Below are 115343 nucleotides of genomic sequence, written 5' to 3'. Positions count from 1 at the left end.
ACCGCGTGTACGGAGGTCTGAGCTTTTACCAGCGTAAAGAAGTAAAGGACCTCGTGGCCTACCTCCGCCTGGTGGTTAACCCCAACGACGAGGAAGCCTTTCGCCGGGTCATCAATTACCCCAAGCGGGGAATCGGGCAAACGAGTGTCGGGAAAGTCATTGACTTGGCCCGCCAGCAGAGTCTTTCCCTGTTTGAGGCCCTGAAGCATACCGCCCTGCCCAACCGCACCCGACATGCCGCCGATGGCTTTATTGATCTGATTGAAAAGTCACGGGCAAAAATCGACAAGGCCGATGCTTTCGAACTGGCGGACTTCATCGCCAAGCGGTCCGGCCTGGTGGACAATCTCCGTAAGGACGTATCGATTGAGGGGATGGGGCGGCAGGAAAACCTGCAGTCGCTACTGGACGGTATCCAGTCCTTCGTGGAGGAAGACACCTTAATTGATACCGATACGCTACCGGACAAGAGTCTGGCCACCTACCTCCAGAACATCGCCCTGTTGACCGACTTCGATAACGAGAACGAAAACAGTACCGACGTGGTGACAATGATGTCGGTACACGCCGCCAAGGGGCTGGAATACCGCTCGGTTTTCGTGGCCGGCCTGGAGGAAAAGCTCTTCCCCAGTTGGATGAGTATGGATACGATGGACGGTCTTGACGAGGAACGTCGGTTGTTCTACGTAGCGATCACCCGCGCCAAAGAGTTCCTGACCATCACCTACGCGAACACCCGCTACCGCTTCGGGAAGATGACCATGAACGAGCCCAGCAGGTTCCTGGCGGAAATTCCGGCGAATGCCGTGGAGAATACCAGCTACAGTCGTCGGTCCGCCGACCACGAATTTGATCCCCTAGCCCGCCAGCGGGCCCGGGTGACGGGCATTACTCCGGTTAGGAGCAAGGGCACGGCCCGCTTCGCCAAGCCGGTGGTGGACCCCGCTTCCTTTAAGCCCAGCCCGATCGACGAAATTGAAGTCGGGAGGAAAGTGCTGCACCTCAAGTTTGGCGAAGGGAAAGTAACCAAGGTTGACGGAGGTGCAGATAACCGGATCGCCACCATTCACTTCAGTGATCTTGCCCAGCCGGAGAAACGGATCATGCTGCGGTTTGCCAAACTGCAGGTGCTGGATTAATTCTGCTGTTTGTCGTTCTTTTCGGTGCTCAGTGCACTAATCAACGTGGCCTCCGCTGGATCATAAGGTGTCCCGTCGGGGTGAAAAACGTCATGAAACCAGCGATGAGGTTCGGCGACGAAGGTGGAGTCCCAACTTACCCAGGGGTAGATGGTCTGTGACTTTCCCGACACCAGGCCCCAGTTGTAGGCGCCGATATTACGTTCGGCCAGCAACGGCAGGGTATTGGCAAAGGTGGAGCCGTTGGTTCGGGCCATGTACTCCGTGCACAGTAGGGGGCGCTGGTATTCCTCAATCCGGGGTAGAAAGTCGGCATGGGCCTCCCCGCTTCCGTAGAAGTGGTAGCTAATAACATCGGAATTATTCAGCTGGAAGGTGTTGAAGGTGTTCAGGCTCCCATCGCCGTGAAACAGATCCCCAAACCAGACTCCGGTGGTTAGTGGCTGGCTGGGCGCAACCTTGCGCGCCCATTCGTAGCTTGCCCGCAGGAGGGGAAAAACCCGTTGTTCCTTATCGGAGACCTGCTCCTCGGCAAATTTGCCAAAGTTATGGTTGTCAGGTTCGTTGTAGAGGTCCCAGGCATAAATGCGCTCATCCTCACGAAAGTGGTTCAGGACGCCCTGAACGTAGGTCCTGAAGGTCGGGAAGTGCTCCTGATCGAGGGTGAGTTGCCGCTCGGGAGGACTCTGCACCCAGCCCGAATTGTGGGTGTGCGGAATCGGAGCCGGTTGCGGCCCGGTGCTGCTTTCCGGGTTCCAAACGGAGTCAAAGAGAACAAAGGTGGTGGATATTCCGTGCCGATCGGCGATCGTTAGGTATGTTTCCATGCGATCAAGGAACCCCAGGCTGTCCTGCTCCCAGAGCAGATTGTGTAGGTAAACTCGCATGGAATTCATACCAATGCTGGCCGCCCAGCCAAGTTCTTCGTTGATCTGGGCCGTATCAAAGCTGGTCGCCTGCCACATCTCCAGTTGATTGATGGCTCCCCGGTTATTGTAATTTGCGCCAACTACCCAGGGCCGCTCCGATACGTACTGGGCAATCCGGTCCGGCGACCATCGCCCCGGAACCGTGCCGGTATCCGGAGCCCATTCTTCCGCTGCCGCTACATCGGTGCGCTCATCGTGGGGAGCTTCCGAGCATCCGGAGAATAAACAAACAAGAAAGAGGAGAAGGAAAAGGGACAGTATGCGCATGACCAAATATATTCCATCTTCGGTTGCCCGAAAAAAGAAGTTACGATGGACATTATCCCAAAAGGCGCTGGCGTCCTTCCCGCATGTAGTTCCTGACGTTTAGCCAGAAGGCGGCAAAGAAATAGAAGAGGAGGGATGACCCCAGGGAAAGACAGGAGAGATAAATGAAGTACATCCTCACCCTGCTTCGGGGGATGCCCATGCGATCGGCAAGCCACGCACAGACCCCAAACGCTGATTGCTCTAATTTTCTCCGGAAAAACTCCATGATGGTGAGCGCCTGATTATTCGTTTAAAACTGCATTCCGAATTATTAAATAATTGAATTCGTGGAATGTTCAAAATTTAAGCAAGGTTGAGGTTCAGTTTCGAGAACAGAAACTCCCGCTTTACCTCCCGAACCGGGGCTTCGTCAAGGTCCTGCAGGGTCAGGTCTTCGATGGAAAACCTGATGAGTCGCAGGACGGGAAATCCAACCTGAGCCCACATTTTTCTGACCTGACGGTTTTTCCCTTCCGTCAGGGTAATGGACCACCAACTATCGGGTACGGTTTTTCTATAGCGGACGGGTGGCTGCCTTTCGGGAATAGACTGGAAGGTGGTGGAGGGTAGGGGAGCTACCCTCGTTTCTGCGCACGTCCACCGTTTCTTTTTCAATTTAATGGTCACGCCCGCTTCAAGCTGTTGGAGGGCCGATGAAGTAGGCTCTCCCTCTACTTGGACCCAGTAGGTTCTTGGGTGGTGGTGCTTCGGGTGCAAGAGTCTGGCGTTCAGGCTGGAGTCATCCGTCAGTATGAGTAACCCTTCACTATCGCGGTCCAGCCTTCCCACCGGATAAACGCCTTTGGGAAAGGCATGGAGGTCCCCCAGTACCGCATGATGATCGGCCTCCCGGGTAAATTGACTCAGCATTCCGTAGGGCTTATTGACGAGGAAGTAGTGTGGCATAGGACGGAGGGTAGGTGGTGATTTTTGCGATCAGACAGTGAACGGATACCGAACAAAGGAAACGAAAGTGGTGCTACAATAACAAAAGCAAACAGCGAATATGGTACTCTTTGAGGTATTTGGACTAACATTAGATTTTCAGCCACTTTTCGACGAACTGAAGAATTGGTGGACGGGGTTTCTTCAACTCCTGCCTAACCTTCTTGTCGGCATCCTGGTGGCTCTGGTCGGGATGGTAGTAACCCGGATGACCAAAAAGTACTTTGATCGCTTAGGGGCTAAACTGGTCAAGGATAAAATTTTGGCTAACCTACTCAGTAGCGCACTGACCGTTGCGCTCGGATTACTCTTTCTTTTTCTGGTGCTCTCCGTACTGGAACTTGATGGAACGGTGAAGTCCCTTCTGGCGGGTGCCGGGGTAGTTGGTCTGGCCGTTGGTTTGGCGTTTCAGGATCCTATCCTCAATTTCTTTAGTGGTGTTATCTTGACCGTAAGGCACCTATTTTCTCCGGGAGACATCGTTGAAATAGACGGATACTTCGGAAAAGTAAGACAGATTACGCTCCGTCATACCGCCCTGGAAACCTTTCAGGGCCAGGAGGTCCTTATCCCCAATAAAACGGTTGCCCAAAGCCCGATCAAGAATTACAATAAGCTTAATCGCCGGCGGGTAGATATTGCCTGTGGCGTCAGTTACGGAGACGACCTGAAGAAGGTAGAAAAGATTACCGTAGCCGCCATCAAGGACCAAGTGCCTCACGATACTGATAAACCAGTAGACCTCGTATTCGAGGAGTTTGGTGGCAGTTCCATTAACTACTCTCTACGTTTCTGGCTAACCCCTGAACAGCTGGCTCAGGGTGATTTTCTGGCCGCCCGTAGTAAGGCGATCATGGCGATCGTAGAGGCCTATAACGAACACGATATCATGATTCCGTTCCCGATCAGAACGCTCGATTTCGGGATCAAGGGAGGAGAAAAACTTTCCGCCATGCTGGCCTCCCGGATGAATGGAAAAAATAGAGAGGAGTCTTCCGAAAACCAACCACAGGAAGACCCCGCACACTACAACTAAATCATTTCGCCTTCGTGCGACAATGACCCATTACCAAAACTCAAAAACACGCAATTATGAATTTTCGAAATGTTTTTATGTTCCTTAGTCTCATTAGCCTGATCACCTTTACCAGCTGCGCTGACGGAAGTGCGATGGAGCAGGAGGCCGAAGAAATGGTGGCCGAGACGGAGAACGCCCTGGCCAACGTCAGTGCCGAAATTCGCGAAGAAAGCAATGAGCTGGCCGCCGAGATGTCCCGTGCGAAGGACAACCTTGACCAACGCCTTGAAGCAATCGAGGCTGAAATGGAAGGTGCTTCTGCCGAGGCAAAAGCTGAGCTTCAGGAGGAATACAACGAACTGGAAAAAGCATCCGAGAACCTGGAAGCCCGCATGAAGCGCGTTGGAAACAATATGGAAGCAGGCTGGAAAGACTTTAAGGGTGATTTTGCCCGCGGATGGAACAACTTCACCAGCGAAACCCGTAACCTGCTGGAAGAGATCGAAGCTGATCTCGAAGGTGAAATCGACTAATCAATTCTAAGAAAATGCTTGGCAATCAGGGAGCTTTTGCGGCTCCCTGATTGCCATTTTAAAACCAACAGAGATGATACGCACCGGATCAGTAGTAAAGTGGAAATGGGGCAACGGATACGCTGAGGGCAAAGTGCAGGAAACGTACACCGAAACCATTGAAAAAACGATTGATGGAAATACCGTCACCAGAAAAGGAGAATCTGGAAATAAGGCTTTATTCATCAAGCAGGATGACGGACAAGCAGTCCTCAAATTAGAATCAGAGGTAGAGAAGGTATAGCGCTGCCGGGATACCCCAACATTTATTTAACCAGGAAAATCAAATTTTTATGAAACCCCCATATGAAATCCGCCCGGAAGGCACCGAAGCCAGTCTCGTAACCCTGGCAAGTTTGCACAGTCAGAGTGCCACGGATTACCAACAGATCGCTGATGAAATTGCTGCGTTTTTTCCCGCCGGAGCAGATTATTTTAGTGAATTGGCTGCCTATCGGACCGTCTTGCAAGTGAAGCTGAATAAGTTGATTATGGATATGCCGGGAACTGCTCATACGCCAACAAAGAGTAGTATGAGTATTTTCAGGTCTAAGCGTTCCGCCGTAGTCCGCGCAATCGGAGAAAAGAATCTTTCCTATCTAGCGGACCTTACCATGCAGAATGAAAACGCTACCTTAAAGGCCTACCGGGAGATTTTGCATAACGATAAAGTATTGGATTTCGCCCGGGAAGTGCTGAACGAGCAACTGGAAACGGTCCTGGAATTTGTTCGCCGGACCGAACGATTCCGTACCGTGCCGCAACAACGTAATCTCGACGTCAAAACCCGGTCTTCTGACCTGTAGTCCGAGTTTGAATATTTTTACCATACCAACACGTTTAAACCACTGTTGTTAAACATTAATTCCATGGCACGTACCCTGCTTCTTCTGGCTTTTCTCTTGATCTCAGTTTTCTCCTTTGCTCAAAGCAGAAATTTAGTAACTGAGGGCTACACGGAATTTAAAAAGGAGCGCTACAATAGCCTTAATGTGTCCATTGACGCTTCTTACGATTTGGTGGCAGATTACCTTGAAGACTTCTGGGATGACCGCTATGAAATTGATGTAGATAAATTCGATAAGGATAAAAATGCACTGGCGCTAAGCGCAGAACAAGTTGGCCTTCCCAGGATCAGCGATAAGAATTTTGACCTATACCTGAAGGCTGCGGAATCTGGTCGTTCCACTACGGTCAGCGCCTCCGTTGTCTTTGCCGAGAACGATGTGGTGACGAGCCAAAACCATGCTACCGCCTACCGGGCAACCGAAGGAATCCTGGAAGAATTTTACCAGTACTTCTACTCCCGTTATTTCGATGAACAAATGGAAGAGGTGAGAAAGGAATTGGACGATATTCGGGATGATGGGCAAGACGCAACCGATGATGCGGATAAAGCATGCAAAAAAATCAGAAAGTACGAAGAGAAGATCGCCAAGCTGCAGCGAAAGATTGAAAAGGAACGGGAGGAAGTAGCGGATGAGTTAGATACCGCCGAAGAGAAGAGCCGACGTTCGCGGGAGCTGGAAGACCGCCTGCGGGAACTGCAACGGGCACGCGCTAAGTACCTGGGAGCAGGTTAACCGAAGGTCTCAATTAAGTAGGCAACGGATATGCCTAAATAATTGCCAATGCCGAAGCCCAGTAAACTCACCGCAATGCCGGCGGCCAGCAAGTGTTTATTACGCAGGGCCGCAGCCACCTGTACTACGAATACGGGACCATAAAATCCAGCCACGTAACTCAGAATTACGGTATCCCGATCCACGCGGAATATTTTGCACAGCAATAAATGCAATAGGGTTGTGGTGACCAGGGCCCAGGCGGAGAAGTACAGTAAGTCCATCCCATTAGCCGCAAGTTCACGGAAATCTGCCAGCAAACCGATGGCCACACAGAACACCAGAATAAAGTACTCCCCCAACGGATAAGAGTTTCCTATTTTCTTGGGTATTACCGATACCGAGACGAATAGCGATAAAGTGGTGAGAATCAGGATGAGCGCCGTATTATCCTCCAACCCTCCCGTGAGGAGATAGCACAGCCCTGCGCTTGCCGCAGTAACTAGGACACCAATAACGAGTTGGACCATTTGTTTTGGAAAGGGGATGCGCTCCATGAAATTTTGTCCGCCGTCAGTGGACTGGGTATCTGGCTCCGAAGTAGGGCGAAAAATCTTCGCGTAAATCGGTGGTAGAAAAGTAATCAGCCCCAATAAATAGCTCCCTCCGAGCAGGACGTCGGCCGCCTGAATGAGGACGAGATAGTCCTCCGGAGCATTAAGGGCAATACCAATGGCCTGCACGTTTGGCGTTCCCCCCGTGTAGAGGCCCACCAACATGCCGGCAATGGTCGGCGCGTCGGCGATTTTTCCCGACATATAGAGGCCCACCAACGTCGTGCACAATAATCCCGCCAAACAACACAAACCAAAAGCAAGTAGCATACTACCGGCGTACCGGATGCTTTCCCGGATCCGCACGGCAAACAGGAGTAAGGGGAGTCCGAGAAACATACTAATCCCGGCCACCAGCTTCATGTCTTCTCCACTAACCGGCCACAGACGAAAATTGCTGACGATGATGCCGATGCCGTAACAGGCAATAATGGAGCTCAGCCAGGTGGGGAAAAGCTTCGTACGCTCACCGTACCGGGCAAACAGCGGGAAGCCGATACAGAGTGCAAGACTGAACAATAGAGATACAGAAGGCACTGCTTAGTATCGCATTTTCAGAACCCGGGGTTTCCCGATACGGGGCAGGGTAACGACGTACAGATTGGTATAATCCAGCTCACTGAAGCGGGGAAACTGATTAGTCTGGGTCAAATGGTTGGCCAGGGCCGGAGTCGTGTTACTGTGGCCCACGACCAAAACGGTTTTACCCTTGTAAAGCCGTCGGAGTTCCTTGGAGAAGAATTCCAGCATACTTGGATCGTAAGGGATAATGTTGAGGTCATGGTCATTCGCCGTCGGTTGTCCGGTAGCCATGGTCCGGCGCGTTTGGGTACTGTACACGGCGTCCAAATCCGTATTCTTGAGAATTTCCATCAGTCGCTCTGCCCGGGCAGTCCCCTGAACCGTGAGCACGGGGTCTGCTCCGTAATCTTTCTCCGCATGCCGTACGAGAATGAACGTACTTACCGGTTCGTCTCCGAAATCCTCAATGGTTTGTTTTCGAAGGGTGTTGCAACCAGTGAGTAAAATGCCGGCCAGTACCAGCAGTAGTAGTGTGAGGGTGGTTTGTCGTCTCATTGTAGCCTTTAGTGAAGCTAATGTAGTGGTTAATTAACATTTGCGTCAGCTGGCCTTACCTTCCCCATCAATAAATATTCTCAAGGTCCGGTAGCTTAACTCAATCGTTGGGTTAGGGATTGATGGGCCTGCATCGAGAAGAGGAGAGCATAGTTGGTTGCACCGTTTACCTTTGCGCTTCCGAATGAAGGGGTAGGAGCACGAAAAAACTACCCCGAAAAGTATCCCTCCCGATGAAACTAGACGGATTAACCCACATTGCTTTTGACGCGGACGATACCCTTTGGGGCCATGAACACATCTTCGTGGACGCCAAGGCCCGGTGCCTCGAGTTGCTCGAGCCCTTTATGACCCCTGGAATGGATCTGGAACAGGAGCTATACCGCTTCGAACGGGAGAACCTGAAGATTTTTGGGTACGGCGTAAAGGGGTTCGTGTTGTCCATGATTGAAACGGCACTGGAAATTTCCCATCAGCAAATCTCCGGTGCAGATATCCAGCGGATTATTGATCTGGGTAAAGAAATGCTTCTCCACCCAATCGATTTGTTGCCCTACGTGCGGGAAGCGGTTATGACCCTGGAAGACCACTTTTCAATTATGGTCATCACCAAAGGTGACCTTTTCGATCAGGAGAACAAACTGGCCCGCAGTGGTCTGGCCGATCGTTTTCCCGTAGTTGAAATTGTTTCCGAAAAGAATGAAGCAACTTACCGTGATATCCTGCAACGACACGCGATTGATCCCGCAAAGTTCCTGATGATTGGCAACAGCCTGCGCAGTGATGTGTTACCCGTGCTTGCGGCCGGTGGCCGGGCGCTGCACTTGCCCCACGAATACACCTGGCATCACGAAAGGGTAGAGGAGACCGAACACACCGGCTACCTGCAGCCCGACTCCATGGAGGAGGCCGTGAAGATGATCATGGAGGCCCGTTCGTGATTGACCTAAAAAATTACCATCTGGTTCTCATCGGGCTCCTCTTGCTTCCGCCGTTTACGTTGTAGTACGTTGGGAACATCTTGGTCGGGGAGCAGCCGTTTTACGATCCGGAGCCGATGGGTGTACTTACCACGTTCGTAGTTGAAAATGCCGTAGTGGTCCACGGCATCAATTCGGACACAGTCGTTTACGTGGAGAATCTGACTATCCGGCAGTAGGATGCCTACGTGGTCAATCTGCCCCTTCCGGTTATCAAAAAAGGCCAGATCACCGGCCTGAGCCTGTACCACAAAGTCAACCATACGGCCGTGTTGGCTCATCGCTTCTGCGGTACGCGGGAGCTTGATGTTGATCAGGCGGGCCACCAGTTGCACCAGGGCCGCAGCGTCTACTCCGGTGGGCGTGCGTCCTCCGGAAAGTTCCGGAGCGTAGAGCCAGCGGCGAGCAAAGCGGATGAGTAACTCCGCTTCCATCCGCAGGTCTTCACTAAGGGCGGCCTGCCCGGAATAGCTGAAAATTTGGTGACCATGGCGCAGTCGCATTCCGTCAAACTCCGGTAGTCGTGCCCCGAAGGTCACGGGCAGCCCGAGGCGGTCCCCCATCAGGATGGCGTAGGGATCTAACGCAAAGGCGGGGTTGTCCCGTTGGCGCCGGAAGGTACTTTCGTCCACCTCCAGCAGTTGGTCGGTCCGGATGTACCCCTCGAAGTCATCGTCACTGCAACGAATCTTACAGTAGGTTTTTCCGGGATCGATCACCGAAACGGGTTCCCCCAGTAGCAGTTGGGAGGTAAGCTCAGATTTGGCTTTTGCCGATGCACGAATTGCCGCTGCCGTATAACGACCCAGCGCGTAGGAGTGGACCATAGATCGGCTAATATAAAATAAGGGTCGTTAAATTCCCGTTGGCAATGGCAAGAGCGCGTAAATTCGCCCCCCCAAGTGCCCCTTATGAAGCATTTTTTCTTCTTTTTACTCCTGTTGTTGTCCGTCAATGAAGTTTCTGGCCAGGATTTGCATTTCTCCCAGTACTTCAATTCCCCCCTTTCCCTCAACCCCGCGCTCACCGGGCTCTTCCCGGGACGGTACCGGGTGGGCGTAAGTACCCGCAGCCAGTGGGCACAAACTTTGGAGACCCCCTATTCCACCACCGCCTTTGCGGCCGACTTCCATTACTACGTCAATCCCGGAAAAAGACAGTTCAAGGACGCCTTTGGCGTAGGTGTCCTCTTCGCCAGCGACCGGGTTTCGGAAATTAACTACAGCGTCAACCAGATCATGGTGGGGGGAGCCTTTCACAAATCACTCGACCCCAAAAACAATCAGTACCTCAGCCTGGGGGTGCAACTGGGCGTGGTACAGCGTAATGTAAGCTACGATCAGCTCACCTTTGAGGATGAATTTGATGGTACCGGAGTTTTCATCGAGGGCGCTACGGGAGAAGAATTGCCGGTCAATAACTACGCCTTCGGCGATTATCAGATTGGCCTCAACTACAGCAACGCTCCCCGGAATCGTACGGCCATCTTCTTGGGAGCAGCCATGCACCACGTCAATGAACCCGAACAGAGCTTTTTCGCCGAAGCCACGCAGGGGGAAGATATTGAGGTAACCAACCTGCTGTACCGTCGGTACTCCGCTTACCTGAACTTGCGCATTCCCCTGACCCGCGAAGTGCTGCTCAGCCCCCGGGTCTACGGCTTTTCCCAGGGGCCCCATCGGGTCGCCAACGCCGGGACCAACCTGCGGTTTTTGATCAATGACGTCAACGGAGCCGCCTTTCACCTCGGCGCACACGCCAGGATGATCACGGGCGAAGAAGATTTTGCCCTGGATAGTGCCGTGGGTATGGTGGGGATTGAAATCAATAGTTTCCTCCTCGGGTTCAGTTACGATATTGGACTTAATGGCCTGCAAACCAGTCGTCGACACCAGGGAGCTTTTGAGATCAACCTCTCCTATACGGGGCAGGCCGACGACGACGAAGCTGTCCCTTGTCCGCAGTTTTAAGCTTTTCGCAAGAGGAAATTATCCGTCGGTACCCTATTTTGCGAAATGTATTGACTCCTGTGTGTCCTCAGCACGCATCGTCAGAAAGCTAGAATCAGACTTTTACACCGGTATTGATGTCCTTATCGTCGTGCCCAATTTTTCCTTTTAGTATGACTATTCCCCGTCTCTCACTACTAACACTGTTTTTCCTCTTTTTTGCCACCAACGTTTCCTTCGCTCAGGTCAAATGGCTGAGTTGGGAAGAGGCTATTGCCAAACACCGGCAACAGCCCAAAAAAATCCTGGTGGACGTCTACACCGATTGGTGTGGGTACTGCAAAAAAATGGACAAAACGGTATTCGCGGACCCAAAAATCGCGGAGTACATCTCCAACAACTTCTACGCCGTTAAACTGGACGCCGAACAGCGGGCCAAAATCACCTACGATGGCCACACCTTCAACTTCAACCAGAGTTACGGTCGCCGGGGCGCACACGAACTGGCCGTCGCTTTACTGGACGGAAGAATGAGCTACCCCAGCCTCGTATACCTGGATGAATCTCGCTCCCGGATCTCTATCAGTCCGGGCTTCAAGCCGGCCGACCGCTTCATCCACGAGTTGGCCTTTATCCGGGATGAGCATTACCGGAGCAAGACCTACCAGGAATACCTGAACGGGCTCGGTAAGAAATAACGGCCTTCCCAATCATGATGGATCGGGACGTGAACTTTCCACCAGAAAGGTTCCGTAGGGTCATGTCGTGGGTGCGGTTAGCTCCACGCGGTAGCCGTCCGGGTCGGTGAGGTAGATGGACCGGAAGTATACGTGGTCCTGTTCGACATATTCCAGTCCGGCATCGGCCAGGTACCGTTTGGCGACCTCCAATTGTTCCAACGAAAGCCGGAAGGCGAAATGGTCTACCGTATTGATGCCCCTGGCGGGATGCTTGTCTCCCCGGGGAAATAACGCGATCCCACTATTTCCCGCCAACAACATGACGGGAAATGGGGTCCATTCCGGAAACGTCACGCGTTGCAGCCCCAGATAGGACGAATACCAGTCCGCACTTTTTTCCAGGTCCTCCACCAGGAGGGCCACGTGATCCAGATAGTCAAGGGTAAAGGGTACCATAGGAGTTGTTGTTGTGGCCAGAAAACATTCTGATGCACTAAAAAGCTTGGTCTCCTTCAGAGCAGGTGGTTCATTTGGGCGCTGCGCGCAGGTGCCAGGAACCGTGTCCACTTGCTCCGTCTAGGGATAAGTGCCTGGTGTCGCCTTTCCCCGAAAGGCGACCACTCCATCAAAGAAGGAGAGAATGTACAAGGTCGATTCGCCACATTCTTTTGCGGAAAGGCCGTTAGTTGTCCCAGCCTGATTCGGTTGGCTTTCGGGCTTGTTCGGCTGACCGCACGGGAAAAGGAAACTCCACCTACCTTCAATTGATAAATGCACCCAGTAAGCTTTGTAGGCTGATGTTCAGGCTCTTAATGGCCTTGTCCATTTCCCATTTGTCGCGGTTCCGGGGCTCTACGTAATTACTGATGGACCGTAGCTGAAGGCAGCTAACGCCGTTGGTGAGACAGGCATAAAGAAAGGCTGCCCCCTCCATGCTCTCTACCTGGGCGTCCGGAAACTGACGCCGTAAGCGCGCTATACTTTCAGCCTCCCCCGTGGCGCGGTTGGTGGTGATCCCGGCGCACGATTGAAAGGGGAGACTCGCGGCGGGCGGCGGTACCCGCAATACGCCACCGTCGTCGAAGGGCGGCCCCGGTGATAAACCAAGCTCATGAAGCCGAAGCAATTCTCCATCGCTGTCCTCAGCCCCAAGGTCGCCCATCCGTTCGGAATCTATTTGCACAACCTGCCCCAGTGATAGTTCCGGATCGAGCGCCCCACCAATCCCGGCCTGAATGGCAAGGTCCGGAAGCTCCTCCTGTGCTCCGAAAAAATGCCCCAGCGCGTAGGCCGTCCGCATCTGACCTACTCCCCCGAAGAGTACGGTGATGGTTACGTTGGAAAAATGCAGTACGTTGGCACGTTCTTCCCGGCACTCCCGGCGTAACCACTGAATGGTGGGCTGAATTTCAAAAACCGTGGCTGCCGTCAACAGGATACGCATACTAGATCAGGTTTAGACTCAATTGCTGCTTCCCGTGGAAGGCTACCTCCCGTAGATTACCTCCCGGGACGTGGTGCAGGAAGCACCGACTGATGGTAATCCCATTGTGGGCAAAGACCTCCTTCATTAAGCTGGCCCGGGCGAGTAAGTAGCGTAGCTGGAGGTCGAACTGCTTGTGGGGCAGTAAAACGTCAAGGATTAGGGTGGTCGCTTCCTTTTGCTCGATGAGCCAGTCGGCCGACAACCTGATTTGACGACCCTGAACCCTGGCTTGCGCTACTACTCCCTGCCGTAGATTACCGCCGGGAAATTCCCGGCGTATCCAGTCGTGGAAGGCCGCCGAATGATCCGCAATCACCTGTGGCTGGCATTCACCGCCCGGAAGGAAGTTCTGCAGCAGCATTTCTGAACGTTCCTGTCTGACGTTGGAGGGAAGTGGTGGTACATCCCCGGCAAGAAAGGTTTTTATCGTGCCGGCCCACAGCCTGGGGTCGGTATCCGGATCGGGGGGCGGGGGATTGAAGTACTCATGAAAGTTCCCCAAATTGGAGCCACCGAATTGCTCCACCAACCATTCCTCTTCCAGTATGGCTCCCGGAAAAGCTGCCCGGCCCGGGCGTTCTCCACTGAGAAACGGTACTTCCCGGTAGCTCCTTTCCGAAGCAGGAAGGGAGCGGGGCTCCGTCCAGGTTTGGAGAAGTTTATTGACCTCGTGATTCCCCCAGTCAAAGGGGGCATCCGTACTGTTGGGGTCCAGGACGGGAGTCTTGCCGCCACCCCTGGAATAAGCCCGGTCGAGCCAGGGGGCGCCATCTTTATTGGTGGGGAGCACCAGGAAGTCCCGCGCCCGCGTAAAGCCCACGTACAGCAATCGGGCTTCCTCGGCCAGGGCCTTTTCGCTGGCGGCGTCCGCCCATTCACTTTCCTGAATACTTTCCAGCCAGGGAACTCCCTTAGCCAGCCTACCGTAGGGATTTACCCAGTACCGGACCCAACGGTTACCCAGGGGCGCAGAAAGGTCTACTTCTTCCGATAGGGGAACGACGTCAACTCCCCAGATATCCGCCCGGAGTTTTTGGTCCAGATCGGCACAGATGACCAGTGGCCATTCTAAGCCTTTGCTTCGGTGGTAGGTAAGTACGTTGACCGCTTCGGGACGCTCACCGGCTCCCTGACGGTCCGTCTCGTCGCGTTTCAGTTGGTCGAGATACAGTAAAAAACCACCCAGGGAGGCCGCCCGGTGTTGCCGGTGGCAATTGTCTTCGTAGGCGATGGCCAGTCGACGAAGCTCATCGATGTTGCTCAGTCGCTGCTCTCCGTCCCCCCAGGCAACGATGGTGCGCCGGATGCTCAGTCGCTCAATGAGTAGGTTCAGGATTTCGCTGGTGCTGCATTCCTCGGTAACGCCCCGCAGGTCATCCAGCGTCCGAATCGTCACGTCGTCCGCCGCCCAGGCCACGTCTTCGTCACGCTGGGATTGGATATACTCCATCCGGTCCCGAACGATCTCGGCCAGGGGCCTTCTGCTTCCGAATAACAAGATTTCGGCTACCGAGAGGCTGTCCGAGGCGTTGAGAAGATACTTGAGACACGCCAGCACCAGGGTAGCTTCGGCCGTAGCCAGCAAACCCGTGCGGGCAATGGCCGCACTGAGCCCCTGCCGACTCAGGGCATCCGCCATGTCGGCACAACCGTAGTTAGACCGGCAAAGAATGGCAATATCGGCCGGGATCATCTTGCGGGGAGTATCCTCACCCTTCGGCAAGATCATGGGGGGATTGGCCAGAAGCTCACGGACAGCTTTGGCCAGCACCTCGCGGGTCCACTGCTTGGAAATGCGTCCCTTGCCGTCCAGCTCAAAGTGCCAGTGCCAGACCCCTGATCGTTCAGCGATGGCGGGAGGCTCGGCCGGAGAGAACTTGTTGCCGCCGCGGGTTCGCACCGGATCTAGCACGACCGCCACCTCGGGTATGTCCGGAAAGGCCTTGGTGAAGAGGGCGTTGCAGGCATACACCACGTCTTCCCGGCTGCGCCAGCTGTTGCGCTGGATATTGGCCACGTCGACGGGACCGGTCGCGGCCATCACGGCCGCCATCAAGCGGGGTTCCGCTCCGCGAAAACCGTAGATGGATTGCTTGGGATCTCCCACCCAAATGCTGTGCCGGGCCAGGGTGCTCAATTTCAGGAACAGCGCCAACTGAATGGGGCTCGTATCCTGAAATTCATCCACCATTAGCAGGTCCAGTTCCCGCCGGAGACTCGCCTGCACCTCCGGCTGCTCCAGAAGTTGGAGGACCAGGGCTTCCATGTCGGTGTAGTCAATCCGCCCGCGACTCTTTTTGAAGCGGTCATACTCCGCAATGGCGGCCTCCGCGGCTCCGAACATTAGCTCCTGGAATCGGCGGATATCGTCATGGAAAGCCGGTAGTTGGGTGTGTCTTTCGGCAACCTCAACGAGGTGGCCCACCAGGTCGCGGCTTTTGGCCCCTACCTTTTCGACAAAGCCGCACAAACGGCAGTATTCCGACCAGGGTAGGGAGCCCTTCCGTTGTAGCTGACTAGCCAGCCGACGCAGGGTCTGGGCGGCGGTAAGTGTCTTTTTGGTGCCATCCGCCTCATTGTTCACGAGGGCTGCCGCGGTTTCCGTCAGGGCTATCTGAAGTTGACTTTGCACCTGCGGTAACGCCAAATCCTTAAGAACCTCCGGGAGAAAAGCGGCCAGACTTGCCCAGGAACGTTTCCGGCTTTCCTCGATGTCCGCAGCGGAAAAATTATTGCTCCGGATGATCTCCACGAGTTGCAGCACCTGCTTGCGCCAGTTGTAGGGAGTACCGTCCACACTAAGGCCCAGTTGCTCACAAAGCCGTTCTATTTCGTCGATCGTCTCCAGCGAAATAACGGCTGCCATGCTCAGGTTGAAATACCGCTGGTGATCCTCTTCCGCGATAATTTCCACCTGAGGGGAGACCCCGGCCTCAAAGGCAAAACGCTTCAGCAGTTTCACCCCCAGCCCGTGTACGGTGCCGATGAGGGCATTTTTCAGGGAATTGGCCTCCTGGGAAAGCCCTTCGCGCAACAGCTTGACCCGGACGCGCTCCCGCAATTCCGCGGCGGCTTTCTTGGTGAAGGTGGTGGCGATGATCCCTTCCGGCCTCGCCTGGCCGCTCACGAGGGCCGCCGTCATCTCTTCGGTGAGCCGATACGTCTTTCCGCTACCGGCTCCGGCGGAGATTAATTTCAGATTGTCGAGAACCACGGACAGGGAAAAATTCAGGTTTAGGAAATGCGGCGCATGCTGGCGGGAAGGTAGCCAGAATTAGGGAAACGACCGGAAAACTGTCCAGCGAAATCGTAAGGGGAAAATTGGGCGAGAAAGCAATTCGCCAGGCCTTGGCGTGATCGGTAATTACCGTCCGTTTCCGCCGCGATGGCGGCCGAGAATGTCCCGGCCGTCGGCCTTGCGCTCCGGGTCGCGGGGAGCTTTGTCGTAAACGTGGTTGAAGATCTTGGTGATTTCTGTCCAACGCCCGTCCCGGTATTCCAGGGCATGGTACGAACCGTCCGGCATGTTCACGGGGCCTTCTTCATTCGTCCCGGGCATAAGAATCAGGTTCTCGTAGACGATCCGGTTACTGTCGGCCTCATATTGCATGGCCACCCTGCCTTCGGCCCCGTACTCCAGAATGATCCGGGAACGGTCGGGCATCAGTTGCCCCTTCTCGGTGTAGGTATCAAAAATCGGCAGCCCGAACTGGGGTTTGCCATTCTGGTCAAAGGTGAGCACATCAAGAATCTTCTGCCTTCTCCAGGTGCCAAAACGATCGAAGCCGAAGAGTAGATAGTAGGGACTTCCGTTATGGGTGCCGCCGGGAATCATCCGGTACACCACGTAGCCGAGCCAGTTGTCGGGCCCGAGAATGGCATTTTCGGGGTTTTCCCGTAGCGTAAAACCCCGGTCAATCAGCGGCGTAAGCTGGAGGTTCTCCGTGTTCCGCTGCAGGGCCCCGTAGTGGCGGTATTCGTCCCGGTTGACGTGTAACTCCCAGGTGAAGATGCGGAAGCTGCTGTCCGGAGCGTACTGAATGCTTACGCCCTCCAATTCCGGAAAAGCGTACCGGAAACTGTTGGGGCGGTTGAGCGAAGTAACCAGTCCGCGAATCAGCTCCTTACAGGCCGTGAAGCGACGGTCCGCCGAACTGTCCGTGTGCATGACGTAGGATAGGGCGAGCAGCTCCTGTTCGGCCAGCTCCATACTGTCCCGGTTTTCCGGGCTCAACTCGCCGGATTGGGCGATTCCGGCAAGGGAAAAGACCAGGAGGCAGAGAGAGGTGAGCGCGGACTTCAGCAAAATGGGGTGTTGGTTCATCGGGATAACTAGGTACTACCCGTTTATTACGTCCCAGAAGCCCAAAAAGTATATTCAGGTCGCCTACATTTGCAAAATGATAACAGTTGATTTCAGCAACCGCACCGTTTTGGTGACGGGGAGTAGTAAGGGGGTTGGCGCCGCCACGGCAGCATTGTTCGCGCGGGCCGGTGCCCGGGTTTGCGTCCACTATAACCAGGACGTTGCGGGCGCCAAGGCGGTGCTGGCCGGTCTGGAAGGCGCGGGGCACTGCCTCCTGCAGGGGAATCTGGCGGACCCGGTGGTGGCCCGGCGGCTCGTACAGAGTGCCGCCACTAAGCTCGGACGACTGGACGTATTGGTCAATAACGCGGGTATTTTTCGCCCCCATCCCGTGGATGGCAGTATGCCCTTTGATACCTGGCTGACGACCTTCCGGAACACCCTGGACACCAATCTGGTCGGTCCGGCTGCGGCTGCCTTTACGGCCATCGAAATCATGCGCGCCCAGCGGGGTGGGGCCATCGTTAACGTGGGTAGCCGGGGGGCCTTTCGCGGGGAGGCCGGTCAGGTGGGTTACGGAGCCGCCAAGGCGGGATTGCACGCCCTGTCTCAGTCGCTGGCCCAGGCGGTGGGTAAGGACAACATCACGGTACACGCCGTGGCCCCGGGCTTCATTGAAACGGCTATGGCCCGACCGCACCTGCAGGGGGCTGCGGGAGACGCCGTCAAGGCGCAGAGTCCCCTCAATCGCGTGGCTACCGTGGAGGAAGTAGCCCGGGCCATTTTATTCCTTTCCAGTCCGGAAGCTACGTTTACCACCGGAGCGATTCTGGACATCAACGGAGCCAGTTACCTCCGTTAACCCGGTATGGCTCAATCCCATAACGCCGAAAGCCACCCCTATTTCCCAAGTGGAGACTGGGAAGGGTTTTACCTCTACCGCAGTGGACCCGGCGCTGAGCGTCACCCGATGCGCTGCCAGCTGGATTTTGCGGACGGGAAAGTCACCGGCGGTGGCAGCGATGACGTCGGGGCCTTCCGCTGGCAAGGCGTGTACTCCACCGTGGAAATGTCTTGCCGGATGGTCAAGCAGTACGCCACTCACGTGATTTTCTACGACGGCCGCGCCGACGAAAGTGGCGTTTACGGTACCTGGTCACAGGGCGCCTATTTTTCGGGGGGCTTTCATCTGTGGCCGAAGCAGGGCGGAAACGAGGAAGAGGCCGTAGCGGAAAAGGTGGACGCCAAGCAACTGGCCGGCGCATGCTGAGTTCACTTTCGGCGTACCCAAATTTTCATAAATTCGGAATTATCTGATTCCCAATTAATTCCTGCGTACCTTTGCCCCCTCAAATAGGGGTGATCCCGTTGTTTACGTTTTCCTGTGTCGGTGGCGACGCAGTTCGTGGTAAGCCATTTCACCCACAAATTTTATCGGAGAAATGGAGACTTTTCAGGAAAGCGAGCTGCGCGAAGACGTTAAGCGTGCGGTAGCAGAACTTGGTTTTATCAACCCAACCCCCATTCAGGCGGAGACCATACCCATGATCATGGAATCCAGCCGGGACCTGGTCGCCCTGGCGCGCACGGGTACGGGGAAGACGGCGGGCTTCGGCCTGCCGGTCGTCAACGACATCAACGTTGACGTAGTGGCCGTTCAGGCCCTGATTCTTTGTCCTACCCGGGAGCTTTGCCTCCAGATTGCCAAAGACCTGGCGGCTTTCGCTCGCTTCCGCAAGGGCGTCGAAGTAGCCGCGGTATACGGCGGTGCGCCCATCGGACAACAGATCCGGGCCATCGAAGAGGGTGCCCAGATCATTGTCGGCACGCCGGGACGGACCCTGGACCTCATCAACCGCAAGAAGCTGAAGGTCGATCTGCTCGATCGGGTCGTACTCGACGAAGCGGACGAGATGCTGAACATGGGCTTCCAGGAGGAACTGAACGCCATTCTGGCGGCCACTCCCGAGAATAAACAGACCTTGCTCTTCAGCGCCACCATGCCCAAGGAGGCCAAGCGCATTTCCGAAGACTACATGAATGATCCCGCGGAGATCAGCGCGGGCCACTCCGATGCCGGAAACTCTAAAGTAGCGCACCAGTACTTCAAGATCAAAGCTTCCGACCGCTTTGCTCTCCTGCGCCTCTTGGTGGAACTCGAGCCGGATATGTACGCCGTGATCTTTTGTCGTACCCGGCGGGAAGTCGACGGCGTCAGCGAAGACTTGCGCTTTGCCGGCCACGCGGCGGACGCCCTCCACGGCGATATGTCTCAGGCCCAGCGGGATGACGTCATGAATCGCTTCCGGCGGCAGCGGATCAAGCTGCTGGTGGCCACCGACGTAGCCGCCCGCGGACTGGACGTACAGGACCTCACCCACGTGATTAATTACAACCTTCCCGATGCTCCCGAAGTCTACGTCCACCGTAGCGGCCGTACGGGCCGGGCCGGAAAGGAGGGCATTGCCCTGAGTATCGTGACGGGACGGGAGCTCCGAAAAATCCGGGATATTGAGAAATATTCCAACATCAGTTTTGAACTCAAGGACGTTCCCAGCCAGGAAGAAGTATACCTGCGCCGGGCACTCCGGTTTGCCGAATCCGTCAAGGCGGCCAAACTGGACGACAAGCTGGCGGGCTTCCTGCCCGAAGTCATTGCGGCATTCGGGGAATTGGAAAAGGAAGAACTCATCCAGCAGTTCCTCGCCTACGGCCTGTCCGACCTGAGCAAGCACCTGAGCGAACAGCGGACCGTACAGAATGACCGTCGGAAGGAAGAAAAATCCAAACGGGGTTCCGGCAGCTTCACCCGCCTGTGCATGTCGGCAGGCAAAAAACAGGGATACTCCGTGCCTCAGGTCATCGGCATGATCAACCGGAAAATTCCGGGTAGAAAAATTGACCTCGGCCGGATTGATCTGCAAAACAACCTTACCTATATTGACGTCGATAGCCGGGAAGCCAAGCGCGTGGTCGCGGCCTTCGTGGGCGTGGTCGATAAGGGACAGGAACTCAACATGCGCATCTTTGAGGGGGGCGCTTCCATCGGCACCAAGCCTCCCCGTGGAAAGAAAAAGCCGAAGCAATTTCGTGCCGGAAACTTTAAGCCCCGCACCAAGAAGAAGCACCGTAAGGGCGGCAAGTAAGGGGCCCCGATAAGTCTTTTTGGAGGCTAAGAAAAGCAGGTGAGATTTTAGCAGTGGGCGAGGGACCGCAGGTGCCAGGCAGTGGGTATTCTGATGGGTTGTCAAGCGTCATCCATGATATCAATCGCTGAGGACTGCCCAAAAAAAACTGCCCCGGTCATCGAAGAAACGATGCCGGGACAGTCCACACACTATGAGAACACCCATTAATTCTTTGGTTCGGCCTTCGCGGCCCGGATCATTTGATCCTTTGCCTATACAGACGCCCCGGAGGGCAAAAAGTATGCACGTTAAACTGTTAAATAAATGCAAAAATACCCCGGAGCCTAGCAAATACGGGGGATTAGCTGATTTCGCAATTCAGTGAAGTGACGCGCCGGTGACACGATTGGTGTGCCGTATCTTTGACCCGGATGATCACCGAAGAAAGTGTACGAGAGGTAATTGATACTGCCCGCATCGAAGATGTGGTGGGAGATTTCGTCAATCTTCGCCGTCGGGGACAGAATATGATCGGACTATGTCCCTTCCACAACGAGAAGACCCCGAGCTTCAACGTCAATCCTTCCCGAAACATCTATAAGTGCTTCGGCTGCGGAGAAGGGGGGGACCCGGTGAAATTCCTCATGACGCTCGAACAACTTTCCTTCCCGGACGCCATCCGCTGGCTGGCGGATCGCTATAACCTGAAGCTGGAAGAAAAGGAGGTGAGCCAGGAAGTGCGGCAGGAACGGCAGGAAAAAGAGAGCCTCCTGCTGGTAAATGACTTTGCCCGCAAATGGTTTGAGGACCAGTTGTACAATACCGAGGAAGGCAAAAGCATCGGGCTGAGCTACTTCAAAAGTCGCGGCTTTCGCCGCGATGTCATGGAAAAATTTGGCCTGGGATATGCTCCCCTGCAGCGAGATGCCTTCTTCAAGGCGGCGGTAGCCGCCGGGTATAAAGAAGAACAACTGGAAAAGCTGGGGCTGGTCCGGAATAAGCGAGACTTTTTCTTTGACCGGGTCATGTTTACCATCCATAATCTGGGCGGCAAACCGATTGCCTTTGCGGGGCGAATCCTCAAAAAGGACGTCAAGGCCCCCAAGTACGTCAACAGCCCCGAGACCGAAGTCTACCACAAGTCCGACGTGCTCTACGGCCTCCACCAGGCGCGTCGGTCGGTCCGGAAGCTGGACAACGTCTACATGGTGGAAGGGTACACGGACGTTATCAGTCTGCACCAGCACGGAATAGAAAACGTGGTGGCCACGTCCGGAACCAGCCTGACCCCCGGGCAGGCCCGGCTCATCAAGCGGCAAACGGAAAACGTAACCCTGCTCTACGACGGGGACAAGGCGGGCATTAAGGCCGCCCTGCGTGGTGTAGACGTGCTGCTGGTGGAAGGCCTGAACGTGCGCGTGGTCATCCTACCCGACGGAGAGGACCCGGACAGCTACATGCAGTCCGTGGGTACTACCGCCTTTGGCGATTACCTGGAGAAACAGCGGCAGGACTTTCTGTTCTTCAAGGCCGATCTGCTGTTGGAGGAGGCCGGCAATGACGTGGCCGCCCGGACGGACGCCATCCGGTCAATCGGTGCTACCCTGGCCCTGGTCGATGATCCCCTCAAGCGGGCCGGCTATCTGCAGCAGTTTAGTGGTCGTTTACAGATTGAAGAGTCCCTGCTGGTCAGTCTGGTCAATCAGTCGATCGCCGACCGCCGAAAACAGGCTCAGAAAGAACAGGAGCGTGAGGCACGACGGCAACAGCGGCGGGGCAGGGAGGACCAGCGGTCTGCCGAACCAAAGGGTAGGGGAAACAGGACGCCGCCGCCACCCCCAGCCGCCGGGGAAGAAGATCAGTGGGCCGGACTCGTAGAGCCCAGTTGGGGAGACGAGGATGTTCCCCCGATGCCACCCCCGGAATTAGAGGATCTCTCCGCGGAAGAACCTCCGCAAACATTGCCGGACTTACCGTTGCTGGGACACAGTCATCAGGAACAGCATTTGGTGTATCTGCTGATCCGGGACGGTCATAAAATGTACGACCCCGAAAAGAATATGAGCATCGCCGCCTTTCTGACGGCCAACGTAGCGGATGTGCTCGGGGATTTTGACCACGAACTGTACCGAAAGGTGGTCAGTCTGGTGACGGACTACGTCCGGCAGCACAAGAGCGGCCCCGACGCGAACTGGTACCTCCACCATCCCGAAGGAGCCATTCAGGAATTGGCGCAAACGGCAACCGTAAGCCCCTATACCTACAGTCCTAACTGGAAGGAAAAGTATGGCCTTCACCTGAGCCAGAAACCCCCGGAGGAAAATCAGCGACTGGCCGCGGAAATCTTCCTGCGCGTATTCCGGATGGAGAAGATTGATCGAAAGGTGAAGGAAAACGTCTTGAAGATTAAGGAACTAGCCGTTGCTGGTGAAGAATCCCGCCTGAAAAAATTCCTGAAGCTCCAATCGAGACTGGTGGAGATGCGTAAACAACTGGCAAGCGAACTGGGTACGGTGGTAATTACCAAATGATTTGGGAAGACTTTGGGGGAGGTGCTCAACTGCGACTCATTGCTAATTTATCATCGGGTTCCCGTGTGAACAGTGCCGTAAATAATTCGTGCCCCGAAGGGATTCGACGGTCGTAAATTTTCCCGGGTTCATCGACAAATACTGGGAGGATTGGCCCACGGAACTATATTGCGATCAGTAGAAAACACACAAAAACACACTATTATGATGTCTGACGTTATGGATAATGACCTGAGTACGGTTTACGCTCCCCGCTTTGCGGGCTTCGGCGTCCGTCTGGGAGCCTACATCATCGACGTACTGGTGCTCATTCCAGTCATTGGTGCTTCGATGTACTTTACCATGTTCAACCCGAACGCACTGGCCTTCCTCCTGATTTCCATCCTTTCGGCCTTTTACAAACCCGTGCTGGAAGGACTGTACGGCGCGACCGTCGGTAAAATGGCGCTGAAAATCAAAGTGGTGGGCGCAGAAGGCGTTCCCGTTACGATCAACCAGGCCTTCATCCGCTGGGTACCGTTCCTGCTCGGAGCCGTTTTCAGTTGGTGGTTTACCTACGGGATGATTTCAGGCGCCGCTGCGGAAGGAATCAGTGGTTTCATGGAATACAGCATGTACCAACAGGAGCAAACCGCCGAAATGGGGGCCACGGCCACCATCGGCCAACTTTCCGGCCTGATTCCCATCATCTCGGCACTCTTCATGCTGGGCAATGCCCGTAAGCAGGCTGCTCACGATAAGCTGGCCGAAACCTACGTAATCTACCGGGACCAGAATTCTGGCTCCATGTCCTAGAAAAAACATTCAGCTGACGGGCTACGTTTTCGGCTAACCAATGACATATTAACTTTGTCCGGTGGAAAATAGTGAACATCAGCCCGATCAACAGGTCGATCCCTCGGAACTGCGTTTTGCGAGCTTTACCGTTCGTGCCGCCGCCCGGGTGATCGACCTTTTTGTTTTATTCCCCATCTCCGCCCTGGCGGCCTATTTCACGCTATTCGAGCCGAGCCTTTCCATCGTGCTCTTACTGGCCCTACTGGACGCCGCCTATAAGCCCATCATGGAAAGTGTATACGGGTGGACCATTGGAAAACGGGTAATGAAGCTTAAGGTGATTTCTCAGTATGATCTCGGTCCCATCGACTTCAACCAGAGCCTGATGCGGTTTCTCCCCTGGGCCCTGGTTTTCTGCGTAACCGTATTCCTCAATACCCGCTATTTTCAGGATCCCAATTTCACGGAAATCGAAGACCTGGAAACGTATCTCCAGTTTCTTCAGGACCACCCCCTGAGCCAGAATTTCTTCGTGGGCGTCATTCAGTATCTTCCCCTGTTCTCCGCCATGTTTGTGTTCTCGGACCCCTTCCGGAGGGCCCTGCACGATCGTCTGGCCAAGACCTATTGCGTCTACAATAACGATCAATTCCAGTAGGCGAATGCCCGCCAATTGCCGGTAGATAAGCCCGTCGGTAAATCCGTAATGGGTGGTTATGCTATTTCTCAAAAAAAGCAGACCCCGCTCAGCAACGCTGGGCGGGGTCCGATTTTCTCCTGTGGGAGAGTGCTACTGTTCGGTAGGCAACTCTGCCAGGGTAAACGTCCGGGTGACGGGATTGTAGGGCGTATTAACCACTTCGCCGTCCTTCATCAGGGACAACTCCACGGTGTTTTCCCCGATGGGAAGCCCCTTGAGGTAATAGGGCTGCCACTCCGTAATGGTAAACTCATCCGTGCCGTTAACCACGGCCCTCACGGAGTAACCATCCTTTCCTAACTCAACGTTCACGGGATAAAAATCAAGCATGACGTTGTCCGTGTTGGCTTTGCCGGTGTAGGTCCCTTTGGGGCGACTGTAGAAAACCATGGGCTCAGTGATGTCCTCAGTGTAGGTGAAGGATCCGCCCTCCACCTGGGCCTTAATGGCGCGGTAGGCAGCGTCCGTTTTGATGGACTCGTGGTAACTCCGGCTCAGAAAGGTTAAAATGTAGTGCTTCCCGTCCGGGACTTCCTGCTCAAAGGTCGGCTCATACTTCGCGATGTAGGGCTCATTGTTCAAAATGAGGTGAGCGTGTTGCCCCTTGGCGGAGTTGGCGCACATTAACTGATCGGCATCTGGTGTTTGCATCCCGAATTCATACCCGGAAACGGAGTAGTTGAATTTTCCGTCGGCGTAAGTCCAGTCGGTGATGGTGGCGTCCGGAAAATCACTGGTTGCGGGCATGGGCGTAAGGGTGATGCCGGAAGCAACGGGAGCTTCCTCCATGCTTTCCATAGTTTCTTCCGTTTCGGTATCGGCGGATTCTGAATTGCCACAGGCTACGGTCAGCAAGAGCATCAGCATTAATGTCAGTAGGCTGGTAATGCGCATAGTGGGTGTAGATTAATTTTGGTTTAACTAATCAGGGGAGAAGCGTGTTTTGAAGGGGAACGACGTCCCTGAATCGTCGCCCACCTATGTAGTAAAGCACAAAAGCCACATAAGTTCGTGAACAAGACCGCTGAAATAGTAGAATTACGCGTTGAAGGAATGGATTGCAACAACTGCGCCACCTCCATTCAGCGATTTCTCGAACGGAAGGGCCTCGTCGACGTGATGGTCAATTTCCAGACCAAGGAAGTGCGCTACCGCCGAAACGATGCCCAGCTCAACGACACCGAGGTTCGTGCCGGCATCGCCAAACTTGGTTTTACGGTGGTGGATGAAGAGCAGGCCGCCGCGCCCGGCCAGCAAGCCTGGCGGGCACGCCGTCGCCTGCTGATTTGTGCCCTGCTCACCGCACCCCTCCTGATTGGCCACCTGTTGATGACCCTGGGCGTGCACATCGGATTGATGCACAATGGCTGGTTGCAACTGGCCCTGGCCGGTCCCGTTTACCTGATCGGAGGATTACATTTTGGCCGTTCGGCCCTGGCCGGCATCCGGGAGCGCATCCTGAATATGGACGTCCTGATCTTTCTGGGGGCTACCGCCGCCTTTGTGTACAGCCTGGTGGGGCTCTACTGGCAAAACCCCGATTACTATTTCTTCGAGACGGCGGCCACCATCATCACCCTCGTTTTGGTGGGCAACTGGTTGGAGGCCCGTGCCGTCGCGCGGACCACCACCGCCATCGGAGCACTCACCGAACTTCAGGAAGAAACGGCCACCGTAGTCACCCAGAGCGGAACGCTGGTGACCATACCGGTGGAGGATGTCAGGGTGGGCCAACGACTGCGGGTGAATACCGGAGACAAGGTGCCCCTGGATGGAGTCGTCCTGGAGGGATTCGTTCGGGCCAACGAGGCCATGCTGACCGGTGAAAGCGCGCCGGTGGCGCGCGGGGTAGGGGAGCCAGTCCTCGGTGGGTCAATCGTGCAGACGGGCCAGGCGCTCGTGGAAGTAACCGCTACGCATCAAGAAGGCACCCTGGCCCACATCATCGAGTTGGTGAAGACCGCCCAGGCCGATAAACCGGCCCTGCAACGGCTGGCTGACCGCATCAGCGCCATCTTTGTCCCGGTGGTCATCGGGCTGGCCGTGCTGACCTTTCTCCTGGGATGGCTGACGGGCTACGCCAGCCCCACCCAGGCCCTGATGAATGCCATTGCCGTACTGCTCATCAGCTGTCCCTGCGCCATGGGACTGGCAACGCCCACCGCCGTCATGGTCGGAGTCGGACGATTGGCGCGAATGGGCGTACTCATCCGCGGTGGAAGTACCGTGGAATCATTTGCTGGAATTCGCCGGATGGTGTTCGATAAAACCGGAACCCTGACCACCGGAGAGCTTCAGGTAGAAAATCTCCAGTTCCATGAGGACGGCGTTCCTTCTGCCCTGATCCGGCGCCTGTTGTATGTCATGGAGGGCTACTCCAGCCATCCCATTGCGGCTTCCGTAAGAAAGCATTTGGAGACTACGGAAATGATGGCATCGGATGCCGCAGTCTACCGGGAATTCGTGGGAAGCCTGACCACCCGGGAGGAAGCGGGCCTTGGGTTACGGGCCACCAACGACCGGGGGGATGAATTCTATCTGGGCGCACCCCGGGCATTCCCCCAACTGATATCCCCCGCCGGGGCCGCGGCGGTTTTGGTGAAAAACGACAAATTGCTGGCCAGTTTTGAGCTGGAAGATGAAGTCCGTGCGGGCGCCGCTGCGCTGGTGCAAAGTCTTTCGGCTAAGGGCATTGATACTGTGTTGCTGACGGGAGATAACCGGGAAAAGGCGACGACCGTAGCCCGGGAAGTAGGGATCACCACCGTACTGGCCGAACAACTCCCCCAGCAGAAGCTGGACCACATCGCCCGACTGAGCGCCGACCGCCCGACCGCCATGGTGGGAGACGGCATCAATGATGCTGCCGCCCTCAGCCGGGCCGATCTGGGTATTTCCCTCGGCGGCGCCAGCGCCGCCGCTCTCGATGCGGCCCAGGTCGTCTTGCTGCGTGACGATTTGCGTCTGCTGACCGAAGGGTACGAAGTAGCAAGCCTGACCCTGAAGACGATCCGTGAAAGTCTGTTCTGGGCCTTTAGTTATAACATCGTCGCCATCCCCCTCGCTGCCCTCGGATTCCTCAACCCCATGTGGGCGGCCCTGTTCATGGCCTTTTCCGACGTGGTGGTCATCGGCAACGCCATCCGCTTGAAACGCCGCCGGCCATAATACCTCTGGGCCTTACAGACAGTGGAGTTTCCCGACCAGAATTATGACTTTTTGAGTTGCTCTGGCAAGACGGTGGAAACCCTGGTCCGAACAGTCAGACGCGCAGCCATTGGCCAGCGGCTGCTGGTCGGAACAGTGGGGTCTCCCGGGTAAACTGTTCGGACGCCGCCCGTTTTGCCTACGGCTACACCGGCCAGGCTTCCGACCAGTGTAGACCTATCTACCAGCGCGTCTATTTATTTTTAGCAATGTACTCGTGAGATGATAGTTGCACAAGCCATCGTCTCGGAGTCCCGCATAATCAAGTGCTGACGAATACTCCCAGGCAAGAATATCATCCACTAATCCAGCCCGTTCCGGATTGTTGTGGATGTAGTGGAAGCATCGGCATGATTGTTTCAGCCCGGTAAAATGGCCTTTGTCATCAGCCCCGGAATGGTGCAACGCTCCAGTGATTTTTGCTCTCGTTTTCTGTTGAAAGAGATTGCCGGTTCTTTGATACACCCGATTGTAGGCTCGGGCATAAGTGCTGAGTAAATCTTGTATTCCTCTGGATAAGCCTCTGCTGGCCCCCGCCTGATCGGGAAAAATTTCGAGTGCCTTCGGGCGTAACAAAAGGTGAAAATGAGTGGGCATTAAACAGTACGCAATCAAGTCTGCTCTGGGTAGAATATGCTTTCGGATCTTTCCAATAAAGAACTGATAGTTATCATGTTTTCGGAATAACAGTTCCTGATTAATGGTCCGATTATAAACGTGGTAGAGATTCTGGTGCTGATATTTCATGTGATCAATTGTGATGGTAACCCTGGTCCGAACGGTCTGGCGCGCAGCCATCGGCCAGCGGCTGCTGGTCGGAACAGTGGAGTTTAAATACAAAATTTAAGTTTTAAATAAAATATTAAACAAACTTTTTGTATTATTACGGATATGAATCCCGCCATCCATCGCCCCGGAAGAGGTGCCCAAATCAATACGGCCAATCCCTACCACAATCTGCGGTACGACGAGCTTCCGGATCCGGAAAGTGAACTTCGAACTCAATACATCCCCACCCATCCCAATACCATCCTCAACAAGATCACCAGTCCGGACATCGGCGCGGGATACGGGCTGAATCCCTACCAGGGGTGTGAGCATGGGTGCGTGTATTGCTTTGCGCGTACCACGCATACCTACTGGGGCTACAGTGCCGGACTGGATTTCGAGCAGAAAATTCTCTATAAAAAGGACGCTCCCGACTTGCTGTGGAAAACCTTACGTAAACCCTCTTATGAGCCCATGTCCATCATGCTGGCTGGCAATACGGACGCTTACCAGCCCGCCGAACGGAAGTTCGGCATTACGCGGAAGTGCATCGAAGTACTGGCTGAACTGGATCACCCCGTGGGACTGATCACGAAAAACAGTCTGGTGGTTCGGGGCTTTGACCTTCTGCGGCCAATGGCCGCCAAGGGTCTCGTCCGGGTCAGCATCAGCATTACCACCCTGGATGAGGACGTGCGTCGGGTTATGGAACCCCGCACGGCCAGCATCGCTCAACGACTCAAGGCCGTAGAGACCCTCAGTGCGGCCGGAATTCCCGTTAACGTCATGATTGCTCCCATCATTCCCGGGCTGACGGAGCACGAAATCATCCCCATCGCGAAGGCCGCCGCCGCGGCCGGCGCCCTGAAGATTGGCTATACCCTCGTACGCCTCAACGACGAGATCGCCGATATTTTTACCGACTGGGTCCACCGCGCCATGCCCGATCGGGCCGATCGGGTCCTCAACCGGATTCGCGACTGCCGGGGTGGACAACTGGGGGAAAAACGCTTCGGCAAGCGGCACACCGGCGAAGGGGAAATTGCCCAGATGATCAATCAGCAGTACCAACTGGCCAAGCGCAAATTTTTCGGGGATAAGCAGGAGGATTGGTTTCCCTACGATTTCAGTCACTTCGAACGGAAAAGAAAGCCACAACTGAGCTTGTTCTGATGTTGCCGCGGTTCGGTGGTGAATGGTCCGGAGACTAGGGGACGACGGTTCCCGGGGAACTGGTTCCCTTCCGTATCTTTGTTGCAATCATCCCGATCGTTTTACGTTTGAATCCCATGTTCCGATTTTTGTTGTGCCTGACGCTAAGCTTGGGCTGGTCCTCTTTGCTGATGGGCCAGCGTTGTGGCATTACGGATACCATCCCCATCGGAGCCTTCGGGGAGACGACCGTCACCGTATCCATCGAGGACTACCTGAATAATGACCTGGCCGACCCCGACCAGGGCATCTGTGGCGTCCGACTCTACTTCCAGCATTCCTACGTCTACGACTTTACGCTGACGATGACCAGTCCGGCCGGACAGTCGGTGGACCTGATCGGTCCGATCAATAACCAGACCAGATCGCCAACTAATCTGGCCCGGTGGTTTGTCGATTTTCTTGCCTGCGACAGTACCGCCATGCCCGACGGTGGTGCTCCCGCCCAGTGGAACAATAACGACCCCTTCAACTGGCCAGCCTTCGGGGTCTACACCGGAGATTACTTTCCCGCGGCCGGTTGTTTTGCCGACTTCAATACCGGGCCCGTTAACGGAGACTGGACCTTCACCCTAAATACCCAGCGCACCGGGCAACAGGGACAATTGACCTACCTACTGATTGATTTCTGCGATGACCGCAACGCCCAGGGCCCCTGCTGCTTTGCCGATGCGGGCGACCTGCAGCCCGATCCTCCCGTGCTGGCCTGCAACGCAGACCCGACGGTAAGCTTTCCCCTGCCTCCGCGCTACGCGCGGCCCCGACCGGAGGCCAGCGAGTACGGATATACCTACGTCATCTCCCGGAACGACTCCGTTCTCTACGTTCAGGATAACCCCGACCTGGCCGGACTCCCGCCGGGGGACTACCAAATATGCGGCCTGAGCTACTGGCTGGGGGAACTGTCCCAGCTTCCGCTGGACGGGACCCTTTCCGTCATGGATTTACGCGATGACCTGAACGCCGTAACGCCCAGCCTCTGTGGTGACCTCAGTACCGACTGCCAGTTCGTTACGCTTTACGAACCACCGGATACGGTCCTGCTGGAAGCCACAATCTGTGACGGAGACTTTTTTCGGGTTGGCAGCACGAATTATACCACTACGGACCTGCACACCACCATCCTGACCGCCCGGGGAGGCTGCGACAGCGTGGTGGTGCTGGATTTAATGGTGGTGACCGAGAAGCGCTCTACGGTGGACACCACTCTATGCGCCGAGGCCGTCTTCCCGCAGGGGATGAACGTATACGATACGCCCGGCATCTACGTAGACACCCTGATCGCCGCGGCGGGCTGCGACAGCATCGTTACCTTGAATCTGGATTTTGCACCCCCGATTGTCACCGACACTACGGTGGCCATTTGCGCCGGTGACTCCTTTTCTATCGGGGGGGAAGCCTTTACTGCACCCAACACTTACCAGCGGGTGATACCGGCCGTTAATGGCTGTGATTCCACGGTCAACCTAACCCTCATTGTGCTGGACCCCACGATCGTTTTTGCTCCGCTACCGGCGGGCATCACCTGTGATGATCCGCAACTACTGCTCGATGCGACCAACAGCCAGTTTACCTTTGGGCTCAGTTTCCGTTGGCTGGATACGCTGGGGAACGTGCTGGGCACCAACCTTGATCTGCCCGTCGATACTGCCGGCGTTTATCTCTTTGAGCTGACGGAAACGCATCTGGGGGCAAGCTGTACGGTGCGGGATACGCTATTGATTGAGGACCTGCGCTTTGCGATACAGACCAATGGGGCGTTAACGCAGGTGCAGTGTGGTCCCGGAGTGCCGTGCGACCTACTCTCGTGCCGGAACCCAACGATCGGACTGTCGGCAATGCCCACTCCGGTCGGCCCCGCCTATACCTACACCTGGACGCCGCCGGCGGGCGGCGGCTTTGCCGGACAGCCACGCCCGGAGGAGGTGATCGTCGATGCCCCCGGGGATTACGCCCTGCGCATTACCGATCCCGGAACGGGCTGCTTCGTGGATACCGTATTTACCATCAACCTGGATACCCTGGCACCCATCGTCACGGTGTTGGGGAACGAGCTGCTCAACTGCGAGCGAACGAGCATTTTATTGACCGCCGACAGTAGCCAGGTCCGCAATGCCGAACTGGATTATGTCTGGACCGGCGACTGCCTTGCCGGGCCGGTAACCGGCCCGTCGATTCGGGTGAATTGCCCGGGGGACGTTACCCTGACCGTCACGAACCGAACCAATGGTTGCGTGCGTGACACTACGTTCACGGTGCAACAGGACATCTCGGCCGCACTCATTGACCTGGCACCTGCGACCGCGCCACTTAATTGTTTTGACCCCCAGCGATTGCTTGACGGTAGCGGCAGCAGCTCGGCGAACGGGCTGGAATACGTGTGGACCTACGAGGGGACGAGCGACACCATCGGGCGATCGGCCACCCATCCCGCCACCCGCGCCGGAACCTATACGCTGCGCATTACCGACCTGCGTTCTCGCTGTACCGCTACGGCGGACATCGTTGTTCCCGCGGATACCCTGCCGCCGGTGGCCGACGCCGGCCCGGACACGCTCACGCTGAACTGCTACACCCCGGAGCACCTACTGGGCGGACGAACCACCAGTAGCGGACCCGATTTCACCTATTCCTGGATTCAGGTCAGTGAGCCGGGAGATACCCTGGGCCGCGACATCGACTACCTGGTCACCCCTCCCGGTGGGCGTTTTCGACTGACGGTAATCGACACCACCAACGGCTGCCGGGCGATCGATGAAGTAAGAATTCCGCTGGCGCTGGATACCCCCTTCATCCGGATTGATCCGCCCCTCGATTTTGATTGCTTCATCGATTCCGTATTGCTGGACGCCAGCCAGACCAACCTGACTTTCGAGAACATTCAGCAGTGGTCGGGACCCTGCCTTCCCGACCGGACGGATACCAGCCAGGTTTGGGTGGCCTGTCCGGGAACCTACGTTTACGAGGTTTTTAACGTGACCACCGGCTGCGAGAGCCGGGATTCGGTCGTCGTCAGATTAGCGGATAACAGCGTGGTGGCCGTTTTACCCGATACCGTACTACTGGACTGCGATTCCGGGCAGGCCCAAATTGACCGGAGTGCTGGGACGGACGCCCCGATTGTTCGCTGGTTTCGGGATGGAAGCGCGGTGGAGCTGGTGGGCCTGCGGCCTACGGTTACGGTTCCCGGGCGGTATACCCTGGTCCTGGGTAATTTCAACGAAAGCTGCCTCGATACGGCCTTCGTGGAAGTGGTGGCCAACTGCCCCGTATTTGCCAGTATTGTTCCTCCGGACAGTCTCACCTGTGCCGTAGCCAGGGTAACGCTGGATGCCCGTCCGAGCTCCCCCGGCGACGCACCGAGCATCGAAACGGAATGGATCATTCCCGCAGGGGCGACGACCCTGCCCGGCCCCGGGCCCCGCCAACTGGAAGTTTTTTCTCCCGGAATCTACGGTTTTGCCATCCGGAACCTGATTTCCGGAATGGGGGATACCACTTTCGTCGAAGTGCGCCGCAACGTGGTGGAACCCATTGCGGAGGCCGGCCCGCGGGATACCATCAATTGCTATAATCCAATGGTCCCACTCGACGCCAGCGGCAGCACCCAGGGGCCGGAGTACGAGTACCTGTGGACGAATACCAACGACGATACGATCAGCTTTGATCAGCGGGTCATGGTGGGCGAGCCGGGAACCTACCTGCTGCGCGTCACCCAACGGTTTACGGGCTGTTCGCGGGTGGATAACGTAACCCTGTTACGCGACCTGGACGTGCCTGATCTGGCGTTTACCTCCGCGGTAATCCCCTGTGATACCGTAGACTTCCCGCTAGCCGTGATCCCCAATCCCACCGACGATTACCGCTTCGAATGGAGTGGTCCCTTTATCCTGGCCGACGGTACCCGGGATACGGTAAGGATCAGTGATGTGGGCGTTTACGTGGCTACGGTTACTGACCTGAGCAACGGCTGTCCGGCCATTGACTCGGTGGAGGTGATGCGATTTCCCTGCCCGCCCTTTCCGGCTCTTCCGGACACCAGCCTGACGTGCCGGGCCGATACCCTGGAACTGGCCCCTAGCTTCCGGGACCCCTGCATTAACTGTACCTACCGGTGGACCCGAAACGGCATCACCATTCCGGGGCAGAACGACAGCATTTTGCCCGTTACCCAGGTGGGGACCTACGGTGTCATCATCTTCAATCAGTTCGGTCTCCGGGGAGAGGCTACCGGCACGGTGACGGATACCCGGATCTTACCCGTGGCCAACGCCGGACCGGATCGATTGCTCAGCTGCGATAGCCTGAGCGTGCTGCTGGGTAACGATGATCCAGAACCTAATTTCCCCTACACCTACCAGTGGCTGGATGCCACCGGCACTCCGATCCCCGGGGCTACTGACGATCATTACCGGGCGGACGATGGAGGATTATACCAGCTCGCAACTACCAATCAGTTCAGTCTGTGTACGGAAATTGATACGGTGATGGTGGGCTACGATACGATCGCTCCCGTGGCCGACGCCGGTCCCACGCGGATTCTCGATTGCAACAATCCGCGGAGGGTGCTGGACGGACTGAGGTCGAGCTTCGGACCGACCATGCAGTACAACTGGACGGGAGGACCGAGCGTGGCCTGCATCGAAGGAGCAAACAGCCTGAATCCGATCGTTTCCTGTGGGGCAACCTATACGCTGGAGGTGCGGGATACCCGAAACGGATGTGCTGCCAGTGCCACGGTTTTTGTGGATGCGGACGATGAGTTGCCCGAGCTGCTTCCCCAGACCGACACCCTGATCAACTGTGCTAATCCCAGCATCGTGCTGGACGCAAACCCACCCAACCGGCCTAATCTTCGCCTGGGATGGACGGAGGTGACCTCGATGGGGGAGGTACCCCTTCCTTCCGGCCCCGGGCCGGGGCAAACCGTGATTGACCGCTCGGGAACCTACCGTTTTGAGGCCACCGATACGCTCAATGGATGTACCAACGAATTCAGTCTTTTCGTCGGGGAGGATTTCATCCTTCCCACGGTGGAGGCTGGACGGTCCGATACCTTTTTCTGTGAACTTGATTCCCTGGTGCTTCGGGGCTCCTCCACGACGGATAGTGGTTTGCGGCCGGGCTATCGCTGGACCAGCAGCACGGGCTTTTTCATTAACAACAATGACCAGGCTGCCCCTTCCATCTTCCAGCCGGATACCTATTTCCTGACGGCGACGGATCCGCGGAATGGTTGCCCGGCAACGGATAGCGTCGTCATTTTCCGGGACATCGAGGCACCGATTGCCTTTGCCGGTCGGGATACGACTCTGACTTGCACCCGCCGACAGGTGCGCTTAAACGGAAGCTCCCAAACGCTGAGTGGGCAGGCCACCTATTTCTGGACGACCCGCGACGGAAGGATTATCGGCGGCCAGCGACAACCGAATCCATTGGTCAACCTGGCGGGAAGCTATCAGCTCAACGTGACCGACCCCGGCAATGATTGCTCCTCGGCGGATATCGTGCGGGTATGGGAGGACACTATTCCTCCGGTAGCACTCATCACGGGACCGAATAACCTGGAACTGGACTGTCGTAACCCCGAGATCGAACTGTCGGGCCGTTCCTCCAGCCCACGGGGTCTGAATTACCTGTGGCGCGGACCGGCCAGTGCGCCGCCGACGGGTTCCCTTACGGCTCCGCTCCTTACCGTTGCAGCGGCGGGGAATTACCGTCTGATCGTGACCAATCCGATCAATGGGTGCCGGGATACCACCATCACCCAGGTGGAGGCTGATTTTACCCCTCCTTCCGTAAGAATCATCGATCCCGCTCCGCTCACCTGTGCCCGAGACAGTGTCGTGCTGCGGCCCGTGGCCGCGGACCAGTCGGGATTTGATCAGTATCGGTGGTTAGACGGTAACGGTCAACTGCTGGGGGCAGGAGAAACCTACACGGCGTTTCAGCAGGGAGCATATTTTCTGGAGACGACGAATATTGTAAACGGCTGTCGGGATACCACCAGCAGTAACGTCAGCGCCAATCGGGTAGCCCCGACGGTAAGCCTGGCCGACCCGCTGATCCTGAACTGCGTCCGCTCGGTGACCAACATTGACGGCACGGGAAGTAGCCGTGGGTTCGGCTTTTCGGCCGAGTGGGAAAGTCCCGGCAACACTCACTCAGCGAGTGCCGATCCCTACATCGTTCGCGGTCGGGAACCCGGCTATTACTTTTTGACGGTTACCAACCGGAACAATGGTTGCGCTACCCGTGATAGTATCGAAGTACTCCAGAGTGCCGTGCCGGTGACGGACCTATTGCTGGAGGTGGAACAACCCGCCTGCCTGCAGGACCGATTCGGAGCGGTAGCCATCACCGGAGTAGTGGGGGGGACCGGACCCTACCGGTTCCGGCTCGACGGAGGAATCAGTTCCGACCGCATGGTCTACGAGGATTTGCCAATCGGTCGGTACACCGTTGAGGTGGTGGATGCCGACGGTTGTACCCTCAGCAACGGCTTCAACCTCAATCCCGGCCCCGAAGTATGGGTGGATCTTCGTCCGGACACCATCATCCGCCTGGGCGATAGTATTCCCCTCAATTTCACGACCAATATTCCTGCCTGGGATACCCTGATCTGGACCAGCAGCGGGTCACTTCCGCCGCTGACCTCTTCCGGCCCGCTTACCGTACGTCCGTTTACTTCCCAGGGCTACCGACTGGTGGTGGAGGACGCCAATGGCTGCCGGGCCACCGATGAGGTCGTCATTGAAGTTGACGAAACGGTCGATACCTACGTCCCGAATGCCTTCAGCCCCAACGGTGATGACCTGAATGACCGCATCCGACCGTTTGCCGGTCCTCAGGTTTCCGACATCCTGGAATTCAGGATTTTCGACCGCTGGGGAGAACTCGTGTATGACCTGGCCAACGACCCGGATCGCGGCGGCGACACCTTCGGCTGGGACGGCCGGCTCAATGGACGCATGATGAACCCCCAGGTTTTCGTCTGGCAGTTGCGGGTGCGACTGGTTGATGGTCTGGAGATCTGGCGTTACGGCGAAGTGGTGCTGATGCGGTAGAGGAAGGCTAAGGCGAAACACCCGGAAGAGGCTTGCTCCGCAAGCCGGTCGTGAAGGTAGAGGATAAGGCTGAGGCTAAGGCGAAACACCCGGATCAGGCTTGCCCCGCGCCCCATCGATGAATGGTCGGGCAAGCTCAAGCCGGTCGTTTGGTGGAGGGATAAAGCCGGTGGGGACAAACTGGTTGAGACGTTGCACGTCGAGCCAATCATGGAGCAGTAGGAGAAGGCTAAGGCTCAGGCTAAGGCGAGGAAATCCGGAAGAGGCTTGCTCCGCAAGCCGGTCGTGAAGGTAGAGGATAAGGCTGAGGCTAAGGCGAAACACCCGGATCTCAGCCGAGGCATCACCCCATTCAGCCCGCTATTGTACGATTACCTTCCGGATGACGGAGCTACCGTCCGGAAGCTCCACCTGCACGACGAGCATACCTTTGGGCAGGTAGGCGGGTAGGGTAAGGTGGCCGCTGGCGGTGGTGATGCCCTGGGTCAGGCTGCGTCCGCTCTGGTCGTAGAGGGTGAAGGGGCTGGGTGATTGGAGTCCGGCCATTGTCAGCGTTTGCCCGGCCCGTATGGGGTTGGGGACCAACTGGAGATCGGGGCGATCAGCGACATTGTTCAGGCTGACGGGGAAAACATTTGCCAGTTCCAGGAAGAAGTCGATGGCGCGCAGTGCTGCGGGCTCTACACAATCCAGGTGGTTAAAGGCACCACCGTCTTCGATGATGACCGAGGTACTACCCAGGGCGGTCATGGCGGCGAAGGCGGCCTGGGCCTGGGCGGGCGGTACGACTTCGTCGGCGTTGCAGTAATAGATCAGCGTGGGTGCCTCGGGAGCGAAATTGGAAACCGTGTTTTCGGCGTAGGCGGCCAAGAGAGCGGTGTCCTGATTGGTAACGTCGAGTACATACTGGGGCGAGAAAATGTCACCGACAACGTCACCGTTTGCGCGCAGGGTGGAATCCACGTTGACGGCCAGTTGGGTGAGGTCGATGCTGCCGGCCACGAAATCCTGGACGATCGCCCGGTAGGGTTCCACGAAGAGGCTGTCCACACCGCCGTAGAGCTGGTAGACGAACTCGTAACCGATGACCTGATTGAGGAAAAAGCGGAAGCCACCCACTTCCACTTCCGAGAGCCCGAGGACGGCGGCGTTCGGGGGGGTAATGGCGTAGGCGCCCGACAGGTGGGCGGCGGCGGTGATGGCCGGGCCGTCGGCATTGGCTTCCATGGTCTTATGGGTGGCCATGCTGGCGTGGCCTCCCTGGCTGTATCCCGTAACGAATACCTGCTCGTTACGGGCGATGTTTTGTTCATCGAGCCAGGCACGCACGGCGATGACCATATCGATGGCCGCACTGGCTTCGGTGTCGGCGTGCAGGTAGGGGTGAATGCCGTCACTTCCTCCGAGGCCAAGATAGTCGGGAGCCAGGGTGATGAAGCCAAAGGAGGCCATGCCCTGCGCCACGAAGCGCTCCTGATTACCTTCCACGGAAAGGACCGCATCGCGCCGGTCCACCGTACCGTGATTGTATACCGCCAGGGGGAAGACGAGATCCCGGTCCATTGGTACACACAGCAGGCCGGTAGCCGTATCGGGCTGTCCCATCGGGTCGGTGGTGGTGTAGGTGATGGCGTAATTTTCTACGTCATAGTCCACCGTTTGCCCCAGCACAATGCTGAGAATAAAGGCAAGGGTCGGGTCCTGTTGTTCGACGGCGATCACCTCCTGGGCGGAGACGGTAAGGGTAAACAAACAACAAAGGGGGAGGAGGAGAAACTTTCGCATACTGGCAAAAGTCGGTTACCGGGGGATATGTTTACAGCCGGAGGGTGTTAAAGTCAGATTTTATTGGGGACTTGCTTTGGATAAGGTGGCGCAAGCGTGAAGCGAAGCGGAATACTCGGCTCAGCCGGTGCAGGTGCAGGGGGGAATACGAAAGTGCATTACGCGGGAGGTTGATCGGAGTTCTTAACGAAAGTCCCGTCCGGATAACCAGTTCTCACTGACTAATCCCTTTAACTCATGTGAGTGTAGCGGCTTCATTCTTTGTTTTTCCTACTCTCAAGTTCCGCCAGGATTTCTTCCCTTTCCTTTTCTTCCATCAAATTATGCCATATCCAGGTAGCATAATTCATGTGAATGGTGTCTTCTCCAAGGACTAGTAGCCCATAGAAGGAGTTTGGACCTTTATGGAGCGAGTCTCCTGGGTTTATTTCTTGAAATAGATGCCCGTAACCAGAAGGGAGAACAACCCTTTCTTCTGAATTCAGTAAAATAACTTCGTAAGCATGGTTGTCCCAGTCTACATAGGTTTCAACTACTACTCCACTGTAGGATTGGTCATAGTAATACTGAAGTAAGCCTTCTGCGATTGACGGTCCCGTAATGTCTTGAAAAGCGACAATTAACGGAAAAGGAAGCGCAACGACTGCGACAAAAATGCTGGCGTATTTGATCAGCTCCTTATTCGACATGAATTAGAGGGTTTCGGGTTCAATTAGCGCGATCATATTATCTAGAGGGTCATATATCACGCCTTCAACGGGGAAACCGGCGTTTTCGACTACCCGCAAGGTATGCGCTCTGGCAGTAGCTAAATCATCAAAAACGTAGAACGGGTCTTCCGCTGGTATCATACATCTTGTCAACCCTTTATTCAAGACAATACCCGTTTCCCGTTCTGCAAAAATCACGTAGCATTGATGCGGTTGAATATCGGGAGGGTTCATTACTCGAAAGTAGGGCGTAAAATTCAGTCCCGTACATCCCGTACCTTACCCCGCATGCAACCAACCATCTTCATCACCGGGGCGGCCGGTGGGTTTGGCCGCGCCACGGCGCGGCTGTTTGCCGAGCGGGGCTACTTCGTGGGACTTTTCGATATTGACGAAGCGGGACTGGCGGAAATCGCCGGAGAACTGGGCCCGGAGCGATGTTGTGCCCGGCGGCTGGACGTTACCGATCAGGACGATTGCCGGGCGGCACTGGTCTATTTTGCCGAGCAGACCGACGGGCAGTTACGGGTGTTACTGAACAACGCTGGGATTATCCGGGTGGGAGCTTTTGAAGACCTATCGCTGGAGGATCACCACCGGATCATTGACGTGAACCTCCGGGGACCACTGAATCTCACCTATCTGGCGTTACCGTACCTGCGGGCGACTCCCGGGGCCCACGTCATCAACGTGGCCAGTGCGGGAGCCCTGCACGGGAGTCCGGAGTTGGTGAGTTATTGTTTAACGAAGCGGGCGCTGCTCAGTTTTACGGAAAGCCTGGACATCGGGTGGCGGGAATACGGCATTCGGGTCAGCGACGTCAGTCCGATGTACGCCCGTACGGCCATGGTGCTGGATTACCACCAGGATTACCGGGCACTGAAGCTGGAGCAGGTGAAGCTTAGTCCGGAACAGGTGGCCACGGCTATCTACCGAACTACGCGGGACCTGCGTCCGCGCCGCTACGTTGGTCTGGACACCAGGGCCTTTGCATTCGTCGGGCGCTTCATCCCCTTTAGCTGGAAACGCAGGCTGATGCGGAAGGTGATTGGGTGGTAAAGTAGACCCTGGTTTCAGGTTAGCCACCGGAAAAATCCTCAATTTGGATCATGCGGAATGCGCCTCGTTCGGAGTAACTTTGGGGCGAAGTCTAAACGCTACACCCCAAAAGGATTTACTTATGTCCACCACCGTTACCGGAACCTTATCTGATCGTGTACTGAAAATGGAAGAGTCCGCCACCTTGCGGATGGCCCAGCTTGGCCGTGAGGTCAAGGCGCAGGGGCACGACGTCATCAGTCTGAGCCTTGGAGAGCCGGATTTTGACACCCCCGAGCACATTAAAGACGCAGCAAAGCGGGCGCTGGACGCAGGTGCCACGAAATACACCCCGGTGCCGGGTACGGCCGAATTGCGAAAGGCAATTTCCGATAAGTTCAAGCGTGAAAACGGTCTGACCTACGCTCCGGAGCAAATTGTGGTGAGTACCGGAGCCAAGCAGAGCATCGCCAACGTAGCGATGGCCCTCCTCAATCCCGGAGATGAGGCGATCATACTGGCCCCGTTCTGGGTGAGCTATTCGGCCATCGTAGACGTGGCGGAGGGCGTTCCCGTTATCGTGGGTGCCGGCATCGAAGACGACTATAAGGTATCCGCCGATCAAATTGAGGCGGCCATCACGGACCGGACGAAATTTATCCTGTTCTCCTCTCCCTGTAACCCTACCGGTTCCGTGTACACGGCCGAGGAACTCGGCGCGATCGCCAGGATGCTGGAAAAGTACCCCGATATCTACGTGGTATCCGACGAAATTTACGAGCACATCAACTTCACCGGGGCTCACGCGAGCATCGGAACCTTCCCCGAAGTAGCGGATCGTACCATCACGGTGAACGGTTTCTCCAAGGGCTTCGCCATGACGGGCTGGCGTTTGGGCTACATCGGAGCACCGCTCCACGTGGCCAAGGCCTGTTCCAAGTTACAGGGACAAAGCACCAGTGGAGCCAACTCCATCGCCCAGGCGGCCGGCGCCCACGCCCTGAACAGTAGCCTGGAGCCCAGCATGAAAATGAAGGAGGCCTTCGCGCGCCGCCGGGAGTTGATGATCAATGGTCTGGAAAAAATCGAAGGACTGCGGGTAAACCGTCCCCAGGGAGCGTTCTACATCTTCCCGGACGTCAGTGCTTTCTTTGGTAAGTCTGCCGGAGAATACACCATCAACAACAGCGACGACCTGGCCGAATACCTGCTCCTGGAAGCCCACGTGGCCACCGTGACCGGAGGTGCTTTCGGGGCGCCAACGTGCCTGCGGATCAGCTACGCCGCCAGCGAAGAGCAACTGACCAAAGCCATCGAGCGGATTGCCGATGCACTGGGGAAACTGGGGTAGAAGGGGAGTAGTCTGTTAGTCTATTGGTAATTTAGTCTATTGGTAATTTAGTCTTTTAGTACGTTGGTGATTTTTGACTAACAGACTAACAGACTAACAGACTAACAGACTAACAGACTAACAGACCAACAGACTAACAGACCAACAGACCAACAGACCAACAGACCAACAGACCAAATTACTAACGAACTAATACCCCGCAACATCATCATCCGGATTTCTCGGGTCCGCGGCGGCGATGAAGGTTCCGTCGGGGAGACGCTGGATGGCTTTGATGACGGCCATGCGGTTGATTTCTCGGAATTGGTGTCCCATGTCGGTGAGTTCCTGGAGTACTTCTTCGGAGAAAGCTCCTTTTTCGTAGGTAATCATGTCGGGTAGCCACTGGTGGTGGAAGCGTGGGGCGGCCACTGCTTCGGGGAGAGGCATACCGAATTCAACGACGTTCAGGAAGGTCTGCAGTACGGCGGTGATGATGGTGGAGCCACCCGGGGCACCCAGTACCAGGAAGAGTTCACCGTCCTTTTCGACGATGGTGGGGGTCATGCTGGAGAGCATCCGCTTACCGGGAGCGATGGCGTTGGCTTCCTTACCCACGAGGCCAAACATATTGGGAACTCCGGGTTTGGCGCTGAAATCGTCCATTTCATTGTTGAGGAAAAAGCCGGCACCGTCGACCATGACCTTACTGCCGAAATTGCCGTTCAGGGTGGTGGTGAGGGAAACGGCGTTGCCCTGGGCGTCGACGATACTGATGTGGGTAGTTTCGAAGCTTTCCATAAGGAGGTTTGCACCGGCCGTGACGTCATCGGAGGTGCCCGCGGAGTCTGTTTGGAAGTCAGCCATGCGGTCCTTCAGGTAGTCATCGGAAAGCAGCGAATCCATGGGGACGGGGTAGAAGTCGGCATCGCCGAGGTACTCGGCGCGATCGGCGTAGGCCCGCCGCATGGCTTCCACCGTCAGGTGGGTAGCGGCGGTGGAGTGAAAGCCCAGGGAATCCAAATCGTAGGGCTCCAGCATTTCGACCATTTGGGCCAGGCAAATGCCCCCGCTGCTGCTGGGGGGCATGGAAATGATGGTGTAGTCGTCGTACGCTTTGGTGATGGGTTGGCGCCAGGAAGCTTCGTAGTTGGCGAGGTCTTCCAGGGTGATCAGGCCACCACCGCTTTCCATCTCCTGCACGATGTATTGGGCCGTTTCTCCGGTGTAGAAACCGTCCCGCCCTTCGGTCTGAATGCGCAGCAGGGTCCGGGCCAGGTCGGGCTGTTGTACCAGCGTCCCTTCCACGACCGTGCTGTCGGAGAAGGGCGTACGATCGTTGAATTCGGTGAAGTCAGCGTGGTACCGTTTGATTCTTCCCACTTCCGCTTCGCTTAGACGATAGCCCTTCATGGCAAGGTTGATGGCCGGGGCGACCAAGTCGGCCCAGGGCAGGGAACCGTACTTATCGTACATGGCCTGGATGCCCGCTACCGTACCGGGTACGCCAACGGCCAGGTGACCTCGGGTGCTCAGCCCGGGAATGACGTTTCCTTCGTCGTCGAGGTACATATCACGGCTGGCGGCCGCGGGGGCGCGTTCCCGGAAGTCGAGCGCCGTGGGCGCTCCGTCGGCGGGACGATAGATGAGAAAGCCACCGCCGCCGATGTTCCCCGCCCGGGGGTAGACGACCGCCATGGCAAACTGCATGGCCACGGCCGCGTCGATGGCATTTCCCCCCGACCGGAGGACTTCTTCGGCCACCGCGGTGGCCAGGGGATGGGGGCCGGCGACGGCTACCGAATCGTAGCTGGACGATTTTTCGGCGATGTAATCAATCTCGGGGGTAGGGCGGCAACCGAAAAAGAGGAGGGCCAGAAGGCCGATTCCCGTCAGGTAGCGGAGGAAACCGAAGCGCATAGTCGTCTATTTACGGCAAAGTACGAAAGGCGCTAAAAATACGGGTTACGGATACTGTGCTGCTTGCCTGAAGTCCTCTTACGTCGTTCATTGGGGTGGGAAAGCCCGAAAAAAGACCACACCATCAAGTAGATTAATAATGAACAGTTTTCCATTAAAGTCTAAACAAGCCTTTGATTAATGATTTAGAATTTACCTGATTGGTCACTAGCTTAACGGTTACCCAAAACGACCGGCCTGTGGAGCAAGCCTTACCCGGGGTAAGCGGGAAGGGAGTTAAGTAAAATCTATGTTCATTGGGGGGGCAGCATTAAATCCATTGCGACGGTGCGCGGGTGCCCGGGTTTTGGGAGGGGCAAGGTGGTCTGGTTGCATATTTGACGAACCTAGATAGCCTATTTAATGTGTAAGTGTTGGTTACCTTTGAGCTTCCTTAAAAGTAGTTGTTTTAATATACCCTATTCCTTCATGAGGCCGCTATTTACCCTGATTTTCCTATTCTTTTTGCATTCTATTTCGGCCCAACAAGAACGCGACGATTTTTTTCGCAGTCTTGGATTGGACTCCTTATCTCCTGCCGGAAAAGATACCATCTACCAAGTTTTACAAAACGAGCGGAAGTATCTCTTCGCATTGCAACACCGAGTGGAAGACCCGATTCCAATCCCCAGGGTAAAGGATACGGTCCGGGCGGTTTTTGCCGGCCGAATTTCGGCAGTTGATCAGTCCCTGCTTGATGATTATTGGGATAATCGCCAGGGGGAATACGTTAAGACAATTCAACGGATAGATCCTATCTATCAGCACGCAATCGCTTGCCAACAGCGGACTATGGATAGCCTCCTACTGGCTTACAGCGAAGTTTTTTCAACTACTGGAAAGTCCCTAGATTCGCTCATCACCGACCTGGAAATCGTTAAGCTTAAAGACTATCTAGCGGCAAGAAAACCGGGGTTTGAACGTAAGCGTAAAGAGTTCATCAAATATTATTACGACTTTACCTTTGAGATCACTCCCAGCCTGCACGAGTACATCATCCAGGGTTTTAATTTCATGGACGAGGTACCAAGTGCTTATTATCTGGATCTTACTGGTGGTGATCGGGGAAAGATTCCTTTCGTTGAGCGTTATAGTAATCATCCCTTTGTGGGGGCATATCAGGAATTTGAGTCTGCTCTAGATTCTTTATTTACTCTTGACAATGAGTGCCGTGGACACCAAGCCATTCCCTTCTATCATCAGGAACTTCCGAACAAGCCTTATTACACCATTGTAAATGCCCTTTTATTTGCGCAAATAAATGGCCTTTTACGTGAAGCAGACCTATCCGAAAATAAAGAATGGGCCGAACTGGAGAAAATGGTCATCCAGAATGAATATTGGATCGATACCTTGCTGGATCAGTCGGTGATCGATCAATTAGAAATGATTCGTCATCCGCTAATGGCGGATTCAACTTCAGCTTTTGTCCGTTATGCGAACCATGAGTTATTTGGGATTCTTTTGGCAGCGATAGATTCAGAGGACCCGATGGAGGAGTTGCAAGACTTCAAAGCCAAAAATTCGTTCAAGGAGGTTCATTTTGCGGAAGTCAATAATCATCGGGTAGTCTATACGGTTTCGGACGAAGGGGCAGGAATGTCCATGACGGAGGGTTACGTACTTTCGAAAAATTTCATGCTTCAATTTTTGTTTACAACTGATTCATCCTCCACTGAGCTACTCAATGTTTTGAGAATGTTGAAGGGCTCATAGCTGCTACTGGTTCCGTATTTGAATGATTTTAATAACCAGTAGGTTACTTGACGTCCATTTCCACTGCACCTGCGCTCCGTCGCCCCAATCGCAAAAATATTCTGCGAAAATTCGCAAGGCTACATATCTTCGTCCCCCATTGGAGTGGCGCCTGACCAGCCCGCTGAAAACTCCTTTTGTTGCCCTAAATGCATGATCATGCAAAAACAGATTACCGACCACCTCCTGATGGTTCGGCCCCTAAATTTCGCAAGGGGAACGGAGACCTACAAAGACAACTCCTTTATGGAGCGCCCGGCAGATGAACATCTCCCCAAGATCGCCGAGGCCGCCCGCGATGAATTTGATGCCTACGTGCAGGTACTCCGGGAAGCCGGCGTGAAGGTAACCGTAATGGAAGATGTTGAGAATCCCATTCTGCCAAATTCCGTTTTCCCGAACAACTGGTTCACGACCCACGACGACGGACTCTTTGTGACCTACCCCATGTTCTGGCCCGAGCGCCGACTGGAAAGGCGCCAGGAAATCATTGACCAATTGGATCGGGATTTCGTGATTCGCCGCACGCTCTCCCTCGATCACTGGGAGCAGGATGGCCGTTTCCTGGAGGGAACGGGGAGTCTGGTCCTGGACCGGGAAAACCGGATTGCCTACGCCAGTGCGTCCGAGCGTTGTACGCTGGATGCCGTCCACGATTGGTGTGATGCGATGGACTACCATCCCATCACCTTCCATGCCTTTGACGCCCGGGGCAACGTCATCTACCACACCAACGTAATGATGGCCGTGGGGACGAAGGCGGCCATCATCTGCCTGGATGCCATCACCGATCCGGGAGAACGCGCCAAGGTGCAGGAGAGCCTGGCCCTGACGGGCAAGAAACTTGTAGAGATCACCCTGGAACAGGTCGACCGCTTTGCGGGCAATGCCCTGGAGGTCCTGACCAAGTTCGGACCAAGTTGGGTAATGTCTACCCAGGCCTTCAGGGCCCTCTCGGAGGGACAGCTGGCCGCCCTCGGGCAGGCCATCCTTCACGCGCCCCTGGACGTCATCGAACACTACGGTGGCGGCAGTGCCCGTTGCATGATCGGAGAAATCTATTTAGAAGAACGCCAAACGGCCGCAGAACAATAAATTATGAGCTACCAGAACCTACTCGTCGAAGAAAAGGAAGGAATCGTCCACCTGACCATCAATCGCCCCAAGGCCCTCAACGCCCTCAATCAGGAAACGATGGGGGAGTTGGCCCAATTTTTTGGCGAGGACTACGCGGATCGCCGGGACATCACGGGCGTCTTGCTCCGGGGAGCCGGCGACCGTTCCTTCGTTGCCGGAGCGGACATCAAGGAATTCCTCGGGGTCGCTGCCGCGGGCAGCGGAGAAGACATGGCCCGCAAGGGGCAGGCAGTATTCTTTCTCATCGAGCGCTTTCACCGTCCGGTCATCGCTCTGGTAAACGGTTTTGCGCTCGGTGGTGGCTGTGAATTGGCCATCGCCTGCCATATGCGGGTTGCCACGGACACCGCCCGCTTCGGGCAGCCGGAGGTCAACCTGGGCATCATTCCCGGCTACGGCGGTACCCAGCGCCTCAACCAACTGATCGGAAAAGGAAAGGCCATGGAGCTCACCCTGACCGGCAACATGATCGACGCCGCCGAAGCCCACCGGATCGGTTTGGTCAACTACGCCCTCCCGGCCGAGGCCGCCGAGGAAAAGGCCCTCGAAATTCTGAAAACAATCGGCACCAAGGGACCCGTTGCGATTGAAGAGTCCATTAAGGCCATTAATGCCTACTACGCGGGCAGTCAGTTCGACTACGAAGCCGAGGCCTTCGGCCGGGCTTCCGCCACCGAAGATTTCATGGAGGGAGCCGCCGCTTTCGTAGAAAAGCGGAAGGCGAACTTCCGGGGAAAGTAGCTCCTTTCGAAAACCAAAATATCATTCCATGCCACCAAGAAGGCACTTCGCTTTTCTGCTGATGGCCGTTGCGGTGGCCATGCTGTGCGCCATATTTGGTCACGGGGCTGCATCATTGGGTGAAGCAGCTCCCCTGGCCAAGCTGATGCCGGTAATCATCGGAGGGCTTACGGTCTTCGGCTACACGCAATTCGCCGTAGACCAGGCCCGGCGGCAGCGCGGATTATTCGTGGCCGGTCTGTTAGTCCTGCTGGCGTTTTCCGTTTGGGCCATCTGGGGTGGTTAAGGGAATGAGGCCTGATTGTTGCTTTGGATACGCCAAATAGAAAGGGCGGCTTCCCACCCGGGAAACCGCCCTTTTTTATTGGTCAAGCCTTCAGGCTTACTGAACCTTCTCCAGTTCTACGTAGAACATCAGTTCGGCACCTCCGGGGATGGTGCCATCAGGCGTACCCTGAGCACCGTATCCGAGGTCGGAGGGAATGAAGAGGGTGGCCTGACCACCTTCCTTCATCAGGGCAATGCCTTCGTCCCATCCGGGAATGACGCGTCCGGTGCCCAGCGTAAAGGGAATGCCGGCGCCGCGTTGGAAGGACTGGTCAAAGATGTTACCATTTTCCACCAACTTACCGATGTACTGCACGACGACGCCCTTGCCGGCCTCAGCCGGCTTACCGGAACCTTCTTCGTGGATGACGTACTTAAGGCCCGTGGCGGTCTCCTGAACTCCTTCCAGCGTGCCGGCCTGGTAGGCCTTCAGGGTTTCTTCGGCAAAGGCCAGGCGGTCGGCCTCGCGTGCCTGTACCAGCTCGGCGGCGGCCGCAGCTTCCGCTTCCTTCTCGGCCTGGATGGCATTGAATTCCTCTTCGGTGAGGATGTTGGTAACCACCAGGTCGTAGAGAGCAACGGAGTCGTTTTCCATACCGGGAGGACGGGTTGGGAATTCTTCCATGTTCACCCGCACTACCGCACTGTCACCGATGCGCATGTAGCGAAGGACGTCTTCTACGGGACCGAGTTCTTCCAGGGTCACATCTTCCGGAGCGGCCTGCACTACCGGAGTCTGTTCTTCACCACCGTCGCGGGTACGGAAAAACACGCTGTCAGCTTCCGAGCGGAGTTGTGCCTGGAAGTACACGAATTCGCCTGGTTGTACTTTTTCTCCACTACCACCGTCGGTAAACATCTGGTACCGGGTCCCAAGAGCGGTGGTCTTCATGGAATTATCTCCGCCGCCACAGCCGTAGAACAAGCCTCCGGCGAGCAGGAGTAGAATGAATAAACGCATAAATTATTTATTGTTGAATTCGTGATACGCCGCGTCAATCTCCGCGGCGTAGTTGGGTAAGAGTTTTTTGAACTTATTGATCGTCGTGCCCAGGGGGGCAAAGGAGGCGCCTCCCGCAGCATTCCGGTGGCCTCCACCCCGGAAGTGAGCTTTGCAAATTTGTTGTACGTCCATTTCTCCCTTGGAGCGAAGACTCATCTTCACGATGGTCGGCTGTTCATGAATGAAGGCAGCGATCATCATATTGTGCATCCGCAACACGTAATTGACGATTCCCTCCGTATCTCCGCGACGAATGTCAAAGTGCTGGTAATCTTCCTTGGTCAGGTAGATGATGCCGGTACGGTATTCCGGAAGGATTTCCAGCCGGTTGGCCAGGCAGTGCCCCAGTAGCCGTAATTGTTTCTCCGACATGCTGTTCCAGATGTGGTCCTGGACCTTATAATCGTCAGTCCCGGCTTCCAGTAGCTTGGCGACCGTACGGAAAAGCGCTGGGGAGGTGCTGTACTTGAATCCTCCGGTATCCGTCAGGATACCCGTGTAGAGGCAATCCGCCACGTCTTTCGTCACCCATCCGGCGTGCCCCAGGTCATCGATGAACTGGTACACCATCTCGCAGGTAGAACTCGCGGAAGGATCACTGAACATATGATCGGCCACGGGCTCGGGGTAGAGGTGGTGGTCAATCATAATTCGGGGGCGGTTGTCTTTGTCCAGCCCCTCGGCTACTTTGTCAATGCGGTCAAAGGAGTTGAAATCCAGGATGAAAAACAGGGTGGCCCGGCGGATGTACTCCTTGCTGTCCTCCGGGAAGTCATCAAAAATGAGAATGTCCTCCACCGCCGGAAGAAACCCCAGGAAATCCGGATATTCGGAAGGCAGAATGATCTTGACCTGATGTCCCTGGCTCCGGAGGTAGTGGTAGAGGCCCAAACTGGACCCGACGGCATCTCCATCAGGATTGCGGTGACTGAAGATAACGACATCCTGAGGTGAGGCCAGCAGGGCCTTGACGGCAGCGATATTGACTTCCATAAAAAGTGGGAGTTTCCCAAAAGACGCGCAAAGTTCCGAAAAATAGCCTAAGCGACCAAAACCGACTCCGCAAATTGATGAAGAGAATGGAAGGATCTCATGGCGGCAGATAAATGACGACGCAAACTGCCATCATTTTCATCGGACACTAAACCCCCGGACAAAACCCTCTCAACCATCGTTGCACAAGGAAGGGAAAAACGGTACTTTTGCGGCGCCTAACTAAAAAGTCAATAAACTAATGGCGACAAATCGTACTCTGACCATGATCAAGCCCGATGCCGTACGTAACGGACACATCGGTGCCATCCTCGAACAAATCAACGCTGCCGGTTTCAAAATCGTAGCGATGAAGTACACTAAACTCAGCACGGAAAAAGCCGGAGAATTTTACGCCGTTCACCGCGAGCGTCCCTTCTACGGTGAACTGGTGGAATTCATGAGCAGCGGTCCCATCGTGGCGGCGATCCTGGAAAAGGACAATGCCGTAGAGGACTTCCGTACCCTCATCGGTGCCACCAACCCCGCCGATGCTGCTCCCGGTACCATCCGCGCCAAGTACGCCACCAGCATTGGTGAAAACGCCGTACACGGTTCCGATAGCGACGAAAACGCCGCCATCGAAGGATCTTTCCACTTCGCCGGAACGGAGGTTTTCGCCTAATCAGGCCATAACTGATCATTTGCCCCTTACTTCTCCGGTAACGATTTCTTACCGGTGAGGTAAGGGGCATCTTTATTTTTACGCCATGGATTTCTCCTCTCTCCGCATACTGGTCGTTGGTGACGTAATGATTGACCGTTACCTGGATGGACGGGTTGATCGCATCAGTCCCGAAGCCCCCGTGCCGGTGATGCTGCTCGAGCAGGAAGAAAATCGCCTGGGCGGGGCCGCCAACGTTGCCCTCAATCTGCGCGCCCTGGGCGCGCAGGTCATGCTCGCCGGCACCCTCGGGGAAGACCCCAACGCCGCCATTTTCCGTCAGCTGCTCACCGAAAATGCCATTGGGGGAACCCTGCTCTTCCCGGACGCCAACCGCCCAACGACGGTAAAAACCCGTCTGGTGGCCCAGGGACAACAGTTACTCCGGGTAGACCGGGAAGAAACCCACGCCATCGGGGAGGCCATGGTCCGTCAGCTCCTGGAGGCCGTTGAGGCCAAACTCAAAAATCAGGCGGTAGACCTCATTCTACTCCAGGACTATAACAAAGGACTCCTGACCGAATCCCTGATCCGCGGAATGATGGACTTGTGTCAGACTTACCAGGTCCGCTCGGCGGTAGATCCGAAGAAGGATAATTTCTGGGCCTATCGGGGTGTGAGTCTGTTTAAACCCAACCTGCGGGAGATTCAGGCGCAGTGTGAATTTGCGGTTCTCCCGGAACTAACTTCCCTGGATCAGGCCGCTCAGCACATCTTCGATAAAACCGGCGCCCAAAACGTCATGATCACCCTGAGTGAGCACGGCATTTACGTGCACGACGGAAATCGCTCGGCGATTTACCCCACGAACGCCAGGGACGTGGCCGACGTCAGCGGTGCCGGCGATACGGTGATCAGTGTGGCGGCCTGCGGCCTGGCCGCAGGGATGCCCCTCGGAGAGATTGCCCAGCTCGCCAACCTGGCCGGTGCCCAGGTAATCGCCAAAAGTGGGGTCGTTGCCGTTGACCTGGCCGAGCTACTGGCCGCCCGTAAGTAATCAGTCCACGCGCTCCAGCAGCATCCACCCTCCCTTCTCCTCGTTGGTGAAAATGGTGAAGTACGGAGCGTAGGGAGGCACCAGCCGTTCCCGGCGTTGAGTCCCCAGATAGCCGATTACGCTCACGTCGTAGGTCATTTGCGTACGCTCCTGGGGCAATTGGAGGTCAATCCTTCCCGGCCCCGGAAAGTAAATCAGGTAGTCACCATCGTTGCTGATGGCCGTGTAGGCTTCCCCCACTTCGGGGTAGACCAGAATGTCGGCATCCCGCGTACTCAGGTTCCAGAACTTCACCCTTTGCTCGATGGTCCGAATGGCCCGGATACTGTTCAGGGCCATCGCGTTTAATCCGTTACCCGTGGGTGGTCGGTGGTGGCGGACCGCCGCCAGTCCGCCGATCACGTTTCGGTTAAATCGCCGAATCCCGTCCATGTTGGTTCCCGAACCCCAGGCCGTCTCCCCGCCGCCGTAAACCTTTATAGAATTTACCGGGCGGGCGGGTAACTGCTCCAATTGTTCCTGGATGTACTGTAGGGTATCCCAGTGAGCGGACCCGAAGTGCCGACTGTTAATCTGGCTAATGTCCACAAAGTCATAATGAGTCGTGTCCCGAAGCAGGGCCCGGCAGGCGGGGCAGGAGGCGGGGTGGTGGAAACCGTCAAACATATCGGTGAGATAAATTTGTTTTCCCCGTTTTTCGGCCCGTTCTCGCAGCATGGAGGCCCAGTATTTACCCCAGACCGCCGGCGTGGTGGTCTCATTATTCATGCAGTACAGCACGTTGCCGTAGGCCAGACTGATGGACAGCAGCGTATCCACGTACGCTTCCTGATACTCGCGCAGCGCATCCAGTTCCTGACGGTAGAGCGGCATACCGGGTATGGTGTGAAAAAACGGCTGCACGTCCCGGGAGGGATGGTCCGGGTACCGGCTCAGGAGCAGACTGTCGGGCGCCCGTTCGTTGGTTTTGGCCGGAGGCAGGTGCAGGGGTAATTGGCCCGGCGCATGGTTCGTGGGATTGAAGGGATTGAGCATCCAGGGACCCCGGCTGAAGTCGAACCGGTCCCAAAGTTCAATTTGTACCACAATGTCCCGGGCCGCTGATTCCCGCAGCAGATCATGAAATTTTTGCCAGTACACCGGATTGAACCGGTTCAGATCGTACTGGCCGGCAGCATTTTTAGCGTAGGGCCATGCATCTCCCTCATCCCGGGAGCTCATGGTACACCGCACGTAGTCACCCCCGGCCTTTTGTAGAACCTTCAGTTGCTCCAGGAAATCGGGACTCTGGAATAAGTTGTCGTTGTTACTGGCACCCAGCAGCAGTACGGGATCTCCACCATCCCACGACCAGTACCGGGGATGAGTCTTGCTGGGCATGAGGGTCCGATCCGTGGGCGGTGCCAGCGTAGCGGACTCCGAACAGGCCGCCAGGGAAAGGAAAACCGAAAGAACAAGAAGGTAGGGGAGGCTAAACTGCATACCGCCAAGATAGGAAGCCGAAAACGGTCGAGTTGTCCGGCACGAAGACAGCCTTAATTACTCATCCAGAATTTTCTCATTATGTGTATTTGTCGTTACCCATAGCCATCATCCCAGGCCGTACTACTAAACTCACTAGAATAGCGTCCGCGCCGGTAAGGTAGATTTGGGGTGGGGTAGGAGTGATATCACCCACTCTAGGGAAAAGTGCCTGGTGTCGTGGCCGGGCAAGCCCGAAAGGCGACCAGACACCTTATGCCAAAGAGATGATCTTGCCGAAGATGCTAATTGCCCTGCATCCGCCCCGGTGCCTTTACCGCAAAAGGCACTTTTAAAGCACGTTCAGCAGGTAAACGATCAGAAAGCTGATGACGGAGAGGGCCAGTCCACCCACAAAGGTATTGTAGCTGATGGTCAGCAGCAGATACTTACGGTGGAGTACCGCGCCGAGATCGTAGAGGTCCCGGGCCAGATCGTCGTACAACTCGCTCTGGTTGAGTTTCATCGTGGCCATGTAGTCGATGAAGTCCGCTTTGTCCACCTTGAGGAAATTACCGAAATACAGCAGGCTGGCCTCCTTGCTGTTCAGCAATCCCTTTTTCTTTTTGATGCGGTATTCGGTGACTTTGGGGCGGGCGGAAAACACCGCGAAGATGACGGCAATGAGCGAACTCAGCAATAGGGTGATGATGGGCGCAAGAAACTCCGGATTCTCGAAAAAGAGGTCTTCGAAGAAACTCAGTCCCGCTCCGGAAATGGTGATGACGATCGACAGAATTATGGTGTTGATGGAAATCATCATGTTGGCCTTTCCGTCGGCGATCCGGCTCAGGTTGATGTGATTCCGGAAGGCAGTTCGGTACATGGTATCGATCCCCCGGCCGAAGTTCTTTCCGGTGCGGGCCTTGACCTCTTTCTGGGTGATTTTGTAGTTCGAGCTCTGCTGGGAACTGGCGTTCTTTCGTCGCCGACTGTCGAAGGATTCTTTCCCTACTGCCGTGAGGAAATTGAAGTTCAGCAGTACGTTCTGCATCTCTTCTCCAAACTTGATGGGATCTCCCTCCTCCCCGTCCAGGGCGCTGCGCTCCAGCTGCAGTAAGTCTGCCCGTCGTTCGTAGCGTTTCCGTCCCAGCCAGCTCCAGGCGGCATCATGCAGGATACGGACGGGCAATTCATCCTCCGCCTCGGCGGTGTAGGCACGGCGAACCCACTGATCGGCGGGACCGAAATCCGTTTTAAGGTCTACGCCTTCGCCCTTAGCCCACTCCCGGAAGAGCGTAGCGGAGGTCTCCGGAACGTCATCATTCCCCTTGATGTAGCCCAGGGGATAGAAATAACCGGCGGCGGTGAGCAATTCCTGGATCCGGGCGTCGAGCCCGGCTTCCTCGGCCAGGCTCTGGGCCTTGTCACTGATTTCCTCTGAATAAGCGAAGTTATGAAACAGGTACACGGGGTCCAGCTCCTCGGTAAACCGTTGCTTTACGTATTCGGCCGCTGCCTGGGTGATGTCTATGTCCGGTGTGTTACTCATTCAACTGATCGTTTTGATCGGTCTGTCGCCGCGTAAAGGTGGCCAATTTAGCTTCTCCTCCACGACCTTCACTACTGATGAAAAGGTCGCCCGCATCGTTGAAGGTAATACCTTCTGGCTGAGGAAACATTTTGGGGGGTAATAACTCGATGTGCAGCAGCTGACTTTCCCGGTTAATCACCAACATGATGTGACCAACGGAGGAGATCACGTAAACATTACCGCTGAGGGGGTCAACGGCAATTCCACTGGGTTTGATGATGTAGCGGGACCGCTTCCCGTATATTGCCTCTCCCACCTCGTACTCGTCAATATAGTAAAGGGGTTGGGGGGCTAGTTCTCCGGTCTGTGGTTGGTAAGCATAAATACCCCGGCGGTTCTGATCTGCCTCCGCCGGGTTTAGCTCCTGAGCCTTCGGGGTCATAAGGAGTTGCTGCGATTCCGAATCGTAGCAAATACCCTCCAGGTCGTTGCGATAACTGAAGGGGGTTTCTAGTTTCTCGGCGTCGTATTCCCGCTTTCCGTCCTCCAGCACGAAGCGGTGAACGTCCCCGTCTACTTCCAGGACGTAGAGCGTATCCTCCTGCCGAGCTACTCCCTCATAGTCCCGGTCCTTCCCGAAGCGGAATTCCTTGGTAATGGTTCCGCTGACGGTATTGATCACGAAAAGTTCTCCGTCTTCATCCTGTACCCCCAGCACTTCCGTTTCGGACCAGGGGGCTAGCCCGCTGATTTCATTGAGCTGACTCGGTAGGCCCACGAGCTGATCGGGTTTTTCGAAGTTGAAGGGGAAGTCAAAATCGTCGACCAGGTGGAAATGGTCGGTTTCGGGACGCTGGGTGTAGGTAATCAGGCCGTACCCTCCCGCCAGCACAAAAATGAGCAGGAGGATGATCAGGGAGAGGAGATTAGGTTTTTCCAGCAGGTTCATAGTTATGGATAATTGGCCTAAAAGGGGAACCCGGCACCGAAAGAAATCCGAGCGTCGTCGTTGTCCGTAAAGTAGGTCAGGTGAATGATCGTAGCGCCCAGCGGGGCCATCCATAAGCCACCACCGTAGCCGATATGCCAGGTGTCACTGTCTTCCCCGTCGAGCCAGACGCGCCCGTAATCCATCCCCAGGATGAAGCCGGCCACGGTGGGCGCTTCATTCTTGCCGAACTGGAAGCCCATAAAGCGCAGGTCAATATTCTGGAAGAACATGGTGTTACCCCGGTAGCGCTCCGAACGGGCGGCGCGGTAGTTGGTCCGCCCTCCCATGGAAGTGAGCTGATAAAACTCCGGCGTGCCGGTATTGTGCTCAAAGCCAATCCGGGTAGCCAGATTGATCGCCTTGGTCAGCATCCGGTAGATCGAAACTTGTCCGCCATACTTGAAGGTCGACAAATCTTCGTTCTGCAAGTTCCAGGTTTGCCGCGCGTAGAAATCGTAGCTCAAGCCCTGATCCGCAATGAGCGGATTGGCCAGGTTGTTGGAACTCAGGTGGGCGGCAAAACCCCCGAACCGCTGCTCGTCAAAAACCCGGTCGGGAATGCCGTCGGTGTTGAGGATAAGGGCGAAATCCGGGGTGTCGTCGTCCAGTTCCAGGGAGTGGTAAAACGGACCCACCGAGAAGGCAAAGCGGTTGCGCTTTCCGCGGAATCTCAGCATGGGGTTGACGTAGAATTCTTCCCGCCGGGCACGGTTATATTCCAGAATCTGATCGTCGGCCAGGCCTAACTCATCACCTTCTTCGGGCTGCCCCGGCGCATCGTTACCGATGCCGAAGAAGTTGGCCACGTATCCGGGGCTGTAGTAATACGTTTCCGCCGTCAGGTCACTATAACGGCCAAAGGCATTGTTGAATTCACCATCGTACTGGAGCTTGTAAAACTCGTTGGTGGAGTAACTTGCCAGGAAGGTATGACGCTGGGCGTAGGGATCAGGCTTGAACCCGGAAATGGTGCGGGTAAATCCGGCGCCAATGAAGAAACCGTCGTCTACGTTGAAGCCCAGGGAGGGGATGGGCGTCGTGTAATTGGGGTAGAACTCCTCGAAATCATACTGGTTGAGCTCCGGGTGATTGTCGGAGCGGCGGTCGGCGACCCGGGACTTTGCCCCCTCAATCTCCATACCCTCCTTCTCATCGTGCGCGAGTACCCGGAGTTTGCCCATTGATTCAATCTTGTCGCCGTCCGTACCGCCGATTAAGCGGATTTTTATCGGAACCTGCTCCCCCTTCACCACAAAGCGGTCGTCTCCGTCAAGGCCATAGATTCTAACTTCCCTGGTTTCCCGCTTCCGGAAGGTCCGGTCGTAAAACAACTCGTCGGCTTCGCCTTCCTTGTCGGCATCGTAGAGCCGTACGGACAGGGTGCCGTCCTCCTTGCCCTCCAACATGATGACGTCGTCCTTGTCGGTGCCCAAAACGGTCACTTCCCGGGCCAGAAATTCGTAGTATTCCTCCGCAAAGTCTTCCAACTGCGTTAACCGGACCTTCAGTTTATCGCCAATGCGCTCTTCCCGCAGACTGTACTCGCGGACTTCCGGGGGCATGAGGTTGAGGGATTGGTCAATCAGGTCTTCGGTCAGCGTTCCCTGGATGAACCGGGCTTCGGCCAGCATTTCTTCGCGGGTGATGCGGTTGAGGAAAAGTCGGTCGTTCCACTTTCCGTTCATGGCCCGCCAACGGGCCTTGTCCATGCGCTCGTCAAAGGGACGCAATTTCCGGGCCTCAGGCACGAATACGCGTGCCAGTCCGATCAGGGCACCGTCAAAGTCACTGAAGACCTGATCACGGTCCCGGGCCACGGCAACGTAGCGCGTCCGACCGTCTTCTTCCTCAAAGGCGGCCCAGCGCCACTGATCGCGGTGCCGGTCCCAGTCGCCGATCCAGAGGTCAAACAGTCGCGCCCGGGCGTAGTTGTTCTGATCCGCGTAGGTCTTCCAACTCTTGGTGAGTTCCTCCCGCATGGCGGAATTGCTGATGATGTCCTTGCTCCCCCCAAAGAAGCGCGTACCACTCCAGTCTTCGTCGGGCCGCTGCTCGAGCCAGTACATTTCTCCCCCAAAGTTGGTGTTGTACTGCCCCAGGGCGTTCTGCTTGGGGATGTAGTACAGGAGCGGGTCAGCCCCAAACAGGCCGAGTTTTTGCTGCATCGGCGGGAGCGCCAGTGGCGCGTAGGGATGAATGGCGGTAAACTGGTCCTTGGCCAGGTCGGCGGCAAAGGAGCGCTCCAGGATGCTGGGCAACAGTTGTGCCGGGTTCTTCCGAACCGACCGCAATTGGTAAAGGCGGCCATCTCCGCCCTCGGTATGCAGGCTCATGGTGGTCATGCCGCCGCCCCGACGATAGGGGTTCAGCCCGCCGTTGATGGTGTCGATTTTCAGTACCGGAACCTCCACCGGCGTGTAGTAGAGCGGACGGTAGTGCTTACCGAAGGTTCCCTTGTACAGACTACTCTTGTCCTGCACTTCGGTGCCGTAGATGCTGGCCTTGACTACCTGACCGTCAATCGGTTCGGAGGGGGCCTCCTCAATACCTTCGTCCTGGGGCTCGAAACGGTCCTCGATGATTCTCCGGTAGAAAACGGTCCTGGTGTCTCCGTTTTTGTCAACGGAATAAAAGCCGATGTACACCGTTCCGTCGTCGTAGAAGTCGAGGCGGCTGAAACCAATGGCTCCGTAGGTAAAGTTCGCGTCGTTTCCACCCTTGGCCGGCCCGCGTACGCTTCCCGAGCCCGCCACCACCTGGATATAATTCTTTTCGTGGGCGACCATCATATTCTGCTCGTGGGCACTCACGAAGATTACGTTGGCCTCATCATCAATCCCCATTTTTACCCGGTTCACAAATTCCTGGTAAAGGAGGCTGTTCACGTCCTGGCTTCCGCCCCCGGAGGACTGCACCCCACGCACGATGGAACCCACCACCGGCAGGGGAACGTAGGCTCCGGGAATGACGTCGGCCAGCGGGAAAATGTGCTGGGCGAAGCTGAACTGTCCGCCGCGATTGCCGCTGCTCTGCAGCGGGTGGTGCATCATCACGATCTTCACCTGATCCCGGTAGCCCTTGATCTCGTCGGCCACCGCAAAGAGCATGGACCGACGGTCGCGGTAATCACAGCCCTCACTCACTTCCTCGTCCTGGCTCCAGTCGGCAAGGTACCAGGCGGTGCTGACGCCAATGAGGCCGACGCGGTCAAAAATCTCTTCGTCGTCGGGTCCGGAACAGGCGCGGTTGGGCATGAACTCGACCTTCTTGTCGATCTCTTCTTCAAAAAATTCTTCCAGCCGCTTAAGGCGGGAAAAATTTCCGGCGCGGCCCAGCTCATTTTCACCGGGGGTATAGTAGACCTTCCCCGGTACCCGACTCAGCCGCTTACCGATGGCCTCCAGGTGTACCCGTTCGGCGCCGCCCTTTTTGCGGAGTCCGTCGGGACCGGTGATGTCACCGAGTAGGAGTAGGGAGCTTTTCTTTTTGCCCTCGGGCATGGCCTTGACCATGGCCTCCAGGGTGGTCAGGCCACGATCGTAATCGTAGCCCAGGTCTCCGACCATAAAGGTGGAATATTCCAACTTTCCGGTGGGGGGCGCTTCGCTGGTCAGGCCCTCAATGGGCAGTTCATGGGGGCGGAAATCGGCGCACTGCGTAAACAGTAATCCGATGACCAGTAGGCCGAATAAGCGGCAGGAGGTGGTGTATTGCATCGCGGTAGCGGGAAATGTGAGCGTTGATGGATAAACCCCACCAGGGTCTACCTAGTTCGTTGGGCGGCCAGCTATCTCGGGGCTTTTTGTCCGGAAACCGTGATTACTTTCGTGTTGCTGGTGCTTTGGGCGACGGTGCGCAGGTGCCGCGTATGGCCGGTGGAGGTGCCATGATGTTCAGCGCTGGGTCGCGAGGCCCTGGCCGTTCTGCGAACGGACGGCAGACCCCGCTCCGCAGGAAGGAACGGCCTTCCAGGCCGAAGGAGGGTAGAGTTCGTGGGAAGAGGTCGTCGGCCGAAACGCGAGGCACGAGCTGGTTCGTCCGCCGACCGGTGGATATCTATCGGTTGGTCGCGAGGCCCTTGTCGTTCTGCGAACGGACGGCAGACCCCGCTCCGCAGGAAGGAACGGCCTTCCAGGCCGAGGTAGGGGAGAGGTCCTGGGAAAAGGTCGCCGGCCGAGACAGAGGCACGAGCTGGTTCGTCCGCCGACCGGTGGCTTAATTCGGTTGGTCGCGAGGTTCTGGCCGTTCTGCGAACGGACGGCAGACCCCGCTCCGCAGGAAGGAACGGCCTTCCAGGCCGAAGGAGGGGAGAGGTCGTGGGAAAAGGTCGTCGGCCGAAACGCGAGGTACGAGCTGGTTCGTCCGCCGACCGGTGGCTTAATCCGGTTGGTCGCGAGGTTCTGGCCGTTCTGCGAACGGACGGCAGACCCCGCTCCGCAGGAGGAACGGCTTTCCAGGCCGAGGTAGGGGAGAGGTCCTGGGAAAAGGTCGCCGGCCGAGACAGAGGCACGAGCTGGTTCGTCCGCCGACCGGTGGATATCTATCGGTTGGTCGCGAGGCCCTTGCCGTTCTGCGAACGGACGGCAGACCCCGCTCCGCAGGAAGGAACGGCCTTCCAGGCCGAAGGAGGGGAGAGGTCTTGGGAAAAGGTCGCCGGCCGAAACGCGAGGTACGAGCTGGTTCGTCCGCCGACCGGTGGTTGTCTTTTATCCGCCATAAAGTAGCCGCAAGGCATGCCTTGCGGCCTAGTAACCGCTTTTAACAATCACCAACATTCCCTAGGAATCGAGTTCCTGCTTGCACTTTTCGGTAGGCGATACAGTGCTTACACCGTCCCGCGATCCATCGGATGAACCGTCGCGTTGCTCGGGAGGCATCCGATGAACGCTGATGTTATATGGCGAACGTTACCGCGCCCCGTTAAGGATGGCCTGGGCGTAGTTGTCCCAACTCATGGATTTGGTGGTTTCGGCCACGTTGTCGCGGGGGATGGGGTCGGTGATCATTTTTTCCATCTGCCGGGCCATGTCTTCGATGTCGTCGGGTTCGGCGAGGTAGCCGTTGTAGCCCTCCTGGATGGTCTCCGGAAAGTGGCCGACTTTGGTGGCCACGGCGGGCAGGCGGAAGTTGTAGCTGATGGACTCCACGCCCGATGGCGTGGCGTAGCTGTAGAACAGCACCACCGCATCACTCGCCTGGAAGTATTGGTGCACTTCCTCGTTGGCGACGAACTCGTTCTTGATCATTGTCCGGTCCCGGATGCCAAGTTGGTCGACCAGCTCCAGGGGACGGTAGTTGCGTTCGTCGTCGCTCTTCTTGAGGAAGATCTTTTTGGCCAGCCCGAAGGTGGCGTTCTTGATCTTGGTGCTGAGCTTGTCGGCCTTCAGGGTATCCCAGAAGCTTTCCCCGCAGATGATCAGGGAGACGTCCTCCCGCCGTTCGGCGAGTTTGGCGAAGGCCTTGATGACGTTATGAAGCCCCTTGTACTTGCGGATGAAGCCAAAGAATAGGAAGACGTTTTCCCGCAGTCCGTGCTCGGCCTTGAAGGCCGCTACGTCGAAGTCCGCCTGGGGAGCGAAAAGATCGTAGATCGGGTGGTACAACTTGATGACCTTGCGCCCCGGCATTGCCTCGGCACCTGCGGCCTCGCCCCAATTACCGTCCTCCGATACCAAAAATTCACGCTGCGGGAACAGCTCGCGTAGCTCGTCCACGGTCTTGTAGGCGTGGGCCACGTAGCTGCTGGCCGGCGCGATGCCGTAGTGGGTGAACCGCTTGTCCAGTGAGCTGCTCTCCTTCTGAATGACGAAGTGCAGGTCAAAGATGACCTCCATGCCGCCGTGCTTGACCAATTTTCGGGCAATGCGCCCCAGCGGCAGCCCCTGAATGGCGATGGCCCACTGGAAAATAACGATATCGGCCTCCAGCTCAATGATCTTATTGGCCGTCGCCGTCCAGCTCAGCGGATTATTGTAATTCGTCAGATAATGGACTTGAATATTGGTCCCCTCTAATAGGTCAACCTTGCTCTTCTTGTCCACGAACTCCCGCGGGATGATGGCCGGATACTGCTGCGTCCACGACACAATGTGCACCTCGCAGTCCCCCCGCCGGTCAAAGGCCTTGGCCAGCGAAGTGTTGTAGTTGGAAATCCCGCCTTTGAACATCGGACCGGGGCCGAAGCAGACAATCTTGGTCATTAGGAGTGAGGATTAAGGATCAAGGATTTAGGGGGTAGGAAGTAGCGGGAAGGAGCGGATAGAAAGTAGGAGGTAGGGGCGGCAGAAATAGCGACCAGCAACCAGTTAACCAGCAACCAGTTAACTAGCAACGAGCCTCCAGCAACTACCCAATCCCCTGCGCTTTTTTCTGTGCCGCCAGTACCCGTCCCATGCCTTCGCGCACGCTGATGCTGGCCGTCCAGCCGAGTTCGTTGTTGACGTAGTCCATGTTGGAGTAACGGCTGAAGACGCCGACGGGCTTGTCGAGAAGCTGCTTGATCTGGGGGTTGTAGCCTTCGATGTCGCAGAGGGTTTCGATGATCTCGATGAAGGAGAGCAGTTCTCCGCGGCCGATGTTGATGGCCGATCCGTCCTTGACGCGGTCCATGGCGTAGAGGATGCAGTCGATGACGTCGTCGATGTGGACGAAGTCGCGTCCCTGCCGGCCGGTACCCCAGACCTCGACGGGATCTTCCCGGCGGGCGATCCGTGCGGCGATGGCGGGGATGGGGTAGGTGAGGTCCTGGTCTTCGCCGTAGCCGCTGAAGGGGCGGATGCAGGTCACGCTCAGGTCGTAGTGCTCCGCGGCGATCTTGGCCAGGTATTCTCCGGTGAGTTTGGACCAGCCATAGGTCATGTCCGGCTCACCCATTTTCTTGAAATTGATGTCGGTCTCGGCCAGGGCGATGGCGTCGCCTTCGGTCTGGAGGTCGATGGGGTAGGCTGCCGAGCTGGAGGGGTAGAGGACCCGGTCGGGCTTCTGGCGGGTGACCCAGTAGAAGAACTCCGCGTCGATGCTCAGGTCCAGCGCCACCTTCATGGGGTCACCTTCGATGGTGGCCCGGCCGCCGACAATGGCGGCGAAGTGGAATACGTCGCTGAAGCGCTCGAAGTCCGGGGCGTAGTTATCCCGCACAAAATTGGGCACGTCGATGACGTTGCGCAGGAAGTGGCGGAAATCCTGGTGCAGGAAGATCAGCCGCTCGTCTTCGCCGTACACTTCCATGACCCCTTCCTTCTTCCGCCAGGGGGCGTCGAGCCAGGTGCTGGGGTGGGTGCCCACGGAGAGGTTATCAATGAAGATGATGGTGTCTTCCGTGGTATTGTAGAGCCGCTTGACCATATTGCGGCCAACGAAGCCGCAGCCGCCGGATACGAGGTGATATTTCATGGAATGCAGTTAGTTCGGGGGGATAACGATAAGGGGCGGTCGGAGGATTGTGTGCCCTCCGACCGCCGATAGATTAAAGTTCGAATTTGATGCCCTGGGCCAGGGGCAGTTCGGTGGAGTAGTTGATGGTGTTGGTCTGGCGACGCATGTAGGCCTTCCAGCTGTCGGAGCCGGACTCACGGCCACCACCGGTTTCCTTCTCGCCACCGAAGGCACCCCCGATCTCGGCACCCGAGGTGCCGATGTTGACGTTGGCGATCCCGCAGTCGGAACCGGCCGCGCTGAGGAAGCGCTCGCTCTCCCGCATATTGGAGGTCATGATGGCGGAGCTCAGTCCCTGGGGTACGGAGTTCTGAATCTCGATGGCCTCCTCCAGGTCGCTGTACTTCATCAGGTACAGAATGGGCGCGAAGGTCTCGTGCTGGGCCATTTTGCTGCCGGGTTCCACCTCGAATACGGCGGGCTTGACGTAGCAACCGCTTTCGTAGCCGGGGCCTTCGAGGACGCCGCCGTCGACGACGGTCTTCCCGCCTTCCTTTTTAATACCCTCGATGGCGTCGAGGTACATCTGCACGGCACCCTGGTCAATCAGCGGACCAACGTGGTTGTTCTGGTCGAGGGGGTCACCGATACGGAGTTGTCCGTAGGCCGTGGCCAGTTTGTCGCGGACTTCATCGTACCGACTTTCGTGGATGATCAGGCGGCGCGTACTGGTGCAGCGCTGACCGCAGGTGCCAACGGCTCCGAAGAGGGCGCCGGTCAGGACCACGTCCATGTCCGCGCTGGGGGTGATGATGATGGCGTTGTTGCCACCCAGTTCGAGCAGGGATTTACCCAGGCGGGCACCCACCGTTTGGGCCACAATCTTACCCATCCGGGTGGATCCGGTGGCGGAGATCAGGGGGACGCGGGTGTCGGTGGTCATGAATTCACCTACCGTGTAGTCGCCGTTGATCAGGCTGCTGATGCCTTCGGGGAGGTCATTGGCGGCGGCAACTTCGGCCCAGATGTTCTGGCAGGCCACGCCACACATGGGGGCCTTTTCGCTGGGCTTCCAAACCGTTACGTCACCACAGACGAGGGCGATCATGCTGTTCCAGCTCCAGACGGCCACGGGAAAGTTGAAGGCCGAAATGATGCCGACGATCCCCAGGGGGTGCCACTGCTCGTACATGCGGTGGTTGGGGCGTTCGGAGTGCATCGTCAGTCCGTAGAGCTGACGGCTCAGGCCCACGGCAAAGTCGCAGATGTCGATCATTTCCTGGACTTCCCCCCAGCCTTCCTGGAGGCTCTTACCCATTTCGTAGCTGACCAGTCGGCCGAGCGCGTCCTTGTGCTTGCGCAGCGCCTCACCGTACTGCCGCACGATCTCGCCCCGCTGGGGAGCGGGCATCAAACGCCAGGTTTTAAAGGCCTCCTGGGCCGTTTCGATGACCTGGTCATACTGCTCGCGGGTGGTGGTGGATACCCGTCCGATCAGGGCGCCATCGACGGGAGAATAGCTTTCAATGTGGTCGTTCGGGTTGTGGTGTCCCTGACTTCCGGTGCTGGTGCCGTCGTTGTCTTCGGCCAGGCCAAGTTTAGATAGAAAATCCTTGTTCATGATCTTGCTTTGGTTTGGGCGGGCGAAGATACGGAATCGGGGAGGGAATGGAAGAAGGATTGGGGGAATGAAGGAGTTGAATGATCGAGGGAATGAAGGAATGAAGGATTGAAGGTGGAAGTCGCGGGTAAACGGTCGAGGACTTCCGGTCGAGGACTTCCAGTCCGAGGAGTCAAATCTATCCGGCTGGTAGCCTCGCTAAATCGGAAATCCTATTGAGTCCTTTTATTAGGACGGGAGGGTGGTCGGAAGTCTGTTTTATGCCGGCGTAGCCTAGGGAAACGACGTCCGAACACTGTCGGAATTCTTTCTTGTCGGTCAGGATGGGATAGGGAATCCACTGTTCGGACCAGCCCTGGCTTGCCGATGGCGGCGCCAGGTACTGTTCCTTCCAGGGTTAGGAGGGTGGTCGGAAGTCTATTTTACGCAGGCGCAGCCGAGGGAAAGGTCGTCCGAACACTGTGGGAATTTTTTCTCGTCGGTCAGGATGGGGTAGGGAATCCACTGTTCGGACCAGCCCCGGCTTGCCGATGGCGGCGCCAGGTACTGTTCCTTCCAGGGTTAGGAGAGTGGTCGGAAGTCTATTTTACGAAGGCGCAGCCGAGGGAAAGGTCGTCCGAACACTGTGAGGATTCTTTTAGGTCGGTCAGGATGGGGTAGGGAATCCACTGTTCGGACCAGCCCTGGCTTACCGATGGCGGCGCCAGGCACTGTTCCGTCCAGGGTATGGAGAGTGGATGGAAGTCTGTTTTACGAAGGCACGGTCGTTCGCGACACCTAGGAGCAGCTCGTTGCACTCGACGGCTCCGAGGAGCGCTCTGGTAAGGTAGTATAGCCGGTCCGCCGAGCCGTTTGTACTTGGCCGTAGGCCTGGCTGTTCGTAGGTCTCGGCTTAGGGGTAGGTGCCCCCCAAAGCGTCGCAATTGCGACGTCCCGGCCCATTGGGCGGGGCGGGGCTAGAACCCCCGGCGGGACTTCCTTGTTACACCGGCAAATAAGCTCAAGATGCGATTACTTAGTCTGATGGTGATGCTGCTGTGCTGCGCCGCCTGCAATTCCCAGAATTCGATCAAACCCACCAAGGGGGAGAATGCCGCTACGGTCGAGGACCAGCGGCCCAACTACAAATACGATCCACCGGCGGTGGAGGGGGAGTTCGAGCCCTTCGACACGACGACCGAATACTGGCGCAGTATCCTCACCGCTCAGGAGTTCAACATCCTGCGGGAGGACGGGACGGAGCGTTCATTCACCAGTCCGCTGAACAAGGAGAAGCGGGCCGGGATCTTCACCTGCGGCGGCTGTGGCCTGCCGCTGTTTGCCTCCGCCACCAAATTTAATTCCGGTACTGGTTGGCCGAGCTTCTACGAGCCCATCCACCCGAACTACATCAAGGAGGACGTCGACACCCGCTACGGGATGCGTAGGGTAGAGGTCTCCTGTGCCCGCTGCGACGGTCACCAAGGCCACGTGTTTCCCGACGGTCCGGAGCCCACGGGCCTCCGCTACTGCATCAACGGCGCTTCGCTGGATTTCGTCCCCATGGAAGACTTCCCCGAAGCTCAGGATAAATAAACGGCCGCAACTATATTTGCGGCCCGGCTCGTTGGCTGGGTTGTTGGTCGGTTAATCTGTTGGTACGTTGGTCTTTTAGAGGAAAGCATTTTTCCTCACTTCTAACAGTCCATCAGACCAACAGTCCAAACACCCGGCCCAGCCCCGCCCCCATAGTTCAAGGGATAGAACGTTGGTTTCCTAAACCGAAGATGCAAGTTCGAGTCTTGCTGGGGGCACAATCATCACTACACCTCACCCCTCCCACTCAATCCTCGGCGGCACCACCAAGCGCTCGGCCACCAGTGGCGGCAAGGCCGCCTGCACTCCGAAAAGGACCGTATCCAGGTCATCCCCGGGCCAGTCGTTGGTGGCGATGGCAATTTGTAGGGCCAGGGATTCCTCCGCGTTGAGTTTGATCTTCAGCACGTGATCGCTCAGGTCCTTCTTGTGGATCTTTTGGATGATGCGGCCCAGGAGCAACTGTACGATTTGATAGTAGGCGCTCTCCCGCGGGATGGTCAGGAGGTGGACCAGGTAGTTCTTCAACGCCTGGGCGTCGGTAGCGGAGAGTTTGAGGGTGGATTTGGCGTCGAGCGTCATGGCACAGAAATTAGCTTCCCCGGCGATTTGATGTATTCACGGGCTTCCCGAAAATTAGTGGTTTTATAACCTTCTAATGATGACCCGGAGGTAACCTACTCCCGCTTCCCCCACACCTCATGAATCGGTCGTCCCTTACTGCTCAGTCCCTTGTGGACCCACTCGCCGTAGACGAGTTTGTAGTCGAAGCTGAGCTGCTGGCCGACGCGGCTGTTGTCGCGGCTGAAGAATTCAATCTTCTCAATGTAGAGGCCGTTCTCGTTGGTGGTGTAGCTGCCACCGCCGGTGCCGCTGAACTGCTTGGTTGCGGTGTTGAAGGCGATCCACTGGAAGCGGGTGCCCGAGAGAATCTTCATGGTTTTGCGCGGACCGGTCCGGCGGGCCGTTAGGTCCTGCATCTCGCCGTTGCGCTTGCGGCCGATGATTTCCCAGGCGCCCGCCAGGGCGCCGGGCGTGCCGTCGTCAACGCGGGTCCAGAACTTATCGTTGTTGAAGATGAGGGTGTTGCCCGTCAGGGAGTAGGGCATGGTGGAGACGCCCCCGACCTGGGTACTGTCCGAGGTGTCGAACTCGTAGGTGATGGAGAAATTTTCCCAGTCGGCCCGCCACTTCCCGCCGAGGGTGGCGATGAAATCGCCGTCGTCTGGGTTGTAGGCCGTCATGGCCATGAAGCCATCGGCGATGATCATGCTGAGCTTGGAGCGCCGTCCCTGACCGTCGACAAAGGTCGATTCCCAGGCCCCCAGCAGTTCTTTGGTGGAGGATTGACTCTGGAGTTCGCCACCGGCGAACAGACTGATAATGACCAGGAAAAGGAGGGAGATACGCATGCTAACAATGGTTTGGGGGCCGTAAGATACGCCGCTTCGTACGGTAAGAATACCGTTGACCCGCGAGAATCATCCTATCTTTGCTGAACGATTTTGTGGTTTTCGGGTTTCAACTACCCAACCGGATACAACCCCGGCCAATAATACCCACTTACGATATGGGCCTTCGCAAAAAAGTCAGCCTCATCATTTACCGCTTCCGCGAGCGCGGACTGGAAGTCTTCCTCACCCGTCAGTCCGACGAATGGGGCCTCCCCGGCGGTGACCTGCAGGCCAACAATCCCTCCGAGCTGATCGAGCTGGAACCCACTGCGGACCAGGAAGAAGCCGTTGCCGTAGAGGGCGACTGGCACGAAATCCCCTCCCTCAAGCAGATGCTCTTCGAAGACGCCGGCGAACTGGCCGGCCGACTGGTCGAAATGGAAAGCGGAGCTTTCCTCACCGTCAAAGAAGCCCTCAAGGAGCGCCTTTCCCCCAATCAGGTGGAATTCCTCCGCGAACTCCGTGACGTGATCACGGATCGCAATTCGGTGCGAGACCTGTAAGGTCGTCGGCCGAAACGCGAGGTACGAGGGGGGTAGTCCGACGACCGGTACCTAAGTTTTTTCTGCTTAGCGGGCAATTTTAGTTACCTCCGTTGTGTATTTGCGGCGGGGAATCAGTTGGTGGTTGCTAGTTTCTGGTTGTTTGGTGGCCACCCAGTGATATGTCGCGAGGCCCTGGCCCGTTCTACGAACGGTCTGCAGACCTCGCTCCACGGTAAGGAACGGCCTTCCAGGCCGACGCGTAAGTTCCAGCGTCATCCCAACGGCAGACGAGTTCCGATGAACGTTGTATAAATCACGAGGTCGTCGGCCGAAACGCGAGGGACGAGCTGGTTCGTCCGCCGACCGGTGGAATCACCTGCGCCCGACTGGCCGTAGCATTTGACGTCACCTTTAGCATAGCCTTATCCTTAACTCCACTCGGCCGACGAGCCAGTTCCTGCGTCACGCCTCGGCGGACGAGTTCCGATGAACGCTGCACGGTCCCGATGGCATTGACCAGCAGCTAGCAACCAGCAAGCTTTTTCTTTCAATCCTTCCCCCATTCAATCCTTCAATCCTTGAAGTAGGTGTATCTTTGCCGCTTACCGAAAAAAGCATCCACCATGGCGGCAGCCCAAGACGTGAAAGTCGACGTAGAAGTAGCAAAAAATCTCGGTCTGACCGCCGAGGAATTTGATAAGATTGTGGAGATCATGGGCCGTACGCCCAACTTCAATGAACTGAGTATCTTTTCGGTCATGTGGTCCGAGCACTGCTCCTACAAGAACTCCATCATGTGGCTCAAGACGCTGCCCCGCGACGGGGAGCGGCTGCTGGTAGGCGCCGGCGAAGAAAACGCCGGATTGGTGGACATCGGCGGCGGGCTGGCCTGCGCCTTCAAGATCGAAAGCCACAACCACCCCTCGGCCATCGAACCCTACCAGGGAGCGGCTACCGGGGTGGGGGGTATCCACCGGGATATCTTCACCATGGGTGCCCGTCCCATTGCGGCCCTGAACAGCCTGCGCTTCGGCGATCCCGAGCTGCCGCACACCAAGCACCTGGTGGCCGGCGTCGTGAAGGGGATCGGCGATTACGGTAACTGCTTCGGCGTTCCCACGGTGGGCGGTGAGGTGTACTTCCACCCCAGCTACAATCAGAATATTCTGGTCAACGCCATGTCCGTGGGTATCGTAAAGCACGGGGAGACCATCAGCGCTTCGGCCGACGGCCCCGGGAACCCGGTATTCATCGTGGGCTCCGCGACGGGCAAGGACGGCATCCACGGTGCCACCTTCGCTTCCGCCGACCTGACCGAAGACAGCGCCGAGGACCTGCCCGCCGTACAGGTGGGCGATCCCTTCCAGGAAAAGCTGTTGCTGGAGGCCAGCCTCGAGGTCATCAAGACCGGTGCCGTCGTCGGTATGCAGGATATGGGAGCGGCGGGCATCACCTGCTCAACCAGCGAAATGAGCGCCAAGTCCGGCACGGGAATGCGCATTGACCTGGACAAGGTACCCACCCGCCAGGCCGACATGAAGCCCTGGGAAATCCTCCTGAGTGAAAGCCAGGAGCGGATGCTGATCGTGTGCGAAAAGGGACGGGAGGAAGACCTCCTCGCCGTCTTCGACAAGTGGGACCTTGAGTGTGAACTTATCGGGGAAGTCACCGATACCGGCCGACTGGAATTCTACGCCGGCGGTGAACTGGTGGCCGACGTACCCAGCGAACCCCTCGTGCTGGGTGGCGGCGCCCCCGTCTACGAGCGGGAAACCGCTCGCCCCAAGTACCTCGATCAGGTGGAGGCCTTCGACGCCACGAAAGTTGCGGTTCCCGCCGACCTGAAGGCCACGGCCGAGCAACTTTTCATTGCCCCCAGCCTGGTGTCCAAGCGCTGGATCACCGACCAGTATGACGGTACGGTACGGACCAACAGCATGTCGGAAATCCACAAATCCGACGCCGCCCTGGTGCGGGTGAAAAACTCCGACAAAGCACTGGCGGTGACGACGGATTGTAACTCCGCCTACGTCTACGCCGATCCCTACAAGGGGGCCATGATCGCCGTTTCCGAAGCGGCCCGCAACATCGTTTGTTCTGGTGGTGAGCCGGTGGCCATCACCAACTGCCTCAACTTCGGTAACCCCTACAACCCCGAGGCCTTCTACCAGTTCGTCAACGCCATAAAGGGCATGGGCGACGCCTGCCGGGCCTTCGGCACGCCCGTCACCGGCGGTAACGTGAGCTTCTACAACCAGAGTCAGTACGAAGGTGGCCGGGTAGAACCCGTTTACCCCACGCCGACCATCGGAATGCTCGGCGTACTGGACGACGCCAACAAAAATATGACCCTGGGCTTCAAGGACCAGGGCGACGTAATCTACCTGGTGGGTAAATCCCAGGACGATATCGCTTCTTCCGAGTACCTGCGCCGAATCCACGGCATCGAGCAGAGCCCCGCTCCGCACTTCGAGCTAGAGGAGGAGCAACTGCTGCATAAGGCCATCCTGGGACTCATCCGGGGCGAGATGATCAAATCCGCCCACGACGTGTCCGACGGCGGTCTGTTCCAGAGCCTCACGGAATCCGCCATTGAGGGTGGGCACGGCTACACCATCACCACCGACGGTGACTACCGCAAGGATGCCTTCCTCTTCGGGGAAGCCCAGAGCCGGGTGGTCGTCACGGTAGACGAAAGCCGCGCCGCCGCCATGGAAGACTACCTGCGCGAGCAGGGCGTCATCTTCACCGTACTCGGTAAGGTCGAGGGCGACGACGTGACCATTGACGGCGAAGACTGGGGCGAGCTCTCCGAATGGATGGTCCGCCACGAACTGACGTTGGGCGCGATTCTGGACGCGTAATCTCACTCGGCCGACGAGCCAGTTCCTGCGTCACGCCCCGGCGGACGAGTTCCGATGAACGCTACATTAATCACGAGGTCGTCGGCCGAAACGCGAGGTACGAGCTGGTTCGTCCGCCGACCGGCACCTCAACCCTTCAAAAACGCCGACAATTGCCGGGCCAATTCCTCGATGGCCATGGCGGAGGCTTCCGCCTGCACGCGGCGAGCGACGTCGTTGTTGCCGGTGTCGCTTTCTTCCCTTTGCCCGGTGGCTTCGGTGCTGACCGTCTGGGCGAAAACGATGATGCCGGTGCGCACGTCCAGCAGCAGGGCCTCGGCGGTAGCGTAGGCCTTGAGGTCATCGCGTTTGAAAAGCTTGAATTCCGAATAGAGGTCGCTACCGACCGTGAAGACCAGCAGGACGTCGGCCTGCATCCGCACGGCGCTTTCCCGGAGGGAGAAGATGTTCCGGTCGGCGGGGACGAGGAGCTGGGGGAGGAGATTGACCGATTGGGCGCGTCCGCTGGTGCCGAGTTGATCGGAAAAAGCCTTGAAGTGTTGGGCCTGCAGGGATCGGAAGAAATAGCTTCCGAAGTAGTAGTCGTTCCGGCTGCGGTAACTGTCCAAATTCAGGACGGCCACGCGAAGTTTCTCCGGGAGCTCGACCGTCCCGTCGAGGATGCGCTGGATGTCTTCTTCCGAGATGGTGCTCTGGTTGCTGGTGAACAACGAACTGGTCAGGGGCGTGGGATCGGGCGCGCGGTATTCCTGGGCCTGGGCCGTTGTTGGGGGGACGCTGCGGTAGGTCCCGCAGCTGCAAAGCAAAAGCACGGGAAGAAAAAAGAGGAGGGTTTTGGACATTTTGTTGTGCTTTATGATGTTAACGTGAAGAGGTGGATAGTACCCGGAGGTAGGCCGTACGACTCGGAGGTCCCTTGCCATACCCGGCAACCTGGCATCCTGCACGCCGTGCCAAATTTGTCGTAAATATGTAGAAGTACGACATTTTTGCAGTCGCGTCGTAAATATGTAGAAGTACGACAAACTTCCAGCTACCCACCCCGCCGACAATAGATGATTTTCCCGGTCACTTGGATGCATACCCGCCGCTGACCGACCATACTTTAACGTTCGCGCATGGATTTTATCTTCATTTTTGGCCCCTCCGCCGTCGGAAAAATGACCGTCGGTAAAGTGCTGGCCGAGCGCCTGGACTACAAGTTGTTTCACAACCACGTCTCCCGCGATTTTGCCGAGCAATACTTCGAGTTGGGCACCGAATCCTTTAAGGCCCTCAACCGCCTGATCCGCTTCGGGATGTTCGAAATTGCGGCCAAAAGCGACCTGAAGGGCTTCATCTTTACCTTCGTCTGGGCCGTGGATATGGCCGACGATGAAGCCTACGTGGACAAGATCGTGAAGTACTTTACCGACGCCGGTGCCCGGGTCCACTACGTGGAACTGTTCGCCGACCAGTCCGTCCGCCTGACCCGCAACCGGCACCCGGACCGCCTGGCCGAGAAACCCTCCAAACGTAAACTCGAAGCATCAGAACGGGTACTGCGCTACGACGACGAAAACTATCGCCTGAACACCCTGCCCGGAGAGTTCCCCGAGCGCAACATCCTGAAGATCGATAATACGCATCGGTCGCCCGAAGACGTGGCGGAAGAGATCATCCGGCACTTCGGACTTTCCGTCTGGGAGCAACAATAAGTCTTTGTCCACTGGCGTCCTTAGCCCATATGAAGTGGAAAGGAAAGAAACGGTGGTGCCTGCTCGGAATTGTGTCCGTGATCCTGCTGGTGCTTGCCTTTCCGGAGCTTACCCACCATAACGAAGGTCCCAGCGCGGTGAGCGGCACCGTGGCCAACGGCCACCTCTCCAACGCCTGGCTCCTCCCGTATCGGGGAGACAACTTCAAGTACTTCAGCCCCGTCAGCTACTACCTCCTCGACCGCGCCTACGTGGACGCCCGGGTACACGCCGCCGTGACCGGCGCCTACGCCCGGCTCGCCGAAGATTTTCCGGACCGCTACTGGCGCGTCATGGAATGCAGTCGCCACGAAGGCGGCCGGATGTGGCCGCACCGTACCCACCGCAATGGCCTGAGTGTGGATTTTATGGTGCCCAAAATCCGTCACGGTAAGCCAAGCTACTGGCTCGATCGTCTGGGCGTCTGGCACTACGCGCTGGGCTTCGACGACGCCGGACGGTCGTCACTGTTGCCCTCCACCAACCTTGATTTTACGGCCATGGGGCACCACCTGCTGGCCCTGGACGACGAAGCCCGCAAGGCCGGACTCTACCTGAAAAAGGTGATCCTGAAAATCGAACTCAAGGACGATTTCTTCGCCACCGAGCCAGGAAAGCGGCTGCGGGCCCGGGGCGTCTACTTTGCCCAGGCCCTGCCGGATCTGGTCAATAACCTCCACGATGACCACTACCACGTCGACTTTGCCATCCGATAATCGGGAAAATCAAATGCAATGGTCGGAGGCGATCCTGGTGCGGGAATGCTACCTTCGTGCCACCAAATGAATGACCATGACGCTACCGGTGGGTGAGGAGTACGCCATTGAAATTGCTACCGTTGGAGCCGATCACTTTAGGTGGTTGCGCAAGAAAAATTATGCGGGATGGGTCGTCCTGGTGGACGAAAACACCCGTAAGCACTGCCTGCCCCGACTCCAGCCCTGGCTGGATCACCCCCAGCTGGCCATCATCGAAGTGGCCGCCGGCGAGCGGCACAAACACCTGGGCACCTGCCAGTACCTCTGGGAAGAAATGTTCCGGGCGGGCGTCGGTCGCCGCTGGTGTGTGCTCAACCTCGGGGGCGGCGTCATGGGGGACATGGGGGGCTTCGTGGCCAGCACCTTTAAACGGGGGATTGATTTCGTGCAGATTCCCACCACCTTGCTCAGTCAGGTAGACGCCTCCGTGGGCGGAAAGCTGGGTATCGATTTCTTCAACGTCAAGAATAGCATCGGCGTCTTCCGCAATCCGGAAGCCGTCTGGATTGATCCCGCCTTTTTGACCACGCTGTCCGATCGGGAGGTCCGCTCCGGCTACGCGGAAATCGTCAAGCACGCGCTGATCCACGACGCGGCGCACTGGGAATCCTTGGTGGCGTTGGAGGATTTATCCACCACCGACTGGGCGCCCATCATCGCTCACAGCGTAGACGTCAAGCGGCAGATTGTGGAGGAGGACCCCCACGAGCGCGGCCGGCGGAAGTTGCTCAACTTTGGCCACACCATCGGTCACGCCATCGAAAGCTACTGGCTGGAGACGGAGCAGCGCCTGCTGCACGGGGAAGCGATCGCGGCGGGCATGATCATGGAAACCTGGCTGAGTCATCGGTTGGCCAGCCTGAGCGAAGCGGAACTCGCTGCGGTAACGCAGTACCTCCTGAAGGTTTACGGTCATCAGCCGGTACCCACCTCCGCTCACGACCAACTGATCGGCCTGATGAAGCAGGACAAAAAGAACGAAGACAGCCGGATCAATTTTACCCTGCTGGAACGCATCGGCCACGGCATCCCCAACGCCACCGCCGAGCCGGAGTTGATTCTGGAGAGTGTCGCGTTCTACAACGGGCTGGCATAAAAAAAGCCGCCACTCCGGAGAGTAGGCGGCCATTGGTCATGTGGGGTTAATCATTAGCTCCCGACCATAATGCGGCGGGGCGTTTCGGTTTCTTCCACGGGCTTAAGGGTGGGTACGGTAATCGCGAGGATCCCGTTGCGATAGTCCGCAGAGATGTTTTCTTCGTCAGCACTTTCCGGCAGCGTAAAGCTCCGGCTAAAGGACTGGTAGTTGTATTCCCGACGGGAAAAGCTATCGTTGCTGCGCCGGCGGTCGTTGGCAATCTCTCCCTGGATGGTCAGGGTGTCGGCGAACACACTGATGTCAAAATCAGATTTTTCGTATCCGGGAGCAGCGATTTCAATCAGGTAACCGCCATTATCTTTCTCGTCCAGGGTAGTCACGTTGGCCCCGGGAATGCTCAATTCATAACTGCCATCGATGGTATGGTCACCGAAGAGACGGCGGCGCTGATCGTCGAAAATGCTGTCGACGTAACGGGTGCGTAAACTACTGGGGGTGATTCCTCGAAATGAAGTGAAGGTTTTCATGCTTAAGTATTGTTTATTAGCGGTTTATGTTCTTTTTGGTATCTACTGCTTTAGCATGATATGACGGGTGATTGTTCGGTGATTTGGCGGTTTTTTGACCCATAACCCGGACCGGCGACCCGCCGTTAACGATTTGTTTCAATACTTCGGGACCCTGACGCGTTATCTTTGCGCAACGTAAACTGAACTTAATGATTAGGACGCTACTCTCCCTGTGCTGCCTGCTGGCCGGTTGTTGTCTTTTGGCCCAGGACGCCTACGAAATCACCGTGAACATTGATGGCTACACCGAAGACCAGCTCTTCCTGGCCAATAACCTCATGGACAAGCAGTACCTGGTCGACACCGTGTACCGCAACGAAGCGGGATCTTTTGTGTTCAGGAGCGACACCAGCGCACTGCCCGAAGGCATCTACCTCGTGGTTTTGGCACCAGATAACAACTACTTTCAAATGCTGGTCTCCAGCGCCGAAGACCAGGTGTTCACCCTAAGTACCAGCACCGATAATTTGGGCAAAGTGGCCGCCGAAAGCAGCAAGGAAAACGCAAGTTTTTACGCTTATCTGGATTTTCTGGGAGAGCAGCAAAAACTCAGTACTCCCATTCGGGAACAACTCCAGCAGGAAGGCCTGGCCGAAGCGGATAAGCAGGACCTGATCGCCAAAATGGAAGCCTTCGACGAGAAGGTTAAGGCGAAACAAATGGCGCTGGTGAAGGAACATCCTAATTCCATGATCGGGGCCATCGTCAAGGCCAACCTGCCGATGCCACCGCCCGATTTTCCGGAGATCGAAAACCCGGAGGAGAAAAACGTCAAGCAGTGGCGTTGGCTGCAGCAGCATTACTTTGACAACATCGACCTGTCCACGGACCGCCTGCTGCGCACCCCCTTCCTCTTCGAGCGGATCAACTACTACGTCGACAAGCTGCAGATTCAGCACCCGGATACGGTCATCAAGGCCATCGATTTTGTGCTGGAGAAAATGGATCCTCAGTCAGAACTCTACAAGTACTACGTGGCGCACTTTGCGAATAAGGCGGCGGCCAGTAAGATCGTGGGCATGGATGCAGTCTACGTCCACATGGTGGACAAGTACTACCTGAGCGGCAACGCCTACTGGATTGACGAAGAGCAGCTGGCCAAGATGAAGGAGGACGCGGATAAGACCCGTCCGCTCCTCATCGGCAAAAAAGCACCCAACATCACGGCGACCACCCGCCAGGGAGAACCCGTGCAGCTGTATGACCTCACTTCCGAGTTCACCATCCTCTACTTCTGGCGCTACGATTGTGGGGCCTGCAAGAAGTCGACGCCCCACATGAAGACCCTCTACGAAAAGTGGAAGGACCGCGGACTGGAGATCTTCGCCGTGTGCGTCAAGCAGGAAAAGGAAATCGGCAACTGCTGGGAGTACGTCGAAGAGCAGGGCGTCACCGACTGGCTGCATACCTCGGATAAGTACATGCGCTACTACCGCGACTACGCCGTGGAACAAACGCCCTCCATTTTCGTACTGGACAAGAACAAGGAGATCATTTCCAAGCGACTGTCCGCCGAGCAGCTGGATGATTTCTTGACGAACTACGTGGAGATGCAGGAAAAAAACTCCGGTAACGACGCCGGCCGTTAATCATGGAAACGAGCATGAAATATGCGCCCCAGATGGGCGACCTTTACGGCATGATGGCCCTGTTCGGAGCCGCCTTCTTTCTGCTGATCTGGCTGGCCTTCCGGCTAAACAATAGCAAGCACCCCGATCCGCGACGCCGGGTACTGATGCCCATGTTGGCGTACTTCCTCTCCTTGCTCGCCCTGATGGGCTTCCTGGGCACTTTCTGGACCTACTTCAAGTATCCCGTAGTAGAATTAACGCCCCGGGAACTGGTGCTCAACGGGGAGGCCTATCCGCGCCCCGCCGTAGGGAACGTGCGCATGGAGTCTTACACCACCAGTGGCCTGGGCCCCAGTGGCCGGGTACTGCTGGTCCAGACCAAGGATCGTAAAACCTGGGCCTTCCCGGACAGCCGTTACCCCATCGATGAAATCATGCGGGAATTACGGAAGCCGCGAAACGAGAGCCCGGAGTAGCAGATCTATTGGTGCGGTAAATTAACTTTCACCAACGGTGGCCCGGTAAAGGGTGCCGGGGGCGACGGCGCGCAGGTGCAAACCGTTTCCCGGAGGGACAAAGAACGCCCGTTGATCCTGATGCAGTAGAGTCCGCCCGTCTTCGTCCGCCAGTTCCCCGTCCAGCAGAAGAAGGATGGAGGGTTTATCCGTTGATGGAACCCTAACGACTTCCTCGCCAAAGGACCGCCTTAGCAGCGCAAAATCCGGTGCCGGGGTGGGGTAGTGTTCCCACCCGTCTTCCGTGGGCCGTGGGGCCAGAATCTCCGGAACCACCCGGTCACAGATGGTATGCCGGAGCAGTTCCGGGACGTCAATGTGCTTGGGGGTCAGTCCTCCGCGGAGGACGTTGTCGCTGTTGGCCATCAATTCTACGCAGGCTCCCTGAAGGTAGGCGTGCGGAATGCCGGCGTCCTGAAAGATGCCTTCCCCGGGTTGCAGCCGGACGAGGTTGAACCAGTAAATGGAAAACATCCCCCGGTCGTGATTCCCGTCCCTGCTGTACTGTTCAATGGCCCGTCGGGCCCAGTAATCGGGGTGCAGTAGGTCGTCCTGCTTCGCGGATAGCAAGCGATCCACGGTGGGTTGCAGGAGGGTGTTGATCTCCCCCTGCGGTGCCTTCATGATGTACTCGTAGACTCCCCGGACGCCATCTCTGTCCAGGACCGGCAGGAGACTTTGCCACTCGGGATGACCGTCAAGGCTCTCGCGGATGGCCTCCGCGGCGCGGAAGCCGTGCAGGAGGTAAAAATCCGTCAGCGCCACCCCCAGTTCGGGTTTGTGGTTGTCGTCCCGGTAATTCCGGTTGGGGGCGGTACGCTCCGGACCCGATTGTTCCTCCCGGGCGAAGCCTTCCTCCGCGGCTGCTTTGGTCGGATGTACCTGAATGGAGAGCATCGCGTCCACGTCGAGGACCTTCAGCAAAAAGGGGAGCCGGCTGCCAAACGCCCGGGCTACCGATGTACCGAGAGCTTCTACCGGGGCTTGCGCAATGTACTCCGATAGCTTCCCGCCGCCCGGGAGTTTGGCGGCACCCTTTGGGTGGGCACCGAGCCAGTATTCCGCCCAGGGCGTTTCCGGTGACTTTTCCCGGTGGAGCAACTGGGCGAGAAAGGCTTTCCCTCCCCAGGCGTATTCCTGAATGACCCCCTCAATCGGGGTGATGTGGCTAGCGTCTGACATAACAATAGTTCTAGGGCGAAGTCGGGTCCATGAATTCGGTGGAGCGAGCCGAGGCCTACCTTTCCCGGTTCAAATAACTCAACTGAGCTTTCAGGTATTTTGGCAGACTCGGTTGTTTTCTCCGTTCAATCAGGAAGGTCGCCAGGCCCGCAAAGCGGTTAAAGATATAATTTTGGTTGGCGGCTCCATGGAGGTAGCCCTTGCCGGAAGTTCCCCCGGTGCCCATCCGCATGCCGATCATTCTTCTCACCATCGTCATGTGGCGGTGCCGCCAACTGGCCAGCAACTGGTCAATTTCAATCAGGGTGTCGATCAACAGGAAGGGCTGTTGCAGGAGGGGGAAATCCCGGTACAGCATGATGAACAGCGTGGCCTTGTTTACCATGGTGGTCTTGGGCTGGTCCGCATCCTCCAAAAACTCCTGCTGGAACTCCGCCATCTTGGCGGTCCGACCTTCGAGGTCGGACAAACTATCCGCGTATGCTTGTTGGTAGTCTTCCCAGAAGGTATTGCCGGGATGGATGGGGGTGTAGTCCTTCCAGTAGCCTTCGTCAAAGAAAGGAAAGCGCGATAGCCAGGTTTCCACCAGGTCCAGCAGGGTCTCCTGGCTCTCCAGTTTTTCCAGATGATCAATCTGTTCTTCCTTCAGCTGACTCCGGTAGTAATGCTTCGCGTGTCGATTTTCCATCTTGAGCCCGAGTAGCGCTTCAATGTAGCGGAACTGGTAACTCTGAAAGCCGGAGGCCGGGACGAGCATGTCCCGGAAGTCCAGAAAATCGATGGGGGTCATCGTTTCTAAAACCGTCACCTGATCCACGAGTAACCGGAGAATCTCTACAATGCGCTTCAGCCGGTGGACAGCCACCCCCATATCCCCCGAATTATCGTCGATAGAGCCGGAGCTGAAGATTTCCGTGACGCTGTTGAGCTCGTAAATGATCTGCTTGAACCACAGTTCATAGGCCTGGTGAATGACGATGAACAACATCTCGTCGTGGGCCGGAGCCTTCAGCTCCTCACTTTTCATGTGCTGAATGTTCAGCAGCTTATCCAGGTGAAGGTATTCTCCGTAGCCCAGTCCTTCGGGGGCGGTTTTTTTCTCCATGATCAATTTCGGTTGGGGCCAGTTAGGGGAACTGACAAAATAGATTGGTGGTAATCAGGCGGCAATTTTGCAAAATCTGCCGGGATTTTCCCCGCCCGAAAGAAAATGCTTCCGGTAAGGCCCGAAAAATGCGCCCGGGAATTCACTTTGTCCATGGCTGATTACGAGAGGACCATGGCATCCTGCACTGCGTGCCCTCATGATTAACTCCCGTTACGTAAGGACGATGAAAATTTCGTGCTTAACTCATGCAAATAGTGTTCGGGCGTCCGTTTCGCTTTGCCTCGCCTCCGATAAACGTTCCTTCTTCCCACTTCTGTCTTCTTCTATCCTCCGCTTTTCGTCAAATCCTTCCAACAGAAAAAGTATTCCCCCGGAACATCCTATGTGGTTGTGGAGCCTGCGTTCTATCTTAGCGCCGCCAAAAGAAAACTTATGCCTTACCTCTTTACTTCCGAATCCGTTTCCGAGGGCCATCCCGACAAAGTTGCCGACCAGATCAGCGATAATCTCGTAGATCATTTTCTTGCCTTTGATTCCAGCTCCAAGGTGGCCTGCGAGACCTTAGTAACCACCGGACAGGTGGTCCTGGCGGGAGAAGTAAAGTCCAGTACCTACCTCGACGTGCAGCAACTGGCCCGCGACGTCATCCAGCGGATCGGGTACACCAAGTCGGAGTACATGTTCGAGGCCAACAGCTGTGGTGTCCTGTCGGCCATCCACGAGCAAAGTCCCGACATCAACCAGGGCGTAGAGCGTTCCGCCGCCGAGGACCAGGGCGCGGGAGACCAGGGAATGATGTTCGGCTACGCCACCAACGAAACCGAGAACTACATGCCGCTGGCGCTGGACCTCAGCCACCGCATCCTGCGAGAACTGGCGGACATCCGTAAGGCCGGAAAAGAAATGACCTACCTGCGTCCGGATTCCAAATCTCAGGTAACCATCGAATACAGCGATGATCACCGTCCCGTTCGGATCGACTCCATCGTGGTGTCTACCCAGCACGACGACTTCGCCGAAGACGCGACCATGTTGGCCAAGATTCAGGAAGACGTGATCAACGTGGTCATCCCCCGCGTGAAGGCGCAGCTGAAGGAAGAGCTGCAGCAGCTCTTCACCGACGACATCACCTACCACGTGAACCCCACCGGCAAGTTCGTCATCGGCGGTCCCCACGGAGACACGGGGCTGACCGGCCGTAAAATCATCGTGGATACCTACGGCGGAAAGGGAGCCCACGGTGGTGGTGCCTTCTCCGGTAAGGACCCCAGTAAGGTGGACCGCAGCGCGGCCTACGCCACGCGCCACATCGCTAAGAACCTGGTGGCCGCGGGGGTGGCCGACGAAATCCTCGTGCAGGTAAGTTACGCCATCGGCGTGGCCGAACCGACGAACATCTACGTCAATACCAACCAGTCGGCCAAGGTGGATCTCTCCGACGCGGAAATTGCCGCCAAGATCACCGAGGTATTCGATATGCGACCTTACGCCATTGAGCAACGCCTGAAGCTGCGCTCGCCCATGTACCTGGAATCAGCGGCTTACGGCCACATGGGGCGTCAACCCGAAACGAAGGAACTCACCTTCACGAATGGTTCCGGAGAAACGAAAACCATGACGGTGGAAACCTTCACCTGGGAGAAACTGGATTACGTGGAGAAGGTGAAGGCGGCCTTCGGACTCTAAGCTTTCGGTCCTACAGGCTTTTCGTCGGTGTCCCGGGAAAACCCGGGCGGGAATCCAGTGCCTCACGGCTGCCCATTTTTACGGCCGGAGGTAAGGAAATCGCGGACGCTCCGCTCCCTCCGGATGTACTGTCCTGACGGTCAATTTGGTTTGGTTCGAACTATGTCGAGTTAAACAGAGTTTGATCGATGTATTGCAGAAAGTTTGAACCCCAAAGGCTACCACACCGTGAAGATTACGTCTGGCATTTTACTGTATTGTCTTGTCCTGTTGGGCGTCACCCAACTGCACGCCCAGGAGCCTCCGGCCCTGCAGGAGGCCTTCGCCGCCAGCTGGAGCACCCTGGACACCGAACCCCAACGCTCCTATACCGGCAGACTCTGGCAAAATACCAAAACGGATTTCACCTACGGCCTTCGGAGCGTAGGCCACACCTACGGGCGTCCCCTGAAGTGGCGGGGCAAACAGTGGCTCACTGCCGGTGGCATCGCCCTGGGAACCGTGGGCCTGTTCCTGATCGAGGAGGACGTTAATCCCTACTTTGCCCGCCAGGAAACCAAAGTGCCGCGCTTGCTTGATCGCTTTGCGTTCTACTTTGGAAAACCGCAGTACAACTACGGCCTGACGGCCGGCATCTATACCGTCGGGCTACTGACGGAGAATCCGCGTATGCGACGGACCGGCATGGTCCTGATTGCCTCGGCTACGGCGGCCGGTCTGATCCAGACGGTCAGCAAAACCGTACTGGGACGGGCCCGCCCCAGTACCGGCGTCGGGAACAGTGACTTCGACTTCTTCAACGGCACCCCCGATTATCATTCTTTCCCCTCCGGACATACCGTGCTGGCCGTGGTGACGGCCCACGCGCTGGCCAAACAGACCCGCAATCCCTGGCTCAAGGGCGGGATCTACGCCGTCGGCGCCATTACGCCCCTTTCGCGTCTGTGGACGGAGGCCCACTGGTTATCCGACGTGGGACTGAGCGTGGCCATCAGCGTGGTCGTAGTGAATACCGTAGACCGGTTCTTTACCGAACGTACGGGGAGCGAATACCAGCGGCCCGAGCGACTGCGAGCGTTTAACTGGCGCCCGATCATTACGCCGGGTAGGCTAGGGGTGGGGGCGAGTTTTTAGTGGGCCGGTAGAGGCAACGTTGACGCTACGGACTCATCGAGGAAATGCTGGAGATAGAGTAGGGAAAGGGCGACAACCATTAGTGACAAAACAGTCAGGAAGAAGGTGTAAATTTTATCGGCCTTACTACTCGCTTTCTGTGAGTTAACCATCCGGCTTCATGGCGCTACCATCCGCGTAGCTACTTATTTGCCGTTGGTTTCCTTTTCAATCTGCGAGGCAATTCTCATTATCCCTTCGTATTCCGGAATGATGCCATTATCCGTATTCGATAAAATAACCAGGGTTGTCTCAGATTCCGGGAAGTGAACCAGTATGGCATTATAGCCGGGCATCCCTCCACTATGCCAAATGACCGGCTTGTCGTATAGACTCATAAGACTGAAGCCGAGACCGTATCCATTCCTGGAAATATGGGGTGGTAACTGCGGTGGGGGAAATCCTTCCGGGACAAATAATTCATCGTACACAAAGTTGCCATTTGTCGTTGTTGCGTACTCAAGCATTTTAGTCACGGTTGCTTTTTCGAGGATTTGGCCACTGAAAAAATTGTGACAAATGGACAGCAGGTCTTTGGGAGTCGATTTCAATCCGCCGAATGATTTTAGGGAATATGCATTAAAATCATGTTTGAAGAATTGCTTGCTGTTGGAAGTAGAGTCAGTGATGTTCGTCCCGTATCCCCAAGTCCAGAGACTATCTCTTTTCATTCCTTTTTCTTCGATGAAAGAGTCGTTCGCCCCGAATTGATGGAGGAGTTCTTCTTCCATAAACTCTCGGTACTCTTTTCCCGAAATCTTTTCTATTATTTCTCCTAATAATAAATAGCCGCTGTTGGAATAAAAGTGCTTGGTTCCCGGATCAAATAAAGAAGTGGTCTGCATTTGCTGCAGCACAAGATGCGGGTTGGGGTCAACAGTCCAATTGGTCGAAATACTGTCGGGTAATCCTCCCATCCACCAGTCCGGAATGCCCGACGTATGGGACATTAGCTGGTAGATAGTTATGTGGCCCCCCAAGGGAAAATCAGGAAAAAATTCATCAATCTTCGTTTCCAGGCTAAGTTGTTGCCGGTCAATCAAAATACCTACGGCAATTGCGGTGAAGGGTTTGCTGACGGATGCAACGTTGAACAAAGAAGATGCCTTGACCGGAACGGCATGCTCAATATCTGCCATCCCATACGATCTGAAGAATGGCTTCCCGCCAGCTCGTTGGATTCCGAAACTAATTCCCGCCGTATGCTGGTCTTTGACTAACTGATGAACAAGGCTGTCAATACTGTTGACCAGAGAAATATACTCGGTGTCAGAAGTATATAATCCCGGTGACTTGCTCGGGTTCTTATGGCATCGTGAGCAAAAGGCAATTAGCACCATGGCCATCAATAAATACCTCATTTTTCATCTTCTATTTGGCGCAGGAACACATTGTTTCCGGAAAAAATCGAATGTAGGTTGATAACAATCTACCGTTAAGCCCAGAGGGAAACTGTGGTTGGAAGTCTGCTTTGCGAAGGGTTAGCCGAGTGGAACGGCGTCGGAACACTGGCAGCTCATAATCTCAAGCGCAAAATCTTCATCATCCTACATAAATGTGTCGATATTTGGATCGACCTCATGAATCTAAGCATTTGATTCGGTCTATTATAACCTTCGGAAATTTGAGGTCAAAAGTCTAGAGGTATCCCGTGCACGTCACGATTGCTCTAAGTAAGAGCTCCCTAAAAACCAGCGTTAAATGGATGAAGCCCTCGGTTGCGCCACCCTTAGGCTAACCAACCATGGGGCATTGTACCTTCCGTGCTCCCTCGATTGAAGAACATACTTGTGCTAATGGGCTACTCCCAGTACGTCACCGGGTCCTGCGGCTCTTTTTCCTTACCCAGCAGAATTTCAAAGTGAAGATGCGGAGACGTCAGTTTCGCGTTACCCGTGTTCCCGACTTCTCCGATGACGTCGCCGGCCTCGACGGCGGCGAACTCCTCGGTATCGTAGTCTTCGAGGTGAGCGTAAAAGAATAGGCGGCCCTTGGCGTCCCGCAGATACAGACTCTTCCCGGCGCGGGCTCCCTCCCGGATTTTTTCGATGAAGCCGTCCGTTACGGCCACGACCTTCGTTCCCCGTGGGGCCTTGATGTCAATTCCCTGGTGACTGCGGTTACCCCGCGAATCCCCGAAGTAGGAGATTACGTCTTCCAGGCCGTGGTCCTGCACCGGAAACACCAGTTCGGTGGCCGATGGGGTTGCCGGTGCAGGATCGTTCACTTGGGTGGGTGTTTCGGAGGCGGGCGCTGATGCTTGGAAATGCTGGTGGATGCGGAGTCCGATCATCCCCAGGCACGTCACGATCAGTAAAGCCAGACCTCTTTCAAACACGCGGATTATTTTGGGTTATTTAACGACGAGCCGCCGCAAAACTTGTTGTCCACCCAGCTGAAATTGAACCAGGTAGGTTCCCGCGGGCAGCGCACTCAGGTTCAACTGTCGCTGATTGCCGAGGAAGTCAAGTAGTTGGCGACCACTTACTTCCAGCACGCTGATGTGGTCAAATGTTCGCTGATTTCCCCGCACGGAGAGCACTTCGCCGGTCAGAGGATTGGGGAAAATGGTGAGGTCACGCGCCCACTGGGGCTCCCGGACGGAGGTGGTGCCCGATACGGTGAGGTCGGTCGTCTGTCCGCTCACCGGAGCACTGGATTCATCCGCCAGTTGGTAAGAGTTGCTCTCCGTACTCAGGGTCAGCGTATAGTCGTCCTCACTGACTGCGGGGGTGAAATTAATGGTGCACACCAGTCCGCCGGCGTTAGTGGTGTTGATCTGATCCTTGCGGGCCAGCGCAATTTCCAGTCGCCCACTGGCATTGTTGGTTACCCGCGCCAGGGTGAGCAAATCGTCACCGAGGAAGGAGTCGGAAAAATCAACGGAAATGGACCCCGGGTCAATCTGGGCGGGATCAAACAGTACGGCAAAGGACATCGCATAACCCGCTGCTCCACTAATGGCAACATCCCCTAGCTCCACCCGCACGCTGGCGGGTTGCCCGGAACTAAGGCTGGCATCCGTAATGATTAACGGGGCACCGGGGATACCCATGTTGTCCTGCACCGGAGCGGCCTGCCAGTTGTCGTTGACGAACTGATCGTAGTAGGTGCTGATGATGGTCAGATCATCATCATTGAGCGAACCGTTGCCGTCTGCGTCGAGCGTGGCGTAGTTGATGCCCGACTGAAGGCTTTCCGTCCACAGGGGGGCCACCCGGGCGCTGAAGGCTACTCCCGGAGTGGGGCGGGCCGGACCGGTGGTGCCGTGACCAAAACCCAGCCCAATAACGTCGCGGTGGTCTACCTGACCGTCGTCGTTGGTGTCGCCGGGCAGGACGAAGGTGGCAACGTCCGCGCCGAAGGTGATGCTGCCGTCGTTGACGGTATTGGGAAAGGCCACGACGGTCCCTCCCTGGGCGAATTCGGGTTCCAGAAAGTCGTCAAATATGATGTCGGTGGTGCCACTGGCGACTTTGGGGGTAACGCAGAGTTCCAGAATCGGAGTACCAGATTCCAGCGTGACGCCAGTGTTTACGTCCTCGTTGGTCCACACCACGACGAAGACGTCCGGCTCGGGCATATTGGTGCTGTTGCTGTTAGAGGCCAGTCCGAGGGGATCTTCGCCGAAGCGAACTTCCGCAAAATCCACGACGGCCGTGTCCCAGCTCAGACTGAACTGGGCGATGACGATATTGGGAAAACTATCGGCGATCACGGGAACGCAGATGGGGGCATCACCGCCGGGATGGATGGCATCAGGAATACTGAGCGTCACCTCATTCTGGGCGGACACCTGAAGGCTGAAGAGCAGAAATACCGGAAGGAGAAGAAGGGAAAGTCGTTGCATTGTGTTGTTCAATTCACTGGGTCTTACCGTGGGGAAGATGATCTGTGGACGCCCAGCTGTTTCCATGGTCACTAAAACTCTTGCCCAAAGATAATCAATGCCACTGCCCATTCTCCACTTCTGGTCGAAGGTGGGGCACGGCGTGCGGGTGCCAGGTAGTTACGGGAGAGCAGTAAAGTAGGTTGATCGGAAGTCGGGAAGCGCCCCACGATCCGTTAACGAATCAGGGTAAACGTACTCATCCGACGCCCCTCCCGAAGCTGCAGATGATAGCTGCCGGCGGGAAGGTCAAGGGGTAATTCCGTGGTGCCCGAAGTGATCTTTCCCCGCCAGAGGGAACGGCCCGCGGCATCCAGAATTTCCCCGCTCAGGCTCACCCCTAACCGGTTCTGGATCGTCACCGGCCCGGAGGATGGGTTTGGAGAAACCGTAATGCTGCCCGCGGGAAGTGGTTCGGGTTGCAGGCTCACCAGTTGACTGCAGTCAATGGTCACCCGCTGGTCCCCCAGGTGATCGAAGCTCGTCGTTACCCGCTCGGAACCACAATTGAGGGTAACCTCATAGTAGCCCTTGAAGGCGGGGGTGCTGGCCAGACCACTTGCGTCGGTCTGGAGGTCTTCTTCGGTCCACCATTCGTTAAACACCAGGTCCACGAAGGCTTCGTGGGCCGGGGTGGAACTCCAGTCGGCCCGGTAAAGATTGGCGCCCGGATTAGCCCAGGTATCGACGTCCCAGAAGTTCCAGAAAAGAAAACCCGTCATGCTCTCGTGGCTGAAGGTGGCCGTCAGGAAATCGCGCAGGTAGTCTGCCGCCAACTCTTCCGACACACTGGGGGGGAGGTCAAACTCCGTGATTTTGGCCTCCAGGCCAAACTGCTGGGCGAAATCATCGTAGGTTTCCAGCACGTCGTAGATGCTGTTGGGGGAGGCGCCGATGTGTCCCTGAAATCCAATACCGTCGATGGGGGCATCGGCGTTGACCAGCTCGGCGATGAATCCCTGATACTGGTCGTACAGTACCCCCTCCTTGTTGTTGAGGCTGAGGGTTACGTAGTCATTCAGGTACAGGGTGGCGTCGGGAGCCAGCTCCCGGGCCCGGGCAAAGACCTCCGCGTAGTATTCCCGGCCGGTGGTGTATCCCGCGGTTCCCGCCAGGGCGGCAGCCAGATCCGTGTTTGTGTTGATTTCGTTGATGACGTCCCAGTCCCGGACGTACTCGTCAAAATCCAGGGTTTCCAGAAAGTTTACCAGATGATCGTCGACGCGCTGCTTAAGGTAGTTGACGTTGCTTTGGTTGGCCTCCATATCCGCCGGTAAGTTTTGCCAGCCGGGCCAGAGGAGCACGTGTCCGCGGATGTTGACGTCGCGCTCGGTCAGAAAACTCATCGTCCGGATGGTTTGCTCGTTCAGGGATATCCATTCCTCTTCCCAGGCCGGCCACTTGAGGTCGTTCTCGTAGACGACCGAATTGAAGCCATGGCCGCGGCCGTCGAGATCAAAAATTTTGTCCACGAAGGTGGCATTGTAGCACCGGCCACCGGGGAAGCGGCAGGCCTTGATGGCCGTCCCGAATTCGAAGGCGTGGCGTTGCATCCTGACTTCCAACCCGGTTGCCGGCAGCGGGTCGCCGTTTTGGTCAAGGGCCAGAATTTCCAGATCGGCCATCCTCAGCTCTTCAATGCGCTGGGCGGCGGGTGCCCGCCAGGCAGCGTCGGCCTCAAATCCGCCGTATTCATCATTGTTGATGTCGTTGGGAAACTGATCCAGGGGGAAATTGGGACCGTAATTAAGTAGGGTGAAGCCACCGACTTCGACCACCTGTTCCTGAAAACCGAGGTGAATCCCGAACTGGAGGCCACCCGCCGGGTGGGAGCGGGTGCGCACCTCCACCGGAATCAGGTAGCGCCGCCAGGAATTGTCCAATTCTACAATGAGGTCGAACTCTTTATCAAAGTTGTCCGCACGCTCCAGCACCAGGGCCACCTTACCCGTGGCATCCTCGCCCCCGTCCACGCGCAGCCAGACGACGGCCAGTAGTTTGTCGCCCAGGCCAACCGGTTGGATATTGGCCACCCCGAAGCCGGCGTCCCAGCGGTTGACCAGCCCTCCGGGAGAAGAAAGTCGGACGACCTGCGAAAATTCCTGGTCGTCCGGGGCGGTCACCAGGTTTCGGGAGGCCGTCCAGCTGTAAGTGGCGGCGTAAATTTCGTTTTCGGTGTCGGCGATGGGGTAGGTGACGCCGGTAAGGGTATACTGGGTGGCGAGCCAGTTGGTCAGTTGGGCGTGGTAGGCATCCGCCTGGGCGCCAAGCGCCAGGGAACCGATAAGGGTAATCAGGGTTAGTAGGTTCTTCATCAATGTGGCTTGTGTAGCTAAATATAGATTATTCCGATGTCCAGACGGAAGTGTCCGCGGGTATATCCTTACCCTTATCCGCCCCAAGACAATAATTGATCAGGAAATCCTATTTTCGCGCCCGATACTCAAGTAATTATACGATGCGCTTATCTCTGCTACTCCTGTGCTCTGTAATCTTCCTGTCTGGTTGTGGAAATGACGCTCCCGACACGGCCACACCGGAAGACTCTGCACCTGCGGTGACGCCAGAAACGGAAACGGAACCCTTTGTCGCCTACCAGAACGACCGGACCTTCACACCGGGTAAAAGAATCGGGATGATTACGGCGACCTCCACCCCCCAGACCATCGCGGCGGATTACGGAGAGGAGAACTTTGTCTCCGACAGCATCCACCTCGGCGAGGGGTATTTTATTCCCGGATACCGGCTATTCCCCGACCAGGCCGGAGAGCTCAGCGTCATTTTCCCCGGCGGAGAGATCAACCTTAAAGATCTACAGATCACCATCGATGCCCCCGACACGACCTGGTACGGCAGGGGGACGGGCATTCGCATCGGCACGACCCTGGCGGAACTCAACGAGCTCAACGGTAATCCCTTCGAGCTGATGGGCTTCGATTGGGACTACGGCGGCGTGGTGACCGACTGGCGGGGCGGAAACCTGGAAGATTACCGGATTCGGCTGGCCTACGACTATGAGGGACGCCGCAACGAAGGAATCCCCATGAGTATCGTGGGCGACAAGCGGATCATGAGTGATCTGCCGGAACTTGCCGACATCGGCGTTGAGGTCATCCAGATCATCGTCCGGCTGCCCAAAGGGGATCCGGAAAGCTAGCGGTTCGTCGGGCCAACCAGTGGCTAAACGCCCCCTTGAAGGCGAACCGGCCACTAGTTCGTCACCGGGACCCGAAGGCTGACCAGCACCTCGTCTCCGACCAGCCCACCGAACAGGAAGGGGCCATTGAGGTCATAGTCCGCTCGCTTTACCGTCAACGTTCCTTCGAACAATCCACCCGCATCATTGGGGGAGAAGGTAAAGGGAATGGCTACGGACTTGGTGATGCCCTTGATGGTGAGCTGGCCCGAAGCTAGGTACTTATTTCCCGTGGCAACAACTTCCTCCGAGACGAATCGGATCGTGGGGTGAGCTGCTGCGTGAAACCAACCCTTGTTTTTCGCGTGTTTGTCCTTCGTTTTATTGCCCGTAGAGATGGTAGCCACGTCCACCGTAACGTCGAAGCGGGCCGACTCGGGAGCCGCGGGATCGAAGATCACCGACCCCTTGAGTCCCTTCAGGGTGCCTTCGGCCTTTTGGGTGCTGAACTTTACGGTATAGTCCTCCGTCAGGTTCCAGTCGAGGAACAGCGTGGCGAAAACGCTGGAGGAAACGAATAATAGCGCCAGGGAGAAAAGGAAGATAGTTTTACGCATGCCATTTTCTCCCCCTAACTGCGTCAGCTTTTGAAGGGTTGGCCCTGGATTGAATTCCTTTTGTCGGCCATCGGGCGTTGGGGGTGATGATCGTATTCCGTCTACATCGCAGTCATGTCCTCCTAATGATCCAGTTCTTCCAGCCAGGCGAAGTACTTGTTGATGAGTGCTTCTTTTTCTTCCCGTAGATGTTCCACCAGGGCCTTGGCGGGTGGTGGTAATTTCTTGTCCTTGAGCCAGATCAGACTCCAGGTGGTTTGAATGGGCAGTCCCCTGACGGAGAAAATTTTGAGCTGCTTGTCGCGCAGCTCATTGCGCAGACCGATGAGAGGCATGATGGAGTATCCGAGTCCGGCCAGTACGGCCTGCTTGACGGCTTCGTTGGACCGCAACTGGAGATGTGTCCGGGCCTGGACCTTGTTTTTTAGCAAAAAGGCTTCCATCGTCTGCCGGGTACCCGATCCCGTTTCCCGGTAGATCAGAGGGAGTTCGGAAAGCAGGTCGGTCTTATGCGTTTTTTCGGCCAATGGAGCATTGGCCTTCCCCACGAGGAAAAGCTTGTTGGGGAGTAGGTCGAGTTGGTTGACCGAAAGACTTGGGGGAACGATGGACACCAGACAAAGATCGACCCGATTGGCCTTTAGGGATTCTACCACCTTGGCCTTGTTGGTGACGTCCATGGCCAGTTCCACGCCTTGGTGTTGGTTGACAAAATCCGACAAAAAGTAGGGCAGGACGTACTGGCCGGTGGAGGCCGTAGCAATTTTCAGTCGGCCGCTCAGTTGCCCCTGATGAATGAGGGACTGCTGCTGGATGGCGTATAGCTGATCGAGCATGACGTTAACCATGGCGGCGATTTCGTGGCCAAAATCGGTGATAAACAGCTGGCGGCCAATTACTTCGGTAAGTGGGAGGTCGAAGTTGTCCTGGAAGTTTTTTAGTTGAGCCGAGACGGCGGGCTGGGAAAGATGAAGTTCTTTGGCCGCCTGGGTTACGCTACTTAGCTGGGCAACCTTCTGGAAAACGCGTAGCTGGCTCAGGGTATAATTCATAAGTAAATCTTATATGCCTGATGCAAATTATAAATAATAACTAATACCTGGTACGTACTACTTTTGCGGCGTCATCAAAAAGAACGTGTTTATGCCCCGGACCAATGATCGACCACCAAACGAAGAAAACCTCGGACTGAATCGAGGATAAGAAAAGTGACTATCAACCCTACCAAAACCCCTACCTGAACTTATAGACACCTAATCCCCTAATTCTTTTTCTTCCGGGCAGCTCGCAACGTAGTTGGTTGTCATCGCAGGCCCGGACATTCAACATCATCACTCATTGCGCGGTCCTTGAGACTGCTGGCAAAGGAAGCCGTTCGTGCTCTCCGCGCCAATTCCCTACGCTAACCCCTCACGTTATGAGCATTGATTTACTGCTAGAGAACCTTAGTAATCCCGCCCTGCTGTTCTTCGTCCTGGGAATCCTGGCGGTGTGCGTGAAAAGTGATCTGGAAATTCCGCCAAATTCATCGAAATTCATTTCGATGTACCTCCTCTTCGCCATTGGCTTCAAGGGCGGCCACGAGTTACGGCATCAGGACTTTACGCCGGAGGTGATGGCCACCATCGCCTTCGGCTTATCCACGGCGGTGCTGATTCCCGTGCTGACTTTTTTCCTGCTGCGCAAGAAAATGGGCGTGTATAATGCCGGAGCCATTGCGGCCGCCTACGGGTCCGTCAGTGCGGTAACCTTCGTGACGGCGGTCAACTATCTCGAAGTGCACGGATTGCCGATGCACGGCCACATGGTGGCCGTCATGGCCATGATGGAAAGCCCCGCCATCATCGTGGGCCTACTCCTGATCTCCATCTTTACCCGGGGGGAGAAGGAAAAAATATCGAAACGCCACGCCATCCGACACTCCTTCACCAACGGCAGTGTACTCCTGATTCTGGGAAGCCTCCTGATCGGGTTCATCGCCAACGATTCTCAGGCGGATGGCATCAAGCCCTTCACTAACGACATCTTCAAGGGGTTCCTCGTCATCTTTCTGCTGGATATGGGTATCGTGAGTGGTCGGAACCTCAAGGGATTCATCAGTCGGGGCTTTTCTCCGCTGGTATTTGCCATCATCATGCCCCTGGTAATGGGCACGATCATTTCCTACCTCACGGGCGGCATCACGAGCGACCCCAGCGACCGTTTCATCCTGGCCGTTCTGGGGGCCAGCGCCTCCTACATTGCAGTGCCGGCGGCCATGAAAATTGCCGTACCCCGGGCTAATCCCGGCATCTACCTACCCATGGCCCTGGCCGTGACCTTCCCCATCAACATTACGCTCGGGTTGCCGATTTACTTCGCCCTGGTGGGTGGGTAGGGGAGAAGCTACCTTCACTACCTAACCAAAAAAGCCGCCTCCCCATTCCGGGAAGGCGGCTTTGCTTTTCGGGTTACGTGGATAAATCTACCCCAGCACCGCTTTCACTTCGTTGGCGGCATCCTGCAGCGCAATGGCGGAACGCACGTTCAGGCCCGACTTGTCGATCAGTTCCTTGGCGATGTCGGCGTTGGTGCCCTGGAGGCGCACGATGATGGGAACCTTGATGTCTCCGATGTTCCGGTAGGCATCCACCACACCCTGGGCTACCCGGTCGCAGCGAACGATACCGCCGAAGATGTTGATCAGGATGGCTTCCACCTTAGGGTCGCGCAGGATGATTCGGAAGGCTTGCTCCACGCGGGCCGCGTCGGCCGTACCGCCGACGTCGAGGAAGTTGGCGGGTTCTCCTCCGGAGAGCTTGATGATGTCCATGGTGGCCATGGCCAGGCCGGCACCGTTCACCATACAACCCACGTTACCGTCGAGGTTAACGTAGTTCAGGCCGTAGCTCTTGGCTTCTACTTCTACGGGGTCTTCCTCCGTCGTGTCCCGCATTTCGGCGAGGTCCTTGTGGCGGTAGAGGGCGTTGTCGTCGAGGCTGAACTTGCAGTCCACGGCGACGATGCTGTCGTCGGCCTTGTGCAGACAGGGGTTGATTTCGATGAGGCTGGCGTCGCTGCCCACGAAAGCCTGGTAGAGCTTGAAGATGAACTTGGTCATGTTCTTGAATGCCGCTCCGGTAAGGCCGAGGTTGAAGGCCACTTCCCGGGCGTTGAAACCCTGCATGCCCAGTTCGGGGTCGATGTAGGTCTTGTGCACCAGGTGGGGCGTTTCTTCGGCAACGGCCTCAATGTCCATACCACCCTGGGTGGAGTGGATGATCACGTTCTGACGACGCTGACGGTCCATCAGAATGGAGATGTAGTATTCTTTGTTGGCGTCAAAGTCCGGCGCGTAGGCATCCTCGGCGACGAGGATCTTATTGACCTGCTTACCGGGGCCTTCCATGCCGCCGGGCGTCTGCGGGGTCCGCAACTGCATGCCAAGAATATTGGAAATGTGCTCCTGAGCTTCGGCGCGGTTTTTGGCCAGCTTTACTCCACCGCCCTTACCGCGGCCACCGGCGTGAATCTGTGCCTTGATGACGGCAAAAGAGCTTCCCGTCTCCTCGGCCAACTGGTCATACTTGGCCATGGCTTCTTCTACGGAGTCGGCGGCGTAACCGTTCTGGATGGGTACACCGTACTTGGTCAAAATGGATTTTCCCTGATATTCGTGGAGGTTCATTCAGTTTGGCTTGTTTGGGCTGCGAAGGTAAGCAATTTGTGTCAGCCAAACGGAACCTTTTACACCAATTCCCGTGGAGTTTTTCGGAGAGGAAGGTGCAGGCTGAGAATAGCAAGAATTATGGCGACGATGCGCAGGTGCATGGCCGCCGGGGTGAGCCGTGCACCTGCGTGCTCGCCCAAATTGAATCCTTTAAAATTGAGGGTGCTGTTTTTCCGCCCTTCGTTGATATCAATCAGACCAGATCGCCTTCTCCCTGGCCGATGCGAATTTTGCGTTCCAGGTCCGCCAGGGCCTTCTTGATCTCGTCGTTGGTTTCCATCAGGTCACGGACCGTTTTGATGGAGTAGAGGACGGTCGAGTGGTCGCGACCACCGAACATCCGGCCGATGGCCTTCAGGCTTTGATCGGTATACTCCTTGACCAGGAACATACTGATCTGACGGGCCAAAACCACCTGGCGCCGCCGCGTGGCGCTGGCGAGTTTTTCCACCTCGAGGTCGTAGTAGTCCGCTACGGTACGCTGAATCACGTCGGGGGTTACCTCCTTGTTGATCTCGGAGACAAAGTTTTTGAGTACTTCCTTGGCCAGTTTCAGGTCTACTTCTTCCTCACCACGGACGCCCTTGTGCAACACCAGGTTATTGAGGACGCCTTCCAGCTGACGGATGTTATTCTGGATGTGGAAGCAGATGAACTCCGCCACTTCGGCGGGGATGTCCACCTTGTTGTTGTCCGCCTTGGATTTGAGGATGGCCATCCGCGTCTCCAGCGCGGGTACGCTCAGGTCCGCACTCAGCCCCCACTGAAAACGACTCCGCAACCGTTCCTCAATGTCCAGCTCAATGATCGGCCGGTCACAGGTCATGACGATGGCCTTGTTGTTCTGCCGCAGTACGTTGAAGAGGTTGAAGAAGACGTCCTGCGTTTTCTTCCGCTTGACGAGCTGCTGAATGTCGTCCACCAGCAGTACGTCGACGTTCTGGTACCAGTTGACCAGGTCGTTGGTGGTGTTGCTTCCGATGGAGCTGACAAGTTGGTTGGTGAAGGTGTCCGTACTGACGTAGAGGACGGCCTTGGCCGGGAACTTATCGGCGATGTAATTACCCACGGCCTGCAACAGGTGCGTTTTACCGAGCCCGACCGGCCCGTGGATCACCAGGGGGTTGAAGGCGGTATTCGTCGGATTGTTGGCAACCGCTTTGGCGGCATTTCTGGCCAGGCTGTTGCAATCGCCCTCGATGAAGTTGTCAAAGGTGAACTGAGGATCGAGGTTGGACGGAATACGGGGGCGGGTTACGCCGGGGATGACGAAAGGGTTACCGGGAGTCGCCTGCGGACCGGGAGCCACACCACTCCCGTTTGTCTGCTGCGCCACCGGCTTGCTGGAATGCATTTCCTGGCGGTTGGGGTTGATCCGGTACTGCAAGCGTCCGGAGGTGCCCAGGGCCTGGTTGAGGCTCTTCTTGAGGATCTCGATGTAGTGCTCTTCCAGCCACTCGTAGAACAGGCGATGGGGTACCTGAATGGTCAGTTCATTGCTGTTTAAAGCCACCGGACGAATGGGAGCGAACCAAGTTTGAAAACTTTGTGGGTCGACATCCTGTCGGATGGTTTGTAGGCAGCTAGCCCAAACAGCAGTATGATCCATTTTGTATCCCAGTTGCACAGTAAAAGTATTCCGATTGGTGGGTGTGATCACCAATAAGTTAATAAAATGGCTTGATTCTCAGTAAGTTACAGCTGGAGTGGTATAACCCATAGGGTCTTGCTAGCATAGGTGGTTGCCCTCCGAGGGATGGAATTAGCTGGCAAAGACGGTGTCATTCTCCTACGCCTCCTATCATAAAGGCGGACGACAAATATGAGGCTAAACACAGGACTCTAGCAAGGAAATTGCATCTTTTTCCGGCAGAATTTTCTTTGGCATGAATATTCCCCGGAATCGGCAATTTTGTCATAAGCAGGACGCGATTAAACCACTTTTTATACTCGCAAATTATTGCAAGCCACGCACCGCCGCCGGCCGTTACCGGGAAAAGTTACGTCCAGTCGACCGAGCCGGAGGCCGCCAAAACCGACCTGATTTATGATCACGGGGTCACCTTGTTGGTTGTTGACCACCACGGGTTCATCCAGGAAGGTATGGGTGTGTCCGCCCAGGATGAGATCAATGTCTTTGGAGGCTTCGGCCAGCACCACGTCGCTCACCTCTTCGCTGCGGTACCGGAAGCCGAGGTGGCTCAGACAAATCACCAGGTCGCACTTCTCCTTCTCCCGCAGCACCCGGGCGATCGCATTGCCCCGCTCCACGGGGTCCTGATACTGGGTGTTGCCGTACAGTTGTTCCGGGACCAGGCCCCGGAGTTTGATGCCCAGTCCGAAAACGCCCACTTTGATACCTCCCTTGTTGAAGACCCGGTAGGGCTTGGTCTTTCCCTCCATGGGGGTGCCCTTAAAGTCGTAGTTAGCGCTCAGCATCTCGAAGTTAGCGTGCCGGAGCTGGGTGGCGAGGTTGTCGATGCCTCCGTCGAAATCGTGGTTGCCGATGGTGGCCGCATCGTAGCCCATCTGGCTCATCAGCTTAATTTCCAGTTCGCCCGCAAAGAAGTTGAAGTAGGGCGTGCCCTGGAAGATGTCCCCACTGTCCAGCAGCATCACGTTGGGTTCCGCCGCGCGGACCCTGGCAATGAGGGCGGCCCGCCGTTCGGCGCCCCCCCGATTGGCGTTGCGTCCGCCGTCGTCGGGGAAGGGGTCAATGCGACTGTGCCAGTCGTTGGTATGCAGAATGGTGAGCCGCGGGGCGCTCATGGCGCGGGCCTGCGCCAGGCCCGGTACGAGGAGCAAACCGCCCCCGACGGCAGCCTGACGAAGAAAGTGACGGCGGGTAAGTAGCATAAAAGGTAGGTTCTTGGGTAAGCGTTAGGGAAGGAGGAGAGTTAGCGGTCGATGGCCATCCGGTCGCCGGCGGAAGTCACGCTGAGCGGGCCCGTAATTTTTCCGGCGTACTCGATCAGCAGATCCCGGACCAGGCGACCGCTCTTGATTTGGGGCTTTCCGCGCAGCATTTCGGAATCGCCACCACCACTCGCCACGTAATCGGGCAGGGCAATCACGTACTGCCGGTCGGGCTGAATTTCTTCGCCGTTAACCTTCACCGACAGCCGGCCATCCTGCCGGCTGACCCGCAGGGATTGGCTCACGGGCCATCCGCCATCGTTGACGATATGGTTCACGAACTCCTTGACTACTTTGCCCGAAAGCTCCATGGCCACCAACTCGTTGTCGAAGGGCATCAGTTCGTAGAGTTTAGACACCCGGAGCGGGCCCGTATTGATGCCCTGAATGCGGATACCTCCGTGGTTCTGCACCGCGAAAGCAATGTCGTGATCGGGAAAAACGTCCTGGGCGGCGCTTTCCAGCAGGTCCGCTACCCAGTTACCCAGGTTGCTTTCCGGCCGGTCCTTGACCATCGGGGTGGAAACCTCCACCAGCACCCGGTTCATTTTGGCGTCCAGTTGGTCTTTGTAGGGGGCAATCAGGTCGGCGGCGGCCCGGGCTTCCTCCCGCCCGACTGCCGCAGCCACGCGGGTGTCCTGGTCGATGGGATACAGTTGGGCCTGGAAGGTGGGCGCACCCTTGGGCGTATTACAGCCGAGCAGGAATAGCAGGGAGCCCGAAAAAAGGAGGGAAAGGGTTCTGTTCATCGGTACCGGATTATTGGGCGCGGCGCGCAGGTGCAAAGAAAAGCATCACCCAACCGGCAATCAACAGCAGTCCGCCAATCGGCGTGACGGGACCCAGAAAACCCACGGGCAGACCGTGGACCTCCCGCAGGCTGAGCAGGTACAGCGAGCCCGAAAAGAGGAGCATCCCCAAACCGAAACACCAGACGGACCGATTCAGCATCGTTTTGCCCAGCGTCGGTTTGTCCCACAGGACACCGACCAGTAAAATGGCCAGGGTGTGGAGAAAATGGTAGCGTACGCCGATTTGGAAGGTCTCGATTTGGTCGGGCCCCACCAGGTTTTTGAGTCCGTGGGCCCCGAAGGCTCCGAGGGCGACGGCCAGTGCACCCAGCAGGGCGGCAAGTTTCACAATCTTTTCCATGCGGCGAAGGTACTGGCCCCGCCCCTTCGACGTGTATCGCTTTGGTCAAAAATGCCCCCCGGACCCAGAATTCTTCCGGGATTCGGGAGATGGGGAAAGGTATTATCTTCGCGGCCATGAAAGCATACGTATTTCCGGGCCAGGGAGCCCAATTCAGTGGAATGGGCAAAGACCTTTGGGACCTCAACGCCGAAGCCAAAGCCCTGTTCCAGCAAGCAGACGATGTTCTGGGGTACAGCCTGTCCACGGTGATGTTTTCCGGCACCGAGGAAGAACTACGCCAGACGAAAATTACCCAACCGGCCATCTTCGTCCATTCGGCCATTACCTATCTGGTGGCCGACGACATTGAGCAGCCCGCCGCGGTTGCCGGCCACAGTCTGGGTGAATTCTCCGCCCTGGTAGCCGCCGGAGCGCTGGACTTCGCCAGCGCCCTCCGCCTGGTTGCCGAACGGGCACTGGCCATGCAGGAGGCCACCGAGGCCGTACCCGGCACCATGGCCGCCGTGCTGGGCATGGACGACGCCATGATCGAAGAAGCCTGCGCGTCCATCGAGGAAGTAGTCGTTCCCGCCAACTACAACACCAATGGCCAGCTGGTCATCTCCGGTAGTGTGGAGGGCGTCGAAAAGGCGAGCAAAATTCTTGCCGACCTGGGAGCCCGCCGCGTGGTACCCCTGCCCGTCGGAGGAGCCTTCCACAGCCCCCTCATGCAGCCCGCCCAGGACCGCCTCCGCGAGGCCATCGAAGCCGCCCATTTCCGCCCACCGGCCTGCGAGATCTACCAGAACGTGGACGCCGCTCCCAGTATGGAACCGGAAGTGATCAAGCAAAAACTGATCGATCAACTCACCAGCCCCGTACGCTGGACGCAGACCGTCCAGGCCATGCAGGCCGCCGGCCTGACCGACTTCGTGGAAGTGGGTGGCAAGGGAAAAATCCTCGCCGGACTCATCCGCAAAGTAGACCGCAGCCTGACGGTAGAACAACTCTAGCTATTGGTCTCGGAACGAAAAAGCCGCTGATTCCACACTTCGGAATCAGCGGCTTTTCTTTTCAGCAACCAGCACAACCAGCAACTAGCTCTCCTTCCGCCGTTTGATCTCGTCACGAATCTGCGCGGCCCGCTCGTAGTTTTCTTCGTTGAGGACGTCCTCCAGCATGGAGTTCAGTTCTCCTACCGTATAGCTGGCCAGAGTTTCTTCCTTTTCCGGAGCATCCTCCTGATTGGCTACGGCCTCCATCTCTTCCTCAGTTTCGCCTTCCAGGACAATGCCCGCGGACTCGAGGATGTCTTCGTAGGTGTAAATCGGGCAATCAAAGCGGGTGGCCAGGGCCAGGGCATCGCTGGTGCGGCTATCGACTTCGATGATTTCTCCGTTGCGTTCCAGCACCAGTCGGGCAAAGAAAATGCCCTCCTTGAGGTCGCTTATGATGATTTCACGCAACTCCGTTTGTAGCGTCTCGAGGGTGTTTTTGAACAGATCGTGGGTCATGGGGCGAGGGCCCACCATGCCCTCAATGGCGATGGCGATGGCCTGCGCTTCCGCACTCCCGATGATGACCGGCAGACGACGCGCACCTTCCAGCTCTCCCAGCACTACCGCATAGTTACTGGACTGGGTTACACTGCGGCTGATGGCCATTACCCGGAGCTCAATCTTATTCATAAGTCAAATTCTTCTGGCGGTTGAAACGGGGTTTAGGGGGGCAATGTTGAACGTGCATCCCTAAAAGCGGGGCGCGAAGTTAATAATTATTCGCGGCGAATGAGAACTCCGCCACCACCGGAAGTTTCTCCATCAGGAAAAAGTACTGAATCCCGGCTAAAAACCCGCTACTCAAAGGGTATTTTCCACTATTTATCTTTCGCTTGTTGCCAGAGGGCCTCCATGTCCGCCAGGGGCATTTGCGCCAGTCCCGCCGCTCCGGCCCGCTGCTCAACGTATTCAAAGCGGCGACGGAACTTCATGTTGGTCCGGGCGAGGGCCGCTTCCGGATCGATGCCCCGCCAGCGGGCGTAATTGATCAGGCTGAACAACAGGTCGCCAAATTCCTCCTCCTGGTCCCGTGCCGACTCGGCTTCACGAAACTCCTGCATTTCCTCCTCTACCTTGTCCCAGACCTGATCGCTGTTCTCCCAGTCAAAGCCAAACTGAGCGGTCTTCTCCTGCATCCGCATGGCCTTGACCATGGCCGGCAGGGCCTCGGGCACGCCGGATAAGACGGTCTTCTTTCCTCCGGATTTGGCGAGCTTGATCTTCTCCCAGTTCTGTTTGACGACTTCTTCATTTTCCGCGATCACGTCTCCGTAGATGTGCGGGTGCCGTTCCACCAGCTTGTCACAGACGGAATTTAGCGCGTCGGCGATGTCCCAGGCTCCCCGTTCACTGGCAATTTTGGCGTAGAAAACCATGTGGAGCAACAGGTCACCCACTTCTTCTTTGATGCCCTCCAGGTCTTCTTTGAGCAATTCGTCGGCCAGTTCGTAGGTCTCTTCGATGGTGAGTTTGCGCAGGCTGAGGAAGGTTTGCTTGCGGTCCCAGGGGCACTGCTCCCGCAGCTCATCCATGATGGTCAGCAGGCGTTCAAAGGCAACTAGCTTCGGTGACATATCGGGGGAGGTTTTTTCGGACCACAAAGGTAGGCATTGCCCGTGGGTGGGGAAGTGGAATAGTGTGGACAAATAACAACCCCAATCGCGGCTGGGGCGTTATCTTTGCAACCCCAAAGCAACCCTCATGAGCTTCATCGCACTTTTCGCCGTCATTTTTATCGTTTTTGGCCTTTCCTTCGTGCTCATCAATATCCGTCACCTCGTGACCGGAAACGAGTTTCGGGGAACCTGCGCCAGCAACAACCCCATGCTGACCAACAAGATTGGCAAGTGCGACGTCTGCGGAAAGTCTCCCGACGAAGAGTGCAAAATGCCGGATATGCCCCAGGTAAAGTAATTTTCCGGGAAGAACGGTATTTAAATGGCGTGGCCGCAGGTGCAAACTTTGCACCTGCGGCCACGCCACTTTACGTAGAAACCCAACTGGATTACTGTTCCTCCAGGGCCTTAGCTTTCTCCTCCAACTCCCGGAGAATTTCTTCGTCGGTCTTGCCCAGGTTGTCAATCAACATCTGGGTATCGTCGGCGAAGGGGTGATCGGGGTATTCCCGGATGAACTGTTCATAGTACTGCCGGGCTTTCGCTTCGTCGTTAAGGTCTTCATCGTAGGTGAATCCCAGCATGAAGAGGGCTTCGCCGGCCTTGCTGAAGCCCGGGAAACTCCGGTGGGTCATTTCGTAAAAACTGGCGGCCCGGACGGGATTGTTCATGGCCCGCACCACCTCCGCAGCTTTGTAGAGGGGCAGGGCGGCCATGGTGTCCTGGGGATACTTCTTGGCCAGGGCTCCCGCCAGATCGGCAAACTGTGCACTGGCCTCCAGATTGATGGCGCCGGTGGCCTGATCACTCACCAACTGAAAGTTGTCCAGCAGGAGCTTGCTTACCGCTGCGGCCGATTCTCCGGCCTCCAGGGCGGCGGCGGCGGCACCAAAGGGCGTCGCGGCGTCCCCGGCCGCTTCGGAGCCGGATTCACCGGAGTTGCAGCCGAAAAAACAAAGGAGCAAAAGGGAAAAAAGAAGGAGTGAACGCATAACGGGTTATTCTTCTTGATGATTAAAGGCCAGCTGGCAAACGCCGGCAATTTCCTCCACGTCGTGGGTGCGGTGCACGATGCGGCGGATGGCCAGCAAGTCGGTGAAATACTCGGATTTGGGGAACCCGCTCAGGTAGGCGGGATTGAACAGCATCTGGGTCTGGACCATGTGGAGGCAGTGGAGCAGCAGGTATTCCCGGTCCTTGGGGTCATAGGCCACGATGATGGCATTCCCCTCGATGTCCACCATCAGCGGGATGCAGTAGGGGTAGGGGAGGTAGTCATCATTCCAGATGTCGTACAGCCCCGCCTCAAAGAGCGGATAAATGGCCAGGGTGAAGGTGCCGGGAAGCTGGGCGTTGAGCCGCTCCCGGAGTTCGGTCAGGGCCCGGACCTGCACTTCCGTGGGGCCTTCCCGCCGAAGGTATTCTTCGTCCAGGGGTTTCCAGGTCTCCGTCTTGAGGTCGAAGAATTCACTGTCTCCCAAACGCTTTTTGTAGTCGAAGCGCTCGTACCCCGGCACGATGTATCCCGGGTAATAATACCGGATACCCGCTTCCAGACAGTACTGGATTTCGAGCAGCATGGTGTAGTAGCCCAGGGAGAAAGAGGAGAGGTCCTGGTTATAGTAGCCCAGGATGCTGGCCGCAGAGCTGGCCCCGAGGTCAAAGTAGCTGGCGGCCACGAGCTTACCACTTACCCGTTCCCGGACGGTGGTTTCGTGGGTGTTGAACACACTGTCGCCGTCGTATTCTTCCAGGCTGTCCCGGATGGAGGGGGAGAGCCGACCGTCAAAATTGGCGGCGTACAACCGGTAGAGGCTTTCCCGCTCGTCGTCAATGACGCCCTTCCCGGCGACGGTTTCAAAGAGTTGGGCGTTCTTCCGGAGCAATTTTCGCTGCCGCTTGGAAAAGCTGAAATTTTCCAGGTCCACCCGAATCCAGATGGCCGAATAGGGCTGCTCCTTAAAGAAGAGAAAATGCGTGGTGAAGATGTTGGCGCCCATGCGGTACCACCCCTTACCCAGGTACCAGTCCAGGCTTTCGGGGCTCAGGACAAAGGGGGTGTTTTTATCGGCGTAGGTAAACAGCATGGGGGAGTTACATCCGAAGGTGCGAATATCCGCTAATTCGCGGACTTCATCGTTATGATTTCATCACAACTCCTGAGGTCGTCGTCCTCGTTGCTGGCGATGACCACCAGGCGGCCGCTTCCGTATCGGTTAAGCTGTTCGTGAAACCATTCCACGGCTTCCCGATCGAGGGTTACGGTGGGTTCATCCAGCATCAGGACGGGGGTGTTGGCGTAGAGGGCGGAAGCCAGTAGCACCCGTTGCCGCATACCAGAGGAGCAGTCCATTATCTTACGACGTCGATACGGCTCAAGTTCAATCAATTGCGGAATTTCTCCAATTTTAATTCCGGGCAGCGGGGGCTTGATGTTGAAATGAAATTGGAAGAACTCTTCAATGGGGAGTTCCTCTACCAACTCCAAATAGGGCCCCGACCAGCTGACCATCCGGTACGCTTCATCCACCTTCAGGGGCGATTCGTCCCGGTGGTAGGAAATGGCGCCGCGACTGGGCGTCAGCTGTCCGCAGAGTAAGCGCAGCAGCGTGGATTTTCCGGAACCGTTACGGCCCTTGATGCCGTAGGTGGTGCCGGAGCGAAAGGTGTAAGTAAAATCTTTCAGGATCCACCGACGGGCAAAGCGTTTGCTGACCGATTGGAAGTCGACCCTGAACTCCGGGAAGTGTCCCGTACTAGTTGGCATCGTCCAGGCTGTTGAAACTGCGGATGATGCCGGTCCTTTCCGTTTCCGAGATGAAGCGAACCACGTCATCGCGCTCTTTGGATACGGGGACCGTAGCCTCAATGGCCGTGATGGCGTTGGTGATGTTCAGGCGCTTGACGAAGAGAATCCGGTAGATCTCGTGGATGGCGTTGATCTGCTCGATGGTGAACCCCCGGCGCTGCAGTCCGATCCGGTTAACCCCGATGTAGCTCAATGGCTCCCGGGCCGCCCGAACGTAGGGAGGGACACTTTTGCGCACCAGGCTACCCCCGGCAATGAAGCTGTGTTGCCCGATCCGCACGAATTGCTGGACCCCAACCTGTCCTTCGATGATGACGTAGTCTTCCAGCTCGACGTGCCCGGCGAGGTTGACGTTGTTGGCAATGACGATGTTGTCTCCCAGGATGCAGTCGTGGGCAACGTGGGCGTAGGCCATCAGCAGACAGTGCTTACCGACGACGGTGGTGCCCGCGGCGGCCGTGCCGCGGTTGACGGTTACGTATTCCCGGATCGTGGTGCCCTCACCGATGACCGTGGTGGTGTATTCCCCGCGGAACTTGAGGTCCTGGGGGATGCCGCCGATCACCGCTCCCGGAAAGATCTTCACGTTCTTTCCCAGCCGGGAACCGGCATAAATGGTCACGTTAGGCCCAATTTCACAGCCTTCGCCGATTTCCACGTCGTCTTCGATGTAGCTAAACGGACCGACGGTAGTACCGGCACCCAGTTTAGCGTTAGGGTGAACGACGCTAAGAGAATGAATAGACATAGGCTAGCTGCGCTTTACAATTTGTGCCACCAGTTCGGCTTCGGAAACGATCTTGTTGCCCACGTAGGCCGTGCCGCGCATCTGGCAGATGCCACGGCGGACGGGAGCAAGGAGTTCCATCTTAAACAATACGGTATCCCCGGGGACGACGAAATTCTTGAATTTCGCGTTCTCGATTTTGAGGAAATAGGTGTCCCAGCCGAAGGGGTCTTCTTGCTGGGTCAGTACCAGAAGACCTCCGGTTTGCGCCATGGCTTCAATCTGGAGGACGCCCGGCATCACTGGATTGCCGGGGAAGTGGCCCTGGAAAAACTCCTCGTTGACCGAGAGGTTTTTCAGTCCGATAATGTGGTTTTCCCCCATTTCGATGATCTTGTCGACCAACTGAAAGGGGTAGCGGTGAGGCATGTATTCCTGGATTTGCACGGCGTTGAAGACCGGCTCATCGTTGGGGTTGTAGTGTGGCTTGCCCTTCAGGCGGCGTTGGTCCATGTAGGCCTTCTTCAGGAGTTTGGTGAAGGCAACGTTGGCCGTGTGCCCCGGCTTGGTGGCCAGGATGCGCCCCTTGATGGGCACCCCGAGCAGGGCAATATCGCCCATGACGTCCAACAGCTTGTGTCGGGCCGGTTCGTTGTGGAACTTCAGGTCCACGGTATTCAGCACGCCCTGCTCGGTTACCTCCACGGTCTCCTTACCCATTTTTACCGCCAGTTTATCCAGTCGGTCCTGGGGGATTTGGCGGTCGGCAATCACGATGGCGTTGGTGAGGTCGCCGCCCTTGATGAGGTCGTGCTCAAAGAGCATTTCCAGCTCGTGCAGGAAAACGAAGGTGCGACAGGGCGCAATTTCCTCAGCGTAGTCGGTGTCGCCCCGGAGCGTAGCGTACTGCTGCCCGAGCACGGGGCTGTCAAAATCGATCATGGAGACAACCTCAAAGCCGTCGTAGGGCAGGGCCACCAGCTCCGAACCGGTAGCTTCGTCGCGGTAGGAGATGGGCTCTTCTACGATGAAGTAGTCGCGGGGAGTGTCCTGTTCTTCTACGCCAACGCCGTTGAGGACTTCGACGAAGGGGCTGGCGCTGCCGTCCAGAATGGGAACTTCCGGGCCGTCGATTTCAACCAGCAGGTTGTCAATTTGCAGGCCGGACAGCGCCGAGAGCAGGTGCTCTACCGTGGATACGCTGCCATCATCGGTGCCGATGGTGGTGGAGCGATCCGTGCTCATGACCCGGTTAACGTCGGCGGCAATCACGGGAGCGTTCTCGAGATCCGTACGCTTGAACTTCACGCCATGGCCAACGGGAGCGGGGTGAAAAGTAAGGGTCACCTGGGCTCCGGTGTGGAGGCCAACGCCACTCAGGCTAAGCGTTGATGCAATCGTGCGTTGATTCATATTTCAATCTGGTGGGGTAGCAAAAGAAAGTATGGACGGCAAATCAGGCCGCAAAGATAGGTTTTTCGTAGGGCATCCGTAAGACGAGGCCAGAACGGTATTCGTTCGGTGCGCTCAGACTTAGGATAGCTGGTCCTTTTTGGAAAGTTCCTCCAGCTGTTTTTTCATCCTTGGGATGAGACGATTGAGCTCCGGGAGTTGCTTGAAGACGGCGTAGCTGCGCATGTAGTCGCTGAATTTGAAGGCCGGAGTTCCCCCCAGCTGTGCGCTGGCGTCGGTGATGTTGGACCCCACGCCACTCTGGGCCTGAATCTGGGTGCCGTCGGCAATCTTAACGTGGCCGGCAATGCCGGCCTGCCCCCCGATGCGGCAATTGGCCCCGATTTTCGAAGATCCCGCAACGCCCACCTGGGCGGCGATCACGGTGTTTTGGCCAATTTCCACGTTGTGGGCAATCTGGATGAGGTTGTCCAGCTTCACCCCCGACCGAATGATGGTGGCGCCCATCGTCGCCCGGTCAATGGTGGTCCCCGCACCGATTTCTACCCGGTCTTCGATGATCACCTTACCGATCTGGGGTACCTTTTTGTAGTGATTGTTTTCGTCGGGAACAAAGCCAAAGCCGTCACCGCCCACCACCACGTTGGCGTGCAGCACGCAATCGTCGCCAATGACGCAGTCACGTAAGATCCGCACCCCCGGGTAGATGGTACATCGCTTGCCGATCCGGACCTGGGGCCCGATGTACACCTGGTCGAGAACGACGGTGTCGTCGCCAATGGAAGCCCCGGCTTCCACCACGGAAAATTTGCCGATGCGGACGTTGGCCCCCAGGCTGGAGGTCTCGTCGATGGCTGCATTGGCCGAAATGGCCCGCCGCGTTTTGGTGGCCTCGTCCTGTTGGTAGAGGGCCAGCAGTTGGCTAACGGTCTCGTAAACGTTGTCTACCCGCAGCATGGTGGCCGCCACCGGGGATTTGGGTTGAAAATCACGACTGACCAACACCGCCGTGGCCTCGGATCCGTACAGGAAGTGTTCGTAGGCGGGGTTGGCCAGGAAGGTGATGCTTCCGGGGCCAGCCTCCTCGATCTTGGCGGGAGTGGTAATGACGACCTCCGGATCACCTTCGATGGTGGCGTTGATTTTATGGGCCAGTTCGGCGGCAGTAATCTTCATGTGCTTTGGTTGGTCCTTAAATGATGTCCGGGAGTTCGTCTGCAGCCGATTGCTCCTCCTGAATCTGTCGATTCAGTAATGCTGACTGTATGCGCTGCATGGGCCTGAACTGCTCGAGCACCTGATCGATAAAGGCGTCGTCCAGCATCCGTTTGACGTCGCCAAAATTATTCAGGGAAGCCGACTTCCGGAACCGGAAGGTCTGGCGAAGTCCGCCCAACTCAAACTGAACGGGGAATCGCCCATCGTTTTCAAAAACCGTGATTTGCATGACCGGATGATCCAGTCTTCCCAAAATGCGCATGACAAATTTTGCGCAAAAATAGGAAGAACCTGTGGATGCTCTCAAATATCCCCGGATCGGAAAGCTTTGGAGTCGCAAGGAAGGTTTGCGAAGGGTGTCCAAAATCGGTTGGGAGAATTTGGGGATGGCCGGAGGCAGGTGCCGAGTTTTTCCGAAGAGCAAAGATGAAAAGTCGTATTGGTTACGGTCAGCGTACGCTGCATACCCGGCATGGTGTTAACCCCCGATCGACCGGAGAATAACTGAACAATACCCCGCGGCGGGCCATTATGAAGATAAATCCTCCCCTCCATGCGTTTTTGGCAAATTCCGCTTCTGTTCCTTCTGGTATTTACCTTCGCCTGCATGAAGGAAGAGCCCACCCCTACGGACGTGAAAACCATAAATTACCTCGCCCTCGGCGACAGTTACACCATCGGGACGGCCGTCGACCCCCAGGACCGCTGGCCCGTCCAACTGGCGCGGGAACTCAGCCAACAGCCCGACCTCACGGTGCCCGAACCGGATATCGTGGCCACCAACGGCTGGACTACCGCCGAACTCATGGCGGGTATTGACGCCGCCACCCTGAAGTCCTCCTATGATCTGGTGAGCCTCCTGATCGGGGTCAACGATCAATTCCGTGGCTTACCCATCGATGGATACCGCACCCGCTTCACCGAACTTCTCGAACGGGCCATTAATTTTGCGGGAGGGGATACCAGTAGGGTCTTCGTGGTGTCCATCCCCGATTATGCCTTCACTCCCTTCGGGCAGACCCGCCCGAACGTCAGCACGGAGGTAGCCGCGTTCAACGCGGCGGCCAAAGCAATCACCGAATCCTACGGCATTCCCTTTTACAACATCACCCCCATCAGCCAGGAAGGACTGGATAAGCCCGAGTTGGTCGCCTCCGATAACCTGCACCCCAGCGGGGAGCAGTATACCCGGTGGGTGGAGGAAGTGCTCAAGGAACCGGTGTTGGGCTTATTGCAGTAATGCTGTGGTAACCTCAACGCAAAGTCTATGGTGGCTATGAAAATCATGTATCTCGCCAATGTCCTCGTGGCGGGATGGATCAGTGTGTCCTGCCTTTTTTCTCCGAAAACCGCCCAGCAAACGGTATTTACCGATGCCTTCGCCTACTCGGAATCCTTCCGGCTCGTGGGGGCTTTATGGTTTGCTATTTTTGTGCTGTCGGCCCTCGGCTTATTCTATCCCCGCCAGATGGCCCTGGTTCTGGTGTTGCAATTGATCTACAAAGGAACCTGGTTGGTGGTGGCCGCTGCTCCGGCCATAATGAAGGAAGATTCTTACCCAAAAGGAATGGCGATGTTTTTTTTGGTATGGGTGCTGGTACTGCCGTTTGTGATTCCGTGGAGGGAGGTGTTTGGGTAAATAAGGGCGGATAGATTCCAGCTCGGGAAACTAAAAAAGTTAGAGTTCTAGCTTAAGGGTATCGTTGATGATAATCATGCTTTTTCTGGCAAATCGTCATTGCGCAAAACCAATAGTGGAAATAAGTTCATCAGCAACTTATTTACCTAAAAGTTAGCACCATGAAGCGATTCTGTTTATCCAGTCTCGTCACCGTCTTAATGATAGGAGGCCTACTGGCACAAACTATCACACAGGAGGACAATCCTCCACCGCAATTGTCCTTTAATCTGGAGGTAGGGCCTTCCTTGATGAATTCAGCATCCCAGTGGATGGACATTTTTCAACGAAACGGATTATCCGGGGGAGTCGGTGGTGGTTTCTTGGGGGGTGGGGGTGAAAGATGGCCCAATAGCTCAATGCATTTTGATTTGGTATTTGATGGACGGTATAAATTTTACCCCGGAAAAGTAGCTGGCGGAAAGTTGATGTTCACCAATAATGGAGTCACCCGTGGGTATATGGGGGATTTTGGTCGACCTTATGTAAGATTTAGAAACATTGGATTAGCCGGTTACTACGGATGGACTTCTGATAATGTGAGTTCAATCAGTATGCACCTGGGGCCCAGTCTCATGCTTTGCCGATACAAATATGATGGAATGTGGCGTGGTAGTAGTTCAAGCGCTTCGGTAGTGAAGCCAGGAGTGATTGCGGGAGTCCGAATCAGTCCCAATCAAATAGGGAAAAAACTCAATTGGGGATTTTTGCTGGAGGGTAATTTCATGACTCCAATTCGCACCAGGCCCTTTGCTCAAACCAATCCCGGCGATAATCCGCGCGGCCGAATTATTGGGGCAGATTCCGTACGGGCCAGTAGCTTTTCGGTGAGAGTTTTTGTAGGGCTAAACGTCGATAAGAAATAGGCTTGGCATTAAGCCATATGGAATGACCTATCGGATTAGGCGGAGACGCTTAATGTATAAATTCATTTGATGTTTATCATCATTCCCTGAGAATCAGATCATTGGGTAGGTGGTGCTGGTACACTAGATTATCCTCTAGTTATAACCAATATTATCCACTCATGAGAACTCTACGTTTTTTCTTCCTAGTCATTTTACTGATTACAGGCAAAATAGGAGCTCAGACGAACTCTCAAGTACCCAGAAATTCTCTTGTGACCATAAAAGAAAAACCAGTTCAGGAAGAAAAAATTGAAGAGCCCTTTCAGGATCAGTGGTCCCTTATGTTTGGCTTTGGCCCTTCGCTTCGTGGATCGGCCAATGTCTGGAACAATTATCTCGAAGACCGGGGATTTGGCCATTTGAGATCCTCCAGCTTTTTCGGCATTATCATTTCCCGGGTGCAGTACCCCACCATCAGCCGACGGATGGATCTCGAGTTGCGGATTGACCGGCAATACCGGTCGCACCGGGCCTGGGGAGCAAAGCTGCAAATCGCTAACTCCGGAGTCGTCAATGGATTTAGTGCCACCCACGGAGAGCTGGACGTCAAATTCCAACAACAAAGCCTGGAGGTGTATCACCGATGGTCATCCTCACCCGAGATGGCAAGCTCCACCAGTGTGTACGTAGGGCCCGGTATTCATCGGGTAAGCTACGCCTACTTTGATGGCGCGATTAATTACAATGAAGAAGGGACCTGGAGCAGCCCCCGCACCTACTGGAAACCCGGCATTACGGGAGGACTAATCCTGTATCCTTTCCGCAGCAGAGGTGGCGCTATTTGGGGCGTGGACGTGGCCTACGCTTACGTACCAAAATTCAAGACCCAGGCCTTCTCCATTTCTTCGCGCGCCGCTCCGGAAGGGATCACGATCCGGGACGGATGGGTTAACCCCAGCACACTTTCCCTCAGGCTGCTGATGGGGCATACCTTTGGCAAAAGATATAAATGATTGGGGGAGTTGGTGTCCTCCTTCCCCGTCTGATCAGCCGGACAAGCCCGAAAGGGAACCCAATCGGACTAGGGGGCCTTTGGTTTCCAGTAGCGGCAGGAAATTTCCTGCCGCTACCGTTTGCCCTAATGAACACCCGCGATTCCATTGGAATCGCTGATGAAACCTCACGGAACAGGCTACACCTAAGCCTCCATTCGCTCCACGACCTTCCTCCCCGGATACACCTTCAGCGCTTGTTCCAGGCAGTCCATGGCCCGGTGGAGGTCGTCGGTATTCAGCACGTAGGCAATCCGGCATTCGTTACGGCCCAGGCCAGGAGTGGCGTAAAAGCCAGGACCGGGAGAAAGCATGACCGTGCTGTTGTGGAGGCTGAAATCTTCCAGCAACCAGCGGCAAAAGTCCTCACTGTCCTCGATGGGGAAACGGGCAAAGCAGTAGAAGGCCCCACCCGGTTCGTAGCAGTACACCCCTTCCATTTCCTGCAGGCGGGAATACACCACGTCGCGTCGGGCCCGGTAATCTTCCTTGACGCCCGCCAGGTAATGGGTGTCGTCCTGCAGCATGCACTCGGAAAGCATTTGGCCTAATCCGGGAGGACTGAGACGCAGTTTCGCGAAGCGATCCACGGCGGCCAGGATGTCTTCGTTGCGGGAGACGAGGGCGCCCACGCGGGCGCCCGTGGCGCTGTAGCGTTTGGACACCGAATCGATGATGACGGCGTGTTCCTCCAGCCCGTCAAGCTGCAAGACGGAGCGCAACGGCTGATCGTAGCTGAATTCCCGGTATACCTCGTCGGCGCACAGGAAGAGGTTGTGTTCCCGGACGATGGCGGCAATGCGCGCCATTTCGGCGTCCGAATAGCAGGCCCCGGTCGGGTTGTTCGGACTCGTGATCATGATGGCCCGGGTACGGGGGGTAATCTTGTTGGCGAACTCCTGCGGACTGGGCAGGCTAAAACCGTCTTCGATCCGGCAAGTAATCGGCACCACCCGCACGTCGGCAATGTGGGCAAAGCCGTTGTAGTTGGCGTAGAAGGGCTCCGGAATGATGATCTCGTCCCCCGGGTCCATACAGGCCAGGAGGAAAAAGAGGATGGCCTCGGAGCCTCCCGTGGTGACCATAATCTGCTGCGGGCGCAGCTCCACCCCAAAGCGGGCGTAATATTCCGTGAGGGCCTGACGGTAGCTCGCCGTGCCGTTGCTGGGACTGTAGTCCAGGATTTCCCAGTCCAGCTCCCGGAAGGCCGCTACCGCCCGGGGGTGGGTCTTGATGTCGGGCTGGCCGATGTTCAGGTGGTAGATGTGCTTTCCCGAAGCTTTGGCCCGGTCCGCCAGGGGAATCAACTTGCGGAAGGGGGAGAGGGGAACGGTCTCAGATCGGTGGCTAACGTTGGGCATGATACATGCGTTTAAACGGCAAAGTTACGGCATTCTGGTCCCGTAACCTTCTTTGTTCACCATCATTTATCCCTTCGTTTTCGGGGCTTTGGGACCGGAAAATGAAGGGGATTAAATTTCGGATCCGTCACGAAGGTACGCGGCTCCCCGTGCTGGAGCCTGCACCCGCGTCCTCGCAAAAAAATATTGATACCCTATCCCCCGGTCGTAACGGTCTGGTGTTGGTCCGAACAGTAGAGTTTTTAAGAACCATGTTTGATTAAGTCCAGCTTGGTGGGGCTGAATCACTGTTCGGACGTCGCCCGCTTTGCCTACGGCCGCAGCGGACAGACTTCCGACCAGGCATCATCCCCTGGTCGAAACAGTCTGGTGTACGGCCATCGGCCAGCACCTGCTGGTCCGAACAGTGGAGTTTTTAAGAACCATGTTTGGTTAAGTCCAGCCTGGTGGGGCTGAATCACTGTTCGGACGTCGCCCGCTTTGCCTACGGCCGCAGCGGACAGACTCCCGACCAGGCATTATCCCCTGGTCGAAACAGTCTGGTGTACGGCCATCGGCCAGCACCTGTTGGTCCGAACGGTGGAGTTTTTAAGAATCTAGCTTGTTGGATGTCGAATCACTGCTTTGCATCTCCTCCTCAGCCTTAGCCTCCGCCTTCTCCTTCCCCCAGCCTCCGTCCTAAAACCTAAATCCTGCATCCTCCCACCCCGGCCTTCCATCTATCCCTTAATTCAATACCTTTATCGAAAATTTTACCATGACCGTAGACGACGCAGTAGTATCGCACCTGGCTAAACTCTCCCGCCTGGAGCTTTCCCCCGAGCAAACGGCTCGGTTACGCGGGGATCTGGTAAATATTCTTTCCATGGTGGAAAAGCTCAACGAGCTGGATCTGGAAGGGGTAGAGCCGCTGCGCTACGTGACGGACGTGGAGACAACGTTGCGTCCCGACGAAGCTGGCAACCATCTGGACCGGGATCAGGCGCTGGCCAACGCGCCGGATGCCGATCAGGAAGGAGGGTTTTTCCGTGTACCCCGGGTGATTGAAGGAGGAAAGTAACTTTCTTCAAACCGCTCACATCATTTGTTAAATATACCACTATGCCGGCCGTCATTGACATCAGCCAACTTACGAAGACTTACATCATGGGGCAGACCAAGGTCCACGCCCTGCGCGGAATCGATCTGCAGATCAATACCAACGAATACGTTGCCCTGATGGGCCCCTCCGGTTCCGGAAAGTCCACGCTGATGAACTTGCTGGGCTGCCTCGATACCCCCACGGCCGGCAATTATCTGCTCGACGGTCGCGACGTGAGCAAAATGGACGATTCGGAGCTGGCCAACATCCGCAACGAAAAGATCGGCTTCGTCTTCCAAACCTTTAACCTCCTGCCCCGGCAAACCACGCTGGAGAACGTGGCCCTGCCCCTGGTGTACGCCGGCATCAGCCGCAAGGAGCGCCACGACCGGGCCGCCGAAGTGCTCGACTCGGTGGGACTGGGCGACCGCCTGGATCACCGTCCCAACGAACTGTCCGGTGGTCAGCGCCAGCGGGTAGCCATCGCCCGGGCACTGGTCAATCGCCCGGCCATTATTCTGGCCGACGAACCCACGGGTAACCTCGATACCAAGACGAGTATCGAGATCATGGAAATTTTTGAAAAAATCCAGGCCAACGGTAACACGGTCATCCTCGTAACGCACGAACCCGACATTTCCGAGCACGCCCACCGCATCGTGCGGCTGCGCGATGGATTGGTGGAGTCCGATGAGCGCAACGAAAATATCGTGCGGGCCAGCGATCCTACCCACCGCTACAACCAGGCTTGATCTCGTTCGTTAGTTGGTAGGCAACCCACCGGACGGAAGTGTTGCCCTAACCAACAGCGAATGAAAATTTATACCAAGACCGGAGACGCCGGCCAGACTGGCCTTTTTTCTGGTAAACGCCTCAGCAAGGCCCACGCCAGGGTGGAAGCCTACGGAACCGTGGATGAGCTCAACGCCCACGTCGGCCTGCTACGGGACGTAACGGACGATGAACCGGTCCGACAGCTCCTGCTGGAGCAGCAACATCACCTGTTTGCCCTCGGGGCGGCCCTGGCCGACGACCGGCCGGAGCGCGCCTACCAACTCCCCGATTCGGCGACCCCCGGACTGGAGAAGGCCATCGATCATATGGAAGCGGACTTGCCGCGCATGACCCACTTCATTCTTCCCGGGGGGCATCCCTCCGTGAGTCAGGCGCACGTTTGCCGCACCGTCTGCCGACGGGCCGAGCGCCGCACCGTGGAACTGGCCGACGCCGTGACCGTAGACGAAAGTATTCTTAAGTATTTGAACCGCTTAAGCGATTATTTCTTTGTTTTGTCCCGCCATTTGACCCGGCTCACCGGAGCCGAAGAGATCAAGTGGATTAGTTAGCCCACCAAATTTCACCACACGAATGAAAATAAGCGTTATCGGAGCCGGCCAGATGGGCGGCGGAATCGCCCAGGTATTTGCCATCGCTGGCCATCAGGTCAGCCTCATTGACGTCAATCAGGCCGCGTTGGATCGCGGCGTCGGCGCCATCCGCAAGAGCATGGAGCGGATCGTGCGCAAGGAACGGATGACGGCCGAGGCCATGGAAGCAAGCATGGGCCGCATTACCACCTTTACCGATTTGGGCGCCGGAGCGCAGGATGCCGGCCTAGTCGTCGAAGCAGCCACGGAAAATGTGGACCTGAAACTTCGCATCTTCGGCGATCTGGATACCGCCGCCCCCGCCGACGCCATCCTGGCCACGAATACTTCCAGCATCAGCATTACCCGCATCGCGGCCGCCACCAAGCGGCCCGATAAGGTAATCGGCATGCACTTTATGAACCCCGTGCCCATCATGAAGCTGGTGGAAGTGATCCGGGGATACGCCACCTCGGACGAAACGACCCAAAAGGTCATGGACCTGAGCCGCGAACTTGGCAAGGTCCCCGTTGAAGTCAATGACTACCCCGGTTTCGTGGCCAACCGGATTCTCATGCCGATGATTAACGAAGCGATCTACACCCTCTGGGAAGGGGTAGGGGGCGTTGAGGAAATTGATACGGTAATGAAGCTGGGTATGGCTCACCCCATGGGCCCCCTGCAGCTGGCCGACTACATCGGACTCGATACCTGTCTGGCGATCCTCCAGGTAATGCACGAAGGATTTGGCCGGAACCATTACCAGGCATGCCCCTTGCTGGTCAACATGGTTACCGCCGGAAAGCTGGGCCGGAAATCCGGTGAAGGCTTCTATGACTACCGCCACGGCGGGAAGGAACTGGTGGTGAGTAAGTCCTTTCAGTAGGGCCGTATCGAGTTAATATTCTCTTCATATATCCCCGGTCGCAAGCCGGAGAAAACGAAGTACCTTTGCCCGCCCCGAAACGCCGGATCGCGGGTATCACTGTTCCCGCGTTACTTTGGCGGTTTGCGGGTCTGATCAAAACCAACACAATGCGTACCCTACTTATTTCCCTATTACTGATTTGCGGAAGCTGGCTTTCCGCCCAGGAAGTGATCATCACCGGAATTCTGGACGGAGACCTGAGTGGTGCTCCCCGGGCCATTGAAATTTACGTCAACGGTACGGTTGACCTGACGGGGCTGACCCTGGAACGCTACGCCAACGGCGCCAGTAGTCCCAACGACAGCTACGCCCTGAGCGGCACCTGGACGGACGAATTCGTCTACATCATCAATAACGGAAACAGCCCTAACCATCAGGACTTGTTCGACCAGGCCTTTGGTTCCTCCGGCGACTTTGCCAACCGGCTGCTGGGGACCAATATTTTTGGAAACGGTAACGACGTTTTTACCATCCAGTCGGGAGCCACCATTCTCGATCAGACGGGCGGTACCATCGGCGATGGTTCGAACATTTACAGCGATGGCTACCTCTACCGCAACGACAATACTGGCCCGGATGGCGGCTGGGTGGCCGCC

General features: G+C 56.5%; 101 protein-coding genes and 1 tRNA gene (2 of these 102 running past the window's edge). 50 read left to right on the top strand and 52 right to left on the bottom strand.

The window, feature by feature from the left end; genetic code table 11:
• Nucleotides 1-1139 carry the end of an ATP-dependent helicase gene (locus tag E1J53_RS08120; RefSeq protein WP_134272294.1) on the top strand. It extends 1174 nt beyond the left edge of the window, so the window shows 1139 of its 2313 coding nt (coding positions 1175-2313); the start codon falls outside the window, past its left edge; the stop codon is at nt 1137-1139.
• On the opposite strand, the gene E1J53_RS08115 is transcribed toward E1J53_RS08120, so the two are convergent.
• The 3 genes from E1J53_RS08115 to E1J53_RS08105 all read right to left on the bottom strand — a co-directional run bounded on the left by E1J53_RS08115 (nt 1136) and on the right by E1J53_RS08105 (nt 3283).
• Nucleotides 1136-2335: a 1,4-beta-xylanase gene (locus E1J53_RS08115; RefSeq protein WP_134272295.1), complete on the bottom strand. Its 1200-nt coding sequence runs from the start codon at nt 2333-2335 to the stop codon at nt 1136-1138. The two genes, E1J53_RS08120 and E1J53_RS08115, sit on opposite strands and share 4 nt — an antisense overlap.
• 52 nt (nt 2336-2387) lie before the next feature.
• On the bottom strand, nt 2388-2603 hold the full coding sequence (locus E1J53_RS08110; RefSeq protein ID WP_134272296.1) for a PspC domain-containing protein: 216 nt from the start codon (nt 2601-2603) through the stop codon (nt 2388-2390).
• A gap of 77 nt (nt 2604-2680) precedes the next feature.
• Complete coding sequence (locus tag E1J53_RS08105; protein WP_134272297.1) at nt 2681-3283, bottom strand: pseudouridine synthase; 603 nt, start codon at nt 3281-3283, stop codon at nt 2681-2683.
• A gap of 100 nt (nt 3284-3383) precedes the next feature.
• Here E1J53_RS08105 and E1J53_RS08100 point away from each other — a divergent pair, with 100 nt between their 5' ends.
• The 5 genes from E1J53_RS08100 to E1J53_RS08080 all read left to right on the top strand — a co-directional run bounded on the left by E1J53_RS08100 (nt 3384) and on the right by E1J53_RS08080 (nt 6495).
• The gene (locus tag E1J53_RS08100) at nt 3384-4358 is read left to right on the top strand and encodes a mechanosensitive ion channel family protein (RefSeq protein ID WP_134272298.1); all 975 of its coding nucleotides are present in this window, start codon (nt 3384-3386) and stop codon (nt 4356-4358) included.
• A gap of 56 nt (nt 4359-4414) precedes the next feature.
• Nucleotides 4415-4873: a hypothetical protein gene (locus E1J53_RS08095; RefSeq protein WP_134272299.1), complete on the top strand. Its 459-nt coding sequence runs from the start codon at nt 4415-4417 to the stop codon at nt 4871-4873.
• Between the two features lie 73 nt (nt 4874-4946).
• Nucleotides 4947-5156: a DUF2945 domain-containing protein gene (locus E1J53_RS08090; protein WP_134272300.1), complete on the top strand. Its 210-nt coding sequence runs from the start codon at nt 4947-4949 to the stop codon at nt 5154-5156.
• Nucleotides 5157-5205: 49 nt separating this feature from the next.
• Entirely contained in the window at nt 5206-5718 is a 513-nt protein-coding gene (locus tag E1J53_RS08085; RefSeq protein WP_134272301.1) for a hypothetical protein, read from the top strand.
• 63 nt (nt 5719-5781) lie between these two features.
• A complete protein-coding gene (locus E1J53_RS08080; protein WP_134272302.1) occupies nt 5782-6495 on the top strand; it encodes a hypothetical protein in 714 nt (237 codons plus the stop codon).
• Here E1J53_RS08080 and E1J53_RS08075 read toward each other — a convergent pair.
• Complete coding sequence (locus E1J53_RS08075) at nt 6492-7625, bottom strand: DUF819 family protein (protein ID WP_134272303.1); 1134 nt, start codon at nt 7623-7625, stop codon at nt 6492-6494. The two genes, E1J53_RS08080 and E1J53_RS08075, sit on opposite strands and share 4 nt — an antisense overlap.
• Before the next feature lie 3 nt (nt 7626-7628).
• Complete coding sequence (locus E1J53_RS08070; RefSeq protein ID WP_134272304.1) at nt 7629-8165, bottom strand: histidine phosphatase family protein; 537 nt, start codon at nt 8163-8165, stop codon at nt 7629-7631.
• A gap of 233 nt (nt 8166-8398) precedes the next feature.
• Here E1J53_RS08070 and E1J53_RS08065 point away from each other — a divergent pair, with 233 nt between their 5' ends.
• Nucleotides 8399-9106, top strand: coding sequence for an HAD family hydrolase (locus tag E1J53_RS08065; RefSeq protein WP_134272305.1), 708 nt, complete (start codon nt 8399-8401; stop codon nt 9104-9106).
• Nucleotides 9107-9111: 5 nt separating this feature from the next.
• On the opposite strand, the gene E1J53_RS08060 is transcribed toward E1J53_RS08065, so the two are convergent.
• Nucleotides 9112-9972 carry an NlpC/P60 family protein gene (locus E1J53_RS08060; protein ID WP_134272306.1) on the bottom strand — a complete coding sequence of 287 codons (861 nt, stop codon included), beginning with the start codon at nt 9970-9972 and terminating at the stop codon, nt 9112-9114.
• 84 nt (nt 9973-10056) lie between these two features.
• Between E1J53_RS08060 and E1J53_RS08055 the strand changes: the two genes are divergently transcribed.
• Together E1J53_RS08055 and E1J53_RS08050 are read left to right on the top strand one after the other, a co-directional pair.
• Nucleotides 10057-11115, top strand: a complete 1059-nt coding sequence (locus E1J53_RS08055; RefSeq protein WP_134272307.1) for a PorP/SprF family type IX secretion system membrane protein — start codon at nt 10057-10059, stop codon at nt 11113-11115.
• 152 nt (nt 11116-11267) lie between these two features.
• Nucleotides 11268-11792, top strand: coding sequence for a DUF255 domain-containing protein (locus E1J53_RS08050; protein ID WP_253931050.1), 525 nt, complete (start codon nt 11268-11270; stop codon nt 11790-11792).
• Nucleotides 11793-11852: 60 nt separating this feature from the next.
• On the opposite strand, the gene E1J53_RS08045 is transcribed toward E1J53_RS08050, so the two are convergent.
• The 4 genes from E1J53_RS08045 to E1J53_RS08030 form a co-directional block, all read right to left on the bottom strand.
• Nucleotides 11853-12230, bottom strand: a complete 378-nt coding sequence (locus E1J53_RS08045; RefSeq protein WP_134272308.1) for a VOC family protein — start codon at nt 12228-12230, stop codon at nt 11853-11855.
• Between the two features lie 304 nt (nt 12231-12534).
• A complete protein-coding gene (mqnB, locus tag E1J53_RS08040) occupies nt 12535-13218 on the bottom strand; it encodes a futalosine hydrolase (protein ID WP_134272309.1) in 684 nt (227 codons plus the stop codon).
• A 1-nt stretch (nt 13219) separates the two neighbouring features.
• Nucleotides 13220-16474, bottom strand: coding sequence for a UvrD-helicase domain-containing protein (locus E1J53_RS08035; RefSeq protein WP_134272310.1), 3255 nt, complete (start codon nt 16472-16474; stop codon nt 13220-13222).
• A gap of 150 nt (nt 16475-16624) precedes the next feature.
• The gene (locus tag E1J53_RS08030) at nt 16625-17584 is read right to left on the bottom strand and encodes a hypothetical protein (protein WP_134272311.1); all 960 of its coding nucleotides are present in this window, start codon (nt 17582-17584) and stop codon (nt 16625-16627) included.
• 76 nt (nt 17585-17660) lie between these two features.
• On the opposite strand from E1J53_RS08030, the gene E1J53_RS08025 reads away from it, so the two are divergent.
• From E1J53_RS08025 to E1J53_RS08000, 6 genes are all read left to right on the top strand, one after another.
• Complete coding sequence (locus E1J53_RS08025) at nt 17661-18428, top strand: SDR family NAD(P)-dependent oxidoreductase (RefSeq protein WP_134272312.1); 768 nt, start codon at nt 17661-17663, stop codon at nt 18426-18428.
• 6 nt (nt 18429-18434) lie between these two features.
• Entirely contained in the window at nt 18435-18836 is a 402-nt protein-coding gene (locus tag E1J53_RS08020; RefSeq protein ID WP_134272313.1) for a hypothetical protein, read from the top strand.
• 172 nt (nt 18837-19008) lie between these two features.
• A complete protein-coding gene (locus E1J53_RS08015) occupies nt 19009-20712 on the top strand; it encodes a DEAD/DEAH box helicase (protein WP_134272314.1) in 1704 nt (567 codons plus the stop codon).
• Between the two features lie 413 nt (nt 20713-21125).
• The gene (gene dnaG / locus E1J53_RS08010) at nt 21126-23225 is read left to right on the top strand and encodes a DNA primase (RefSeq protein ID WP_134272315.1); all 2100 of its coding nucleotides are present in this window, start codon (nt 21126-21128) and stop codon (nt 23223-23225) included.
• Between the two features lie 204 nt (nt 23226-23429).
• Nucleotides 23430-24020: an RDD family protein gene (locus tag E1J53_RS08005; RefSeq protein ID WP_134272316.1), complete on the top strand. Its 591-nt coding sequence runs from the start codon at nt 23430-23432 to the stop codon at nt 24018-24020.
• A 61-nt stretch (nt 24021-24081) separates the two neighbouring features.
• Nucleotides 24082-24660 carry an RDD family protein gene (locus E1J53_RS08000; protein ID WP_134272317.1) on the top strand — a complete coding sequence of 193 codons (579 nt, stop codon included), beginning with the start codon at nt 24082-24084 and terminating at the stop codon, nt 24658-24660.
• Nucleotides 24661-24792: 132 nt separating this feature from the next.
• On the opposite strand, the gene E1J53_RS07995 is transcribed toward E1J53_RS08000, so the two are convergent.
• Nucleotides 24793-25596, bottom strand: a complete 804-nt coding sequence (locus tag E1J53_RS07995) for a phosphopeptide-binding protein (protein ID WP_134272318.1) — start codon at nt 25594-25596, stop codon at nt 24793-24795.
• A gap of 117 nt (nt 25597-25713) precedes the next feature.
• Here E1J53_RS07995 and E1J53_RS07990 point away from each other — a divergent pair, with 117 nt between their 5' ends.
• Nucleotides 25714-27870, top strand: coding sequence for a cation-translocating P-type ATPase (locus E1J53_RS07990; protein WP_134272319.1), 2157 nt, complete (start codon nt 25714-25716; stop codon nt 27868-27870).
• 216 nt (nt 27871-28086) lie between these two features.
• On the opposite strand, the gene E1J53_RS07985 is transcribed toward E1J53_RS07990, so the two are convergent.
• Entirely contained in the window at nt 28087-28749 is a 663-nt protein-coding gene (locus E1J53_RS07985; RefSeq protein WP_134272320.1) for a transposase, read from the bottom strand.
• 51 nt (nt 28750-28800) lie between these two features.
• Here E1J53_RS07985 and E1J53_RS07980 point away from each other — a divergent pair, with 51 nt between their 5' ends.
• Both E1J53_RS07980 and E1J53_RS07975 read left to right on the top strand, forming a co-directional pair.
• A complete protein-coding gene (locus E1J53_RS07980; RefSeq protein WP_134272321.1) occupies nt 28801-29850 on the top strand; it encodes a PA0069 family radical SAM protein in 1050 nt (349 codons plus the stop codon).
• Nucleotides 29851-29966: 116 nt separating this feature from the next.
• Nucleotides 29967-36956, top strand: a complete 6990-nt coding sequence (locus E1J53_RS07975) for a gliding motility-associated C-terminal domain-containing protein (protein WP_134272322.1) — start codon at nt 29967-29969, stop codon at nt 36954-36956.
• Between the two features lie 360 nt (nt 36957-37316).
• Here E1J53_RS07975 and E1J53_RS07970 read toward each other — a convergent pair whose 3' ends face one another.
• The 3 genes from E1J53_RS07970 to E1J53_RS23945 form a co-directional block, all read right to left on the bottom strand.
• The gene (locus E1J53_RS07970) at nt 37317-38741 is read right to left on the bottom strand and encodes an alpha/beta fold hydrolase (protein ID WP_134272323.1); all 1425 of its coding nucleotides are present in this window, start codon (nt 38739-38741) and stop codon (nt 37317-37319) included.
• A gap of 254 nt (nt 38742-38995) precedes the next feature.
• Complete coding sequence (locus E1J53_RS07965) at nt 38996-39430, bottom strand: hypothetical protein (RefSeq protein ID WP_134272324.1); 435 nt, start codon at nt 39428-39430, stop codon at nt 38996-38998.
• A 3-nt stretch (nt 39431-39433) separates the two neighbouring features.
• Nucleotides 39434-39685 carry a hypothetical protein gene (locus E1J53_RS23945; protein WP_173021405.1) on the bottom strand — a complete coding sequence of 84 codons (252 nt, stop codon included), beginning with the start codon at nt 39683-39685 and terminating at the stop codon, nt 39434-39436.
• Nucleotides 39686-39739: 54 nt separating this feature from the next.
• On the opposite strand from E1J53_RS23945, the gene E1J53_RS07960 reads away from it, so the two are divergent.
• Nucleotides 39740-40510, top strand: a complete 771-nt coding sequence (locus E1J53_RS07960) for an SDR family oxidoreductase (protein ID WP_173021404.1) — start codon at nt 39740-39742, stop codon at nt 40508-40510.
• A 121-nt stretch (nt 40511-40631) separates the two neighbouring features.
• On the top strand, nt 40632-41840 hold the full coding sequence (locus tag E1J53_RS07955; protein ID WP_134272326.1) for a pyridoxal phosphate-dependent aminotransferase: 1209 nt from the start codon (nt 40632-40634) through the stop codon (nt 41838-41840).
• A 189-nt stretch (nt 41841-42029) separates the two neighbouring features.
• On the opposite strand, the gene ggt is transcribed toward E1J53_RS07955, so the two are convergent.
• Entirely contained in the window at nt 42030-43739 is a 1710-nt protein-coding gene (ggt, locus tag E1J53_RS07950; protein WP_134272327.1) for a gamma-glutamyltransferase, read from the bottom strand.
• A 468-nt stretch (nt 43740-44207) separates the two neighbouring features.
• On the opposite strand from ggt, the gene E1J53_RS07945 reads away from it, so the two are divergent.
• From E1J53_RS07945 to E1J53_RS07930, 4 genes are all read left to right on the top strand, one after another.
• Nucleotides 44208-45494, top strand: a complete 1287-nt coding sequence (locus E1J53_RS07945; protein WP_134272328.1) for a hypothetical protein — start codon at nt 44208-44210, stop codon at nt 45492-45494.
• Nucleotides 45495-45692: 198 nt separating this feature from the next.
• On the top strand, nt 45693-46628 hold the full coding sequence (gene ctlX, locus E1J53_RS07940) for a citrulline utilization hydrolase CtlX (RefSeq protein WP_173021403.1): 936 nt from the start codon (nt 45693-45695) through the stop codon (nt 46626-46628).
• A gap of 3 nt (nt 46629-46631) precedes the next feature.
• Nucleotides 46632-47411 carry an enoyl-CoA hydratase/isomerase family protein gene (locus E1J53_RS07935; RefSeq protein ID WP_134272330.1) on the top strand — a complete coding sequence of 260 codons (780 nt, stop codon included), beginning with the start codon at nt 46632-46634 and terminating at the stop codon, nt 47409-47411.
• Nucleotides 47412-47439: 28 nt separating this feature from the next.
• Nucleotides 47440-47697 (top strand): hypothetical protein, encoded by a 258-nt coding sequence (locus E1J53_RS07930; RefSeq protein WP_134272331.1) that lies wholly within the window; start codon nt 47440-47442, stop codon nt 47695-47697.
• A 96-nt stretch (nt 47698-47793) separates the two neighbouring features.
• Here E1J53_RS07930 and E1J53_RS24250 read toward each other — a convergent pair whose 3' ends face one another.
• A complete protein-coding gene (locus tag E1J53_RS24250; RefSeq protein ID WP_253931046.1) occupies nt 47794-48699 on the bottom strand; it encodes an FKBP-type peptidyl-prolyl cis-trans isomerase in 906 nt (301 codons plus the stop codon).
• A 3-nt stretch (nt 48700-48702) separates the two neighbouring features.
• A complete protein-coding gene (locus E1J53_RS07920; RefSeq protein WP_134272332.1) occupies nt 48703-49734 on the bottom strand; it encodes a bifunctional oligoribonuclease/PAP phosphatase NrnA in 1032 nt (343 codons plus the stop codon).
• Nucleotides 49735-49975: 241 nt separating this feature from the next.
• On the opposite strand from E1J53_RS07920, the gene E1J53_RS07915 reads away from it, so the two are divergent.
• Together E1J53_RS07915 and E1J53_RS07910 are read left to right on the top strand one after the other, a co-directional pair.
• A complete protein-coding gene (locus tag E1J53_RS07915; RefSeq protein ID WP_134272333.1) occupies nt 49976-50398 on the top strand; it encodes a nucleoside-diphosphate kinase in 423 nt (140 codons plus the stop codon).
• Nucleotides 50399-50483: 85 nt separating this feature from the next.
• Entirely contained in the window at nt 50484-51434 is a 951-nt protein-coding gene (locus tag E1J53_RS07910) for a bifunctional heptose 7-phosphate kinase/heptose 1-phosphate adenyltransferase (protein WP_134272334.1), read from the top strand.
• Here E1J53_RS07910 and E1J53_RS07905 read toward each other — a convergent pair whose 3' ends face one another.
• From E1J53_RS07905 to E1J53_RS07875, 7 genes are all read right to left on the bottom strand, one after another.
• Nucleotides 51435-52916: a hypothetical protein gene (locus E1J53_RS07905; protein WP_134272335.1), complete on the bottom strand. Its 1482-nt coding sequence runs from the start codon at nt 52914-52916 to the stop codon at nt 51435-51437.
• 331 nt (nt 52917-53247) lie between these two features.
• Nucleotides 53248-54447, bottom strand: a complete 1200-nt coding sequence (locus tag E1J53_RS07900) for a Pycsar system effector family protein (RefSeq protein WP_134272336.1) — start codon at nt 54445-54447, stop codon at nt 53248-53250.
• Nucleotides 54440-55378, bottom strand: coding sequence for an SdiA-regulated domain-containing protein (locus tag E1J53_RS07895; RefSeq protein ID WP_173021402.1), 939 nt, complete (start codon nt 55376-55378; stop codon nt 54440-54442). Before E1J53_RS07895 ends, E1J53_RS07900 begins: the two co-directional genes overlap by 8 nt.
• Before the next feature lie 17 nt (nt 55379-55395).
• Nucleotides 55396-59136: a hypothetical protein gene (locus E1J53_RS07890; protein WP_134272338.1), complete on the bottom strand. Its 3741-nt coding sequence runs from the start codon at nt 59134-59136 to the stop codon at nt 55396-55398.
• 1191 nt (nt 59137-60327) lie between these two features.
• On the bottom strand, nt 60328-61620 hold the full coding sequence (locus tag E1J53_RS07885; RefSeq protein ID WP_134272339.1) for a glycosyltransferase: 1293 nt from the start codon (nt 61618-61620) through the stop codon (nt 60328-60330).
• A 145-nt stretch (nt 61621-61765) separates the two neighbouring features.
• Nucleotides 61766-62812, bottom strand: a complete 1047-nt coding sequence (locus E1J53_RS07880; RefSeq protein WP_134272340.1) for an NAD-dependent epimerase/dehydratase family protein — start codon at nt 62810-62812, stop codon at nt 61766-61768.
• 73 nt (nt 62813-62885) lie between these two features.
• Entirely contained in the window at nt 62886-64415 is a 1530-nt protein-coding gene (locus tag E1J53_RS07875) for an aldehyde dehydrogenase family protein (RefSeq protein ID WP_134272341.1), read from the bottom strand.
• 1005 nt (nt 64416-65420) lie between these two features.
• On the opposite strand from E1J53_RS07875, the gene msrB reads away from it, so the two are divergent.
• Nucleotides 65421-65990 carry a peptide-methionine (R)-S-oxide reductase MsrB gene (gene msrB / locus E1J53_RS07870; protein WP_134272342.1) on the top strand — a complete coding sequence of 190 codons (570 nt, stop codon included), beginning with the start codon at nt 65421-65423 and terminating at the stop codon, nt 65988-65990.
• A gap of 146 nt (nt 65991-66136) precedes the next feature.
• Nucleotides 66137-66208, top strand: a tRNA-Arg gene (locus E1J53_RS07865).
• A 16-nt stretch (nt 66209-66224) separates the two neighbouring features.
• Here the strand turns inward: E1J53_RS07865 and E1J53_RS07860 are convergent.
• Both E1J53_RS07860 and E1J53_RS07855 read right to left on the bottom strand, forming a co-directional pair.
• A complete protein-coding gene (locus E1J53_RS07860; protein WP_134272343.1) occupies nt 66225-66572 on the bottom strand; it encodes a hypothetical protein in 348 nt (115 codons plus the stop codon).
• 95 nt (nt 66573-66667) lie between these two features.
• The gene (locus E1J53_RS07855; protein ID WP_216650022.1) at nt 66668-67402 is read right to left on the bottom strand and encodes a hypothetical protein; all 735 of its coding nucleotides are present in this window, start codon (nt 67400-67402) and stop codon (nt 66668-66670) included.
• Between the two features lie 158 nt (nt 67403-67560).
• On the opposite strand from E1J53_RS07855, the gene E1J53_RS07850 reads away from it, so the two are divergent.
• Nucleotides 67561-67947, top strand: coding sequence for a hypothetical protein (locus E1J53_RS07850; RefSeq protein WP_134272344.1), 387 nt, complete (start codon nt 67561-67563; stop codon nt 67945-67947).
• A gap of 605 nt (nt 67948-68552) precedes the next feature.
• Nucleotides 68553-70793: a phosphoribosylformylglycinamidine synthase subunit PurL gene (purL, locus tag E1J53_RS07845; RefSeq protein ID WP_154640159.1), complete on the top strand. Its 2241-nt coding sequence runs from the start codon at nt 68553-68555 to the stop codon at nt 70791-70793.
• A gap of 128 nt (nt 70794-70921) precedes the next feature.
• Here the strand turns inward: purL and E1J53_RS07840 are convergent, their stop codons facing one another.
• Nucleotides 70922-71635, bottom strand: a complete 714-nt coding sequence (locus E1J53_RS07840; protein WP_134272345.1) for a hypothetical protein — start codon at nt 71633-71635, stop codon at nt 70922-70924.
• Nucleotides 71636-71911: 276 nt separating this feature from the next.
• Between E1J53_RS07840 and E1J53_RS07835 the strand changes: the two genes are divergently transcribed.
• From E1J53_RS07835 to aroB, 3 genes are all read left to right on the top strand, one after another.
• Nucleotides 71912-72490: an AAA family ATPase gene (locus E1J53_RS07835; protein ID WP_134272346.1), complete on the top strand. Its 579-nt coding sequence runs from the start codon at nt 71912-71914 to the stop codon at nt 72488-72490.
• A 29-nt stretch (nt 72491-72519) separates the two neighbouring features.
• Nucleotides 72520-73245, top strand: coding sequence for a hypothetical protein (locus E1J53_RS07830; protein WP_134272347.1), 726 nt, complete (start codon nt 72520-72522; stop codon nt 73243-73245).
• 76 nt (nt 73246-73321) lie between these two features.
• Complete coding sequence (aroB, locus tag E1J53_RS07825) at nt 73322-74383, top strand: 3-dehydroquinate synthase (RefSeq protein WP_134272348.1); 1062 nt, start codon at nt 73322-73324, stop codon at nt 74381-74383.
• Between the two features lie 53 nt (nt 74384-74436).
• Here aroB and E1J53_RS07820 read toward each other — a convergent pair whose 3' ends face one another.
• Complete coding sequence (locus tag E1J53_RS07820; protein WP_134272349.1) at nt 74437-74913, bottom strand: Hsp20/alpha crystallin family protein; 477 nt, start codon at nt 74911-74913, stop codon at nt 74437-74439.
• Between the two features lie 191 nt (nt 74914-75104).
• On the opposite strand from E1J53_RS07820, the gene E1J53_RS07815 reads away from it, so the two are divergent.
• Entirely contained in the window at nt 75105-76544 is a 1440-nt protein-coding gene (locus E1J53_RS07815) for a redoxin domain-containing protein (protein ID WP_134272350.1), read from the top strand.
• Nucleotides 76545-76558: 14 nt separating this feature from the next.
• Nucleotides 76559-77002 (top strand): hypothetical protein, encoded by a 444-nt coding sequence (locus E1J53_RS07810; protein ID WP_134272351.1) that lies wholly within the window; start codon nt 76559-76561, stop codon nt 77000-77002.
• 21 nt (nt 77003-77023) lie between these two features.
• Here the strand turns inward: E1J53_RS07810 and manA are convergent, their stop codons facing one another.
• Both manA and E1J53_RS07800 read right to left on the bottom strand, forming a co-directional pair.
• Complete coding sequence (gene manA, locus E1J53_RS07805) at nt 77024-78223, bottom strand: mannose-6-phosphate isomerase, class I (protein ID WP_134272352.1); 1200 nt, start codon at nt 78221-78223, stop codon at nt 77024-77026.
• Between the two features lie 55 nt (nt 78224-78278).
• Nucleotides 78279-79328: a tryptophan 2,3-dioxygenase family protein gene (locus tag E1J53_RS07800; protein ID WP_134272353.1), complete on the bottom strand. Its 1050-nt coding sequence runs from the start codon at nt 79326-79328 to the stop codon at nt 78279-78281.
• Nucleotides 79329-79763: 435 nt separating this feature from the next.
• On the opposite strand from E1J53_RS07800, the gene metK reads away from it, so the two are divergent.
• Both metK and E1J53_RS07790 read left to right on the top strand, forming a co-directional pair.
• Nucleotides 79764-81017 carry a methionine adenosyltransferase gene (gene metK / locus E1J53_RS07795; RefSeq protein WP_134272354.1) on the top strand — a complete coding sequence of 418 codons (1254 nt, stop codon included), beginning with the start codon at nt 79764-79766 and terminating at the stop codon, nt 81015-81017.
• Nucleotides 81018-81245: 228 nt separating this feature from the next.
• A complete protein-coding gene (locus E1J53_RS07790; RefSeq protein ID WP_368671737.1) occupies nt 81246-82151 on the top strand; it encodes a phosphatase PAP2 family protein in 906 nt (301 codons plus the stop codon).
• A gap of 185 nt (nt 82152-82336) precedes the next feature.
• Here the strand turns inward: E1J53_RS07790 and E1J53_RS07785 are convergent, their stop codons facing one another.
• The 4 genes from E1J53_RS07785 to E1J53_RS07770 form a co-directional block, all read right to left on the bottom strand.
• Entirely contained in the window at nt 82337-83551 is a 1215-nt protein-coding gene (locus E1J53_RS07785; protein WP_134272355.1) for a serine hydrolase, read from the bottom strand.
• Nucleotides 83552-83991: 440 nt separating this feature from the next.
• Entirely contained in the window at nt 83992-84528 is a 537-nt protein-coding gene (locus E1J53_RS07780; protein ID WP_134272356.1) for a M23 family metallopeptidase, read from the bottom strand.
• Nucleotides 84529-84543: 15 nt separating this feature from the next.
• Nucleotides 84544-86040 (bottom strand): T9SS type A sorting domain-containing protein, encoded by a 1497-nt coding sequence (locus E1J53_RS07775; RefSeq protein WP_173021401.1) that lies wholly within the window; start codon nt 86038-86040, stop codon nt 84544-84546.
• Nucleotides 86041-86255: 215 nt separating this feature from the next.
• Entirely contained in the window at nt 86256-88394 is a 2139-nt protein-coding gene (locus tag E1J53_RS07770; RefSeq protein WP_134272358.1) for an endo-1,4-beta-xylanase, read from the bottom strand.
• Nucleotides 88395-88537: 143 nt separating this feature from the next.
• Between E1J53_RS07770 and E1J53_RS07765 the strand changes: the two genes are divergently transcribed.
• Entirely contained in the window at nt 88538-89236 is a 699-nt protein-coding gene (locus E1J53_RS07765; protein ID WP_134272359.1) for a hypothetical protein, read from the top strand.
• A 53-nt stretch (nt 89237-89289) separates the two neighbouring features.
• Here E1J53_RS07765 and E1J53_RS07760 read toward each other — a convergent pair whose 3' ends face one another.
• Nucleotides 89290-89832, bottom strand: a complete 543-nt coding sequence (locus E1J53_RS07760) for a YceI family protein (protein ID WP_134272360.1) — start codon at nt 89830-89832, stop codon at nt 89290-89292.
• A gap of 122 nt (nt 89833-89954) precedes the next feature.
• On the bottom strand, nt 89955-90884 hold the full coding sequence (locus E1J53_RS07755) for a LysR family transcriptional regulator (protein ID WP_134272361.1): 930 nt from the start codon (nt 90882-90884) through the stop codon (nt 89955-89957).
• A gap of 365 nt (nt 90885-91249) precedes the next feature.
• Here E1J53_RS07755 and E1J53_RS07750 point away from each other — a divergent pair, with 365 nt between their 5' ends.
• Entirely contained in the window at nt 91250-92209 is a 960-nt protein-coding gene (locus E1J53_RS07750) for a sodium-dependent bicarbonate transport family permease (RefSeq protein ID WP_134272362.1), read from the top strand.
• Nucleotides 92210-92296: 87 nt separating this feature from the next.
• Here the strand turns inward: E1J53_RS07750 and sucC are convergent, their stop codons facing one another.
• From sucC to E1J53_RS07725, 5 genes are all read right to left on the bottom strand, one after another.
• Nucleotides 92297-93499, bottom strand: coding sequence for an ADP-forming succinate--CoA ligase subunit beta (gene sucC / locus E1J53_RS07745; protein ID WP_134272363.1), 1203 nt, complete (start codon nt 93497-93499; stop codon nt 92297-92299).
• Between the two features lie 235 nt (nt 93500-93734).
• Nucleotides 93735-95150, bottom strand: coding sequence for a chromosomal replication initiator protein DnaA (dnaA, locus tag E1J53_RS07740; RefSeq protein ID WP_134272364.1), 1416 nt, complete (start codon nt 95148-95150; stop codon nt 93735-93737).
• Between the two features lie 335 nt (nt 95151-95485).
• The gene (locus E1J53_RS07735; RefSeq protein WP_134272365.1) at nt 95486-96397 is read right to left on the bottom strand and encodes a bifunctional UDP-sugar hydrolase/5'-nucleotidase; all 912 of its coding nucleotides are present in this window, start codon (nt 96395-96397) and stop codon (nt 95486-95488) included.
• A gap of 41 nt (nt 96398-96438) precedes the next feature.
• Nucleotides 96439-97206, bottom strand: a complete 768-nt coding sequence (locus tag E1J53_RS07730) for a 5'-nucleotidase C-terminal domain-containing protein (protein WP_134272366.1) — start codon at nt 97204-97206, stop codon at nt 96439-96441.
• A 10-nt stretch (nt 97207-97216) separates the two neighbouring features.
• On the bottom strand, nt 97217-97609 hold the full coding sequence (locus tag E1J53_RS07725) for a DUF423 domain-containing protein (RefSeq protein ID WP_134272367.1): 393 nt from the start codon (nt 97607-97609) through the stop codon (nt 97217-97219).
• Between the two features lie 116 nt (nt 97610-97725).
• Here E1J53_RS07725 and fabD point away from each other — a divergent pair, with 116 nt between their 5' ends.
• Complete coding sequence (fabD, locus tag E1J53_RS07720; RefSeq protein ID WP_134272368.1) at nt 97726-98604, top strand: ACP S-malonyltransferase; 879 nt, start codon at nt 97726-97728, stop codon at nt 98602-98604.
• 84 nt (nt 98605-98688) lie between these two features.
• On the opposite strand, the gene E1J53_RS07715 is transcribed toward fabD, so the two are convergent.
• Both E1J53_RS07715 and mazG read right to left on the bottom strand, forming a co-directional pair.
• A complete protein-coding gene (locus E1J53_RS07715) occupies nt 98689-99279 on the bottom strand; it encodes a bifunctional nuclease family protein (RefSeq protein ID WP_134272369.1) in 591 nt (196 codons plus the stop codon).
• Between the two features lie 188 nt (nt 99280-99467).
• On the bottom strand, nt 99468-100223 hold the full coding sequence (mazG, locus tag E1J53_RS07710; protein ID WP_134272370.1) for a nucleoside triphosphate pyrophosphohydrolase: 756 nt from the start codon (nt 100221-100223) through the stop codon (nt 99468-99470).
• Nucleotides 100224-100350: 127 nt separating this feature from the next.
• Between mazG and E1J53_RS07705 the strand changes: the two genes are divergently transcribed.
• Nucleotides 100351-100563: a hypothetical protein gene (locus E1J53_RS07705; protein ID WP_134272371.1), complete on the top strand. Its 213-nt coding sequence runs from the start codon at nt 100351-100353 to the stop codon at nt 100561-100563.
• Nucleotides 100564-100654: 91 nt separating this feature from the next.
• Here the strand turns inward: E1J53_RS07705 and E1J53_RS07700 are convergent, their stop codons facing one another.
• From E1J53_RS07700 to E1J53_RS07670, 7 genes are all read right to left on the bottom strand, one after another.
• Complete coding sequence (locus tag E1J53_RS07700) at nt 100655-101257, bottom strand: tol-pal system YbgF family protein (protein ID WP_134272372.1); 603 nt, start codon at nt 101255-101257, stop codon at nt 100655-100657.
• A 6-nt stretch (nt 101258-101263) separates the two neighbouring features.
• Entirely contained in the window at nt 101264-102352 is a 1089-nt protein-coding gene (locus E1J53_RS07695) for an arginine-tRNA-protein transferase (protein WP_134272373.1), read from the bottom strand.
• Nucleotides 102353-102384: 32 nt separating this feature from the next.
• The gene (locus E1J53_RS07690) at nt 102385-103032 is read right to left on the bottom strand and encodes an ATP-binding cassette domain-containing protein (protein WP_173021400.1); all 648 of its coding nucleotides are present in this window, start codon (nt 103030-103032) and stop codon (nt 102385-102387) included.
• Nucleotides 103022-103822 (bottom strand): acyl-ACP--UDP-N-acetylglucosamine O-acyltransferase, encoded by an 801-nt coding sequence (gene lpxA, locus E1J53_RS07685; RefSeq protein ID WP_134272375.1) that lies wholly within the window; start codon nt 103820-103822, stop codon nt 103022-103024. Before lpxA ends, E1J53_RS07690 begins: the two co-directional genes overlap by 11 nt.
• 3 nt (nt 103823-103825) lie before the next feature.
• Entirely contained in the window at nt 103826-105214 is a 1389-nt protein-coding gene (locus tag E1J53_RS07680) for a bifunctional UDP-3-O-[3-hydroxymyristoyl] N-acetylglucosamine deacetylase/3-hydroxyacyl-ACP dehydratase (RefSeq protein ID WP_134272376.1), read from the bottom strand.
• A 120-nt stretch (nt 105215-105334) separates the two neighbouring features.
• Entirely contained in the window at nt 105335-106390 is a 1056-nt protein-coding gene (gene lpxD, locus E1J53_RS07675) for a UDP-3-O-(3-hydroxymyristoyl)glucosamine N-acyltransferase (protein WP_134272377.1), read from the bottom strand.
• Nucleotides 106391-106406: 16 nt separating this feature from the next.
• Entirely contained in the window at nt 106407-106694 is a 288-nt protein-coding gene (locus E1J53_RS07670; RefSeq protein ID WP_134272378.1) for a hypothetical protein, read from the bottom strand.
• A gap of 291 nt (nt 106695-106985) precedes the next feature.
• On the opposite strand from E1J53_RS07670, the gene E1J53_RS07665 reads away from it, so the two are divergent.
• The 4 genes from E1J53_RS07665 to E1J53_RS07650 all read left to right on the top strand — a co-directional run bounded on the left by E1J53_RS07665 (nt 106986) and on the right by E1J53_RS07650 (nt 109971).
• Nucleotides 106986-107672: an SGNH/GDSL hydrolase family protein gene (locus E1J53_RS07665; RefSeq protein ID WP_134272379.1), complete on the top strand. Its 687-nt coding sequence runs from the start codon at nt 106986-106988 to the stop codon at nt 107670-107672.
• A gap of 36 nt (nt 107673-107708) precedes the next feature.
• Nucleotides 107709-108071 carry a hypothetical protein gene (locus tag E1J53_RS07660; RefSeq protein WP_134272380.1) on the top strand — a complete coding sequence of 121 codons (363 nt, stop codon included), beginning with the start codon at nt 107709-107711 and terminating at the stop codon, nt 108069-108071.
• Between the two features lie 161 nt (nt 108072-108232).
• Nucleotides 108233-108976 (top strand): hypothetical protein, encoded by a 744-nt coding sequence (locus tag E1J53_RS07655; RefSeq protein ID WP_134272381.1) that lies wholly within the window; start codon nt 108233-108235, stop codon nt 108974-108976.
• 254 nt (nt 108977-109230) lie between these two features.
• The gene (locus tag E1J53_RS07650; RefSeq protein ID WP_134272382.1) at nt 109231-109971 is read left to right on the top strand and encodes a hypothetical protein; all 741 of its coding nucleotides are present in this window, start codon (nt 109231-109233) and stop codon (nt 109969-109971) included.
• A gap of 185 nt (nt 109972-110156) precedes the next feature.
• Here the strand turns inward: E1J53_RS07650 and E1J53_RS07645 are convergent, their stop codons facing one another.
• Nucleotides 110157-111371, bottom strand: coding sequence for a pyridoxal phosphate-dependent aminotransferase (locus tag E1J53_RS07645; RefSeq protein ID WP_134272383.1), 1215 nt, complete (start codon nt 111369-111371; stop codon nt 110157-110159).
• Between the two features lie 757 nt (nt 111372-112128).
• Here E1J53_RS07645 and gatC point away from each other — a divergent pair.
• The 5 genes from gatC to E1J53_RS07620 all read left to right on the top strand — a co-directional run.
• Nucleotides 112129-112431 carry an Asp-tRNA(Asn)/Glu-tRNA(Gln) amidotransferase subunit GatC gene (gatC, locus tag E1J53_RS07640; RefSeq protein ID WP_134272384.1) on the top strand — a complete coding sequence of 101 codons (303 nt, stop codon included), beginning with the start codon at nt 112129-112131 and terminating at the stop codon, nt 112429-112431.
• 41 nt (nt 112432-112472) lie between these two features.
• Complete coding sequence (locus tag E1J53_RS07635; RefSeq protein WP_134272385.1) at nt 112473-113204, top strand: ABC transporter ATP-binding protein; 732 nt, start codon at nt 112473-112475, stop codon at nt 113202-113204.
• Between the two features lie 60 nt (nt 113205-113264).
• A complete protein-coding gene (locus tag E1J53_RS07630; protein ID WP_134272386.1) occupies nt 113265-113798 on the top strand; it encodes a cob(I)yrinic acid a,c-diamide adenosyltransferase in 534 nt (177 codons plus the stop codon).
• A gap of 22 nt (nt 113799-113820) precedes the next feature.
• Entirely contained in the window at nt 113821-114705 is an 885-nt protein-coding gene (locus E1J53_RS07625) for a 3-hydroxybutyryl-CoA dehydrogenase (protein WP_134272387.1), read from the top strand.
• A gap of 149 nt (nt 114706-114854) precedes the next feature.
• Nucleotides 114855-115343: the 5' end (the start) of an ExeM/NucH family extracellular endonuclease gene (locus E1J53_RS07620; RefSeq protein WP_134272388.1), read on the top strand. 2670 nt of this gene lie beyond the right edge of the window; the window shows 489 of its 3159 coding nt (coding positions 1-489); it begins with the start codon at nt 114855-114857; the stop codon falls past the right edge of the window.

The organism is Lewinella sp. W8 (assembly GCF_004375085.3).
In the GTDB taxonomy this organism is placed as follows: Bacteria; Bacteroidota; Bacteroidia; order Chitinophagales; family Saprospiraceae; genus Neolewinella.
This window is presented reverse-complemented; position numbering and strand designations above follow the sequence as displayed.

What these genes read in the sequence shown, in the direction of transcription:
- E1J53_RS08105 (WP_134272297.1), bottom strand. Translation starts at nt 3,283, where the DNA reads ATGCCACACTACTTCCTCGTCAATAAGCCCTACGGAATGCTGAGTCAA.
- E1J53_RS08055 (WP_134272307.1), top strand. Translation starts at nt 10,057, where the DNA reads ATGAAGCATTTTTTCTTCTTTTTACTCCTGTTGTTGTCCGTCAATGAA.
- E1J53_RS07750 (WP_134272362.1), top strand. Translation starts at nt 91,250, where the DNA reads ATGAGCATTGATTTACTGCTAGAGAACCTTAGTAATCCCGCCCTGCTG.
- E1J53_RS08045 (WP_134272308.1), bottom strand. Translation starts at nt 12,230, where the DNA reads ATGGTACCCTTTACCCTTGACTATCTGGATCACGTGGCCCTCCTGGTG.
- E1J53_RS07655 (WP_134272381.1), top strand. Translation starts at nt 108,233, where the DNA reads ATGAAGCGATTCTGTTTATCCAGTCTCGTCACCGTCTTAATGATAGGA.
- E1J53_RS07850 (WP_134272344.1), top strand. Translation starts at nt 67,561, where the DNA reads ATGGGCCTTCGCAAAAAAGTCAGCCTCATCATTTACCGCTTCCGCGAG.
- E1J53_RS08065 (WP_134272305.1), top strand. Translation starts at nt 8,399, where the DNA reads ATGAAACTAGACGGATTAACCCACATTGCTTTTGACGCGGACGATACC.
- E1J53_RS07765 (WP_134272359.1), top strand. Translation starts at nt 88,538, where the DNA reads ATGCGCTTATCTCTGCTACTCCTGTGCTCTGTAATCTTCCTGTCTGGT.
- E1J53_RS07960 (WP_173021404.1), top strand. Translation starts at nt 39,740, where the DNA reads ATGCAACCAACCATCTTCATCACCGGGGCGGCCGGTGGGTTTGGCCGC.
- E1J53_RS07770 (WP_134272358.1), bottom strand. Translation starts at nt 88,394, where the DNA reads ATGAAGAACCTACTAACCCTGATTACCCTTATCGGTTCCCTGGCGCTT.
- E1J53_RS08100 (WP_134272298.1), top strand. Translation starts at nt 3,384, where the DNA reads ATGGTACTCTTTGAGGTATTTGGACTAACATTAGATTTTCAGCCACTT.
- E1J53_RS07860 (WP_134272343.1), bottom strand. Translation starts at nt 66,572, where the DNA reads ATGACGCTCGACGCCAAATCCACCCTCAAACTCTCCGCTACCGACGCC.
- E1J53_RS07835 (WP_134272346.1), top strand. Translation starts at nt 71,912, where the DNA reads ATGGATTTTATCTTCATTTTTGGCCCCTCCGCCGTCGGAAAAATGACC.
- E1J53_RS07705 (WP_134272371.1), top strand. Translation starts at nt 100,351, where the DNA reads ATGAGCTTCATCGCACTTTTCGCCGTCATTTTTATCGTTTTTGGCCTT.
- E1J53_RS07630 (WP_134272386.1), top strand. Translation starts at nt 113,265, where the DNA reads ATGAAAATTTATACCAAGACCGGAGACGCCGGCCAGACTGGCCTTTTT.
- E1J53_RS07945 (WP_134272328.1), top strand. Translation starts at nt 44,208, where the DNA reads ATGAGGCCGCTATTTACCCTGATTTTCCTATTCTTTTTGCATTCTATT.
- E1J53_RS07730 (WP_134272366.1), bottom strand. Translation starts at nt 97,206, where the DNA reads ATGAACAGAACCCTTTCCCTCCTTTTTTCGGGCTCCCTGCTATTCCTG.
- E1J53_RS07900 (WP_134272336.1), bottom strand. Translation starts at nt 54,447, where the DNA reads ATGAGTAACACACCGGACATAGACATCACCCAGGCAGCGGCCGAATAC.
- E1J53_RS07820 (WP_134272349.1), bottom strand. Translation starts at nt 74,913, where the DNA reads ATGAAAACCTTCACTTCATTTCGAGGAATCACCCCCAGTAGTTTACGC.
- E1J53_RS07855 (WP_216650022.1), bottom strand. Translation starts at nt 67,402, where the DNA reads ATGCGTATCTCCCTCCTTTTCCTGGTCATTATCAGTCTGTTCGCCGGT.
- E1J53_RS07625 (WP_134272387.1), top strand. Translation starts at nt 113,821, where the DNA reads ATGAAAATAAGCGTTATCGGAGCCGGCCAGATGGGCGGCGGAATCGCC.
- E1J53_RS08015 (WP_134272314.1), top strand. Translation starts at nt 19,009, where the DNA reads ATGGAGACTTTTCAGGAAAGCGAGCTGCGCGAAGACGTTAAGCGTGCG.
- E1J53_RS08025 (WP_134272312.1), top strand. Translation starts at nt 17,661, where the DNA reads ATGATAACAGTTGATTTCAGCAACCGCACCGTTTTGGTGACGGGGAGT.
- E1J53_RS07885 (WP_134272339.1), bottom strand. Translation starts at nt 61,620, where the DNA reads ATGACCAAGATTGTCTGCTTCGGCCCCGGTCCGATGTTCAAAGGCGGG.
- sucC (WP_134272363.1), bottom strand. Translation starts at nt 93,499, where the DNA reads ATGAACCTCCACGAATATCAGGGAAAATCCATTTTGACCAAGTACGGT.
- E1J53_RS07955 (WP_134272326.1), top strand. Translation starts at nt 40,632, where the DNA reads ATGTCCACCACCGTTACCGGAACCTTATCTGATCGTGTACTGAAAATG.
- E1J53_RS07635 (WP_134272385.1), top strand. Translation starts at nt 112,473, where the DNA reads ATGCCGGCCGTCATTGACATCAGCCAACTTACGAAGACTTACATCATG.
- E1J53_RS07680 (WP_134272376.1), bottom strand. Translation starts at nt 105,214, where the DNA reads ATGAATCAACGCACGATTGCATCAACGCTTAGCCTGAGTGGCGTTGGC.
- E1J53_RS07700 (WP_134272372.1), bottom strand. Translation starts at nt 101,257, where the DNA reads ATGCGTTCACTCCTTCTTTTTTCCCTTTTGCTCCTTTGTTTTTTCGGC.
- E1J53_RS07935 (WP_134272330.1), top strand. Translation starts at nt 46,632, where the DNA reads ATGAGCTACCAGAACCTACTCGTCGAAGAAAAGGAAGGAATCGTCCAC.
- E1J53_RS07645 (WP_134272383.1), bottom strand. Translation starts at nt 111,371, where the DNA reads ATGCCCAACGTTAGCCACCGATCTGAGACCGTTCCCCTCTCCCCCTTC.
- lpxD (WP_134272377.1), bottom strand. Translation starts at nt 106,390, where the DNA reads ATGAAGATTACTGCCGCCGAACTGGCCCATAAAATCAACGCCACCATC.
- E1J53_RS07785 (WP_134272355.1), bottom strand. Translation starts at nt 83,551, where the DNA reads ATGAGGTATTTATTGATGGCCATGGTGCTAATTGCCTTTTGCTCACGA.
- E1J53_RS07775 (WP_173021401.1), bottom strand. Translation starts at nt 86,040, where the DNA reads ATGCAACGACTTTCCCTTCTTCTCCTTCCGGTATTTCTGCTCTTCAGC.
- metK (WP_134272354.1), top strand. Translation starts at nt 79,764, where the DNA reads ATGCCTTACCTCTTTACTTCCGAATCCGTTTCCGAGGGCCATCCCGAC.
- E1J53_RS07755 (WP_134272361.1), bottom strand. Translation starts at nt 90,884, where the DNA reads ATGAATTATACCCTGAGCCAGCTACGCGTTTTCCAGAAGGTTGCCCAG.
- mqnB (WP_134272309.1), bottom strand. Translation starts at nt 13,218, where the DNA reads ATGCGTATCCTGTTGACGGCAGCCACGGTTTTTGAAATTCAGCCCACC.
- E1J53_RS08115 (WP_134272295.1), bottom strand. Translation starts at nt 2,335, where the DNA reads ATGCGCATACTGTCCCTTTTCCTTCTCCTCTTTCTTGTTTGTTTATTC.
- gatC (WP_134272384.1), top strand. Translation starts at nt 112,129, where the DNA reads ATGACCGTAGACGACGCAGTAGTATCGCACCTGGCTAAACTCTCCCGC.
- E1J53_RS23945 (WP_173021405.1), bottom strand. Translation starts at nt 39,685, where the DNA reads ATGAACCCTCCCGATATTCAACCGCATCAATGCTACGTGATTTTTGCA.
- E1J53_RS08005 (WP_134272316.1), top strand. Translation starts at nt 23,430, where the DNA reads ATGATGTCTGACGTTATGGATAATGACCTGAGTACGGTTTACGCTCCC.
- E1J53_RS07890 (WP_134272338.1), bottom strand. Translation starts at nt 59,136, where the DNA reads ATGCAATACACCACCTCCTGCCGCTTATTCGGCCTACTGGTCATCGGA.
- E1J53_RS08085 (WP_134272301.1), top strand. Translation starts at nt 5,206, where the DNA reads ATGAAACCCCCATATGAAATCCGCCCGGAAGGCACCGAAGCCAGTCTC.
- ctlX (WP_173021403.1), top strand. Translation starts at nt 45,693, where the DNA reads ATGCAAAAACAGATTACCGACCACCTCCTGATGGTTCGGCCCCTAAAT.
- E1J53_RS07965 (WP_134272324.1), bottom strand. Translation starts at nt 39,430, where the DNA reads ATGTCGAATAAGGAGCTGATCAAATACGCCAGCATTTTTGTCGCAGTC.
- E1J53_RS07930 (WP_134272331.1), top strand. Translation starts at nt 47,440, where the DNA reads ATGCCACCAAGAAGGCACTTCGCTTTTCTGCTGATGGCCGTTGCGGTG.
- E1J53_RS07665 (WP_134272379.1), top strand. Translation starts at nt 106,986, where the DNA reads ATGCGTTTTTGGCAAATTCCGCTTCTGTTCCTTCTGGTATTTACCTTC.
- E1J53_RS07725 (WP_134272367.1), bottom strand. Translation starts at nt 97,609, where the DNA reads ATGGAAAAGATTGTGAAACTTGCCGCCCTGCTGGGTGCACTGGCCGTC.
- E1J53_RS07810 (WP_134272351.1), top strand. Translation starts at nt 76,559, where the DNA reads ATGAAATATGCGCCCCAGATGGGCGACCTTTACGGCATGATGGCCCTG.
- E1J53_RS08020 (WP_134272313.1), top strand. Translation starts at nt 18,435, where the DNA reads ATGGCTCAATCCCATAACGCCGAAAGCCACCCCTATTTCCCAAGTGGA.
- E1J53_RS08110 (WP_134272296.1), bottom strand. Translation starts at nt 2,603, where the DNA reads ATGGAGTTTTTCCGGAGAAAATTAGAGCAATCAGCGTTTGGGGTCTGT.
- fabD (WP_134272368.1), top strand. Translation starts at nt 97,726, where the DNA reads ATGAAAGCATACGTATTTCCGGGCCAGGGAGCCCAATTCAGTGGAATG.
- E1J53_RS07690 (WP_173021400.1), bottom strand. Translation starts at nt 103,032, where the DNA reads ATGCCAACTAGTACGGGACACTTCCCGGAGTTCAGGGTCGACTTCCAA.
- E1J53_RS07970 (WP_134272323.1), bottom strand. Translation starts at nt 38,741, where the DNA reads ATGCGAAAGTTTCTCCTCCTCCCCCTTTGTTGTTTGTTTACCCTTACC.
- E1J53_RS07980 (WP_134272321.1), top strand. Translation starts at nt 28,801, where the DNA reads ATGAATCCCGCCATCCATCGCCCCGGAAGAGGTGCCCAAATCAATACG.
- dnaG (WP_134272315.1), top strand. Translation starts at nt 21,126, where the DNA reads ATGATCACCGAAGAAAGTGTACGAGAGGTAATTGATACTGCCCGCATC.
- E1J53_RS08030 (WP_134272311.1), bottom strand. Translation starts at nt 17,584, where the DNA reads ATGAACCAACACCCCATTTTGCTGAAGTCCGCGCTCACCTCTCTCTGC.
- E1J53_RS08095 (WP_134272299.1), top strand. Translation starts at nt 4,415, where the DNA reads ATGAATTTTCGAAATGTTTTTATGTTCCTTAGTCTCATTAGCCTGATC.
- aroB (WP_134272348.1), top strand. Translation starts at nt 73,322, where the DNA reads ATGACGCTACCGGTGGGTGAGGAGTACGCCATTGAAATTGCTACCGTT.
- E1J53_RS07920 (WP_134272332.1), bottom strand. Translation starts at nt 49,734, where the DNA reads ATGGAAGTCAATATCGCTGCCGTCAAGGCCCTGCTGGCCTCACCTCAG.
- E1J53_RS07995 (WP_134272318.1), bottom strand. Translation starts at nt 25,596, where the DNA reads ATGCGCATTACCAGCCTACTGACATTAATGCTGATGCTCTTGCTGACC.
- E1J53_RS07815 (WP_134272350.1), top strand. Translation starts at nt 75,105, where the DNA reads ATGATTAGGACGCTACTCTCCCTGTGCTGCCTGCTGGCCGGTTGTTGT.
- E1J53_RS07715 (WP_134272369.1), bottom strand. Translation starts at nt 99,279, where the DNA reads ATGAATAAGATTGAGCTCCGGGTAATGGCCATCAGCCGCAGTGTAACC.
- E1J53_RS07800 (WP_134272353.1), bottom strand. Translation starts at nt 79,328, where the DNA reads ATGGAGAAAAAAACCGCCCCCGAAGGACTGGGCTACGGAGAATACCTT.
- E1J53_RS07840 (WP_134272345.1), bottom strand. Translation starts at nt 71,635, where the DNA reads ATGTCCAAAACCCTCCTCTTTTTTCTTCCCGTGCTTTTGCTTTGCAGC.
- E1J53_RS07830 (WP_134272347.1), top strand. Translation starts at nt 72,520, where the DNA reads ATGAAGTGGAAAGGAAAGAAACGGTGGTGCCTGCTCGGAATTGTGTCC.
- E1J53_RS08070 (WP_134272304.1), bottom strand. Translation starts at nt 8,165, where the DNA reads ATGAGACGACAAACCACCCTCACACTACTACTGCTGGTACTGGCCGGC.
- E1J53_RS07880 (WP_134272340.1), bottom strand. Translation starts at nt 62,812, where the DNA reads ATGAAATATCACCTCGTATCCGGCGGCTGCGGCTTCGTTGGCCGCAAT.
- E1J53_RS08050 (WP_253931050.1), top strand. Translation starts at nt 11,268, where the DNA reads ATGACTATTCCCCGTCTCTCACTACTAACACTGTTTTTCCTCTTTTTT.
- E1J53_RS07910 (WP_134272334.1), top strand. Translation starts at nt 50,484, where the DNA reads ATGGATTTCTCCTCTCTCCGCATACTGGTCGTTGGTGACGTAATGATT.
- purL (WP_154640159.1), top strand. Translation starts at nt 68,553, where the DNA reads ATGGCGGCAGCCCAAGACGTGAAAGTCGACGTAGAAGTAGCAAAAAAT.
- E1J53_RS07660 (WP_134272380.1), top strand. Translation starts at nt 107,709, where the DNA reads ATGAAAATCATGTATCTCGCCAATGTCCTCGTGGCGGGATGGATCAGT.
- dnaA (WP_134272364.1), bottom strand. Translation starts at nt 95,150, where the DNA reads ATGGATCATACTGCTGTTTGGGCTAGCTGCCTACAAACCATCCGACAG.
- E1J53_RS07760 (WP_134272360.1), bottom strand. Translation starts at nt 89,832, where the DNA reads ATGCGTAAAACTATCTTCCTTTTCTCCCTGGCGCTATTATTCGTTTCC.
- E1J53_RS07695 (WP_134272373.1), bottom strand. Translation starts at nt 102,352, where the DNA reads ATGCTGTTTACCTACGCCGATAAAAACACCCCCTTTGTCCTGAGCCCC.
- lpxA (WP_134272375.1), bottom strand. Translation starts at nt 103,822, where the DNA reads ATGTCTATTCATTCTCTTAGCGTCGTTCACCCTAACGCTAAACTGGGT.
- manA (WP_134272352.1), bottom strand. Translation starts at nt 78,223, where the DNA reads ATGTCAGACGCTAGCCACATCACCCCGATTGAGGGGGTCATTCAGGAA.
- ggt (WP_134272327.1), bottom strand. Translation starts at nt 43,739, where the DNA reads ATGCGCTTCGGTTTCCTCCGCTACCTGACGGGAATCGGCCTTCTGGCC.
- E1J53_RS07670 (WP_134272378.1), bottom strand. Translation starts at nt 106,694, where the DNA reads ATGCGCATTTTGGGAAGACTGGATCATCCGGTCATGCAAATCACGGTT.
- E1J53_RS08060 (WP_134272306.1), bottom strand. Translation starts at nt 9,972, where the DNA reads ATGGTCCACTCCTACGCGCTGGGTCGTTATACGGCAGCGGCAATTCGT.
- mazG (WP_134272370.1), bottom strand. Translation starts at nt 100,223, where the DNA reads ATGTCACCGAAGCTAGTTGCCTTTGAACGCCTGCTGACCATCATGGAT.
- E1J53_RS07905 (WP_134272335.1), bottom strand. Translation starts at nt 52,916, where the DNA reads ATGCAGTTTAGCCTCCCCTACCTTCTTGTTCTTTCGGTTTTCCTTTCC.
- E1J53_RS07895 (WP_173021402.1), bottom strand. Translation starts at nt 55,378, where the DNA reads ATGAACCTGCTGGAAAAACCTAATCTCCTCTCCCTGATCATCCTCCTG.
- E1J53_RS07735 (WP_134272365.1), bottom strand. Translation starts at nt 96,397, where the DNA reads ATGCTACTTACCCGCCGTCACTTTCTTCGTCAGGCTGCCGTCGGGGGC.
- E1J53_RS08090 (WP_134272300.1), top strand. Translation starts at nt 4,947, where the DNA reads ATGATACGCACCGGATCAGTAGTAAAGTGGAAATGGGGCAACGGATAC.
- E1J53_RS07875 (WP_134272341.1), bottom strand. Translation starts at nt 64,415, where the DNA reads ATGAACAAGGATTTTCTATCTAAACTTGGCCTGGCCGAAGACAACGAC.
- E1J53_RS07915 (WP_134272333.1), top strand. Translation starts at nt 49,976, where the DNA reads ATGGCGACAAATCGTACTCTGACCATGATCAAGCCCGATGCCGTACGT.
- E1J53_RS07975 (WP_134272322.1), top strand. Translation starts at nt 29,967, where the DNA reads ATGTTCCGATTTTTGTTGTGCCTGACGCTAAGCTTGGGCTGGTCCTCT.
- E1J53_RS08080 (WP_134272302.1), top strand. Translation starts at nt 5,782, where the DNA reads ATGGCACGTACCCTGCTTCTTCTGGCTTTTCTCTTGATCTCAGTTTTC.
- E1J53_RS24250 (WP_253931046.1), bottom strand. Translation starts at nt 48,699, where the DNA reads ATGCGTTTATTCATTCTACTCCTGCTCGCCGGAGGCTTGTTCTACGGC.
- msrB (WP_134272342.1), top strand. Translation starts at nt 65,421, where the DNA reads ATGCGATTACTTAGTCTGATGGTGATGCTGCTGTGCTGCGCCGCCTGC.